Origin of the sequence: Acinetobacter sichuanensis (genome assembly GCF_003024515.2) — a bacterium.
In the GTDB taxonomy this organism is placed as follows: Bacteria; Pseudomonadota; Gammaproteobacteria; order Pseudomonadales; family Moraxellaceae; genus Acinetobacter; species Acinetobacter sichuanensis.
In genome coordinates, this window is the sequence record NZ_PYIX02000008.1 from 1 (window position 1) to 112,075 (window position 112,075).

General features: G+C 38.1%; 125 protein-coding genes, 4 tRNA genes and 3 pseudogenes (1 of these 132 cut by a window edge). 87 read left to right on the top strand and 45 right to left on the bottom strand.

Annotated elements, in window-relative coordinates; all coding sequences use genetic code 11:
- Nucleotides 1-63: pseudogene (locus C9E89_RS24135) on the bottom strand (electron transfer flavoprotein-ubiquinone oxidoreductase); the annotation flags it as partial.
- 214 nt (nucleotides 64-277) lie between these two features.
- Between C9E89_RS24135 and C9E89_RS06915 the strand changes: the two are divergent.
- The 5 genes from C9E89_RS06915 (at nucleotide 278) to C9E89_RS06935 (ending at nucleotide 4,694) form a co-directional block, all read left to right on the top strand.
- Nucleotides 278-889: a DUF1285 domain-containing protein gene (locus C9E89_RS06915; RefSeq protein ID WP_107007526.1), complete on the top strand. Its 612-nt coding sequence runs from the start codon at nucleotides 278-280 to the stop codon at nucleotides 887-889.
- Nucleotides 890-935: 46 nt separating this feature from the next.
- Complete coding sequence (gene murI, locus C9E89_RS06920; protein ID WP_107007527.1) at nucleotides 936-1,817, top strand: glutamate racemase; 882 nt, start codon at nucleotides 936-938, stop codon at nucleotides 1,815-1,817.
- 121 nt (nucleotides 1,818-1,938) lie between these two features.
- The gene (locus C9E89_RS06925; RefSeq protein ID WP_107007528.1) at nucleotides 1,939-2,955 is read left to right on the top strand and encodes a DUF4062 domain-containing protein; all 1,017 of its coding nucleotides are present in this window, start codon (nucleotides 1,939-1,941) and stop codon (nucleotides 2,953-2,955) included.
- A gap of 59 nt (nucleotides 2,956-3,014) precedes the next feature.
- A complete protein-coding gene (gene hemH, locus C9E89_RS06930; protein WP_107007529.1) occupies nucleotides 3,015-4,040 on the top strand; it encodes a ferrochelatase in 1,026 nt (341 codons plus the stop codon).
- Between the two features lie 9 nt (nucleotides 4,041-4,049).
- Nucleotides 4,050-4,694, top strand: a complete 645-nt coding sequence (locus C9E89_RS06935) for an MBL fold metallo-hydrolase (protein ID WP_107007530.1) — start codon at nucleotides 4,050-4,052, stop codon at nucleotides 4,692-4,694.
- A 377-nt stretch (nucleotides 4,695-5,071) separates the two neighbouring features.
- Here C9E89_RS06935 and C9E89_RS06940 read toward each other — a convergent pair whose 3' ends face one another.
- Nucleotides 5,072-5,239 carry a DNA gyrase inhibitor YacG gene (locus tag C9E89_RS06940; RefSeq protein WP_107007531.1) on the bottom strand — a complete coding sequence of 56 codons (168 nt, stop codon included), beginning with the start codon at nucleotides 5,237-5,239 and terminating at the stop codon, nucleotides 5,072-5,074.
- A gap of 85 nt (nucleotides 5,240-5,324) precedes the next feature.
- On the opposite strand from C9E89_RS06940, the gene C9E89_RS06945 reads away from it, so the two are divergent.
- From C9E89_RS06945 to C9E89_RS06955, 3 genes are all read left to right on the top strand, one after another.
- Nucleotides 5,325-5,987 (top strand): class I SAM-dependent methyltransferase, encoded by a 663-nt coding sequence (locus C9E89_RS06945; protein WP_171405091.1) that lies wholly within the window; start codon nucleotides 5,325-5,327, stop codon nucleotides 5,985-5,987.
- Nucleotides 5,977-7,191 carry a TIGR03862 family flavoprotein gene (locus tag C9E89_RS06950; RefSeq protein WP_107007533.1) on the top strand — a complete coding sequence of 405 codons (1,215 nt, stop codon included), beginning with the start codon at nucleotides 5,977-5,979 and terminating at the stop codon, nucleotides 7,189-7,191. Before C9E89_RS06945 ends, C9E89_RS06950 begins: the two co-directional genes overlap by 11 nt.
- Before the next feature lie 72 nt (nucleotides 7,192-7,263).
- Nucleotides 7,264-7,674, top strand: a complete 411-nt coding sequence (locus tag C9E89_RS06955) for a GFA family protein (protein ID WP_107007534.1) — start codon at nucleotides 7,264-7,266, stop codon at nucleotides 7,672-7,674.
- Nucleotides 7,675-7,808: 134 nt separating this feature from the next.
- Here C9E89_RS06955 and C9E89_RS06960 read toward each other — a convergent pair whose 3' ends face one another.
- Complete coding sequence (locus tag C9E89_RS06960) at nucleotides 7,809-8,141, bottom strand: HopJ type III effector protein (protein ID WP_107007535.1); 333 nt, start codon at nucleotides 8,139-8,141, stop codon at nucleotides 7,809-7,811.
- 231 nt (nucleotides 8,142-8,372) lie between these two features.
- Here C9E89_RS06960 and C9E89_RS06965 point away from each other — a divergent pair, with 231 nt between their 5' ends.
- Together C9E89_RS06965 and crcB are read left to right on the top strand one after the other, a co-directional pair.
- Nucleotides 8,373-9,197 (top strand): DUF2071 domain-containing protein, encoded by an 825-nt coding sequence (locus tag C9E89_RS06965; protein ID WP_228198990.1) that lies wholly within the window; start codon nucleotides 8,373-8,375, stop codon nucleotides 9,195-9,197.
- A gap of 143 nt (nucleotides 9,198-9,340) precedes the next feature.
- Nucleotides 9,341-9,721 carry a fluoride efflux transporter CrcB gene (crcB, locus tag C9E89_RS06970; RefSeq protein WP_107007537.1) on the top strand — a complete coding sequence of 127 codons (381 nt, stop codon included), beginning with the start codon at nucleotides 9,341-9,343 and terminating at the stop codon, nucleotides 9,719-9,721.
- A gap of 120 nt (nucleotides 9,722-9,841) precedes the next feature.
- On the opposite strand, the gene C9E89_RS06975 is transcribed toward crcB, so the two are convergent.
- Complete coding sequence (locus tag C9E89_RS06975) at nucleotides 9,842-10,090, bottom strand: type B 50S ribosomal protein L31 (protein ID WP_107007538.1); 249 nt, start codon at nucleotides 10,088-10,090, stop codon at nucleotides 9,842-9,844.
- A 228-nt stretch (nucleotides 10,091-10,318) separates the two neighbouring features.
- Nucleotides 10,319-11,611 carry an ABC1 kinase family protein gene (locus C9E89_RS06980; protein ID WP_107007539.1) on the bottom strand — a complete coding sequence of 431 codons (1,293 nt, stop codon included), beginning with the start codon at nucleotides 11,609-11,611 and terminating at the stop codon, nucleotides 10,319-10,321.
- Between the two features lie 197 nt (nucleotides 11,612-11,808).
- On the opposite strand from C9E89_RS06980, the gene C9E89_RS06985 reads away from it, so the two are divergent.
- On the top strand, nucleotides 11,809-12,018 hold the full coding sequence (locus C9E89_RS06985) for a DUF1737 domain-containing protein (protein WP_107007540.1): 210 nt from the start codon (nucleotides 11,809-11,811) through the stop codon (nucleotides 12,016-12,018).
- A 43-nt stretch (nucleotides 12,019-12,061) separates the two neighbouring features.
- Here the strand turns inward: C9E89_RS06985 and C9E89_RS06990 are convergent, their stop codons facing one another.
- The 3 genes from C9E89_RS06990 to C9E89_RS23255 all read right to left on the bottom strand — a co-directional run bounded on the left by C9E89_RS06990 (nucleotide 12,062) and on the right by C9E89_RS23255 (nucleotide 14,296).
- Complete coding sequence (locus tag C9E89_RS06990; protein WP_116746688.1) at nucleotides 12,062-13,363, bottom strand: MATE family efflux transporter; 1,302 nt, start codon at nucleotides 13,361-13,363, stop codon at nucleotides 12,062-12,064.
- 100 nt (nucleotides 13,364-13,463) lie between these two features.
- Nucleotides 13,464-13,925 carry a DMT family transporter gene (locus tag C9E89_RS06995; RefSeq protein ID WP_171405088.1) on the bottom strand — a complete coding sequence of 154 codons (462 nt, stop codon included), beginning with the start codon at nucleotides 13,923-13,925 and terminating at the stop codon, nucleotides 13,464-13,466.
- A 221-nt stretch (nucleotides 13,926-14,146) separates the two neighbouring features.
- Complete coding sequence (locus tag C9E89_RS23255) at nucleotides 14,147-14,296, bottom strand: hypothetical protein (protein WP_171405089.1); 150 nt, start codon at nucleotides 14,294-14,296, stop codon at nucleotides 14,147-14,149.
- 133 nt (nucleotides 14,297-14,429) lie between these two features.
- Between C9E89_RS23255 and hemW the strand changes: the two genes are divergently transcribed.
- Together hemW and C9E89_RS07005 are read left to right on the top strand one after the other, a co-directional pair.
- Nucleotides 14,430-15,581 (top strand): radical SAM family heme chaperone HemW, encoded by a 1,152-nt coding sequence (gene hemW / locus C9E89_RS07000; protein ID WP_107007543.1) that lies wholly within the window; start codon nucleotides 14,430-14,432, stop codon nucleotides 15,579-15,581.
- 83 nt (nucleotides 15,582-15,664) lie between these two features.
- Complete coding sequence (locus tag C9E89_RS07005; RefSeq protein ID WP_107007635.1) at nucleotides 15,665-16,147, top strand: hypothetical protein; 483 nt, start codon at nucleotides 15,665-15,667, stop codon at nucleotides 16,145-16,147.
- Nucleotides 16,148-16,234: 87 nt separating this feature from the next.
- Here C9E89_RS07005 and C9E89_RS07010 read toward each other — a convergent pair whose 3' ends face one another.
- On the bottom strand, nucleotides 16,235-18,058 hold the full coding sequence (locus C9E89_RS07010) for an acyl-CoA dehydrogenase C-terminal domain-containing protein (protein WP_107007544.1): 1,824 nt from the start codon (nucleotides 18,056-18,058) through the stop codon (nucleotides 16,235-16,237).
- 236 nt (nucleotides 18,059-18,294) lie between these two features.
- Between C9E89_RS07010 and C9E89_RS07015 the strand changes: the two genes are divergently transcribed.
- Complete coding sequence (locus tag C9E89_RS07015) at nucleotides 18,295-20,634, top strand: hypothetical protein (RefSeq protein WP_107007545.1); 2,340 nt, start codon at nucleotides 18,295-18,297, stop codon at nucleotides 20,632-20,634.
- A 79-nt stretch (nucleotides 20,635-20,713) separates the two neighbouring features.
- Here C9E89_RS07015 and aroE read toward each other — a convergent pair whose 3' ends face one another.
- The 4 genes from aroE to ribA form a co-directional block, all read right to left on the bottom strand.
- Nucleotides 20,714-21,502, bottom strand: coding sequence for a shikimate dehydrogenase (gene aroE, locus C9E89_RS07020; RefSeq protein ID WP_107007546.1), 789 nt, complete (start codon nucleotides 21,500-21,502; stop codon nucleotides 20,714-20,716).
- Nucleotides 21,503-21,600: 98 nt separating this feature from the next.
- Nucleotides 21,601-21,807: a hypothetical protein gene (locus C9E89_RS07025; protein WP_107007547.1), complete on the bottom strand. Its 207-nt coding sequence runs from the start codon at nucleotides 21,805-21,807 to the stop codon at nucleotides 21,601-21,603.
- A 245-nt stretch (nucleotides 21,808-22,052) separates the two neighbouring features.
- Nucleotides 22,053-23,000: an oxygen-dependent coproporphyrinogen oxidase gene (gene hemF / locus C9E89_RS07030; protein ID WP_107007548.1), complete on the bottom strand. Its 948-nt coding sequence runs from the start codon at nucleotides 22,998-23,000 to the stop codon at nucleotides 22,053-22,055.
- Nucleotides 23,001-23,140: 140 nt separating this feature from the next.
- Nucleotides 23,141-23,743: a GTP cyclohydrolase II gene (gene ribA, locus C9E89_RS07035; RefSeq protein WP_107007636.1), complete on the bottom strand. Its 603-nt coding sequence runs from the start codon at nucleotides 23,741-23,743 to the stop codon at nucleotides 23,141-23,143.
- 316 nt (nucleotides 23,744-24,059) lie between these two features.
- Here ribA and dxs point away from each other — a divergent pair, with 316 nt between their 5' ends.
- From dxs to C9E89_RS07080, 9 genes are all read left to right on the top strand, one after another.
- Nucleotides 24,060-25,964, top strand: a complete 1,905-nt coding sequence (gene dxs / locus C9E89_RS07040) for a 1-deoxy-D-xylulose-5-phosphate synthase (protein WP_107007549.1) — start codon at nucleotides 24,060-24,062, stop codon at nucleotides 25,962-25,964.
- Nucleotides 25,965-26,101: 137 nt separating this feature from the next.
- Nucleotides 26,102-26,932: an inositol monophosphatase family protein gene (locus C9E89_RS07045; protein ID WP_107007550.1), complete on the top strand. Its 831-nt coding sequence runs from the start codon at nucleotides 26,102-26,104 to the stop codon at nucleotides 26,930-26,932.
- 42 nt (nucleotides 26,933-26,974) lie between these two features.
- Nucleotides 26,975-27,586, top strand: a complete 612-nt coding sequence (locus C9E89_RS07050) for a shikimate kinase (RefSeq protein ID WP_228198991.1) — start codon at nucleotides 26,975-26,977, stop codon at nucleotides 27,584-27,586.
- A gap of 388 nt (nucleotides 27,587-27,974) precedes the next feature.
- Nucleotides 27,975-29,840, top strand: coding sequence for a DEAD/DEAH box helicase (locus tag C9E89_RS07055; RefSeq protein WP_107007551.1), 1,866 nt, complete (start codon nucleotides 27,975-27,977; stop codon nucleotides 29,838-29,840).
- A 417-nt stretch (nucleotides 29,841-30,257) separates the two neighbouring features.
- Complete coding sequence (locus tag C9E89_RS07060; RefSeq protein ID WP_107007638.1) at nucleotides 30,258-31,076, top strand: ABC transporter ATP-binding protein; 819 nt, start codon at nucleotides 30,258-30,260, stop codon at nucleotides 31,074-31,076.
- Nucleotides 31,073-31,852 carry a lipid asymmetry maintenance ABC transporter permease subunit MlaE gene (gene mlaE / locus C9E89_RS07065; protein WP_107007552.1) on the top strand — a complete coding sequence of 260 codons (780 nt, stop codon included), beginning with the start codon at nucleotides 31,073-31,075 and terminating at the stop codon, nucleotides 31,850-31,852. Before C9E89_RS07060 ends, mlaE begins: the two co-directional genes overlap by 4 nt.
- Nucleotides 31,852-32,529, top strand: a complete 678-nt coding sequence (mlaD, locus tag C9E89_RS07070) for an outer membrane lipid asymmetry maintenance protein MlaD (RefSeq protein ID WP_107007553.1) — start codon at nucleotides 31,852-31,854, stop codon at nucleotides 32,527-32,529. Before mlaE ends, mlaD begins: the two co-directional genes overlap by 1 nt.
- A 22-nt stretch (nucleotides 32,530-32,551) precedes the next feature.
- A complete protein-coding gene (locus C9E89_RS07075) occupies nucleotides 32,552-33,184 on the top strand; it encodes an MlaC/ttg2D family ABC transporter substrate-binding protein (protein ID WP_107007554.1) in 633 nt (210 codons plus the stop codon).
- Between the two features lie 15 nt (nucleotides 33,185-33,199).
- Nucleotides 33,200-33,487, top strand: a complete 288-nt coding sequence (locus tag C9E89_RS07080; protein WP_107007555.1) for an STAS domain-containing protein — start codon at nucleotides 33,200-33,202, stop codon at nucleotides 33,485-33,487.
- 66 nt (nucleotides 33,488-33,553) lie between these two features.
- Here C9E89_RS07080 and C9E89_RS07085 read toward each other — a convergent pair whose 3' ends face one another.
- On the bottom strand, nucleotides 33,554-34,567 hold the full coding sequence (locus C9E89_RS07085) for a CorA family divalent cation transporter (protein WP_107007556.1): 1,014 nt from the start codon (nucleotides 34,565-34,567) through the stop codon (nucleotides 33,554-33,556).
- Between the two features lie 158 nt (nucleotides 34,568-34,725).
- On the opposite strand from C9E89_RS07085, the gene C9E89_RS07090 reads away from it, so the two are divergent.
- Nucleotides 34,726-35,343, top strand: coding sequence for an LOG family protein (locus tag C9E89_RS07090; protein WP_107007557.1), 618 nt, complete (start codon nucleotides 34,726-34,728; stop codon nucleotides 35,341-35,343).
- A 108-nt stretch (nucleotides 35,344-35,451) separates the two neighbouring features.
- Nucleotides 35,452-35,859 (top strand): NUDIX hydrolase, encoded by a 408-nt coding sequence (locus C9E89_RS07095; protein WP_107007558.1) that lies wholly within the window; start codon nucleotides 35,452-35,454, stop codon nucleotides 35,857-35,859.
- 27 nt (nucleotides 35,860-35,886) lie between these two features.
- Here C9E89_RS07095 and C9E89_RS07100 read toward each other — a convergent pair whose 3' ends face one another.
- Genes C9E89_RS07100 through recG form a run of 3 tightly spaced genes read right to left on the bottom strand, consistent with a single transcriptional unit; the run spans nucleotide 35,887 to nucleotide 39,091 of the window.
- Nucleotides 35,887-36,516 (bottom strand): ComF family protein, encoded by a 630-nt coding sequence (locus C9E89_RS07100; protein ID WP_107007559.1) that lies wholly within the window; start codon nucleotides 36,514-36,516, stop codon nucleotides 35,887-35,889.
- A 39-nt stretch (nucleotides 36,517-36,555) separates the two neighbouring features.
- Complete coding sequence (locus tag C9E89_RS07105) at nucleotides 36,556-37,029, bottom strand: hypothetical protein (RefSeq protein WP_107007560.1); 474 nt, start codon at nucleotides 37,027-37,029, stop codon at nucleotides 36,556-36,558.
- 16 nt (nucleotides 37,030-37,045) lie between these two features.
- On the bottom strand, nucleotides 37,046-39,091 hold the full coding sequence (gene recG / locus C9E89_RS07110; protein ID WP_107007561.1) for an ATP-dependent DNA helicase RecG: 2,046 nt from the start codon (nucleotides 39,089-39,091) through the stop codon (nucleotides 37,046-37,048).
- Between the two features lie 59 nt (nucleotides 39,092-39,150).
- Here recG and C9E89_RS07115 point away from each other — a divergent pair, with 59 nt between their 5' ends.
- The 3 genes from C9E89_RS07115 (at nucleotide 39,151) to C9E89_RS07125 (ending at nucleotide 41,058) form a co-directional block, all read left to right on the top strand.
- Entirely contained in the window at nucleotides 39,151-39,921 is a 771-nt protein-coding gene (locus tag C9E89_RS07115; RefSeq protein ID WP_107007562.1) for an NAD(P)H-binding protein, read from the top strand.
- Between the two features lie 109 nt (nucleotides 39,922-40,030).
- A complete protein-coding gene (locus tag C9E89_RS07120) occupies nucleotides 40,031-40,492 on the top strand; it encodes a transcriptional regulator, SarA/Rot family (RefSeq protein WP_107007563.1) in 462 nt (153 codons plus the stop codon).
- Between the two features lie 2 nt (nucleotides 40,493-40,494).
- On the top strand, nucleotides 40,495-41,058 hold the full coding sequence (locus tag C9E89_RS07125) for an NADPH-dependent FMN reductase (protein ID WP_107007564.1): 564 nt from the start codon (nucleotides 40,495-40,497) through the stop codon (nucleotides 41,056-41,058).
- A gap of 82 nt (nucleotides 41,059-41,140) precedes the next feature.
- Here the strand turns inward: C9E89_RS07125 and plsB are convergent, their stop codons facing one another.
- A complete protein-coding gene (gene plsB, locus C9E89_RS07130; protein WP_107007565.1) occupies nucleotides 41,141-43,726 on the bottom strand; it encodes a glycerol-3-phosphate 1-O-acyltransferase PlsB in 2,586 nt (861 codons plus the stop codon).
- Nucleotides 43,727-44,016: 290 nt separating this feature from the next.
- On the opposite strand from plsB, the gene C9E89_RS07135 reads away from it, so the two are divergent.
- Both C9E89_RS07135 and C9E89_RS07140 read left to right on the top strand, forming a co-directional pair.
- Nucleotides 44,017-44,892 carry an acyl-CoA thioesterase gene (locus C9E89_RS07135; RefSeq protein WP_107007566.1) on the top strand — a complete coding sequence of 292 codons (876 nt, stop codon included), beginning with the start codon at nucleotides 44,017-44,019 and terminating at the stop codon, nucleotides 44,890-44,892.
- 154 nt (nucleotides 44,893-45,046) lie between these two features.
- The gene (locus C9E89_RS07140; RefSeq protein ID WP_107007567.1) at nucleotides 45,047-46,294 is read left to right on the top strand and encodes a dicarboxylate/amino acid:cation symporter; all 1,248 of its coding nucleotides are present in this window, start codon (nucleotides 45,047-45,049) and stop codon (nucleotides 46,292-46,294) included.
- A gap of 2 nt (nucleotides 46,295-46,296) precedes the next feature.
- Here C9E89_RS07140 and C9E89_RS07145 read toward each other — a convergent pair whose 3' ends face one another.
- From C9E89_RS07145 to C9E89_RS07170, 6 genes are all read right to left on the bottom strand, one after another.
- Nucleotides 46,297-46,827, bottom strand: coding sequence for a hemerythrin domain-containing protein (locus C9E89_RS07145; protein ID WP_107007568.1), 531 nt, complete (start codon nucleotides 46,825-46,827; stop codon nucleotides 46,297-46,299).
- 110 nt (nucleotides 46,828-46,937) lie between these two features.
- Nucleotides 46,938-47,882, bottom strand: a complete 945-nt coding sequence (locus C9E89_RS07150; RefSeq protein WP_107007569.1) for a metal-dependent hydrolase — start codon at nucleotides 47,880-47,882, stop codon at nucleotides 46,938-46,940.
- Between the two features lie 130 nt (nucleotides 47,883-48,012).
- Nucleotides 48,013-48,849, bottom strand: coding sequence for a ribosome biogenesis GTP-binding protein YihA/YsxC (yihA, locus tag C9E89_RS07155; protein ID WP_107007570.1), 837 nt, complete (start codon nucleotides 48,847-48,849; stop codon nucleotides 48,013-48,015).
- Nucleotides 48,850-48,999: 150 nt separating this feature from the next.
- A complete protein-coding gene (locus C9E89_RS07160) occupies nucleotides 49,000-49,443 on the bottom strand; it encodes an RrF2 family transcriptional regulator (protein WP_107007571.1) in 444 nt (147 codons plus the stop codon).
- Nucleotides 49,444-49,568: 125 nt separating this feature from the next.
- Nucleotides 49,569-50,333: a globin domain-containing protein gene (locus C9E89_RS07165; protein WP_107007572.1), complete on the bottom strand. Its 765-nt coding sequence runs from the start codon at nucleotides 50,331-50,333 to the stop codon at nucleotides 49,569-49,571.
- A 241-nt stretch (nucleotides 50,334-50,574) separates the two neighbouring features.
- Nucleotides 50,575-51,765, bottom strand: a complete 1,191-nt coding sequence (locus C9E89_RS07170) for a PLP-dependent transferase (RefSeq protein WP_228198992.1) — start codon at nucleotides 51,763-51,765, stop codon at nucleotides 50,575-50,577.
- Between the two features lie 175 nt (nucleotides 51,766-51,940).
- Between C9E89_RS07170 and C9E89_RS07175 the strand changes: the two genes are divergently transcribed.
- The 30 genes and pseudogenes from C9E89_RS07175 (at nucleotide 51,941) to C9E89_RS07320 (ending at nucleotide 68,184) form a co-directional block, all read left to right on the top strand.
- On the top strand, nucleotides 51,941-52,666 hold the full coding sequence (locus tag C9E89_RS07175) for a type 1 glutamine amidotransferase (RefSeq protein WP_107007574.1): 726 nt from the start codon (nucleotides 51,941-51,943) through the stop codon (nucleotides 52,664-52,666).
- A 272-nt stretch (nucleotides 52,667-52,938) separates the two neighbouring features.
- Entirely contained in the window at nucleotides 52,939-53,250 is a 312-nt protein-coding gene (gene rpsJ, locus C9E89_RS07180; protein ID WP_004725677.1) for a 30S ribosomal protein S10, read from the top strand.
- A 59-nt stretch (nucleotides 53,251-53,309) separates the two neighbouring features.
- Nucleotides 53,310-53,948 (top strand): 50S ribosomal protein L3, encoded by a 639-nt coding sequence (gene rplC, locus C9E89_RS07185; RefSeq protein ID WP_107007575.1) that lies wholly within the window; start codon nucleotides 53,310-53,312, stop codon nucleotides 53,946-53,948.
- An 11-nt stretch (nucleotides 53,949-53,959) separates the two neighbouring features.
- A complete protein-coding gene (rplD, locus tag C9E89_RS07190) occupies nucleotides 53,960-54,562 on the top strand; it encodes a 50S ribosomal protein L4 (RefSeq protein WP_068973570.1) in 603 nt (200 codons plus the stop codon).
- Nucleotides 54,559-54,879, top strand: coding sequence for a 50S ribosomal protein L23 (gene rplW, locus C9E89_RS07195; protein ID WP_107007576.1), 321 nt, complete (start codon nucleotides 54,559-54,561; stop codon nucleotides 54,877-54,879). Before rplD ends, rplW begins: the two co-directional genes overlap by 4 nt.
- An 11-nt stretch (nucleotides 54,880-54,890) precedes the next feature.
- Entirely contained in the window at nucleotides 54,891-55,715 is an 825-nt protein-coding gene (gene rplB / locus C9E89_RS07200; protein WP_107007577.1) for a 50S ribosomal protein L2, read from the top strand.
- Nucleotides 55,716-55,734: 19 nt separating this feature from the next.
- A complete protein-coding gene (rpsS, locus tag C9E89_RS07205; RefSeq protein ID WP_004281508.1) occupies nucleotides 55,735-56,010 on the top strand; it encodes a 30S ribosomal protein S19 in 276 nt (91 codons plus the stop codon).
- A 9-nt stretch (nucleotides 56,011-56,019) separates the two neighbouring features.
- A complete protein-coding gene (gene rplV, locus C9E89_RS07210; RefSeq protein WP_065994096.1) occupies nucleotides 56,020-56,349 on the top strand; it encodes a 50S ribosomal protein L22 in 330 nt (109 codons plus the stop codon).
- A 1-nt stretch (nucleotide 56,350) separates the two neighbouring features.
- Nucleotides 56,351-57,167, top strand: a pseudogene (rpsC, locus tag C9E89_RS07215) (30S ribosomal protein S3).
- Entirely contained in the window at nucleotides 57,107-57,520 is a 414-nt protein-coding gene (rplP, locus tag C9E89_RS07220; protein ID WP_004725694.1) for a 50S ribosomal protein L16, read from the top strand. Before rpsC ends, rplP begins: the two are co-directional and overlap by 61 nt.
- Nucleotides 57,520-57,717 carry a 50S ribosomal protein L29 gene (rpmC, locus tag C9E89_RS07225; protein WP_004650482.1) on the top strand — a complete coding sequence of 66 codons (198 nt, stop codon included), beginning with the start codon at nucleotides 57,520-57,522 and terminating at the stop codon, nucleotides 57,715-57,717. Before rplP ends, rpmC begins: the two co-directional genes overlap by 1 nt.
- Nucleotides 57,714-57,971 (top strand): 30S ribosomal protein S17, encoded by a 258-nt coding sequence (gene rpsQ, locus C9E89_RS07230; protein ID WP_107007579.1) that lies wholly within the window; start codon nucleotides 57,714-57,716, stop codon nucleotides 57,969-57,971. The genes rpmC and rpsQ overlap by 4 nt, the downstream gene beginning before the upstream one ends.
- Nucleotides 57,972-58,063: 92 nt before the next feature.
- The gene (gene rplN, locus C9E89_RS07235) at nucleotides 58,064-58,432 is read left to right on the top strand and encodes a 50S ribosomal protein L14 (RefSeq protein ID WP_107007580.1); all 369 of its coding nucleotides are present in this window, start codon (nucleotides 58,064-58,066) and stop codon (nucleotides 58,430-58,432) included.
- Nucleotides 58,433-58,443: 11 nt separating this feature from the next.
- Nucleotides 58,444-58,761 (top strand): 50S ribosomal protein L24, encoded by a 318-nt coding sequence (rplX, locus tag C9E89_RS07240; RefSeq protein ID WP_107007581.1) that lies wholly within the window; start codon nucleotides 58,444-58,446, stop codon nucleotides 58,759-58,761.
- Between the two features lie 15 nt (nucleotides 58,762-58,776).
- Nucleotides 58,777-59,313, top strand: a complete 537-nt coding sequence (rplE, locus tag C9E89_RS07245) for a 50S ribosomal protein L5 (RefSeq protein WP_107007582.1) — start codon at nucleotides 58,777-58,779, stop codon at nucleotides 59,311-59,313.
- Between the two features lie 9 nt (nucleotides 59,314-59,322).
- A complete protein-coding gene (gene rpsN, locus C9E89_RS07250) occupies nucleotides 59,323-59,628 on the top strand; it encodes a 30S ribosomal protein S14 (RefSeq protein WP_068973576.1) in 306 nt (101 codons plus the stop codon).
- Between the two features lie 12 nt (nucleotides 59,629-59,640).
- Nucleotides 59,641-60,036, top strand: a complete 396-nt coding sequence (gene rpsH / locus C9E89_RS07255; RefSeq protein ID WP_107007583.1) for a 30S ribosomal protein S8 — start codon at nucleotides 59,641-59,643, stop codon at nucleotides 60,034-60,036.
- 13 nt (nucleotides 60,037-60,049) lie between these two features.
- Nucleotides 60,050-60,583, top strand: coding sequence for a 50S ribosomal protein L6 (gene rplF, locus C9E89_RS07260; protein ID WP_086195765.1), 534 nt, complete (start codon nucleotides 60,050-60,052; stop codon nucleotides 60,581-60,583).
- A 14-nt stretch (nucleotides 60,584-60,597) separates the two neighbouring features.
- Nucleotides 60,598-60,948: a 50S ribosomal protein L18 gene (rplR, locus tag C9E89_RS07265; RefSeq protein ID WP_107007584.1), complete on the top strand. Its 351-nt coding sequence runs from the start codon at nucleotides 60,598-60,600 to the stop codon at nucleotides 60,946-60,948.
- A gap of 2 nt (nucleotides 60,949-60,950) precedes the next feature.
- Nucleotides 60,951-61,448, top strand: a complete 498-nt coding sequence (gene rpsE, locus C9E89_RS07270; protein ID WP_107007585.1) for a 30S ribosomal protein S5 — start codon at nucleotides 60,951-60,953, stop codon at nucleotides 61,446-61,448.
- Nucleotides 61,449-61,454: 6 nt separating this feature from the next.
- Nucleotides 61,455-61,631: a 50S ribosomal protein L30 gene (gene rpmD, locus C9E89_RS07275; protein ID WP_004825182.1), complete on the top strand. Its 177-nt coding sequence runs from the start codon at nucleotides 61,455-61,457 to the stop codon at nucleotides 61,629-61,631.
- 3 nt (nucleotides 61,632-61,634) lie between these two features.
- Complete coding sequence (rplO, locus tag C9E89_RS07280) at nucleotides 61,635-62,075, top strand: 50S ribosomal protein L15 (RefSeq protein WP_004869511.1); 441 nt, start codon at nucleotides 61,635-61,637, stop codon at nucleotides 62,073-62,075.
- Nucleotides 62,076-62,120: 45 nt separating this feature from the next.
- Complete coding sequence (secY, locus tag C9E89_RS07285) at nucleotides 62,121-63,440, top strand: preprotein translocase subunit SecY (protein ID WP_171405093.1); 1,320 nt, start codon at nucleotides 62,121-62,123, stop codon at nucleotides 63,438-63,440.
- Nucleotides 63,441-63,459: 19 nt separating this feature from the next.
- Nucleotides 63,460-63,576, top strand: coding sequence for a 50S ribosomal protein L36 (rpmJ, locus tag C9E89_RS07290; protein ID WP_000867907.1), 117 nt, complete (start codon nucleotides 63,460-63,462; stop codon nucleotides 63,574-63,576).
- Between the two features lie 107 nt (nucleotides 63,577-63,683).
- Nucleotides 63,684-64,040: a 30S ribosomal protein S13 gene (gene rpsM, locus C9E89_RS07295; RefSeq protein WP_005012957.1), complete on the top strand. Its 357-nt coding sequence runs from the start codon at nucleotides 63,684-63,686 to the stop codon at nucleotides 64,038-64,040.
- Between the two features lie 19 nt (nucleotides 64,041-64,059).
- Nucleotides 64,060-64,446: a 30S ribosomal protein S11 gene (gene rpsK / locus C9E89_RS07300; protein ID WP_001040166.1), complete on the top strand. Its 387-nt coding sequence runs from the start codon at nucleotides 64,060-64,062 to the stop codon at nucleotides 64,444-64,446.
- Between the two features lie 12 nt (nucleotides 64,447-64,458).
- Nucleotides 64,459-65,085, top strand: coding sequence for a 30S ribosomal protein S4 (gene rpsD / locus C9E89_RS07305; RefSeq protein WP_107007587.1), 627 nt, complete (start codon nucleotides 64,459-64,461; stop codon nucleotides 65,083-65,085).
- Nucleotides 65,086-65,102: 17 nt separating this feature from the next.
- Nucleotides 65,103-66,110, top strand: a complete 1,008-nt coding sequence (locus C9E89_RS07310) for a DNA-directed RNA polymerase subunit alpha (RefSeq protein ID WP_107007588.1) — start codon at nucleotides 65,103-65,105, stop codon at nucleotides 66,108-66,110.
- An 18-nt stretch (nucleotides 66,111-66,128) separates the two neighbouring features.
- A complete protein-coding gene (gene rplQ / locus C9E89_RS07315) occupies nucleotides 66,129-66,494 on the top strand; it encodes a 50S ribosomal protein L17 (protein ID WP_004281488.1) in 366 nt (121 codons plus the stop codon).
- A 199-nt stretch (nucleotides 66,495-66,693) separates the two neighbouring features.
- Nucleotides 66,694-68,184, top strand: a complete 1,491-nt coding sequence (locus C9E89_RS07320; RefSeq protein ID WP_107007589.1) for a flavin-containing monooxygenase — start codon at nucleotides 66,694-66,696, stop codon at nucleotides 68,182-68,184.
- Nucleotides 68,185-68,354: 170 nt separating this feature from the next.
- Here the strand turns inward: C9E89_RS07320 and C9E89_RS07325 are convergent, their stop codons facing one another.
- Nucleotides 68,355-69,527 (bottom strand): acyl-CoA dehydrogenase family protein, encoded by a 1,173-nt coding sequence (locus C9E89_RS07325; RefSeq protein ID WP_107007590.1) that lies wholly within the window; start codon nucleotides 69,525-69,527, stop codon nucleotides 68,355-68,357.
- Between the two features lie 179 nt (nucleotides 69,528-69,706).
- Here C9E89_RS07325 and C9E89_RS07330 point away from each other — a divergent pair, with 179 nt between their 5' ends.
- The 6 genes from C9E89_RS07330 to C9E89_RS07350 all read left to right on the top strand — a co-directional run bounded on the left by C9E89_RS07330 (nucleotide 69,707) and on the right by C9E89_RS07350 (nucleotide 75,272).
- Nucleotides 69,707-69,964: an FAD assembly factor SdhE gene (locus tag C9E89_RS07330; protein WP_107007591.1), complete on the top strand. Its 258-nt coding sequence runs from the start codon at nucleotides 69,707-69,709 to the stop codon at nucleotides 69,962-69,964.
- Complete coding sequence (locus C9E89_RS07335) at nucleotides 69,951-70,367, top strand: protein YgfX (RefSeq protein ID WP_147305713.1); 417 nt, start codon at nucleotides 69,951-69,953, stop codon at nucleotides 70,365-70,367. The genes C9E89_RS07330 and C9E89_RS07335 overlap by 14 nt, the downstream gene beginning before the upstream one ends.
- Nucleotides 70,368-70,570: 203 nt before the next feature.
- Entirely contained in the window at nucleotides 70,571-70,699 is a 129-nt protein-coding gene (locus C9E89_RS24020; protein WP_265935921.1) for a hypothetical protein, read from the top strand.
- A gap of 217 nt (nucleotides 70,700-70,916) precedes the next feature.
- On the top strand, nucleotides 70,917-72,050 hold the full coding sequence (locus tag C9E89_RS07340; protein WP_107007593.1) for a hypothetical protein: 1,134 nt from the start codon (nucleotides 70,917-70,919) through the stop codon (nucleotides 72,048-72,050).
- 90 nt (nucleotides 72,051-72,140) lie between these two features.
- Nucleotides 72,141-72,728: a rhombosortase gene (gene rrtA, locus C9E89_RS07345; protein ID WP_107007594.1), complete on the top strand. Its 588-nt coding sequence runs from the start codon at nucleotides 72,141-72,143 to the stop codon at nucleotides 72,726-72,728.
- Between the two features lie 348 nt (nucleotides 72,729-73,076).
- Nucleotides 73,077-75,272, top strand: a complete 2,196-nt coding sequence (locus C9E89_RS07350; protein WP_107007595.1) for a TRAP transporter large permease subunit — start codon at nucleotides 73,077-73,079, stop codon at nucleotides 75,270-75,272.
- A gap of 296 nt (nucleotides 75,273-75,568) precedes the next feature.
- On the opposite strand, the gene C9E89_RS07355 is transcribed toward C9E89_RS07350, so the two are convergent.
- From C9E89_RS07355 to rnr, 4 genes are all read right to left on the bottom strand, one after another.
- Nucleotides 75,569-76,000, bottom strand: a complete 432-nt coding sequence (locus C9E89_RS07355) for a hypothetical protein (RefSeq protein ID WP_107007596.1) — start codon at nucleotides 75,998-76,000, stop codon at nucleotides 75,569-75,571.
- Between the two features lie 12 nt (nucleotides 76,001-76,012).
- Complete coding sequence (locus C9E89_RS07360; protein ID WP_171405094.1) at nucleotides 76,013-76,222, bottom strand: YheV family putative zinc ribbon protein; 210 nt, start codon at nucleotides 76,220-76,222, stop codon at nucleotides 76,013-76,015.
- A gap of 40 nt (nucleotides 76,223-76,262) precedes the next feature.
- On the bottom strand, nucleotides 76,263-78,302 hold the full coding sequence (locus C9E89_RS07365; protein ID WP_107007598.1) for a M3 family metallopeptidase: 2,040 nt from the start codon (nucleotides 78,300-78,302) through the stop codon (nucleotides 76,263-76,265).
- 594 nt (nucleotides 78,303-78,896) lie between these two features.
- On the bottom strand, nucleotides 78,897-81,347 hold the full coding sequence (gene rnr, locus C9E89_RS07375; RefSeq protein WP_107007600.1) for a ribonuclease R: 2,451 nt from the start codon (nucleotides 81,345-81,347) through the stop codon (nucleotides 78,897-78,899).
- A 264-nt stretch (nucleotides 81,348-81,611) separates the two neighbouring features.
- Here rnr and C9E89_RS07380 point away from each other — a divergent pair.
- The 8 genes from C9E89_RS07380 to C9E89_RS07415 all read left to right on the top strand — a co-directional run bounded on the left by C9E89_RS07380 (nucleotide 81,612) and on the right by C9E89_RS07415 (nucleotide 86,101).
- A tRNA-Ser gene (locus C9E89_RS07380) sits at nucleotides 81,612-81,701 on the top strand.
- A 15-nt stretch (nucleotides 81,702-81,716) separates the two neighbouring features.
- Nucleotides 81,717-81,793, top strand: a tRNA-Arg gene (locus C9E89_RS07385).
- A gap of 51 nt (nucleotides 81,794-81,844) precedes the next feature.
- Nucleotides 81,845-81,921, top strand: a tRNA-Arg gene (locus C9E89_RS07390).
- A 333-nt stretch (nucleotides 81,922-82,254) separates the two neighbouring features.
- Nucleotides 82,255-82,914 (top strand): amino acid ABC transporter permease, encoded by a 660-nt coding sequence (locus C9E89_RS07395; RefSeq protein ID WP_213069630.1) that lies wholly within the window; start codon nucleotides 82,255-82,257, stop codon nucleotides 82,912-82,914.
- Nucleotides 82,904-83,569 carry an amino acid ABC transporter permease gene (locus C9E89_RS07400; protein WP_107007601.1) on the top strand — a complete coding sequence of 222 codons (666 nt, stop codon included), beginning with the start codon at nucleotides 82,904-82,906 and terminating at the stop codon, nucleotides 83,567-83,569. The genes C9E89_RS07395 and C9E89_RS07400 overlap by 11 nt, the downstream gene beginning before the upstream one ends.
- 9 nt (nucleotides 83,570-83,578) lie before the next feature.
- Nucleotides 83,579-84,310: an amino acid ABC transporter ATP-binding protein gene (locus C9E89_RS07405; protein WP_107007602.1), complete on the top strand. Its 732-nt coding sequence runs from the start codon at nucleotides 83,579-83,581 to the stop codon at nucleotides 84,308-84,310.
- A gap of 16 nt (nucleotides 84,311-84,326) precedes the next feature.
- Nucleotides 84,327-85,190, top strand: coding sequence for a transporter substrate-binding domain-containing protein (locus C9E89_RS07410; protein ID WP_107007603.1), 864 nt, complete (start codon nucleotides 84,327-84,329; stop codon nucleotides 85,188-85,190).
- A 47-nt stretch (nucleotides 85,191-85,237) separates the two neighbouring features.
- Nucleotides 85,238-86,101 (top strand): cysteine ABC transporter substrate-binding protein, encoded by an 864-nt coding sequence (locus C9E89_RS07415; protein ID WP_107007604.1) that lies wholly within the window; start codon nucleotides 85,238-85,240, stop codon nucleotides 86,099-86,101.
- A gap of 103 nt (nucleotides 86,102-86,204) precedes the next feature.
- Here C9E89_RS07415 and C9E89_RS07420 read toward each other — a convergent pair whose 3' ends face one another.
- Nucleotides 86,205-86,828 (bottom strand): hypothetical protein, encoded by a 624-nt coding sequence (locus C9E89_RS07420; protein WP_107007605.1) that lies wholly within the window; start codon nucleotides 86,826-86,828, stop codon nucleotides 86,205-86,207.
- A 143-nt stretch (nucleotides 86,829-86,971) separates the two neighbouring features.
- On the opposite strand from C9E89_RS07420, the gene C9E89_RS07425 reads away from it, so the two are divergent.
- A tRNA-Arg gene (locus C9E89_RS07425) sits at nucleotides 86,972-87,048 on the top strand.
- Nucleotides 87,049-87,195: 147 nt separating this feature from the next.
- Complete coding sequence (locus C9E89_RS07430) at nucleotides 87,196-87,957, top strand: hypothetical protein (protein WP_116746689.1); 762 nt, start codon at nucleotides 87,196-87,198, stop codon at nucleotides 87,955-87,957.
- Here C9E89_RS07430 and C9E89_RS07435 read toward each other — a convergent pair.
- Together C9E89_RS07435 and C9E89_RS07440 are read right to left on the bottom strand one after the other, a co-directional pair.
- Complete coding sequence (locus tag C9E89_RS07435) at nucleotides 87,954-88,520, bottom strand: hypothetical protein (protein ID WP_107007607.1); 567 nt, start codon at nucleotides 88,518-88,520, stop codon at nucleotides 87,954-87,956. The two genes, C9E89_RS07430 and C9E89_RS07435, sit on opposite strands and share 4 nt — an antisense overlap.
- A 9-nt stretch (nucleotides 88,521-88,529) precedes the next feature.
- A complete protein-coding gene (locus tag C9E89_RS07440) occupies nucleotides 88,530-89,834 on the bottom strand; it encodes a hypothetical protein (RefSeq protein WP_107007608.1) in 1,305 nt (434 codons plus the stop codon).
- Between the two features lie 177 nt (nucleotides 89,835-90,011).
- Between C9E89_RS07440 and C9E89_RS07445 the strand changes: the two genes are divergently transcribed.
- The 3 genes from C9E89_RS07445 (at nucleotide 90,012) to C9E89_RS07455 (ending at nucleotide 93,000) form a co-directional block, all read left to right on the top strand.
- Nucleotides 90,012-90,512 carry a YcxB family protein gene (locus C9E89_RS07445; protein ID WP_107007609.1) on the top strand — a complete coding sequence of 167 codons (501 nt, stop codon included), beginning with the start codon at nucleotides 90,012-90,014 and terminating at the stop codon, nucleotides 90,510-90,512.
- A gap of 44 nt (nucleotides 90,513-90,556) precedes the next feature.
- Nucleotides 90,557-91,195 carry a fumarylacetoacetate hydrolase family protein gene (locus C9E89_RS07450; protein WP_107007610.1) on the top strand — a complete coding sequence of 213 codons (639 nt, stop codon included), beginning with the start codon at nucleotides 90,557-90,559 and terminating at the stop codon, nucleotides 91,193-91,195.
- Between the two features lie 443 nt (nucleotides 91,196-91,638).
- Nucleotides 91,639-93,000: an NAD(P)-binding domain-containing protein gene (locus C9E89_RS07455; protein ID WP_107007611.1), complete on the top strand. Its 1,362-nt coding sequence runs from the start codon at nucleotides 91,639-91,641 to the stop codon at nucleotides 92,998-93,000.
- 48 nt (nucleotides 93,001-93,048) lie between these two features.
- On the opposite strand, the gene C9E89_RS07460 is transcribed toward C9E89_RS07455, so the two are convergent.
- Nucleotides 93,049-93,870 (bottom strand): AraC family transcriptional regulator, encoded by an 822-nt coding sequence (locus tag C9E89_RS07460; RefSeq protein ID WP_107007612.1) that lies wholly within the window; start codon nucleotides 93,868-93,870, stop codon nucleotides 93,049-93,051.
- Between the two features lie 99 nt (nucleotides 93,871-93,969).
- Here C9E89_RS07460 and C9E89_RS07465 point away from each other — a divergent pair, with 99 nt between their 5' ends.
- Both C9E89_RS07465 and C9E89_RS07470 read left to right on the top strand, forming a co-directional pair.
- Entirely contained in the window at nucleotides 93,970-94,893 is a 924-nt protein-coding gene (locus tag C9E89_RS07465) for a DMT family transporter (protein WP_171405090.1), read from the top strand.
- 18 nt (nucleotides 94,894-94,911) lie between these two features.
- Entirely contained in the window at nucleotides 94,912-95,304 is a 393-nt protein-coding gene (locus tag C9E89_RS07470) for a hypothetical protein (RefSeq protein WP_107007613.1), read from the top strand.
- A 5-nt stretch (nucleotides 95,305-95,309) separates the two neighbouring features.
- Here C9E89_RS07470 and C9E89_RS07475 read toward each other — a convergent pair whose 3' ends face one another.
- The gene (locus tag C9E89_RS07475) at nucleotides 95,310-96,554 is read right to left on the bottom strand and encodes a YihY family inner membrane protein (RefSeq protein ID WP_107007614.1); all 1,245 of its coding nucleotides are present in this window, start codon (nucleotides 96,552-96,554) and stop codon (nucleotides 95,310-95,312) included.
- Nucleotides 96,555-96,659: 105 nt separating this feature from the next.
- Here C9E89_RS07475 and wrbA point away from each other — a divergent pair, with 105 nt between their 5' ends.
- A complete protein-coding gene (gene wrbA / locus C9E89_RS07480) occupies nucleotides 96,660-97,262 on the top strand; it encodes an NAD(P)H:quinone oxidoreductase (protein ID WP_107007615.1) in 603 nt (200 codons plus the stop codon).
- Between the two features lie 67 nt (nucleotides 97,263-97,329).
- Here wrbA and C9E89_RS07485 read toward each other — a convergent pair whose 3' ends face one another.
- From C9E89_RS07485 to C9E89_RS07505, 5 genes are all read right to left on the bottom strand, one after another.
- The gene (locus tag C9E89_RS07485; protein WP_107007616.1) at nucleotides 97,330-97,716 is read right to left on the bottom strand and encodes a hypothetical protein; all 387 of its coding nucleotides are present in this window, start codon (nucleotides 97,714-97,716) and stop codon (nucleotides 97,330-97,332) included.
- Between the two features lie 294 nt (nucleotides 97,717-98,010).
- On the bottom strand, nucleotides 98,011-98,883 hold the full coding sequence (locus C9E89_RS07490; protein ID WP_107007617.1) for an acyl-CoA thioesterase: 873 nt from the start codon (nucleotides 98,881-98,883) through the stop codon (nucleotides 98,011-98,013).
- A gap of 138 nt (nucleotides 98,884-99,021) precedes the next feature.
- On the bottom strand, nucleotides 99,022-99,597 hold the full coding sequence (locus C9E89_RS07495; protein WP_107007618.1) for a xanthine phosphoribosyltransferase: 576 nt from the start codon (nucleotides 99,595-99,597) through the stop codon (nucleotides 99,022-99,024).
- Nucleotides 99,598-99,700: 103 nt separating this feature from the next.
- Nucleotides 99,701-100,405, bottom strand: a complete 705-nt coding sequence (locus C9E89_RS07500) for a DUF3108 domain-containing protein (protein ID WP_107007619.1) — start codon at nucleotides 100,403-100,405, stop codon at nucleotides 99,701-99,703.
- Between the two features lie 142 nt (nucleotides 100,406-100,547).
- Nucleotides 100,548-101,222, bottom strand: a complete 675-nt coding sequence (locus C9E89_RS07505) for a hypothetical protein (protein ID WP_107007620.1) — start codon at nucleotides 101,220-101,222, stop codon at nucleotides 100,548-100,550.
- Between the two features lie 220 nt (nucleotides 101,223-101,442).
- Between C9E89_RS07505 and C9E89_RS07510 the strand changes: the two genes are divergently transcribed.
- Nucleotides 101,443-102,324, top strand: a complete 882-nt coding sequence (locus C9E89_RS07510) for a TonB family protein (RefSeq protein ID WP_107007621.1) — start codon at nucleotides 101,443-101,445, stop codon at nucleotides 102,322-102,324.
- 36 nt (nucleotides 102,325-102,360) lie between these two features.
- On the opposite strand, the pseudogene C9E89_RS23780 reads toward C9E89_RS07510, so the two are convergent.
- The 5 genes and pseudogenes from C9E89_RS23780 to miaB form a co-directional block, all read right to left on the bottom strand.
- Nucleotides 102,361-102,652, bottom strand: a pseudogene (locus tag C9E89_RS23780) (antibiotic biosynthesis monooxygenase family protein).
- Between the two features lie 5 nt (nucleotides 102,653-102,657).
- Entirely contained in the window at nucleotides 102,658-103,767 is a 1,110-nt protein-coding gene (locus tag C9E89_RS07520; protein ID WP_107007622.1) for a mechanosensitive ion channel family protein, read from the bottom strand.
- Between the two features lie 178 nt (nucleotides 103,768-103,945).
- On the bottom strand, nucleotides 103,946-104,431 hold the full coding sequence (gene ybeY / locus C9E89_RS07525) for an rRNA maturation RNase YbeY (protein ID WP_107007623.1): 486 nt from the start codon (nucleotides 104,429-104,431) through the stop codon (nucleotides 103,946-103,948).
- Nucleotides 104,432-104,464: 33 nt separating this feature from the next.
- Nucleotides 104,465-105,541 (bottom strand): PhoH family protein, encoded by a 1,077-nt coding sequence (locus tag C9E89_RS07530; RefSeq protein ID WP_107007624.1) that lies wholly within the window; start codon nucleotides 105,539-105,541, stop codon nucleotides 104,465-104,467.
- Nucleotides 105,542-105,579: 38 nt separating this feature from the next.
- Nucleotides 105,580-107,034: a tRNA (N6-isopentenyl adenosine(37)-C2)-methylthiotransferase MiaB gene (miaB, locus tag C9E89_RS07535; protein ID WP_107007625.1), complete on the bottom strand. Its 1,455-nt coding sequence runs from the start codon at nucleotides 107,032-107,034 to the stop codon at nucleotides 105,580-105,582.
- Nucleotides 107,035-107,299: 265 nt separating this feature from the next.
- Here miaB and C9E89_RS07540 point away from each other — a divergent pair, with 265 nt between their 5' ends.
- From C9E89_RS07540 to C9E89_RS07555, 4 genes are all read left to right on the top strand, one after another.
- Entirely contained in the window at nucleotides 107,300-109,288 is a 1,989-nt protein-coding gene (locus tag C9E89_RS07540) for a lytic transglycosylase domain-containing protein (protein ID WP_107007626.1), read from the top strand.
- Nucleotides 109,289-109,381: 93 nt separating this feature from the next.
- Nucleotides 109,382-109,996, top strand: a complete 615-nt coding sequence (locus C9E89_RS07545; RefSeq protein ID WP_107007627.1) for a ribonuclease T2 family protein — start codon at nucleotides 109,382-109,384, stop codon at nucleotides 109,994-109,996.
- A gap of 169 nt (nucleotides 109,997-110,165) precedes the next feature.
- Nucleotides 110,166-111,152 carry a malate dehydrogenase gene (locus C9E89_RS07550; RefSeq protein WP_107007628.1) on the top strand — a complete coding sequence of 329 codons (987 nt, stop codon included), beginning with the start codon at nucleotides 110,166-110,168 and terminating at the stop codon, nucleotides 111,150-111,152.
- Nucleotides 111,153-111,463: 311 nt separating this feature from the next.
- Nucleotides 111,464-111,721, top strand: coding sequence for a DUF2789 family protein (locus tag C9E89_RS07555; RefSeq protein WP_107007629.1), 258 nt, complete (start codon nucleotides 111,464-111,466; stop codon nucleotides 111,719-111,721).
- A gap of 74 nt (nucleotides 111,722-111,795) precedes the next feature.
- Here the strand turns inward: C9E89_RS07555 and C9E89_RS07560 are convergent, their stop codons facing one another.
- Nucleotides 111,796-112,075, bottom strand: the 3' portion of a protein-coding gene (locus tag C9E89_RS07560; protein ID WP_107007630.1) for a hypothetical protein. The gene runs 248 nt beyond the window's last position; only the last 280 of its 528 coding nucleotides appear in the window; its start codon lies beyond the right edge, outside the window; its stop codon occupies nucleotides 111,796-111,798.

The window sequence follows — 112,075 nt, forward strand, 5'->3', positions numbered from 1 at the left end:
GGCAGGACCTGCGCCTACGATCACTACGTCAAACTCCATCGATTCACGTTCGATGTGTTCCATGTAGGACTCCTCATATTTCTAAGGGTGGCAACCGTATACATTTATTGAATATGATGAAAATGACAATAAAGCGGTGCTGCCATGAGTGTTCTAAAAATCTCGTGATACGAATTAACGCTCGTATCGATAATATATTTTGCGCTAGTATAGTTTCAAACCTTGATCTAGCCAATTGGCTGAGTCGTATTATTTTTTAGTCAGCAAGGCATAAACCATGGTAAATCAAAATAATTCAACTGTAGAAGCACAAAATCAACCGAATGTTGATAATAAAAACTTAATGAGTATTGCACAATACTTAAAAGATGCACAGGCGGGTCACAAAAGGTCAATACCTCCTTTAGAGCAATGGCAGCCAAAGCATTGTGGCAAAATGGATTTAACCGTAAAAGCCAATGGAGAATGGTGGCACGAAGGTCAATTGATTCGTCGCCAAGCACTCTTAGACTTGTTCACTAAGGTGTTATGGAAAGAAGCAGGTAAATTCTACCTAAAAACACCTGTTGAACAAATCGAAATCGAGGTTGAAGATGAACCTTTATTGGTCAATCAAGTTGAAAAAGTAGAATTAGAAGGCAAGTTGTTTTTAACATTAACAACCACCAATCAAGATGTAGTGATTGTGGATGAAGAACATCCTATTTTTATGCGTGAATATCAGGGTGAATTACGTCCTTATGTGCATGTGCGTTTTGGGATCAATGCACTCATTCAACGCGCTGCATTTTTTCACTTAATCGAATCTGGTGAACTGTTTGAAAATGCGCAAGGTGACACGATTTTATCGTTACAAAGTGGTGATTTTCACTTGCAATTAGGCACTTGAGGTTTAAGCTAGTCTATAATTTTTGACTCATATCGTAGTGGATCAGATGAGCGCCATTCTTCCTTTATATCCTTTAGAAAATCCAATGCCAAAAGCGCAGGCAGATGCGCCTATTGGTATTTTTGACTCAGGAATAGGTGGACTCTCTGTTGCGCAGGAAATCGCAAATTATTTACCACATGAGCATATTCTTTATTATGCAGATACCGCACATGTACCTTATGGTCCACGTACTGATCAAGAGATCCGAGAGTTAACAGCGAATGCTGTTGAGTGGCTATACCGTCAAGGTTGTAAAATTGCTGTTGTTGCATGTAATACAGCTTCGGCTTTTAGTTTGGATTATTTACGTGAACATTATGGTGAAAGTTTTCCAATTGTAGGTTTAGTTCCAGCATTAAAACCTGCTGTCTTACAAAGTAAAAGTAAGGTGGTTTCTGTGCTTGCGACCCCAGCAACTTTTCGTGGAAAATTGATTAAAGATGTGATCCAACGTTTTGCTGAACCCGCACAAGTTGAGGTCTTAACAGTGACTAATCTTGAGCTTGTTCCTTTTGTTGAATCAGGACAATGTAATAGTGTGGAATGTAAAGCCAGTTTAAAAAATGTTTTAGATCCGATTGTGGCTCAAGGTGCGGATTATTTGGTTTTAGGGTGTACGCATTATCCTTACTTAAAACAAAGTATTGCCGATATTTATGGGGATCAATTAACGATGATTGATTCGGGTCTGGCTGTGGCACGACAAACAGCACGTATTTTGATTAAGCATGAATTATTGTTGTTGCAACCGTTAGAATACAAAGTACGCTTAGAATGTTATGTAAGTGGCAAGAATGCAGAAGCTTTAAGCTTTGTTTTAAAACATTTAATACACGAAAAAATTTCATGGTCAATCCATGACGTTGTTGATAAACTGCACGAGTGAGTCCAACATATGAAATTAAGTGTATTTTAATTTTATTTATTTATAAGTTGTAGGGCATATAACTTCAGGATCTGTTTGGGGCAGGTCGTAATTTAAGCTATATGAAAGGATGGGTTAACCTATGCTCGACAAGCGTTATCAGGTGTTTATTACAACGTCTGGCAAAGAAATGCAACCAGAACGAATGATTGTATCTCAGACTCTGATTGGAATGGGTTTCTTTTCATGGGGACTAGAGCAACGTACACCTTTAAGTACCGCTTTTGCGCGTCGACAAATTGATGATTGCGATTATGTATTGTTACTTTTAGGTAGTCAGTATGGGGAGCAGTCTGTCTCTGGCGTCAGTTATATGCATTTAGAGTATATTTATGCAGTGACCAAGCAAAAACCAATCATTGTCTTTTTACATGATGCGCCCGAATCTCGTAGTGATGATTTACAAGAGTCTAGACAAGAACTAAAAGAAAAATTTTATGAATTTCGTAACCAGTTGCAAAAAGAAGTTGAGCAAGTTGTTACTTATAGAACTTTAAGAGATTTAGAACTGAGTGTGCGTTCATATATGCCACAAATGTTAGAACGTTATCCTGTTGTGGGATGGGTGCGTCCGCAAAATATTCAAGTTTTACAAGATGAAATTGATCGTTTAAAAACTCAATTATTGCAAGTTAAAAACCCACAAGAACGTAAAGAAGCTGATCCATTTTTAACTTTACCAAAAGTATCAGCACATGATGTATTTAACTTTGATTATCGTGTTCATGCGTATCAAGACGGTAATTTTAAGGAAATGAATCCTATACGAGAAACGACATGGATTGAAATTTTAAAAGTTTTATCTGTTGAGTTTCGTGAGGCAACCCCTGAGGATAGTTTTTCTAAAGTCTTAAATGAATATCTCAATAAATCAGGTTTAGCTGACGTTCAAGTGTCTATGCCTAGAGCACATGCAGTTGCTCGTGCACAAATTAATATTCGTGCATTGCATACAATTAAACAACAAATGCGACAAAATGATTGGATCGCTCCAATAGGACGTGATGATCGTCAAAGAATGCTGTGGCAGATGACCAATAAGGGTTTGCGTTTACTTGAAGGTTCTCAAATGTTAGGTTCACGTCCATTGATTATTTAACAGGACATTTGGACAGATTTTAGGTAAGGTATATTGAAGTCAATAGATTTGAAAATAGCATGAAATCTGTATCGAAACCCAGAGTTCTAGTCATCGTTGCAAATTTAGGAACCCCAGATGCTCCTTCTGAAGCAGCAGTTCGTCGTTTTTTAAAACAGTTTTTGTCGGATGGGCGAGTCATTGAAATTCCAAAATTAGTTTGGAAAATTATTCTGCATGCTTTTGTTTTACCATTTCGCCCAAAACGTGTTGCACATGCGTATGCACAAGTCTGGTCAAATGACTCGCCGATGCGAGAAATTTTGTTTCAGCAAATTGAAATTTTAAAACAACAGTTGCTTCCACAAAACCCTGATTTGGAACTGCATGTTGTACCTGCAATGACCTATGGTAATCCAAACATTGCCAAAGTTTTGCAGGATGCTGAACAAAATTATTTTGACCAAATTATTTTATTTCCATTATTTCCTCAGTATTCAGCAACCTCTACAGCTCCTTTATATGATGCTGTAGCCAAGTGGGTGCTCACACAACGAAATTTACCTGCTTTAAGTATTATTCGTGATTATTATCAGCATCCTTTATATATTCAGGCTTTAGCTGAAAGTGTACGTAAATTTCAGTCAGTGCATGGCACAGCTGATAAATTGTTAATGTCATTTCACGGTATTCCTCAACCTTATGCAGATAAGGGTGATCCTTATGCTGATCGTTGTAGAATCACAGCACAAAAACTTGCACAAGCTTTAAATCTAAAAGATGAACAATGGCAAATTAGTTTCCAGTCTCGTTTTGGTAAACAAGAATGGGTGAAGCCTTATACTGATCAAACTTTATTAGATTGGGCGCAACAAGGCGTAAAATCTGTACACGTTTTAAGTCCTGCATTTTCAGCCGATTGCTTAGAAACTTTAGAAGAATTAGCCTTGCAAAATGCTGAGCTTTTTATACAAGCAGGCGGTCAGCATTATCAATATATTCCTGCTTTAAACACAGATCCATTGCATATGGAACTTTTAACACAGTTGTTACAGGCAAACTTAGATCCATTAACCACGACTTTAAGTGCTGTTGAATCAGCTTGAGAGAAAACTATGTTGCAAGTCAAAATTGTACCCGTTACAGCTTTTGCTCAAAATTGCTCGATTGTTTGGGATAGTGAAAGTTTAGAGGCTGTTTTGATTGATGCAGGGGGTGAGCCTGAAAAACTGAAACAAGAAGTTGAAGCTTTGGGCTTAACTGTTAAGGCATTATGGCTAACGCATGGTCACTTAGACCATGCAGGTGCTGTAGGTGCTTTAGTCAAAATATGGGATGTACCTGTGATTGGTCCGCATAAAGAAGATGCTTTTTGGTTGGATATGATCCAAGAGGTTTCTGCGCGTTATGGTTTTCCTATTCCTGAGCCTGTAGTGGTCAATCAATGGTTAACAGGGGGTGAAACTTTAACTTTAGGTGCTGAAACATTTGAAGTACGTTTTGCCCCAGGTCATACACCAGGTCATGTGATGTTTTATAATGCAAAATATGGCGTACTTTGGACAGGTGATGTGTTGTTCAAAGGCTCCATTGGGCGTACTGACTTTCCAAAAGGTAATCATCAACAGTTATTAGACTCGATTCAACGAGAATGCTTTAGTTTACCTAATGAGACACAGTTCATTTCAGGACATGGTCCAATGAGTACAATTGGTTTTGAAAAACAGCATAATCCTTTTGTTGCGAGTAAAGCAGGTTAAAAAACTGTATTCATATAGTGAAAATTAGGTGATTTAAAACTAAAAAACCTCTATTTGAATATGGAGGTTTTTTATGGAATTTTAATCTAAAGAACTAGAAAATCTTTTTTTAAGTTCGAAGCCAATCAAAAGTGTAGCAATGACAAAAAGAAAAGCGATGGCAAAAAATAGACCATCAAGTGTGTATAAACTTAAAATAATAAATAATAAGCTTAAAATAACTAAGATTATAAAAATTGTTTTTAAGACAAAATGCATGATTTTTTTCTCAATTAGAAAAAGGGACGATGCTTTTAATAAAATAATAAAAATAAAGTAGATTATTTATAATACAAACAGTCTAATTCAGGTGAATTGAATTGTAATTAAATTTTACATTAAGGCTCTTCTGCTTGTGGAGCATCTTCAGTAGGCAGCTTATATTCATCACTTGCCCATGCGCCTAAATCAATCAATTTACAACGTTCAGAGCAAAATGGACGAAACTCGTTGCCTTCCCATTGAGACGCTTCACCGCAACGTGGGCATGGAAATGTTTTAGACATGGTGAACTCCTGTTTTTGATGTTGAATCGGCACAGCAAAAAAAGCCAAGACTTGTTAAACTTGTCGCGATTTCCACTAGTTTGATCTGATTATGCCGATTCGTCAATTTCAAGCGCAGCGTATGCATGCACCCCGTGATTTTCAACCGATTGAAAATAAGCCTGTTTGTGTTGAAATTGGGGCGGGTAAAGGTAAACATGCTTTGCTTTTTTCAGGGCAGCATCCTGATCTGCAATTGATTGCGGTTGAACGAACCCGTGAAAAATTTGTGGCAATGCAAAAACAGCATCAACTGGAAGGTCAAGCCAATCTGACCCCAATACATGCAGATGCCTTACCGTGGGTAGTGCATGCTTTGTATCCGCAGCAAGTACAGCAATTCTTTATTTTATATCCAAATCCTGAGCCACATAATCCCGCTCAGCGTTGGTTAAATATGCCGTTTTTTGAGTTTCTGATTTCACGCTTGCAGCCCAATGCTACAGTGACATTAGCCAGTAATATTCCTGAATATATTGCAGAAGCTGAACAACAATTGAAAAATGTTTGGAAATTGCCTTATGAAAAACAGGTGATTGCTCAGGATTCAGCACGGACGCATTTTGAAATTAAATATCTGGAACGTGGTGAATTGTGTCAGCAACTGATCATCCAAAAACCTGAAACCTATACAACGCGCTTTGATGATTTTCAGCCTTTAAATGGGCAAAATACTCAGACTGTAGATGAGTCAAACGATGCCCGTTAAAAAGATTGCCATCGTTGGTGCAGGTCCTGCGGGTTTGATGGCGGCTGAAGTTTTAAGTCAGCATTCATCAGATCATTTTGAAATCCATGTTTTTGAACAAAAACCTTCGGCTGCACGTAAATTTTTAATGGCAGGCAAAACAGGTTTGAATATTTCCCATGCCGAACCTTTTGAGCAATTTATACAGCGTTATGATCAGGTGGAATGGCTTAAGTCTTGGGTCAAAACATGGGATGCGACATGGATTCAAAATTGGATGCAAGGTTTGGGTATTGCATCCTATGTGGGAAGTTCAGGGCGGATTTTCCCGATTGAAATGAAAGCAGCGCCTTTACTGCGTGCATGGTTAAAGCGTTTGGCTGAACAAGGTGTGAAATTTCACTATCGTCATCAAGTTTTGGATTTAAAAAATCAAAGTTTAAGTGTTCAGGATCTGAAATCGGATCAAATCATTCAACACAATTTTGATGCGATTATTTTGGCATGTGGTGCAGTGTCATGGGCTCAACTTGGCAGTGATGGTGCATGGCAAAAATGGCTGGATGCAAATGCCATTGAGCCTTTTCAGCCAAGTAATGCAGGTGTAGAGCGTGCATGGTCGTCCTATATGCAGGATGTTTTTGGGCAACCGCTGAAGCGTGTGGATGCATGGGTGGCAAGCTCAGCCAAAACGCAGGGTGATATTGTCATCACACATTATGGTTTGGAAAGTGGTCTGATTTATAAACAAAGTCGGGCTTTACGTGCCTTACAAAAACAAGGTCAGGCATTGACTTTGCATCTGGATTTATTGCCTGATTTAAGCCTTGTACAATTGACACAAAAACTACAGCCTTCCAAAAAGCAGTCGATGAGTAATCTTTGGCGTAAAGCAGGACTGGATACAGCGAAAGCCAATTTAGTCCGTGAAATTGTCGATAAAATTTTGTGGAATCAGCCTGAACAACTGGCTGCCAAAATCAAGCATTTAAGCATTTCACTGACAGGTTTTCGCCCCATTGATGAAGCGATCAGTTGTGCAGGGGGTGTCAGAAAAACGGTATTGAATGAGCATTTACAGCTCAGTTCAAATCCTTATGTTTTTTGTTGTGGGGAAATGCTGGATTGGGATGCACCGACAGGTGGCTATTTATTGACGGCTTGCTTTGCGACAGGACGGGCTGCGGCTGAGGGCGTCATTCACAGTTTGATGCATACAAATTGAAAAGATTAAGTTTCTGTTAAAACAGGCAATCTATGCTAATTTTGACTGATTCATTCATAAGAGATCAAAGGCATGTCTGCTGAAAAATTATATACAGGAAGTTGTTTGTGTGGCGGGATTCATTATGAAATTCATAGTGAAATTGGTGAGGTGATCGAATGTCATTGCAAGCGTTGCCGTAAAGCCAATGGGACAGCCTTCGCCACCAATGCCCCGATTCAAAAAGCAGACTTTAAAATTGTCAAAGGTGAGGCTCTACTGAAAAAATTTGCCTCCACGCCAACTACAGACCGCTGTTTCTGTGCTGAATGTGGCTCACCGATTATCAGTATTAAAGCCGAAACTCCTGATACTTATCGTTTGAGACTTGGAACTTTGGATACGCCACTTGAGCATAAGCCGAGTATGCATATTTTTACGGCATATAAGGCGGAATGGGACACGATTTGTGATGGTTTGCCACAGTATGATGAAAGACCTTAAGTATAGTGCATTGATTGAATACAAAGGACTCAGCAGAGATAATGCGTCTGTTAAGTTAATCCTCCCCAACCCTCCTTTAAAAAGGAGGGAGCTTTCCATGACTAAAAATTACTTTATTTGCTGAGTCTTTTTCATTATTTTGCGACTAAAGCTGTACCTTCAAACTTGATGCCATCCCAGCCATTTTGCATAAACTGACGAATGTTTTGATGGTCGCTGGCTTCAGGGCTTGCCAAAACAGAAGCATAATGTTCAGCAAATAAACTCAAGGTTTGTGCCTGATCCAGATCATTTAACTTGGCAAAGGAAAACACTTTGGCGCTGCCTTGGTTTTCATTTGCAGCATTGTGTTGTTGTCCGTTTTGAAACGCAGTAGGAGTGTGGTTATAGCATGCTTCAATAAACGCAAGTACATCTGCAAATTTTACTTCGCCTGTTTGCAATTGAGTCAAAAGTTGTTGAGTCATGATGTTTCTGTCCTAAAACTTTAAAATTGCGTGTGACAATATCATATTCCATCTTAATTTCACTTGATAATAAAATGCTCAAAAGTCAGTTTTTTGTTAATATAAAAATGACCTCAGCGTTAAAACCATAATTATTTATATTCTATGAATCGTCATCTTTTTAAATATCAACAAAATCAAATATTTTTTCGCCTTTTTGGACGTTTTCTTCAGTCAACATGGATTTTAAATTTGCGTCGTTGGCTGATGCGTTATTCACCATTTTTAAGGCTTGAAAGCCAAGCGACTAATACGGTGTATATGTCTTGGTTAGTTGATATTGATTTGGTTAGACAACGTTTTCCAGAACCGATCCGTTTATGGGAACATCAAGGAAAAACGATCTTCAGTATTTTATTTTATCATCACCATCACTTTGGTTTACATTGTTTAGGACCTGCTCGAAAGATATTTCCCTCGCCAAGACAAAGTAATTGGCGATTCTATTTGGCAAATGATCTTTTGCCTAAAACGGTGATTTTTGAGCAGATTGTGGTGGATAAAATGTTGCATGTGATGGGAGGTCGCATGTTGAGTGATGCAATGCCTGCACAATATGATCCCCATTTTCAACATGATGTGAAACGCGAAAATGATCAACTCGATATCCATGCTCAAATACACATGGATGATCGTTATTGCTTAGAAGTCAAACTTAAAAATACGCAAGATCGGCAATTAAAAGGGGAGTGGGCAGAAATTTTTAGCACATGGGAGGATGCTTTAGAATTTTTTGTACCACAAGAGCATGTTTGGGTGGAGTGTGTAGATCAACCCGAAAAGCTTTCACAGGGAAATATTAAAATTGTCAGTGATTTTCAAAAGATTCGCCCTTTGATGATTGATCAGATCGATTGCCCATTATTAACAGAATTTGGCATTGACGCCTCAAGTTCACCGCTATGCTTTTTTATTCCCAATTTAGACTTTCATGTATTGGGTGAGAATCCTGTTGAATCTTTACCCAATGGAGTCGAGGTCAATGCATCCGTAGAAATGAAAAAGACAGAAAAATAATAAGCTGGGCATGGCACCTTAAAATGAAATGTTTTTCTTGTTTGACTTAGATGGTTTTAAATCAACAACCTGATTAGATTCTTGAATAATCGCATGTTAATCTGTGGATAAGTACCTAGTTATACACATGAGGAGTTCTGAAAATGAATTGGCTGTTAGTTGCGTGCGGTGGGGCAATTGGTGCGAGTTTACGTTACGGCGCAGGATTCATTATTTCAAAACCTCATAGCTTATTTCCATGGACAACATGGTCTGTGAACCTTTTTGGATGCTTTCTTGCGGGTGTTTTTTTTGCTTTTACTCAAAAATATCCAGTGTTGCAAAGTGAAGCTCGTTTGTTGTTGATGGTGGGAATTTTAGGTGGATTTACCACATTTTCGAGTTTTGGATTGGAAACATTTCAACTCATTCGACAAGGGCAATTTCCAATTGCATTGGCATATACCGTGTCGAGTGTGGTGGTTGGAGTGGTATGTTTGGCGATTGGTTTTTATCTGTTTCAGATGTTGTTATCTACAAAATAATCATTTTGTACTTATTTCCATACAAAAAAGAAGTCTAAGCAGGAGGATTAGTTGCTTAGACTTCAAATATAAACTCAATATAAAATGCAATACTTAAATGAAAATTAAGGAAAAATATTCTTAACGTTTAAAGCGAGCAAAACGTTTATTGAAGTTGGCAATACGACCTTCATTATTCACCTGACGGATTTCACCTGTATAAAAAGGATGTGAGGCGCTCGAGATATCCAGTGTGACATATGGATATTCTTTACCCTCATAAACTTTTGTATTTTTGGTGTTGATGGTACTGCCAATTAAAAAATAAGCATCAGCATTGGTGTCGTGGAATAAAACTTGGCGGTATTCAGGATGGATGTTAGGACGCATATTATTCTCCAATGAATTTTTTGACTAAAGAAATGTTATAACATAACAATTAAAATGTAAAGCGCATTCTAAGTGTGTTAAAGACCATGTCGAAAAGATACGTAAAAAATAAGGCAAAAAAAAAGAAGCCTAAGCAGGAGGATAGTTTGCTTAGACTTCAAAATATGGTTTTACTTTAATAGAGGTTGCTTAAAAAATAATTAACCAAACATGAATAAAATCTTAATTTTACTGAGGAACCAATTCTTCAAAGACATCGCTTAAATCATCATGGACTTTAAGTTGGATCAGGTTCCAGTAGTGACCTGAAATGGTACGATTCACCATCAGCGTATCTGGTGATGGTTTAAATACATCCCAGTATTTTAATGATTTTTTTACCAGTTTCATGCCATCATGATGTGCTGAATTTTCAGCAAAATCATAATGTGTGGTGAGTGGACGTAATAAAACTTCTAACCATTCTTTATATAAATCGTCAGGGAATTTTCCTTGTTCTGCTAAAGCATCTAAAGCAATTAAATGTTGTTCTATCGTTTTAATATCTGCTGTTTTTCCAGCACGAACCAACGCTTTAAAGTGACCGATAATATCTGTAGAAAGTGTTTTTACACCCCCAAAGTCATAAATAATTACACTGCCATCTTCACGAAAAGCAAAATTCCCTGGATGTGGGTCGCAGTGAAAACGTTTCAAAAAGAAAATTTGTTGTCCTAAAGCTCGAATTAAACGTTCACCGATTTCATTACGAACAGCTAAGTCCCAACCGCTTGCTGTTTCAATGCTTTCGCCTTTTTCCATACTCAGGGTTAAAATGCGTCGGCTTGAATATTCAGGGTAAACATTGGGGATGATGATTTTATTGTCAAGCGCCTGATGAAAGGTTTTGAAAACCTGTAAATTTTGCGCTTCGATTTCGTAATTTAGTTCTTCGTGCAAACTGTCCTGAATTTCTTTAAATAAACGATCTTGTAGCTTTTTATCGACTTTTAAAACACCCATTAAACGTAGGGCTAAACGAACTTGTTTCAAGTCACTTTCACAGGCTTCATCTACACCTGGATATTGCACTTTAACTACAACTTCTGTGCCGTTGGGAAGTGTGGCTTTATGCACTTGCCCAATAGATGCTGCTGCAAAAGGTTGTTCATCAAAATGTTGAAAGACTTGCTCTAAAGGTTTGCCTAATTCTTTTTCGATTTGTTTTTTGATGTCTGCAAAAGGCATAGCAGGGGCTTGGCGTTGCAGTTTTGCAATGGCTTTAGCTACTTCAGGTGGGAAAATATCTTTGTACTGAGAGGCGATTTGTCCGACTTTCATTACAGCGCCTTTCATTTCACCCAACGTGTCTGCGATCTGAATGCCAATGTCCTGAAAGAGTTTGCTGCGTGCTTCATTCTTTTTTTCTTCATCAGCATTAAAGTTGCGAATAGAGTTGGACACGGTTTTGGTCGCAATGCTTGCGGTCATCCCTGCAAGTTTCATAAAACGACGACCTGGTGTACTTGAATTTTTAGACATTCAGACAAATCCTTAAACTTTGATGAAGTTTTTTCTCATTTTGATCATAGGCGACTATTCTTAAACTGCCTACTTTAAATTGTTAAGATATTGTTTCTACTTTGCTATTTTTCTAAAAGCAGTATGGCTTATATTTTTCATTGTGTACGCCTTGTTTGGCGTTACAATGATTTTAGTTGAAAATGTGCTGAGTGACTATGAAAGTTTATCGTTATTTAACAGGTCAGGATGATGTGAATTTTTGTGCCAGAGTCACCAAGGCTTTAAATGAAGGTTATGAACTATATAGTTCACCGACCATGACTTTTAATGGTGAGAATGTGATTGTTGGGCAAGTCATTGTGAAAGAAGTGGCGGATGAAAGTGAAGTTCCGCAAGGGTTGAAGGATGCGATGGCAAAATTATAATTGCTACCACATCCGACAAAACAGAGTGGATCATATTACAGGTTTAATGGGGCTGCTGACTGAGTCTTTTATTATTCATAAACAAACGCATCAGCAATAACACACAAGCAATACTTAAACCGACAATCAAGCCCGTCCATACACCTGCTGCACCCAATTCGGTATAACGTGCTAGATAAATTCCGACAGGGAAAGCAATCACCCAATAGGCAAGCATGGTCACCCACATTGGACCTTTGGTGTCTTGCATGCCACGCAAACATCCTGCGGCACTGACTTGCCATGCATCCATCAGTTGATATGCAATTGCGAATAAAATTAAATACACTGCAATTTGAGCAACTTCATAATCAGAGGTGTAGACCGCCACAATTTCATTGCGCAGCAACCACATGAGTAACATGGTAATGAATGCAAATACTGTAGCAGTCAACATTCCAACTTTTTGCACCTTACGCATGGCAACCCAGTTCTTTTCACCATAATAGGTTCCGATCCGAATCGTTAAGGCAAGTGCCAATGACATTGGAATCATAAACAATTGTGATGTCACCGAAATTGCAATTTGATGCGCTGCAATAGTGACCTCACCCAAGGTACTCAGCACAATAGCCCCTGTACTGAAAATACTCACTTCAAAAAAGATCGCAAGTCCAATCGGGAAACCCAACTTTAAAATCCGTTTGATCAAAACAGGATTAATTTTTTCAAAATGTGTGAGGGGTTGAGTCTTTTGATAGCGTTTGGCTTTAAACACATAAATGGCTAAAACAATAAACATCAGCCATTGTAAAATGGCGGTAGCAAAACCGCAGCCTGCACTGCCTAAGTGTGGAATGGGACCAATGCCATACATAAAGATGAAATTCAGCGGAATCAATACCACCAAAGCCACCAGACTGAGCAACGTAACAGGACGTGGATAACCTAAAGCTTCTGAATAATTACGCAGCGCTGCATACATAGTCACAGCAGGCATACCGAAAGCAATTGCATGTAAAAACAGACTTGCTTTAGGCAATAAAGAGTCAGGCACACCAAACAGCGGCAGTAGTAAGGGCATGGCTTGTAAAATCAGCATGGCAATAATACCAAGCACCAAAGCCACCCACAGGGATTGGCGGACGATACTCGGAATTTTTTCAGGTGTACGTGCACCATTGGCTTCCGCCACCAAAGGTGTGGTTGCAATCATGATGCCACTGAACAACAACATGATCGGAATCCACAAGCCCACACCGACAGCAATCGCGGCGAGGTCTTCGGCAGACATATGTCCTGCCATAATGGTGTCAATCAGTCCGAAACCTGCGTAGGCAAACTGAGTGACCAAAATCGGGAGCATCAAGTGAAACAATTGCTTTAATTCAAAGCGGGTAGTTGTGGCTTTTATGGATTCAGACACAGAAATTACTCGTTTTAAATGTGCTTAGAATAAAAAATGGTTAGCGTTGTAGAGTGAGAAGCACACCAATAAAAATCACCACGCCACCTAAAAGACGTTGCCAATTGAGTTGTGTTTTTTCGACACCGAGTAAACCAAATTGATCAAACACCATCGACATCAAAATTTGCCCAAAAATAATTAGACCAGACAATGTTAAAAAGCTGAGTTTGGGCGCGGTATAAATGCTGATACTGATGGCATACACGCCTAGACACCCACCTAGCCATAAATACCACGGAATTTGCCCCAAATTTTGCAATGTGGGTTTGGGTACAGACTGAAAAAACACAAAAATAGCGAGCACTATTGTACCAACTAAAAATGACAAAAGGGCAGCTTGTATGGGAGAGTGTAAATATTCTCGTAATTGTGAATTCAGTGCAGTTTGAAAGGTCATGGCAATGCCAACGCCCATCGCAAGAGGCAATAACAAAAGCATTTGGCTCGAGAGCTTCATCATATTTTTATTGTCTGTGTTCCCTGTCTGAATTTTAGTCTAATGGAAAGTTAAGCAATGTGCGAATGATAGATTCAGTCTAATAGTAAAAAATCAGTGGAAGCAGTGGTGTTCTAAAAAAGTATGCTAACTTGATCATCAAAGAAATGAGTAGAATATTATTCTGCACTGCCTCATTGATATTACAAAGTTCGAATTTTTTTGCGTAGGCGATGCCTTACTTTTTAGGGATAAAAAGTAACAAAAATCCCTTGTTGGACAAAGGGGATATCCATATCACCCTTGCCCAACGGCGACATCCATGTCGCCTGCGATAGCACCGCATCGTTAAGTTCCAATTTTGGAGTGTGGTGTAAAATATGATCGATTTCCATGTTTCCGTGCTCTTTTCATTATTTTCTGAAATTATAACGATCTTGGCTGAAAAATCATTTTCATTTGTCTGATTTGAATCACTCTGACTCATGCTAAAATTCACCATTCTCCAAATTTTTCTGAGCTTCTTCCTTGGCTGATTTAAATCCTCAAAATATTCCACTTTCTCTCTATATTCATATGCCGTGGTGCGTGCGTAAATGTCCTTATTGTGACTTTAACTCGCATGCTGTGCCTGATGGAAAATTGTCTTTAGATTTGGAACAGGAATATTTACAGGCATTGGTTGAGGACTTTAAAACACAAATTGATTTTGCGCAGGGACGTGAAATTCATAGTGTATTTATTGGTGGTGGTACGCCCTCACTCATCTCAGCGCAGGGTTATCAATGGTTATTTGCCCAATTAAAAGCCCTGATTCCATTTCAACAAGGCTGTGAAATCACGTTGGAAGCCAATCCTGGTACGGTGGAGCATGATCCATTTGCAGATTATCTGAATGTCGGCATTAACCGTTTATCGATAGGGGTGCAAAGCTTTAATACCGAACATTTAAAAAAATTGGGACGTATTCACTCCAATGATGATGCAATTTTGGCGATTCAACATGCCAAACAAGCAGGCTTTGAACGGGTCAATGTCGATCTAATGCATGGCTTGCCTGAACAGACTTTAGAGCAAGCGTTAAATGATCTAAAACTTGCGGTGGAAAGTGGTGCAACGCATATTTCGTGGTATCAATTGACCATTGAACCCAATACCGTATTTTTCCGTACACAGCCGATTTTACCCGTCGATGATGTACTTGAGGATATTCAGGAACAGGGTGAAGCGTACTTAAAAGCCAATGGATTTATCAACTATGAAGTGTCTGCTTGGCGTAAAGAACAACCTTCTGCACATAACTTAAATTATTGGCAGTTTGGCGATTATTTGGCGATCGGGGCAGGGGCGCATGGCAAAGTGACTCAAGCGGATGGCGTGTATCGTTTTCAGAAAACCCGTTTACCGAAAGATTATTTGGCAAAAGTGCCTGCGGAAAATTTGCAATTTAAACGCATTGAAAATGAAGATATGCCTTTTGAATTTATGATGAATGCACTGCGTTTGATGGATGGCGTAGAAGCGGATTTATACACAGAACGTACAGGTTTGGATTTAAAAGATTTACAGATTTTAGATTCTTTAAAACAACGTCAGTTGATGGTGAATGATGCTGATATTTTGAATTGTACCGACAAAGGACATTTATTTTTAAATTCAGTTTTAGAAGCGTTTTTGTAAAATTCTTCCTGTTATTTTTAGCATTTTGCTATGATGATCAGGAAAATAATCAATCAGCGTTGTTTCTAAAAATGCAAAAAATAATCAAAAAAATCCTCATCGTACTGTCATTCTTTGTGTTGGGAATGACAGTGGCTTATTCCAAAACTAATGTTCCTCAGTTTAAGGATTATCCTGTTAAACCCTATACAGGCAAAACAGCACAATTGGATATGACGGATGAAAGTGCCCGAATGTTTCGCACTCGTTTACGTGATGCATTAAAAGAAAAGCCGAATTTTGCAGGTGAATATGTCATTACTATGTGGGGTTGTGGTGCGAGTTGCCGTAGTTATGCCTTTATCAATAAACGCACAGGAAAGTTGTTAGAAGGTGGTTTTGGTGGTGAGGGAAGTCAGGAAGATGTGATCGACTCACGGGCAAACAGCCGCTTATTGGTCACTCAAGAAGAACATAATAATGAAAACTGGGAAGTCGAGAGTATCACCACTCGATTTTATCTCTTTGAACATAATAAATTTAAACTATTGAAAACATTGAAAGGACCTGCACTGAAAGATAACTAAGGAATAGACTGAAGGTAGAAAACCATTCTGTCAATCATATAAAAAAGACCGCCGAAGCGGTCTTTTAAATTTTCAAATGACTGAAACTTAGTAATCAAAGCTGAAATGATCTGCTTCAAGCGCCATCATGGTCTTAGATGGATTCACCATAGACTCTGCATGACCTTGTGCACGTGGTAACAATTGTTCAAAGTAAAAATCAGCCACTTTGATTTTTGCTTTATAGAACTCAGGAGTTTCTGAACCTGTACCAGACGCTAATTTTTCAGAAGCAACAGCAGCTTGTTGTGCCCAATAATACGCCATCATTGAATAACCAGAGAACATCAGGAAGTCTACAGAAGCAGAAGATACGATGTCACGGTCTTTACGTGCAGCAAGCATGATACGAACAGTCAACGCATTCCACTGTGCACAGATCTTGGTTAGATCCCATGCAAAACGACGCATGTATTTATTACGTGCATGTTGACCGCAGAATTTCAGGATTTCACCTGTGTATTCACGAACCACTTTACCTTTAGAAGAAAGCAGTACTTTACGACCGATCAAGTCAAGTGCCTGAATACCTGTTGTACCTTCATATAAAGTTGAGATACGCGCATCACGTGCGATCTGTTCCATACCATGTTCTTTGATATAGCCATGACCACCAAACACTTGCATACCTAAGTTTGCAGACTCCAGACCCATTTCAGTCAGGAAGCCTTTCAAAATTGGGGTATAGAAACCAAGTTTGTCATCATATTCTTCAAACTTCGCTTGGTCGCCTTGAAGCAGGGCATCGGTCATTTTATCTGCAAGCTGAGCTGCATGATAAATCATTGAACGACCACCTTCAGCAAATGCTTTTTGAGTCAATAACATACGGCGTACATCAGCATGGTGAATGATCGCATCTGCAACACGTTCAGGATCTTTTTTACCTGAAAGCGCACGCATAGACATACGATCTTTGGCATAAGGTAAAGCACCTTGGAAAGACAACTCAGCATGTGCAAGACCTTGAACTGCAGTACCGATACGTGCTGTGTTCATGAAGGTAAACATTGCATGTAAACCTTTGTTGATTTCGCCAATCAGGTAACCTGTTGCTTCATCAAAGTTTAATACCGCAGTTGCAGAACCACGGATCCCCATTTTGTGTTCAATTGAACCACACGTTACAGGGTTGCGCTCACCTACACCACCATCCGCAGTTGGAATGAATTTAGGTACGATGAAAAGAGAAATACCTTTAGTACCCGCAGGCGCATCTGGAAGACGTGCAAGTACGATGTGAACAATATTTTCAGTTAAATCATGCTCACCTGCAGAGATAAAGATTTTTGTCCCTGTGATTGCATAAGTGCCGTCTGCTTTAGGTTCAGCTTTAGTTTTAACCTGACCTAAGTCTGTACCACATTGTGGTTCAGTCAAACACATCGTACCTGACCAAGTACCCGCTGTAAGGTGAGGCATGTAAGTTGCTTTTTGTTCATCTGTACCAAATTGCAAGATTGTATTCATACAACCCATGCTCAAACCTGGGTACATGGTGAATGACCAGTTTGCAGTTCCCATCATTTCAGATTTGATCAAGTTCAAAGACATTGGTAAGCCTTGACCGCCAAATTCTTCTGGGTAAGACAGACCTTGCCAGCCACCTTGAACAAACTGATCGTATGCTTCTTTAAAGCCTTTCGGTGTAGTTACTTCGCCATCTTTAAAATGACAGCCTTCTTCATCACCAGACTGGTTCAGAGGAGAAAGAATATTTTCACAAAAATCTGCTGCACCTTCCAAAATCATATCAATGGTGTCTGCATCGGCATTTTCGCCAATCGACAATGTTTGGTAATGCGCTGGATAGTCTAAAACTTCATTCATTAAGAAATGAATGTCACGGAGAGGAGCTTTATATGCTGGCATGTGCTTAATCCTAATTTAGAAATAGTTTTGGATTTTCAATCGATACTTTCATTATTCATAAACAAAATAAAAATACATTGATAACAGCAACTAAAAGAAATGTCAGAAAAGCTAATTTATCGGGTGAACTATAAGCAAATTTTATTATTTTTTGCTACAATTTTAACCGTTTGTAAAATGATTATTTTAATCGTTTTTTTTGGTAATTATAATTATTCAAGGTGTTAGACAATTCTATGCGATTAAAATATTTAAGCTTAAGTCTTTTTAGTTTGAGCCTGACAGCATGTTCATCACATGTCATTAAAACCAATTCTCTACATTCTAATTTAGATACAACGCAGCGCGCGACTCAAGCGCTCAATGCGATTTATGAAACGCCAAATTTTGATTATTCAGGAAAGATCAAAATAGATCTAAACCAAAATAAGCAGGGTATTTTGAATCAAAATGAAAAACAACAACCACGTTTAGATCCTGAAATTGAAAAAAAACTAAATCAATATTTGGTTACACAAAAGATTAAGTTGAGTGAAACAGAGAAACAAGCATTGTATCAACAAATGGCACAGCCAAATGTCATTGCTTTAAGTGAAGTCATGGGCAAAGGCGCAGCTTTTGTTGAAACGATGCTGAATGACTTAAATATCCATTATGATGGGACGGTGAATTATCGTCAAAAAATGGCTTCTTTTAACCTGATAACGCAGTATAAAAAACCAAATTTGTCAGTTGAAATGCGTATTCCCACGATTATTGACTTTAATAATTATAAATTTTATACCCATATTTTTTCATTGATGCCTTATTTAGCAAGCCCTGAAGATCAAGATAAATATGTTTATTTTGATTTTTCAAAATACAAAGATCAAATCTCTAGTGTTGACCAAAAGGCTTTACTTGAGTATTTAAAACAATCGAGTGTAAGTACATACCTTGTGGCAGATCAAAATGATCTGCGTCAGCTTAATGTAAATGGCACAGAGCGGCAGCAGGGTATTGTTGAGAAAATTCGTTTGCAAGGGAATGTTGAGGAATTATTTTTAAAAGCAAATTTATACAGCGCAATAAACCGTGAATATTTGATGCAATCTGTATTTAAAATGGATGCAGCATCAGAACAATCTGCGATAAAAAATTTAGCTGCTCAAGTGGTTTCAGACGAGTTAGAAGATACAGCTTTAAATGAAGATGATGATCATAATGAATATGATGAAGCCACTGCTGCAATGTATAAACTTTATAAAGCAGTCAATAAAACCTTTTTAAATCATGATGATGAGGCTGAAGCGCTTGCGATAACAGAATCAGCAAGCGCAGTAGCAGATGCAACGGATGCTACAATTCAACTTGCAGACCATGTAGATGATGAGGATGACTCAGTACACGAAGCAAGCTCAGCAGAGAAAGTATTGCTGACTTCAGCGCAATGTGAAAGCTTAGCGCAACGGAAAGCCAATATTCGTATGGGAGATGTCGTTTATTGCCAGTCTTATTATGATATGAATGTACTAGATACTGCTGCGACGTCCTCTTTAACAGAGTTACAGAACTCTGCACGTATACAAGCATTAACTGAAAAATTTAAAACATTCGGTCGTAAAGATCACTTGGTGGATGCTCAGCAATTTAAACAATTATGGTTGGCTCATCAAGATGAGATCGAAGCAGCTTTACCGATAAAAAATAAAAGAAATCCATTTGTTATAGATTTTTATATTGACCAGTATGGGCGTATGGTCAAAATGGACTATGATTTAAAATATCACATGGCTGATTTGCAACGTCAGTTTAATGTCAAATTTGATATGCAGATCCAAAACTATGGCAAGGCAACGCAGATAGACCGTCAAACTTTAAAACAAGCGAAACCATTTGCTGAGATTTTTAAAGATGGTTTTATCAATCGAATTTTTGGTGGTTTATCAGAGCAAACACCAGATTCAGCAAAACAAGGCATTGATTTTTCCCAACAATTAACTCAGTTGGCAAAGACGGCATATCAGCAAACGAAGTCCTATGAAAAAACCTATCAGATTGTTTTTATAGCGAAATTAACCCATGATTATCCTGAAATTGTAAAACAATATACAACCCAAGATTTACAAGAAATTGCTGCTGTGTACGCTTATGCATATACGGATGAAGATATTTATAACCCTAAAGGTCAAGCTTTAAAATATATTCAACTCCTGAAGAAAAAACATCATTTGGAAGAAGATGATCAATTTGATCATGATTTGGGCAATGATGTTGATGATTTAGTAGAAGGTGTATGGACGACAAGGCAGGGAAGTCTTGAAACTGAAAATTTGTTAAAAAAACATAAAACGGTTGAAGCTGCATTTGCCTATGAATATATGCAAAAATTTGAGGCAGAAAATACGATTGATGATACGCAGCGTCAGGAGTTTAAAAAGACAGCTCATATTTTAGCAAAAGCATATACTGCTTTTAGGTCTCAAAAATTTAATCAAGCGATCGTGGCAAATTTGACTGAAAACTCAGTCGAGTTTATTGATTATGCGTTATTTAAAAATACTTATGAGAAATTTAGTCAGGCAAATTTAAAGTAACGGGTTAAACGGGTTTGAGCATAAAAAAGAACTTGTGATCAAGTTCTTTTTTATTTTTATGGAATTTGGTCGATAAAAATTAAAGATAATCTTTGATATTAGGTTTTACACCATTCCAGATTCGAAATGCTTCTAGTGCCTGTCCAACAAGCATTCCAAAACCTTCTGTATGTTCAACACCACGAGCTTCGGCTTGATCTAAAAAACTTGAGGGTTTGCCATATGCCATTTCATAAGCATAATTAAACTTTAAGTTTTCAGGTAAAACTAAGGCATCGCCTGACAAACTTGCTGATGTTGCATTGATAATAATATCAAATTGCCCTTTTAAATCATCAAGTTGACACGCTGATAGTTCAGCTTCAGGTACAGCATCTTTTAAATCTGCAATTAATTGTTCAGCACGAGCCAATGTGCGATTTGCAATAACAATTTTTTTGACACCTGCTTGTACTAAGGGATAAATGACACCACGTGTTGCTCCGCCTGCACCTAAAATTAAAATAGTACAATCATCTAAAGGCCAATCTAAGGCTTGAATGGCTTCAACTAAGCCTTGACCATCGGTATTGTCACCATGTAATTGACCATTTTCCATCCATAATGTGTTGACGGCTTTGGCAATTTTAGCGCGTTCAGAAAGATGTTCACATAAGGCAAAAGCTTGCTCTTTAAATGGAACAGTAACATTCATCCCCGCGCCATTTTCGGCAAAAAAGCAACGAACACTATTTTCAAAACCATCTAAAGGCGCAAAGCGTTTTGCATATTCCAACTCAATGCCTGTTTTTTCTGCAAAAGCATGATGTAGCTCAGGTGAGCGAGAATGTTCAATGGGATTACCAATAACGGCAAACTGTTTGCGCATGTTGCAAAATCCTTAGACTGAAATTGAGCCTTAATATACGTCAAAAAGACGATGCTCTAAAGTCTAAAGTCTTGCTTATGTGAGGAATGAGAGGGAAATTAAGGATTACAAATATCAACAAGAGTATTAATAAAAATATAGGTCATGTTTAAACATAAGCCAATGATGGCAATGAACATTAAACTAAAGCCAAAATGATCATTAAAAGGCTTTTCTGAAAAAATCACTGTACTAATCGCACTGAGTAAGGCAATGAAAAGACTGAAAAAAACGATTCCATTTAGGCTGATATTTTTTGCGTACATATCAATATCCTGAGTATTGGAACTACAAAATAAGTCGATAAATTTGACCTTTTGTATTCCATTCAATTCGAAAAGTAGCGTTATGTGTAGTGTACGTGATTTATCTTTTAAAAGAACCAGAAAGCTGTGTGGAAAGTGTCACAAACTATGAATTCAAAACGATGAGATACTGACTTTTTAAGATGGTTGAAATGAAAATAAAAAACCCAAGTACATAGACTCAGGTTTTTTATAACAATAAAAAATTAATCTGCTTTTAGTTCAGCCAACCAATCTTTTGGTTTTAAATAATAATCTGTCAGGCATTTTTCAGGCGAATTTTCATCCCATTCGGGGCGATACGACCATGCAGCAAGCGGAGGCATACTCACTAAAATAGATTCAATACGCCCACCAGTTTGTAAACCAAACAATGTGCCACGGTCATAAACTAAATTATATTCTACATAGCGCCCACGGCGGTAAAGCTGAAAGTCACGTTGTGCTTTGGTAAAAGGTTGATTCTGATGTTTTTGAAAAATAGGTAAGATCGCTTCTAAATAACCATTGCCAACAGCTTGTATATATTCAAAGCATTTCTCAAAACCCCATTGATTTAAATCATCAAAAAATAAACCTCCAATACCACGTTGTTCATCACGATGTTTTAAATAAAAATAATCATCACACCATTTTTTATGTTCAGCATATACAGTTTCACCAAAAGGCGCGCACAGATCAAAGGCTTTCTGATGCCAAGCTAGCACATCTTCATCATTTGGATAAAATGGTGTGAGGTCAAAACCACCACCAAACCACCAAATGGGTTCTTGCCCTTCTTTTTCTGCTACAAATAGACGAACATTGGCATGCGATGTAGGTACATTTGGATTTTTAGGATGAATGACCAATGAGACACCCATTGCTTGTGCCTTAGCACCTGCAATTTGTGGATGACGCTCTGTTGCAGATGCAGGAAGTTTAGAGATGTTAATGTGTGAGAACATCACACCACCTTTTTCAATTACTGTACCATTTTGTAAAACACGTGAACGACCACCACCACCTTCAGGACGTTCCCAATCATCAATTTCAAATGTTGCTGTACCGCCACTTTCGAGTTCTCTTTGCTCTAAGCCTGCGCAGATACGTGCTTGTAAGTCGAGGAGAAATTCGCGAACACGTTGAATATCTGCTGAAGTCGGATTCTGCATGATGAACCTCATTGGAAAAATTAAAATGAGAAAATTGATGTACTGTTTATATCAAAACACAAAACCATAAAAAAAATAAGGGATTTTTGAAAAAATTCAATCATCCCTTATCGTCTTGGTTTTTATTTATAGAAAATAAATTAAAAATCATCTTTTTCGTACATATGTGACATACGATCATGTTTGGTTTTTAAATAATCTGCATTGAACTCATTTAAACCGACTGTCAAAGGTACACGATCAATTACATCAATACCTAAATCAGTCAAAGCTTTTAATTTCAATGGGTTATTGGTGATTAGCTTGACTTGTTGAACCTGTAATTGATCAAGCATAATGCTACACATGTCATAAGTGCGTGCATCGGCAGGTAAATTTAATAATAAGTTAGCATCTACAGTGTCATGTCCCTGATCTTGCAACGCATAAGCACGGATTTTATTGGTTAAACCAATACCACGACCTTCCTGACGTAAATATAAAATCACGCCTTGACCTGCATCATTCATCATTTTCATGGTGTTATGTAATTGGGGACCACAATCACACTTCAAAGAACCGAAAGCATCCCCTGTTAAACATTCAGAGTGGATACGAACTAAAACGGGCTCAGTAGGCGCATTTTCCAAACCTTTAGAAAGAGCAACATGCTCTTCACCCGTCTGAGGATCCTGAAATACAGAAATTTTAAAATCACCATAAGCTGTTGGTAATTTTGAAGTTGCAACAAACGCTATTGGCACAGAATCTTCCATTTTTGTTTAGAAATTAGCTAAAGTATAGCGTAATGCTTGGACATTAGTAGAATTGTCAAACATGTTTTTATAGATAACTTTGCGATAAACTTTTCTTTTTTGTATAAAGCAGACAATAATAGTTGATCTAGAGATAGATTATTCAGGATAATTGTCATAACGAACACAATTGCGAAGTTGGATTGACTCTAATGACGCATCATTATAAATGTGGCTGATTGAATATGATATGATTCGATCTCACAATCATGCTAACCCGTGTCCCTAGCTTAGATTTGCCAGGCTTTAGAAGGCTTTGCCACATATGTTGTATACTGAAATACCTAGTCAACGTCCTGTTACGCCATTGTTGGATGCTATTGATCATCCACAACAATTACGTCAGCTTGAGCAGAGCCAATTGGCACAGGTCGCGGACGAATTACGTCAATTTATTTTGTATGCTGCTGGTCAAAGTGGCGGGCATTTTGGTGCAAACCTTGGCGTTGTCGAATTAACAATAGCACTCCACTATTGTTTTAATACTCCAAATGACCGATTAGTTTGGGATGTAGGGCATCAAGCTTATCCCCACAAGGCATTAACGGGTCGCCGAGAACAATTGACCACCATACGTGCTAAAAATGGTTTAGCTGCTTTTCCTGCACGTGAAGAATCTGTCTTTGATACTTTTGGTGTAGGGCATTCATCCACTGCAATTTCAGCAGGTTTGGGTATGGCACTAGCACGTCGCTACCAAAAAGACCCATGTGATGTCGTCGCCATTGTTGGTGATGGTGCTATGACAGCAGGTATGGCATTTGAAGCGATGAATGATGCGGTTGCTCATCATGCTGACTTGATGGTTGTACTCAATGACAATGATATGTCTATTTCATGTAGTACAGGTGGTTTTGCTAAACACCTTGCTGCAATTTGGGAAAAAGGGCAATTTATAAATATTGATGAGCAAGGTCAGGCTTTTGTTCAAGACTGCCCAGAGTGGGATTACAATTCTCGTTTACATCAATCTGCAACTGATGCAGCAGATAACTTATTTAAAGCGATTGGCTTTGATTATTTTGGACCGTTTGACGGTCATGATGTCAATCAATTAGTCCAAGTGTTTAATGCGCTGAAAAAACGCAAAGGACCACGCTTAATTCACATTTATACGGTGAAAGGTAAAGGATTTGCGCCTGCGGAAGCAGACCAAATCAAATATCATGCAATTGGCAAAATAAATGCAAGTCCTGCAAAAGCGACTGCGCCAAAGTACTCAGATGTATTTGGTCAATGGTTGTGTGATCAAGCTGCGCAAGATGACAAATTACTCGCTATTACACCAGCGATGTGTGAAGGTTCGGGAATGGTGCAGTTTGCCAAACAATTCCCTGAGCGCTATTTTGACGTGGCGATTGCAGAACAACATGCTGTGACCTTGGCAGCAGGTATGGCGTGTGAAGGCTTAAAACCAGTTGTGGCGATTTATTCAACCTTTTTACAACGCGGTTATGATCAACTGATCCACGATGTTGCATTACAAAATTTAGATGTGACATTTGGTATAGATCGTGCAGGTTTGGTTGGTGAAGATGGTCCCACGCATGCAGGTGCATATGACTATGCCTTTATGCGTACTGTGCCAAATATGGTGATCATGGCACCAAAAGACGAAAATGAATGCCGCCAAATGTTGCATACGGCTTATATTTATAAAGGTCCAACGGCTGTTCGTTATCCGCGAGGTAATGGACTTGGTGTTGAGATTCAGCAGCAACTGACTGCACTTGAAATTGGTAAAGCAGAATTATTGCTAGAGTTAAATACTGAACATGAAGAATGCATCAGTATTTTGGCTTTTGGTAGCAGAGTACAAACTGCATTGGATGCTGCACATCAATTAGCTTCTAAATTGGATATTACAATACGTGTTGTGAATATGCGTTTTGTGAAACCATTAGATGAGCAAATCATTCGTGATTTAGCAGACAAAACCAGTTTATTTGTCACTGTAGAAGAACATGCTGTAATGGCAGGTGCGGGTAGTGCTGTGAATGAATTCCTTGTGCATGCTCAAATTGTAAAACCAATCCTGAATCTTGGTTTACCTGATGAATTTTTGCCACAAGCCAGTCATGCTGAAATGTTGCAAGATTGCGGTTTAGATGTGCAAGGCATTCAAAATGCAATTGAACAAGCTTGGCTTAATTTTGTGCAACATGTTTGAAGCTTTTAAATACTCATAAATAAATGAGTTAAAAAAATAGCAACAAAATTTCCCTAAAAGCCCCAATATTTGTTAAAATGTTGGGGCTTTTATGCATTATTCTTTATCAGTATCTTCAAATTTGTAGTGGGTGTTCAATGGAACCTATGGTGGTTATGGCTGCGCGTGCGGCTCAATTAGTTGGTCAAGAGCTTTTAAAAGCGCATCAAAATCGTCATAAACTCGATCTACAAGTCGAAGAAAAAGGTATTGATGGTCCAGTAACTCGTGTAGATCGCTACATTGAGCAACTAACAATTGATACACTTCGTAAAAGTTATAAAAATCACAGCTTCCTTGGTGAAGAATTTGGTTTACAAGAAGGTAAAGGTCACGATGCAGATTGGTGCTGGGTGATTGATCCGCTTGATGGTACGCTAAACTTCATTAATGGTTTCCCTCATTTCTGTGTTTCTATTGCAGTTCAACATAAAGGTGTAACTCAGCACGGCGTTATTTATGACCCTGTGAAAGATGAGTTGTTTTCTGCAAGCCGTGGTCGCGGTGCAATGTTGAACCAACGCCGTATTCGTGTAAATGTGAAAGACAACCTTGAAAATACATTCATGGGTGTTGGTCATGCATTCCGTAAAATCCGTAATGGCGAAGTGGTTTCTTATGCAAAAAACCATTTTGATTCATTGTTAAATGTGACTGAAGCTGGTGCGCAATATCGCCGTGCAGGTTCTGCTGCATTAGATTTGGCTTATGTGGCTGCGGGTCGTTTAGATGGTTATTTTGAACTTGGTTTGAAACCTTGGGATATCGCAGCAGGCGAACTCATTGTAAAAGAAGCGGGCGGTACAGTGGTTGATGCACGTGGTGGTTCTGATTCTATGGAAAACGGTCAAGTGATCGCATGTTCTATGAAAATGTTAAAACCATTAATGCAAGCGGTTGTTCCTGCTTGGGGTGAAGCTGCGAAGTAATTTATGCTTTTGTAGATTGAGTTTTAAAAAGCCTTCATGTGAATGAGGGCTTTTTTATGTGATATTGGAAATTATAAGATAACTAAAAATAGGGATTTAAAAAAATTGATCATACACTTTATTAGATTAGGTGGCTCAGGTAAAACGACTACAGCAAAAAGTTTGGCGATAAAAATGAATGTGCCATGCCTTGATTTGGATGAATATTTTATTGAAAATATTGGTGATATTGCTCAATTTATAAATAAGAATGGTTATGACGCTTATGCAGTACGAAATGTTGCATTGTATATTCAGCTAAAACAAAGTCTTGATAGTGATAATAGAGCAATTATTGTATGTTCATCAGGATTTATGATTTATCCAGAAAATATTCAGCTTAATTATTTACAACTAAAACAAGAAATTGAAAATGATCCTTTGACCTTTTTATTGATGCCATCTTTAGATTTAGATAAATGTATTGAAGTTATTGTGAAAAGACAATTGTCGAAATCGTATTTAGATACAAATGCTGAAAAAGAGGAAATGAAAGTTAGGAAAAGATTTGAGATTTATCATAATTTGAATTGTTGTAAGGTTTTAACAAATCAATTGGTAGATGAAGTTGTTGAAAAAATTAGCGTATTGATTGCTTTAAAAAGTGATATTTAAATAATCAGACGAAGCTGTATTTTTAATTGCTACTTTTTTATACATATTCCAAACATCACTCACAGGAAAAAACAATAAAACTTCGTGACATTATTTTAAATTCTGCTATACTCCGCCCACGCACTAAATTTCGTTCATTACCTGAACATTTCTCTTCTATATTGTGTATGCGCGTCCGGTCCAAAGAGAGGACAATATTTCGCGCCCCACCCAATCGCTTAAGCGATTCCTTCAGGTTGCGGCTGTAATCAAATGTGCGTTATACGCATCGTCGTTCTCGGATCGCCGCTGATTCTATATTTTCAGCGATTATTGCTGTACCGCTTTTTGCCGATGTCCAATAGACCATATTTTTAATGGAGCACCCACATTCGGGGTGAATATCTCTATGAGCAAAACTTTTGCTGATTTTCCTTTAGACGAGTCATTACATAAAGCACTCGAATCTCTTGGCTTTACGACACCTACACCAGTTCAAGAACAATCGATTCCAGCGGCTTTAGAAGGTAAAGACCTTTTAGTATCAAGCCAAACAGGTTCTGGTAAAACTGCTGCATTCTTACTCCCAACGTTAAATGCTTTAGCTGGACAAGAAACTTTTGTACCATTTAAAGAACGTATGAAAGCGGTTACTCAACCGAATATTCTTGTAATTTCACCTACACGTGAACTTGCACAACAAGTGTGCCAAGATGCAATTGCATTTGTACGTCATATGAAAGGTGTACGTGTTGCTGCAATCATGGGTGGTATGCCATTTGGTAAGCAAATCCAGCAGTTAAAAGGCGCGCAAGTTGTAGTTGCAACGCCAGGTCGTTTACTTGACCTTGTAAACCGTCGTCAAATCAAACTGGATAAAGTTGATTCTTTAATTGTTGATGAAGCTGACCGTATGCTTGATTTAGGTTTCTCTGAAGACCTAGAAGCAATTAGCGATTTAGCTGTAAATCGTAAACAAACATTAATGTTCTCTGCAACATTTGCACCACGTATCATTAATCTTGCTGAACGCATGATGAATGAGCCAGAGCGTATTGCAATTGAGACAGGTCATTCTACAAATACTGACATTACCCAAACTTTACATTGGACTGATGGTTTTGAGCATAAGAAAAAATTGCTTACACATTGGTTAAGTGAAGAAGATGTAGATCAAGCTGTTGTATTTGCTTCAACACAAGAAGATACAGACATGTTAGCTGAAGAGTTAGCTGAAGCTGGTCTTTCAGTTGTAGCACTTCATGGTGCGATGCCACAAACTGTACGTAACCGTCGTTTACGTTCTATCCGTGAAGGTCGTGCAAAAATCTTAGTTGCAACTGATGTTGCAGCACGTGGTCTAGATGTACCAACGATTTCACACGTAATCAACTTTGGTCTTCCAATGAAGAACGAAGATTATGTACACCGTATTGGTCGTACAGGTCGTGCAGGTCGTACAGGTAAAGCAATTACTTTAGCAACTTATCGTGAACGCGGTAAAATTCGTGCTTTAGAAGATTATTTAGATGCACGTTTAAATGTATCTGAAATTGAAGGTTTAGAACCATCTCCACCTCCTGCACGCGGTAGCCGTGATGGTGGCGGTCGTGGTCGTAACGGTGGTGGTCGTCGTGACGGCGGTCGTGGTGGCTTCGGTGGTGGTCGTCGTTTTGAAGGCGAAAGCAATTTCAAACGTCGTGAAGGTGGTGAAGACCGTCCACGCCGTAGCTTCGATGACAAACCTCGTGGTGATCGTCCATCTTATGGTGAAGATCGTCCTAAGCGTTCATTTGGTGGTGAAGAGCGTCCACGTCGCGAGTTCAACTCTGATCGTCCACGCCGTGAAGGTGGTTTTGAAGACCGTCCACGTCGCGAGTTCAACTCTGATCGTCCACGCCGTGAAGGTGGTTTCGAAGATCGTCCGCGTCGCGAGTTCAACTCTGATCGCCCACGTCGTGAAGGCGGTTTTAACGATAAACCTCGTTTTAACTCGAATGATGACAACCGTGGTAACAGCGTAGACTATAAACCACGTCGTGAAGGTAGCTTCGGTGACCGTCCTAAACGTGATTTTGGCGACCGTCCACAACGTTCATTCGGTGATGACCGTCCTAAGCGTTCATTTGGTGGTGAAGAGCGTCCACGTCGTGAATTTAACAATGATCGTCCACGCCGTGAATTCAATGAAGACCGTCCTAAACGTTCTTTTGGTGATGATCGTCCTAAGCGTGAGTTCAGTTCAGATCGTCCAAAACGTAAATTTAATGACTAATTAAATAAAAAACCAGCCTTTAGGGCTGGTTTTTTATTGTAAAAAATATGTCACATAAAATTGTTTTTATTTTGAAATTAATCACATTAATGTTAAGATGATGAGGAAGTAACTTGTAGGATGTAGAATGTGATTAAAGAAAGTTATGGAGAAGTGATGCTATATATATTTTCAATTCTTCTCATCTCAAATATTGTTTATTTTATTTATAGTATTCTAATTTAAGTAAAATTAAAGATTTAATGAGTCGTAAAATAAATAAAACTGATCTGAATTTAATCAATAAATAATCAATAAACACACCTTGAGCGCATTGATCTGTAAAAATTAGAACAAACGCTTCATCTTTAATTACAACAAATTACTGAATTTCAGAGTATAGTATGCGAGCTGATGAATGCAGGAAAACGTTCAGCTATGAATAATCAATCATTTCTCGATGGACAAGCTTTAATTGAAGTAAGCAATTTAAGTTTTAACCGAGGGGAACGTGTCATTTATGACAATGTAAGTTTAAAAATTCGTCGTGGGCAAATTACCGCAATTATGGGACCATCAGGTACAGGTAAGACAACTTTACTGAGATTAATCGGTGGTCAGTTGGCACCTGATTCAGGTCAAGTATTGCTTGATGGTAAAAGTATTGCCTCCATGTCTCGTACTGAATTATTTGCTGCTCGTGCACGTATGGGAATGTTATTCCAAAGTGGTGCATTATTTACAGACATGACTGTTTATGAAAATGTCGCTTTCCCGATTCGAGCACATACGAAGCTCCCTGAAAATTTAATTGCAGAATTAGTTGCGTTAAAATTAGAGTCTGTCGGTCTACGTGGTGCTGAAAAGCTGATGCCATCCGAGCTTTCTGGTGGTATGAACCGTCGTGTGGCACTGGCTCGTGCGATTGCATTAGACCCTGATTTGATCATGTATGATGAACCTTTTGCAGGACAAGATCCAATCGTGATGGGTGTGTTGACACGTCTCATTCGTTCTTTACGTGAAGCATTAGATTTAACCACGATTATTGTGTCGCATGATGTAGATGAAACGCTTTCAATTGCAGATTACATCTATGTTGTTGCAGAAGGAAAAGTACAAGGTGAAGGCACACCTGCCGAATTACAACAACATGCTTCTCCATTTGTACAACAGTTTTTAACAGGTTCAGTTGAAGGACCTGTGGATTATCAATTTAGTCATCAAGCTTATTTAAGCAATGAGGTTGGTTCATGAATGCAATTGCCTTATTAGGTAGACGCGTTCTAGAACGTGTTCAGGGCATTGGCGTTGCGACAGTCATGTTGCTTCGTATTTTATGCTCTATGCCGACCCTTTTAGGGGTAAAGCTTTTTATTTATCAAATGTATCGAGTCGGTGTTCTATCTTTCTTGATCATTGCTGTTTCAGGTTTATTTATTGGTGCAGTGCTTGGTTTGCAGATGTATAACATTCTCGTTACTTTTGGTAGTGAAGCAATGTTAGGTGCAGCCGTTGCATTGACGTTATTGCGTGAACTAGCGCCTGTTGTTGCTGCATTACTTTTTGCTGGTCGAGCAGGTTCTGCATTAACTGCCGAAATTGGCTTAATGAAAGCCACTGAGCAGCTTTCAAGTATGGAAATGATCGGGGTTGATCCTTTAAAACGAGTTGTATCACCACGGTTATGGGCTGGAATTATCAGTTTACCGATGTTGTCTGTGATTTTTGCTGCGATTGGGATTATGGGCGGTAAAATGGTGGGCGTTGACTTTCTTGGTGCAGATGAAGGTTCTTATTGGAGTGGGATTTTTAGTAGTACACAATTTTATAAAGATGTACTCAATGGCACCATTATTAAGAGTTTAGTTTTTGCCTTAATCTGTACATGGATTGCGGTATACCAAGGCTATACCTGTGAGCCAACTTCTGAAGGTATTGCAACTTCAACGACACGTACAGTCGTATATTCATCATTGTGTGTATTAGGTTTTGATTTTGTGTTGACTGCGGTCATGTTCGGAGGGGTTTAATGAAGTCACGTACTAGTGAGCTGGCCGTAGGTGTTTTTGTCATTGTCTTCGGTTTAGCTTTATTTTTCTTAGCAATGAAAGTCAGCGGTTTGGTGGGAAATACCCTAAAAGATAGCTATAGCATGACGGCAACTTTTGATAATGTAAATGGTTTAAAACCACGTGCAAAAGTGACCATGAGTGGTGTGAAAATTGGTCAAGTTGAATCTATTTCTTTAGATCCAGTTACACGACTAGCGACAGTTAAATTTGATTTAGATGGTTCTTTAACTAGTTTTAACCCAGCACAATTAAAGACTGTACAGCAAAATGCTTTAGAAGAATTACGCTATAGTTCAGACTACCAAGCTGCTGATGCAAAGAAACAAAAAGAAATGGAACAGCAACTATTGAGTAACATGAAATCCATCACCAGTATTGATGAAGATGCTTACATAATGGTTGCAACAAATGGTCTATTAGGCGAAAAATATCTTAAAGTTGTACCGGGTGGTGGCTTGAACTATGTTAAACGTGGTGAAAGTGTTTCAAATACTCAAGGTACAATGGATCTAGAAGACCTTATTTCTAAATTTATTACTGGTGGTGCAGGGAAATCATCAGAGGGTGCATCAGGTTCTCAAGATGCATCTACATCGACAGAAACGACTGATGCTCAAACATCTTTTGTGGAATAAGCATAAGCGGAGAGATTTAAAGATGAATATGTTATTAAAACAAACTTTCACTGCAACAGTATTGACAACAATGCTTGCGACTGCTGCAAATGCTGCCCCTGCCGAAGCACCTGCAGCATTTGTAAAACGTGTTGCAGATGGTTTAATTACACGTTTAAAAGCAGACCATGCGAAGTTACAAAATAACCCAGCAGCGGTTAAAGCCATTGTCCGTCAAAACTTAGATCCATATGTGGATGGTCAGGCATTTACACGTATTGTGATGGGTACTTATGCGACAAATCAATATAGTAATGCTGCTCAACGTGCTCAATTTGAACAAAATTTCCGTAATACGTTGATTGAGAATTATGGTTCAGCTTTTGCTAAATATACAAACCAAACATATAGCATGCGTCCATATAAAGACACAGGCAGTAAGAACCCAGTTGTAACACTCGACTTTAATAATAAAGGCGAAAAAATTCCTGTCTCATTCCAATTGGCGGATCATGGTTCACAATGGAAAATTCGTAATATCAATGTATCAGGGATCGACTTGGGCTTACAATTCCGTAATCAGTTTGCCGCTAACGTAAAACGTAATGGTGGCAATATTGACAAAGCAATTGCAACATTTGAACCAGATGCAGATGCAGCAGTCAATAAAAAATAAGTTGGTAGGTGTTGAATGATTGAATTTAAAAATCAGGAACTGTATGTCAGCGGTAAGATTGCTTATGAGAATGCTGAAAACTATTATTTAAATGGTTTGAAAATCATTCAGGCTGAAAATAAATTTCCATTAACGGTGAATTTATCACAGTTGGAACATGGCAGTACTTTGGCTTTGTCTGTTTTGGTGCAGTGGTTACGTCATACACCAAGTACGCAAGGCTTACAATTTAAAGCTGTTCCTGAAAAGATGATGAAGATCATTCAAGCTTGTCATTTACAAGATGATTTACAATTGATTTAAATTGTTAAAGTAAAAAGAAAAGCACCGAAAGGTGCTTTTTTTATGAATGGATACATAAGCAAAAAATCAAATCCATTTTTTCCATCTAAAGTAAATCAATGGTCCAACAAAGAACGCAACCAAAATACTAATGACCACATAAAAACTCGTCGTACCATGGGCAAAAGGTAAAACTTCAGTGTTCATCCCATAAATACTGGCGATAAGCATCGGAGGTGCAAGCATACTGGGTAAAATGGAGAATCGACGAATTGTATCGTTTTGTTCGGTGTTAATGAAGCCAGAAGTTGTGTCGAGTAGGAATCGAACTTTTTGAAATAAAAAGGCATCATGCTCAACCAAAGAGCGTACATCTTCGCTTAGCTCACGAATATCACCATCATAAATATGGCTGCCTAAAGCACGAGGACGAGACAGGAAAGTCAATACACGACGCAAATCGATTAAGCACAGTTGTGCTTTTCCGATCATATCTTCTTTTTGCGCTAAACGAGTAATCATGTCATCCAAATCTAAGATTTGTTCACGATGTCGAACATTCAGCACTTCAGTAGAATAGAGCTCTAAATCTTTATGCACATCTTCTAAAATATCAGCTAATTCATCTAGTTTTGCTTCAAGTAAGCCCAATAAAATCCAAGTTGGATCTTTATAGTCAATGTCATAGTCATTGCGTCGAGCACGTGCTCTAAAGGCACGAAAAGCGACAAGTTTTTCGCCACGTAGCGTGAATAGACGTTCTTTATGCAAAATAAAGGCAACAGTTTGCACAGTTGCTAACATATTTGAAGAATCTTCAGGATCTCCTTCCACTTGATAGTTTTTGTTTTTCGTTAAAAAATAAGTGCTGATATGTAAAATACCATCATCATCACGGTAAAATCGAGCCGATGATGAAATGTCTTCAAGTGATTTTAGCGTGGGGAAGTTTTGCTCATAGGCTTGTAGTACCCATTCTTGCTCTTCTTGTGAAGGTGCGATAAGGTCAATCCACACCAATTCAGGGTGTAAATCAAATCCTCCATTGATAGTTGCATCTTCTAAGCTACCGCGCTCTGTGGCATAAAAGGCTTCAAGCATAGTGTCTTTTCTCCCTTGCGCAGTATAGCGTTAAATCGATGCGTGTATTTTAGACAAGGATTTCATTAAAAACACTGATTTGATCATTCTTTTGCAAAAAAAATCTTGATCATTGATTTATAACTGTAACATGACAAAGTTAAAATTAGGTTAAATTTATGAATTCTATTGCAATTTTTTGTGGTTCATCGCTTGGTTCAGATCAAATTTTTGCTGATATTGCTAAACTGACTGGTGAAACTATCGCCAAACAGGGCAAAACTTTGGTTTATGGTGGTGGTCGTTCTGGCTTAATGGGCATTGTTGCAGACAGTGCTTTGGCGGTTGGTGGCAAAGTGATTGGCGTAATTCCGCAAGGTTTGGTAGATCGTGAGTTGGCGCATCCACATTTAACAGAGCTGTATATTGTTAAAAATATGCATGAACGTAAAACCAAAATGTCTGAGCTTTCGGATGGTTTTATTGCTTTGCCGGGTGGTGCAGGAACAATAGAAGAAATTTTTGAGCAATGGACATGGGCGCAACTCGGCATTCATTTAAAACCGTGTGCATTTTTAAATGTTGAAGGTTTTTATGATGATTTATTAAAATTCATTCAACTGACCACCGATAAAGGTTTTTCTAAAGCGCGTTTTACAGATCAATTGATTTACTCAGATTGTTTAGATGAAATTTTATTGAAATTTGAAAACTATCAAGCACCTGAGCCAAAATGGGGTGTGAAAGACCGTGAAGAATTGGTCAAATTGGATGATGTAGATAAAAATTTTGACTAATTAAAAGTACAGCGTTTATTTACATTTAATAATTATCTTAAACACAATATATTGCATGTTGATTGAATTAATATCACAATATATTGTGTTTTTTATTTTATAGCTGTCATGAACGTTATTACTGTTGCTGCGGCAATTATTCTCAATGATCAAAATGAATTGCTCTTGGTTCGTAAGAAAAATACTGAGTTTTTTATGCAAGTGGGTGGTAAGTTAGAGGAAAATGAAGCGCCTGAACGCACCATGTTACGTGAAATTACAGAAGAAATTGGTGCAAAAGCCGATATTCAGCAATTTATTGGTCGTTTTGAAACGCGCGCAGCCAATGAAGCAGGGCATCAATTGGTAAGTTATGTTTATCACGTTACATTGGAGCAAGCGCCTCGAATTGATGCTGAAATTGTAGAGATGAAGTGGATTGCTTTGGATCATGATCCGACATGGCTAGCGCCTTTAACAAATGAAATTGTGATTCCGTGGTGTCTGGAAAATATTGCAAATATATCTACACTCTAAACTGTGCCAAAAAAAGAGAGTGCTTCATTATTCAGCCATTGCAATACACGCATTATAAATCTGCTGACAACCTAAATCTGTTAAGGCTTGATTCATTGCATGAATTGAACTTCCTGTCGTCACTACATCATCAATCATTAACACTTTTTTATATTTTCGTTTTTCTGTAGTTATGATCTGAAATTGGTTTTCAATATTTTCCAGTCGTTCAATCCGACTTAAACCTTTTTGTGAATGCTGTGCTGCACGAATCACAGGTTGCCACACGGGTATTTGTAGTTCTCTTGCCATAATTTTGGCAATGACCAACATTTGGTTATAGCCACGGTCTTTGAGTCTTTCTGTAGAAATCGGCATGGGCACAATGGCTTGGACTTTGGGTAGTCTTAGATTTAACAAGCTGTGTGCAAGCAGGTTTTGATATTGCAGTTGTTGTTCATATTTATAGGTTTGGATAATGCGATCAATTGGAAAGTCATAGTGATGTGCACAGAGTATGTGATGTTCATGGCGTTCAATGGATTGTTGATACCAAGGCAGATGTTCCCAACAATCATTGCAGAGAGAATGTTGTTGTTGGCGGTCGATGCCACAAAGCAGGCAAGGGGAAATGCTTTGTACGCCTTTGTGGAGTATTTGGTTGATAAGTTGGAGCATGATGTTCTCTTTATTTTTATATAAGACGAATCATATTTGTTATGAATCAAGCCATTGTTTTGCTTTTTCTATGCCGTAGTCTATTGCTTTAATTATGTTAAAGAAATGCCAATCGGGTCGGTTTTCGCCATAAGATGTAATAAGTGAAAGTAATCCGTTAGATTTAGAAGATGATACAACAATGACAGGAAATGGAGGTTCGTTTGGATTGGTTTTGTCATTTTTAAATTGATGAATATTCCCAAATACATCAAGTATTGAATCACCCCAATGATAGGAAAGCTCTCGAAAATCTAATATGATGCAATCAGCATTAAATACCTGTAAACCAAGCATACTAATCGCTGCAATATATTCAGCATGCTCTTTTCCTGAAGAACCATCAGGATATTCACCGAAAAAAGCAACAATTAAAATTTTGTGATAATCCGTTTGTTTTTCATCTACAAGAAAAAAATTACTATTAATGCTGTCAGGTTTTTGAAATGAAACTCTGTTTATATTGTAAGTCATTTTATATCCCTTTTATTTACACATACGCATATCTCGGTGCTTCAGGTAACCATCTTTTTAGCAACGCTTCTGCATTTTCAGGATAGTCTTTTAATACTTGGCTTGCGACATGATGTGCTTGATTGAGCAAATGATCATCTCTTTCAAGTTTCGCCACACGAAAGCCCATATCACCTGTTTGTTTGGTTCCAAGTAGTTCACCCGGACCACGAATTTCTAAATCCTTTTCGGCAATGATAAAACCGTCATTGGTTTCCCGCATGATACGTAAACGTTCTTGCCCATTTTGCGACAGTGGATGCTTATAGACTAGGGCGCAGAAACTTGCCGTGGCACCACGTCCAACTCGTCCACGAAGCTGATGTAGTTGGGAAAGCCCTAAACGCTCTGCATTTTCAATGACCATAATGGAAGCATTCGGCACATCGACACCGACCTCAATCACAGTTGTTGCAATTAAAAGCTGTAATTCATTGTCCTTGAACTGTTGCATGACCGCTTGCTTGTCATCAGCTTTCATTTTGCCATGCACAAGTCCAATATTCAGTTCAGGAAAACGCTCTTTAATTTCCGCATACGTGGCTTCGGCAGCTTGTGCATCCAATGTTTCCGACTGTTCGACGAGAGTACAAACCCAATAGGCTTGTTTGCCTTCAGCACAGTTTTTGGCAATACGCTGTAAGACTTCTTCACGACGATCAAGTGGAATGGTCACAGTTTGAATCGGAGTACGACCGGGAGGAAGTTCATCAATCACTGAGGTATCTAAGTCGCCATAAGCAGACATTGCCAAAGTCCGTGGAATCGGTGTTGCAGTCATAACGAGTTGGTGTGGCGTAGTATTATCGACCCCTTTATTTCGTAGGGCTAAACGCTGATCGACCCCAAAACGATGTTGTTCATCAATGATCACTAAACCCAATTTGGCAAATTCAACATTGTCCTGAAACAATGCATGTGTCCCGACCACGACATTTGCCGTACCGTCTTTGATGGTCTGTTCCGCCGCAGTGCGTGCTTTGCCTTTTTGCTTGCCTGAAAGCCATGACACGTTTAAACCGAGTGGCTCAAACCATTTTTTAAAATTTAGATAATGCTGCTCGGCTAAAATCTCAGTCGGTGCCATGAGTGCCACTTGCCAACCTTCTTCAAGCGCATGACAAGCTGCTACACCTGCAACTAAAGTTTTTCCTGCGCCGACATCACCTTGTACAAGGCGCAACATCGGTTTATTTTGTTTTAAATCTTTGGCAATTTCATTGGATACACGTTTTTGAGCATTGGTCATTTCAAAAGGCAAACTTGCCAAAAGTTGCTTGGCAAAAGTTTTACTTGGTGAAAATGATGGTGCTGCAATCTGTTGAATATACGCTCGTCGAGTCAGTAAGCTGATTTGATGCACCACCAATTCTTCAAAAATAAGGCGTTGCTGTGCAGGGTGTGAACCTTGCGACAGTTGCAACATATTGGCATCCACAGGCGGATGGTGAATATATTCAAGCGCTTGTTTCATGGCATAGCCATTGGTAAATCTCTCAGGCAAGAGTTCAGGTAGGTCATCGGCATGATGATTGAGTGCTTGTTTGACATATTCACGTAGTTTAGGTTGGGTCAAACCCTCAGTTGCAGGGTAAATCGCTGTGAGTTCGGTCTGAGGTAAAGGCGTATGTTCGGTAATGAGCTGTATTTCAGGATGATATAACTCTAAACCGCGTGCGCCGACTCGAACTTCACCAAAGATTCTTAAACGATTGCCTGCTTTGGCACGGTCTGTCAGTGCTTTATAAATATGATAAAAACGTAAGGTGACTTTGCCGTAATCATCTTGTAGCAAAATTGCCATCGATTTGCGCTTTCCGGGTGGCATGTCTATTGATTTGACCACGCCTTCGAGCAAGTAGCTACGCCCAACCTGCAATTGGTTCATGGCAATGATCGTGCTACGATCTTCATAGTCACGTGGCAAATGAAACAGCAGGTCGTCTGTTGTGAAAATATTCAGTTTTTCAAGTAAAGCAGCGGCGGCATTGCCAACCCCTTGCAATTGATGGACGGCAGCCATGTCCCCTCTACTTAGGTTCTAGTGATCTTAATTGATCAGTTTTATGAATAGGTCATCTGATGCATATTCTATTTATCGGTTATGGTAAAACATCGCAGCGTGTTGCTAAACAATTATTTCAACAAGATCACCAAATTACCACAGTCAGCCGTAGTGCGAAAGAGGATGATTTTGCTGAACATTTGATTCAAGACATTCACCAATTAGATTTATCGCAGATTCAACCTGTCGATGTGGTTTATGTTTTGCTTGCACCATCTCGAAATACCACTTTAAGTTCTGTGGAAGCGTATCAGCAGACTTATGTAGATTCTGTGCAGCCGATTGTAAATGCTTTAAAAAATCATTCTGTAAAGCGAATTGTCGTAGTGTCGTCTACACGTGTTTATGGTGAAAATAAAGGTGAAATGATTAATGATGATTCACCAACGATTCCAAGTGATGAGCAAGGGCGTTTACTCTTGAAAATGGAGCAATTATGGCAACAGGCTTATCCTGATGAATGTGTGATTGTACGTCCGACAGGGATTTATGGAACGTCTACAGCGAGAATGGTCAAAATGGCTGAAACCACAAAGGCTTATCCGAATATTCATTGGTCAAATCGGATTCATATCGATGACCTTGCAAATTTCTTAGTGCATTTGCTTCACGTGGAACATCCTGAAAAATCATATATTTGTACCGATAATAAACCTCAACCTTTGCATGAAAAAATTTTAAAGATTCAGCATGAGTTGGGTTTATCTGAGTTGGTTTTGGAGAATGAGAGGGAGACGGGGAAGAGGATTTTTTCTGGAAAAGAGAAGGAAGGCTATAAAAAATTCTGATTGAAAGTATTTATAACAGGGAATAATGCTTAATTGTGGTTTAAATGTTTAGCTTGATTTGATTGTTAACCTGGTTGATAATTAACTTGGTTAATTATTTGGGGTATTTATGAACAGTTTAGAATTGTTAAAGGTGATGGAAAATTTTCAAATTTTTTCTGAACAACTAAAAAGCCTTCATCCGAAATATGCACATACATTGTCAATTACTCAACTTAAAATATTAACGATGTTGAAAGAGGCAAATACAGAAAACCATTTTAATAATGTCTATTTTAGTAAAAAATTTAATATTAGTTCGGCTGCAATCAGCAAGGCGATACGAGATTTAATTAAGAAGAATTTGATCACAGAGTTACGGAATATCGATAATGCCAGAGAAAAATTTTATTTGTTGACTGAAGAGGGTGTCGTAATTGCAGAGCAACATTTGGCATTTTTTCAAAATGTTAGTGAAAAAATATTAAGTTGGTTAAATGCAACATATTTAACCAGTGAAAGAGAATTAATTGCTGATTTCCTATGTCAATGGGAAGTTAAAAGTTTGTCAGTTATTCAACCCGAGAGTTAATCATGTCAAAAAAAATTCTTATTGTTGTTGGAAGTCTGCGCCAAGGTTCTTATAACCTGAAAATCGCAAAACACATTGTAAAAAGTAACCCGATTCAGGCAGAGTTTAAAATTGCTAAAATTGATGATCTAGCGCTTTATTCAGAGCTGTATGATGATGCTTCAGAAACTCCTGAAGCTTATACAAGAATTCGTGAAGACGTTGAACAAGCTGATGGTGTTATTTTTATCACACCTGAGTATAATCGTGGAACTTCTGCTGCACTTAAAAATGCAATTGACGTGGTATCCCGCCCTTGGGGGCAAAGCAAATGGAATAATAAACCTTGTTCTATTATTAGTTCAACAATTGGAACCAGTGGTGCGATTTCTGCAAATTACCAAGTTCGACAAACTCTCAATTGTTTGAATGCACCTGTAATGCCTGCGCCTGAAGTATGTTTATTTGGCATTAGTTCATCGTTTAATGAAAATGATGAGTTGATTAATGAGATCGTTGAAAAAATATTAGAAAACTTTACACAATCTTTTGATCGATGGATTGAAAAGTTTAAGCGTGATTTTTAAATTACTTAAATTTTGAAAAATCCCACTCATTCTCTTGTAGAGTAAGTTCCTTCTCCTAAAGGAAGAAGGAACTCAAAGACTTTTACTTCTTCTTCCGTTTCAAACGCTTCTTCGCTTGTTGTGCAGCAACTGCATCTAACGCTTCTTTTAATTCTTCATCAGTAAATGAAGTAATATGTTGAAGCATTTGCAAAGTCACATCATCCAAAACTAGGTTGGCATACTGTGCAACATTACGGAATTGCTCATCAAAAACAATCGAACCCTCATCATTTTTGGCAATATAACCTTGCTCAGTCAACACCTTAATAAAACTTTGGAACAACGCTTTATCAAAGAACTCAGGCGAGTTGAACTCATACAACACAGACAAACGCTGCCCCAATAAATGACTCAAAACCTCAACTTGATTGGTTGAAATATTGCCCGAACCACGCTGTGTGATCAGTGCCAAAGTCATGTAATAACGCTCAAGACTCTGACGCACAGGCGCAGCCAATACTGCAAGTTGATTATGATCTTCAGAGTTTGGTGCAGGACAGAAAATAAAGCCTTCATCATCAACAAAAATTAAATCTGCTTGCGCCAAAGCTTTGACGTATAGGCTGACTTGATCTTGAATCTCATCATCTTTCCATTTCAAGAACAATTCTGCTTTTAAGAACGGATAAAGTGTGCGAATGACATTGATCAAATCGCTATGACTGATTTTACCGTTATGTTCAACCAAAGCTGCAACAAGTGAAGGTAAAACAAAAGCATGCAAAATATTATTGCGGAAATAAGTCAATAAAATCGCTTGATTATCAGCAATGGCAATAATATCGCCAAGTACGTGTTGAACGCGCTTAATCAATTTCAGTTTTAGACCATAAGCAATAATTTCTTTGCCTGAAAGCGGTGTGACTTGTGTACGACTGTCATAAGGAATAGCAGTCAACAAATCACGATAGGTATCAAGTTGTTTAATGCAGATTTCTTCATCAAGTGTATGCTTCGGTGTTGCCAATAAAATTAACGATAGCAATGAAACAGGGTTGATGACCACAGCACGGTTAATATTTTCTAAAATCATATGTGCTGAAGTATTTACAGCCGCTGAAACTTGATCTGGCACAGGGTCATCATTGTGCGCAATCTGAACTTGGTCTGCACCATGCGCTTTTAACATATCATCAAGGAAAACAGGCTCACCAAAATTGACATGTACTTTACCAAAAATACGTTCAATCTTTTTCAACGTCTGAATGATGCCAAAAATAGATTCGGACTCTTTCGGCTTACCATTCATTTCACCAACATAGGTTGCACCTTCCATCAAACGTTCATAACCAATATAAGTTGGTACAAATGCAATCGGTTTGGTTTTACCACGTAAATGACCATGCACGGTCATCGCTAACATGCCCGTTTTTGGTGGCAATAAACGACCAGTACGTGAACGTCCACCTTCAATAAAGTATTCTAAAGGCGTGTTACGGGAAAGGATGCTATATAGATATTCCTTAAATACAGAGGTGTACAGTGCATTGCCACGGAATGAACGACGAATAAAGAATGCACCGCCACCGCGTAATAATTGCCCTACAAAAGGCATATTTAAATTATCACCCGCAGCGATATATGGCACCATCAAGCCACGTTTAAAGATCACATAAGACAATAACAAGTAGTCGATATGACTACGGTGACATGGCGTGTAAATGATTTCATAGTCTTTTGCCAGTTCACGCACAGTGCTAAAGTTATGTACTTCAACGCCGTCATAAAGTTGCGTCCATAAACGTGTCAGGGCAACTTCAGCAAAACGAACTGCTGAATAAGAATAATCCGAAGCAATTTCATTGACGAAGCCAATCGCTTTACGTTCTGCTTCAATCATACTGATTTTAGAGCGCACACTTTCTTTACGAATTGCATCTTGCACATCAGGTGACTTGATCAACGACAACATCACGTTACGTCGGTCTGACAAGTCAGGACCCAGAATCACTTCACGTTGACGATCTAAATAATCATTCAATTGATTGATAATATACGTTGCAGGTGAAACATTTGGATGCTGCATTTTTGCAAAGTTCACTAAGCCACGTAATGATTTGGCTTCATGAAACTCTAGGAACGACTGACGACCATGTACACCAATATTCATAAGCTGTTTGACTTTGCTTGGCGTTGCCCAAGTATCTGTAAATAACAGCTTAAACCAAGAGTCTTCTTTATCTGGTGAACGTCCCCAAAGTACAGTCACAGGAACCAATTCAATGTCTAATTCTGGATTTTGTTCTAAAGCATCAATTAAACGCAATAAACGTGGCGGAAATGGATGAGATGGCGGATTAAAATAATTATTTTCATCTTGATGCTGCAAAAATAAAATCGCGGCTTTTTCACGATTTGAGCCTACTTGTACAGGATCAAGCGCTGGCGCTAACTTCAAACGACGTGTTTCACCATCGACGACCAAAGCATTACTACGTGAAAAGTTTTGTAGTACATAGCACACTATTTTTTGAGTTTTTACTTGCTCTATTTCAGTGTCTTTAGGTAAATTTTCTTGAGGTTGTACTTCCGTTGGAACCTCGCCAAGAACATGTGGAGTTACCACAAGGTCAAGTAACTTACTCGAAAGTTTACGATACATTTGACCAAAACCACTCTTGGACATACTTACTCCTAGCACATAAGAAATATGGCATTAAATAAAAAGCCAATATTTTCTTAATATTAGCCTTAAAACAAAATGATATTTTCTGATAAATCGTCACATCAGTGTTTAACTTTATCGTTAAAAATCGTATTTTTAGAAATGATAACAAAAAAAATAAGTGACGGCATTGTTTATGAATCTTTAGTCAATCAGACTGAAATTATGGCAGAATAACCCTCATTATCTGACATTTCAGGCATGTAATGAATTTTACTTCAGGGCAGCCCAAATAAGAATAGGTTTTTTATATGAATGCTTTAACCCAAGAGCTTGTTGATCTTTTAACACTTGAGAAGCTTGAAGAACATATTTTTCGTGGGCAAAGTCGTAATCTTGTAGGCAAACGTGTGTTTGGTGGACAAGTTTTAGGGCAGGCTTTACGTGCAGCTTCTTATACAGCAGATCGTCCTGCACATTCGATGCATGCTTATTTTCTATATGGTGGCGATATTAATGCACCGATCATTTATGAAGTAGACAAGTTACGTGATGGTAAAAGTTTCTTAAGTCGCCAAGTTCGTGCCATTCAACATGGTCGTACTATTTTTTCAGCAATGATTTCATTTGCAACACCAGAGGATGGTTTAAATTATCAGGTTAATGAACCAGATTATCCTCGACCTGATGACTTAAAATCTGAACAAGAGTTAAAAGAAAATTTAATTAACTTTATTCCTGAAAATATTCGCACGGCATTTATGCGTCCAAGACAAATTGATATTAAGCCGATTAATATTAGTAATCCATTTCAGCCACAACCTGAAGCGCCATCAAATGCTTTCTATATGAAAACCTATGAAAAGCTGCCACCAGAACTTGCAGACGATGTAGCGTTAAATCAAGCGATCGTTGCATTTTATTCAGATTATTCTTTTATGGTGACAGCGCTACGACCTCATGGTGTAAATTATTTAACACCGAGTATTCAAATTGCCAGTATTGATCATGCGATTTATTTCCATAAACCTGTGAAAGCAGATGAGTGGATGCTTTACGATATGGATGCAACTGTGACAGCAAGCTCTCGAGGCTTAAATCATGGTCGTATGTGGCAAAATGGTCAGCTTGTATGTAGCACGACTCAGGAAGGCTTAATGCGTATGCGTGAAATTGAGCAACGTTAAAATCGAGTGAGCGAAATAACAAAATCATAAAACAAAGCCATCTGAAAAGGTGGCTTTGTGATTTTTATACTGAGCTTGTCACAAAAAAATGCTCGATTCATAAAAGTATCAATGGCATATTGCCCAATAAGGAAGAATTAAATAGTCAGCATAGATGAGCCTAAACACACAAATTTTAATCGCTGCCATTTTAGGTATCGCATTTGGATTTTTACTCAATCAATTTCCAAGTACGCAGTTTTTTGATGCCAGTATTTACGGCTTAGGGATCGCCAGTAGTATTTTTATTGGTTTGTTAAAAATGCTGTTAATTCCCCTGATTTTTAGCTCAATAGTTGTTGGTGTTTCTAATCTTCAGGCAGGCGGACAACTGAGTCGAACATGGAAAATCACTTTAGCGTGTTGTGTAACAACAACGACTTTGGCTTTAATTCTTGGAATCAGTTGTGCGCATCTATTTGATGTTGGAAAAGGGGTAGATATTGCTTTATTTCAAGATGCAATGAATCAACACCAAACACCCGATACCTTAACAGCCAGTTCTTTTTTTACGAATTTTATTCAAAATACCCTCATTAATCCATTCAAGGCATTTGCAGAAGGGAATGTGCTTGCAGTGGTATTATTTGCATTACTCCTTGGTGTTGCTCTGGTCAAAGGTGGAGAGCGTTTTAAGGGTATCAGACAACTGAGTACACAGTTTTTTGAAGTGATGATGATGATGGTCGGATGGGTAATGAAACTCGCACCGATTGGGATTTTTGCATTACTCGCAAAATTGATTTCTACAGAAGATATTTCAATATTAAGTCGTTTAGCTGAATTTGCGGCTGTCGTGACGGGAACAACTATTTTTCATGGTGCAGTTGTTTTGCCTTTGTTGTTGTGGATTTTTGGAAAAATGAATCCTATTACCTTTTTTAAGGGAACACGTACCGCCTTGATTACGGCATTTGCAACCAGTTCTAGTTCAGCGACGATGCCTTTATCCATGAAGTGCGCGCAGGAAAATTTAGGTGTAAGACCACAAACTGCAGGCTTTGTGATTCCTCTGGGTACACAGTTAAATATGGACGGCACGGCATTATATGAAGCAGCAGCGGCTTTATTTATTGCAAATCTGATGGGGTTGGATTTAAGTTTAGGACAGCAAGTGATTGTTTGTTTGACAGCAATGATTGCATCTCTAGGTGCGCCTGGTATTCCAAGTGCAGGTATGGTGACGATGATCATGGTCTTACAATCTGTAGGGTTACCTGCGGAAGCAATCGCAATTTTATTACCCATAGATCGCTTATTAGATACAGTAAGAACTGTGGTGAATGTACAAGGAGATATGATGATTAGTGTGGTGGTTGATCACCACACTAAAGCATTAGAAAATACACCTACTTCGGGTTAAAACTAAAAAGATGGTTGGTAAAGTGGATATAATTGATCCTCTTTACCACTTATACGTTGTGTCAGAACCTGACCAATCACTAAATATTCTTTTTGAAAGAGTGCAACGTTTGTATCGGAAACAGTTTCATTTTGCCATTTTTTAATAAATGTCATAAGTTGCTGAGAAATATGGTGCATATCCTCTTTATACATTTTAACAAAATCTAGATAGTCAGGTTGGTTGGAAAACTGTTGTTCAAGATAGCTATAAAAACTCATATCCTCTTGTGTAATATGATGCTGCAAATCTGTATTTAAAGTATTTATTAATGATTTTATCTCCTCATATTGTTTTAATTTTAAAGATTTTTCGATTTGTTTGTAAACCTTGATGAGTTTTTGATGACTATCTTTTAATGATGGAATTAAGTGCGTGCAATAACTCACTGTATGAGAGTTGAGTGTGGTTGAAAATGATGATGGAGGTGATTTTAATGATTTTCCTAAAAGTTTTTGAAAGAATAGGTAAACCAGTTGAAGTAATTTTTTCATTAGAAGTCTTCTTATTGTAAGTAGTAATTTTTAAGTTTAATTAAATAATAATATTTTTATTAGAAAGAGTCAAAAGCCATACGTCGAGTATGGCTATTTTTTACAAGAAATTAAGCGACTTTAGGTAAAGCACGTTTTGCTGCTGGAGATTGATCTAAATATGCAATAGCATCTTCAGTTTTAGCTTCGTGTACTGGATCATACCAAGGCATTAAATAACCAAGTTGTTGAGAAACTAACCATAAAGGGTGTGGCATAAGGCGATTATCTGCTTGAGCGATTTTTGCCCACTCACGCCAAATCCATGGTTTGTATACAGCAGGCTTTTTGTCTGCAAAACGTGGGTCTTGTCCCATGATATGTGCTGCACCATCTACCCATAAACCAAGAACAGCAGGAATTACGATCACACTTTGATAATAACGAGAAATATATCCACCACCTAAATGACGATACAAATCAAATGCAACAGTACGATGTTCGATTTCTTCTGCACCATGCCATTTAACAAGATCAAGCATGTTAGGATCGGCACCTAGTTGTTCCCACTTTTTATTATAAAGAACATACTTACCAAGTACACAAGTCATGTGTTCAACAGTTGCTACGATACCTAAACGGAATAAATCCCACTGATGTTCTAATGCTGTAGGAATATTTAAGCCTAAAGGTTTGTCTGCTAAGAGTTTTCCAAATAGAAAATCCATCACATCTAGGTTACGTTGGATATCAATATTACGAACAGTTAAATATTCTTTATTCGCAGAAACATGGGCTTGAGCATGCATTGCTTCTTGGCGAATAAATGCACGTACATCTTCTGCTAACTTTTCATCTGTAATTTTAGGTAAAACACGGTTGTATAAGCGGCAGAACCAAAATTCACCCGCAGGTAAAATATTATTAATTTCATTTACAAAATAGCTAACAAAAGGCTGAGTAGGAATCCAGTCAAGAGGAGTTTCTTGCCATTCAAATTTCACTTTACGTGGTTTGATATGATACTGAATAGACGATCCAATCTTACTGTTCTTTAATCGAGATAATAACTTCATCACAGTGTCCTAATTTTTCTTTCGTGATTTCACACTTTTCTTTAGTATAAAAAAATGTCCCGAATTGTTATTAGCAATTTAGGACATTCCAATATCAATTTGTGATGAATTTGGTCAGACAATCACAAATTTATTCTGTTTTATCTGAATCTGATATTAAGGGTTGTTGTTCAGATATTTCGTTTTGCTCTAATTCTAAGTCAGATTCGGATGCTTCAGGAATGCTGTCTAGATCAAAGCCTGTCGGGTTGTCCAGAGTAAAGTTTAAACGACCACCCATAACACTGGCAAGCTCTTCTAGACCTTGTTTGTTTAAAGAAGAAAAAAGTTGAATTGAAAAGTTAAGTTTCATCTTTTTCAATTCTTGTTTTACATCTAATAATGCTTGATGAGCAGGACCGCGATTAAGCTTATCAGATTTGGTTAACAACACATGGACAAATAATTGACGTGAATAAGCCCACTCTAACATCATGACATCAAAATGTTGTAAAGGATGGCGAATATCCATGAGCAAAATCAAACCTTGTAAGCTTTGACGATGAATCAAATAATTTTCAAGTTCTTTTTGCCAAACAATTTTCATTGCCTCAGGTACAGCCGCATAGCCATAACCAGGTAAATCAACCAGACGTTGGTTTGGATTTCCTAAACTAAAAAAGTTGATCATTTGTGTACGACCAGGTTTTTTAGAAGCGCGAGCGAGTTGCTTTTGATTGGTAATAGCATTAATTGCGCTGGATTTTCCAGCATTCGAGCGCCCTGCGAAAGCAACTTCATAGCCTGTATCTTCTACGCACAAATCCAGTTTCGGCGCACTCATTAAAAATTCAGCTTTACGCAACCAATTTAATGCAATGGCTGAGTATTCAGAAACAACTGAGTCTACCTTTTTTTCGTAGCTAATTTTCTGCCGAGGAGCACTTGCTGTTTTACTATTTTTCGACTTTCCACTGCTGCGATGCATAATTCAACTTCAAACTAAAAATTGGATACTAGTATAAATGATCAGAGTGCTTCTGACGAATTTATGCGTGTAAATTAAGAAGTCAACCTGAAATATAACCGTGAAATTTACAATTAAAAATATTCGAAAAGATAGAAAATTAATCTTTGATTAGAGTTGAATGAGTTCTATAGGAGAGTGCTGAGATTTAACGGCACCTTGTGAGCGAGCAACAACATCTGCGATGGTGTATTGGTCTAAAACTTGATAAAAACGTTCAACGGCATCATCTAAAATGCCTTTTAAACCACAACGGCTTCTCAAAACACAGGGCGGAGTATTGCATTCAACGATGGGTGCTTCACCTTGTAAAATACGTACCATTGCCCCAAGTTGACAAGTGTATACATTTGGATCTAAACGAATTCCACCACCTTTACCACGTGTTGTGATCAGCCAGTTTTGCTTTGCCATAAAATGAACAATTTTGACTAAGTGATTTTCTGAAACTTGTAAATCTTTGGCAATTTCAGCAATAGTGTAGGGGGTGTCTTTGGGTTTTGAGACGTAAAGGACTAGGCGAAGTGCATAATCAGTAAACTTATTTAACTGCATAACGCTTTCAATGAATGAACTTAAAGCTATGTTAGCTTGAAACTTATTGAAATGAAAAGTACTTAAAAATAAATCAGACTAAATAGGTCAACTTTTACATTGACCTATCATTATATAAGCGCATTTTAGCCTTTTAATGGTGCGGTTACTTGTACAGTATCGCCAACTTTATAATGATCTAGCAAAATATTAGCAACTGAAAACTCGGTTGGTGTTTCAACAGATTTAGCCTCAATTTGATATTCAGAATTATTCTGAGCTTCTGAAAAAATAAACTGTTGAGGTTGTTGGATTTCGTGATTTGGCACTTGAACTTTCACTGAAATATAAGATTTTTCTTCAGCAGTTGGAATTGGCTGATGATCTTGTGCTTTCAATGTAAATTTCTTACCAGTTTCTGTTGCTTCTATTGCTGTAATTTCAAATGGACGCCAACCTGACCAGCCACCATTTTGCTGTGCTAAGCCTTCATATTTATTTTTTTCAGTTTGAATTAAAATATCAGCGAGTTGTAAATAAGCTTCTTTCCAAGCCGCAATTAAATCCGATTCAAAAGGAACATTTAACACTTCACTGATAGAGTGTAAGAGGTTGTCACCAACAATGGCATATTGGTCAGCTTGAATGTTGAGGCTAACATGTTTTGTGGTGATATGCTCAATCGCTTTCGCTAAAAAACTAGGATTTTCAATATGTTCAGCATAAGCCAATACCGCTGCTGCTAAGGCACGAGGTTGACGCCCAGAGCTTTGATGATCCATATTAAAAACATTTTTTAGCTCAGGGTGGTTGGCTAACATTCTGTTATAAAAATATTGAGTAAGTGCAACACCATTTTCACGAAGCACAGGTACAGTCGCTTTAACAAGTTCGATATGTTCTGGAGTCATGGCTAGACCTTTTTAATCTGGCTTTATAAGATGTATTTAAAATATATCTTTATGAATAAAATTGCAATACCGAGATAAATAAAAAAATTATTGAGACAAACTAGAGAGCAATAAAAATATTATTTAATCAATATTTATCGTTATTTTGTGTTGTAAATAAATTGATTATTGAATTATTTTTAATATATGTGTGAAATGAAAAATAGACCCTCATAAGGGTCTATTTGTTTGCTAAGTTAAATTAAATCAAAGAATTTAGCGCATATTGAATATCTTGAATTAGATCTTCAGCATCTTCTAAGCCAATACAGAAACGTACCAAAATACCATTTTGTAAATGAGAATGTTTCAGTTGACGCATTTGATTGAGTTGATAAAGCATCACTAAGCTAACAGGACCACCCCAGCTAAAACCCAGTTTAAATAATTGTAAATGGTCACAAAATTTACGAATAGCTTGGATGTCATATTCAGGTTTAAAAATTACACTGACTAAACCTGCGCTTTGTTCAGTTTGACAAGTTTCTTTCCAATATTGATGGCTAATATTATCAGAGTCGGCAGGGTGTAAAACTTGTGCAAAAATGTCTTGAGTTTTTAACCATGTTAAAATTTTTAGGGCTGTTTGTGCTTGATGTTGATAGCGAATTTGCATTGAAGCTAAACTGCGTTGTACTTGTGCTGCATCATCCCCTGAAATGGCAATCCCTTGAATTGCATGCATGCGAAATAATTCATGATGGAGTTTTGGGTTTTGAGTCACCACAGAACCCATTAAAATATCACCACCACCACTTGGGTATTTAGTGAGTGCATGAACTGAAATATCAACAGATAAATGTTCATTGCTAAAATCAAAAGCATTAAATGCTAGACCTGCTCCCCAAGTATTATCTAAAGCAGTTAGTATATTTTTTTCTTTGGCTTTTTTTACGAGGTTGATGAGGTCTGGAAATTCTAAAGTTACAGAGCCAGCGGCTTCTAACCAAATGAGTTTTGTGTTTTGGCTAGGTTGAAATGTATCAGCATCAATTGGATTATAGACTTTGACAATAATTCCATAGCGCGTTTCAAGATTGCGTAAATGCTCCATATTTGGACCATAAATATTATCGGCAACCCAGACTTCATCACCATGTCTTAAAAAACATGAATTCACCAGATTAATTGCTGATAAGCCACTGGGCGCCAGTAAGCAATATTTTCCCCCTTCGATTTGAGCAATATTGTCACCTAAAGTAAATGTTGTTGGTGTGCCGTGTGTGCCATAACTATAGTCATATTCATCCGTCCAATGGCGATTAAATAGTGCATTTGTATCTTTGAAAATAATCGTGGATGCACGAAATAGGGGAGGTTGTACGGTATCTATATATTGAGGTGCTTTGCGTGGTGCATGAATAAGTGAAGTTTGAAAATTTTTCTGGTTCATCATGAGTCTCAAATAAATAAAAAAATTAATCTAAGCAAAACATAACGATTTGTAGGGTGAAAGCAAATATTTGTGAAAAAATAATTTTTAAAATGGTGGTTGGCTTCCTTTTTGCATCACAGTATCTAGATTTTGACTTGATTGAATAAACGATACTACAAAAATAGGTGATCCCATGAAGAAACTTAAAGTTCACTATTTTCAGCATATTACAGGTGAAGGTTTTGGTAGTTGTTATGATTATTTAAAATCATTAAATGCAGAAATTACAGCGACAGAGTTTTTTGCACTTCCTAAAGATTTTCATTTAGACATTGATGCTTTACCTCATATTGATGACGTCGATTTACTCATTATCATGGGGGGAGAAATGAGCGTAAATGATGAAGTTAATTATCCTTGGTTAAAAATAGAAAAACGTTGGATTCGACGTTATTTGGCTGCATTTAAGCCTGCGATTGGTTTATGTTTGGGTGGGCAGCTCATTGCAAATGCGTTAGGTGCAAATGTGTATCGAAATACAATGCAAGAATTAGGATGGACGACTGTTTATAAAAGTGCAGCAATACCTGAATTTTGCTTTCAATTGCCTTTAGTGATGCAAGTGATGCAATGGCATAGTGAAACTTTTGATATTCCCAAAGGTGCTATTCGTTTGGCTGAAAATAATGTTTGTGCGAATCAAGTGTATCAAATTGGGAAAAATGTCATTGGTTTTCAGTTTCACCCAGAAATCACGCCCCAGAGCTTAGAAATTTTTATTGAACATGAAGAAGATCAGCAAGTTTTTCAAGGGCAATATGTACAGGCTTTGGACTATTTGAAAACCTCCCAAAAAAATGATTTTGAGCAGGGTCGACAACTTTTAAATCATGCAATTGATTATGTATTACAAACTTAATCGTTGAATAAAAAGCAAACACATTGATTCATATGTGTTATTTAAAAAATAAGGAAAAATGCTAAATATATTTGCTTAAGCGTTAAACAATCGTTATAATGGGCGACCCTTCGATACGAAGGGTTGGATAGCGAAGAAAGTTATCCAGATCGTTACAGTCGTGGCATCGATCACGACCTTAGTGATTTTCACTGCTCTTGACACTTGCCTTTTTAGTGGGGTGAGATGCGTCAGGAGTGATTCTTTATATATTTGGCTTGGAGTTAACTGGTATGTCTAACCAGAGAATTCGTATCCGTCTTAAGTCTTTTGATCATCGTTTAATTGATCAATCTTCTCAAGAGATCGTAGAAACCGCAAAACGTACTGGCGCACAAGTGTGTGGTCCAATTCCGATGCCTACTCGCATCGAACGTTTCAACGTTTTAACATCACCACACGTTAATAAAGATGCGCGTGACCAATATGAAATCCGCACATACAAACGTTTGATCGACATCGTTCAACCTACAGACAAAACTGTAGATGCATTGATGAAGTTGGATCTTGCAGCTGGTGTTGATGTTCAGATCGCATTGGGTTAAGACTTTCGGTTAATTAACGCTCTAAGTTAATTAAGCCGCTTTTTTAGAGGTTTATGCACATGGCTATTGGTTTAGTCGGTCGCAAGTGCGGTATGACACGTATCTTTACAGATGCTGGTGTTTCTGTACCTGTAACAGTGATTGAGGTTGATCCTAACCGTATCACTCAAATCAAAACGCTTGAAACTGATGGTTATCAAGCGATTCAAATCACTACTGGTGAACGTCGCGAATCTCGCGTAACTAACGCTCAGAAAGGTCACTTTGCTAAAGCGGGTGTTGCTGTTGGTCGTCTAGTTCAAGAATTCCGTGCTACAGAAGCTGATCTTGAAGGTCGTGAAGTTGGCGGTACACTAACTGTTGATATGTTCACAGTTGGTCAAATCGTTGATGTAACTGGTACGTCTAAAGGTAAAGGTTTCCAAGGTGGTGTTAAGCGTTGGAACTTCCGTACTCAAGATGCTACTCACGGTAACTCTGTATCTCACCGTGTTTTAGGTTCTACTGGTCAAAACCAGACTCCTGGTCGCGTATTCAAAGGCAAAAAAATGGCTGGCCATTTAGGTGCTGAACGCGTAACTACTCAGGGTCTTGAAATTGTTGCTATCGACACAGAACGTTCAGTTCTTGTTGTTAAAGGCGCGATTCCTGGTGCGACTGGTGGTGACGTAACTGTTCGTCCTACGATCAAGGCCTGAGGGGAAATAACGTGAATTTAAAAACTGTTTCCGGCTCTGCTGTTGAATTGTCTGAAGTTGCGTTTGGTCGTGACTTTAATGAAGCACTTGTACACCAAGTTGTTACAGCTTATTTAGCTGGTGGTCGTCAAGGTTCAAAAGCACAAAAATCACGTGCAGACGTTTCTGGCGGTGGTAAAAAACCATTCCGTCAAAAAGGTACTGGCCGCGCTCGTGCTGGTTCTATTCGTAGCCCAATCTGGGTTGGTGGTGGTAAAACTTTTGCCGCTCGTCCACAAGATTGGTCACAAAAAGTGAACCGTAAAATGTACCGCGGTGCAATGCAATGTATCTTAGCTGAGCTTGTTCGCCAAGATCGTCTTGTATTAGTTGAAGAGTTTGCTGTTGAAGCGCCTAAAACTAAAGAATTGCTTGCAAAACTTAACGACTTGAACGCTACTCGCGCATTAATCGTTACTGAAGCTGTAGATGAAAATCTATATTTAGCTGCACGTAACCTTCCACACGTTGATGTGGTTGATGCTGCTGGGATCGATCCTGTTGGCTTGATCGCGTTCGATAAAGTTGTAATGTCTGTTGCTGCTGCTAAGAAAATTGAGGTAGAACTCGGATGAACAACGAACGTATCTATCAAGTCCTCCAAGGACCTGTATTCTCAGAAAAAGCACAAGTTTTAGGTGAGGCTGCTGGTGTTCAAGTATTTAAAGTTGCACTTGATGCAAACAAACTTGAAATCAAAAAAGCAGTTGAACAATTGTTTGGTGTAGAAGTTGTTAAAGTTAACACGACTATCACTAAAGGTAAGACTAAGCGCTTTGGTCGTACATTAGGACGTCGTTCTGATGTTAAAAAAGCATACGTCACCCTGAAAGCTGGCCAAGATGTTGAAATGGCTGACTTGGGCGATACCGCTGAAAACGCAGCGGAGTAAGGACGAGAATTATGCCTATTCAAAAATGTAAGCCAACGTCTCCAGGACGTCGCTTTGTAGAGAAAGTGGTTCATAGCCATCTTCACAAAGGCGCGCCTTATGCACCGTTGGTAGAAGCTAAAAAACGTACTGGTGGTCGTAATAACAACGGTCACATTACAACTCGTCACGTTGGTGGCGGTCATAAGCAGCACTATCGTCTTGTTGACTTTAAACGTAACAAAGATGGTATTCCTGCAACTGTAGAGCGTATTGAATACGATCCTAACCGTACTTCTCATATTGCACTTGTGCTTTATGCTGACGGTGAGCGTCGTTATATCATTGCACCTAAAGGTCTTCGCGCTGGTGATAAAGTTCAGTCTGGTAACGATGCTCCAATTCGTACAGGTAACTGCTTGCCACTTCGCAACATGCCAATTGGTTCTACATTACATAACATCGAGCTTAAAATCGGTAAAGGCGCGCAATTAGTGCGTTCTGCTGGTACTTCTGCTCAATTGTTAGGTCGTGACGGTTCTTACGCTATCATTCGTCTACGTTCAGGCGAAATGCGTAAAGTACACGTTGAATGTCGCGCTGTGTTAGGTGAAGTATCTAACTCAGAAAGCAACCTTCGTTCACTTGGTAAAGCAGGTGCATCACGCTGGCGTGGCGTTCGTCCTACCGTTCGTGGTATGGCGATGAACCCAGTAGACCATCCACATGGTGGTGGTGAAGGGCGTAACAAAGGTATTCAACCTGTAAGCCCATGGGGTCAAAAAGCTAAAGGGTACAAGACTCGTACCAATAAGCGTACGACTAAGATGATCATTCGCGACCGTCGCGTTAAGTAACAAGTAAAGGAATCTGACAATGCCTCGTTCTCTGAAAAAAGGCCCATTCGTCGATGCGCACTTGTTCGCTAAGGTTGAAGCGGCTATCGCGGCTAATAACCGTAAGCCGATCAAAACTTGGTCGCGTCGTTCGATGATCCTCCCAGATTTTGTTGGTTTAACAATTTCTGTCCATAATGGTCGTAACCATGTTCCAGTGATTGTATCTGAACACATGGTTGGTCATAAATTAGGTGAATTCGCGCCAACTCGTACCTATCGTGGTCACGGTGTTGACAAGAAGTCTAAACGTTAAGGTGCTATGATGGAAGTTACTGCTAAATTACGCGGTGCCGCTATCTCGGCACAAAAAACTCGTTTGGTTGCAGATTTAATCCGTGGCAAATCAGTTGCTCACGCGCTTAATATCTTAAACTTCAGCAACAAAAAAGCTGCAGTTTTAGTTAAAAAAGCATTGGAATCTGCGATTGCAAACGCTGAACACAATAACAGTTTAGATGTAGACGACCTTAAAGTTACTACGATTTACGTTGACGAAGGCATGAGCCTTAAACGTATTATGCCACGTGCTAAAGGCCGTGCAGATCGTATTACTAAGCGTACTTGTCACATTACCGTTAAGGTAGGGGTTTGATATGGGTCAGAAGGTTCATCCAATCGGTATCCGCCTTGGTGTTGTAAAACGTCATAACGCCAACTGGTATGCGAGTCCGAAACAATACGCTGAATACTTGCTTAAAGATCTTCAAGTTCGTGAGTTTTTAACTAAAAAACTTAAAAGTGCGATGATCAGCAATATTCTTATCGAACGTCCTACTGGCGCTGCTAAAGTAACTATTAGCACTGCTCGTCCTGGTATCGTTATCGGTAAAAAAGGCGAAGACATTGAAAAATTACAGCGTGAACTTACCACTATCATGGGTGTTCCAGCGCAAGTAAGCATCAACGAAATCGATCGCCCAGACTTAGACGCGCGTCTTGTTGCTGAAGCAATTGCTTCTCAATTGGAAAAACGTGTAATGTTCCGTCGTGCTATGAAGCGTGCGGTTCAAAACTCTATGCGTGCTGGTGCTAAAGGTATTAAAGTTGAAGTATCTGGTCGTTTAGGCGGTGCTGAAATTGCACGTACAGAATGGTATCGTGAAGGTCGTGTGCCTTTACATACACTTCGTGCAGACATCGACTACTCTACTATGCGTGCTGAAACTACTTACGGTACGATTGGTGTTAAAGTTTGGATTTTCCGTGGCGAGATCTTAGGTGGCATGAAACAAGTCATGAACCCTGCTCCTGCTGAAGAGCGTCCAGCTAAACGCGGTCGCGGTCGTGGTGAAGGTCAAGAGCGTCGTGGTCGTCGCAATGATCGTTCTGCTGAAAAAGGAGAATAATCCATGTTGCAACCTAAACGTACTAAATTCCGTAAGGTGCAAAAAGGCCGTAACACTGGTCTAGCGCACCGTGGTAGCACAGTATCTTTCGGTACAATCGCACTTAAATCTGTTGAGCGTGGTCAAATGACAGCTCGTCAAATCGAAGCTGCGCGTCGTACAATTAGCCGTCGTGTTAAACGTGGTGGTAAGATCTTTATCCGTGTTTTCCCAGACAAACCAATTACTGAAAAACCATTAGAAGTTCGTATGGGTAAAGGTAAAGGTTCTGTGGAATACTGGGTTTGCCAAATCAAACCAGGTAAGATCTTGTACGAAATGGATGGTGTGAGTGAAGAATTGGCTCGCGAAGCGTTTACGCTAGCAGCTGCTAAACTTCCTTTCAAAACCACTATCGTTACTAAGACGGTGATGTAATGAAAACTAAAGATCTACGTGAAAAGTCGGTAGAAGAGTTGACAGCTTTGCTTGATGAGCAACAGCTTAACCAATTCCGTCTTCGTATGGCAAAAGCAACTGGTCAATTGGGTAAGTCGCATGAAGTTGCGTTAACTCGTAAGACTATTGCTCGTATTAAGACCCTCCTTACCGAAAAACAGGGGAACGGACAATGAGTGAGCAAACAGTTCGCACGTTAACTGGCAAAGTCGTAAGTGACAAAATGGATAAATCTATTGTTGTTCTTATCGAACGCCGCGTTCAACACCCGTTGTATGGCAAATTAATCCGCCGTTCAACAAAATTACACGCTCATGATGAGAACAACACAGCTAAAACTGGTGATGTTGTGACCATTAAAGAAAGCCGCCCAATTTCTAAAACTAAGTCTTGGACTTTAGTTGAAGTGGTTGAAGCTGCTGCTGAGTAATTAGACGTTCTTGTTGCATCATCGGTGAATTTCGAGTACTCTTTGAGCCTTTCGAAATTTCGACCGGTGATGCTCGGTTTTGGAGTAGGGCAATGATTCAGACCGAAAGTATGCTAGAAGTAGCAGACAACAGTGGTGCTCGCCGCGTACAATGTATTAAAGTACTAGGTGGTTCACATCGTCGTTATGCTTCTGTAGGCGACATTATTAAAGTTACTGTTAAAGAAGCAATTCCACGTGGCCGTGTTAAAAAAGGTGACGTGATGAATGCAGTTGTAGTTCGTACTAAGTTTGGTATTCGTCGTCCAGACGGTTCTGTGATCCGTTTCGATGATAATGCTGCAGTTATTTTGAACAACAACAAGGCTCCGATTGCCACTCGTATTTTCGGACCAGTGACTCGTGAACTTCGTACTGAACAGTTCATGAAAATCATTTCATTGGCTCCTGAAGTTCTATAATAGAGGCAATCATGGCTAAGATTAGAAAAGGCGATCAAGTTATTGTGATCGCAGGTAAAGAAAAAGGCAAACAGGGTACTGTTTTGTCTGTTTCGAATGACCGCGTTATGGTTGAAGGCCTTAACTTGGTTAAGAAGCATCAAAAGCCGAACCGTGCAACAGGTGCTGAAGGCGCTGTAGTTACACAAGAAGCTTCGCTTCATATTTCAAACGTGGCAATTTTTAATGCTACAACCCAAAAGGCTGACCGTGTTGGTTACCAAGTGACTGAAGGCGTGAAAACTCGCGTTTACAAGTCAAATGGTGAATCAGTGGCGGTAGCGAAGTAATAGGTTGAATAGGCTATGGCCAGACTTAAAACACGTTATAACGACGAAATCAAAGCTAAGTTGAAAGAAGAACTTGGCTTGGCAAACGTGATGGAGATTCCTCGCATCACTAAAATCACCATCAACATGGGTGTTGGTGATGCTGCTGCTGATAAGAAATTATTAGATGGCGCTTTATCTGATATGCAAGCTATTGCTGGTCAAAAACCAGTTTTAACTTTAGCTCGCAAATCAATCGCTGGTTTTAAAATCCGTGATGGTTGGCCGATTGGTTGTAAAGTAACTTTACGCGGCGAACAAATGTACGAATTCTTAGACCGTTTGATCTCTATCGCGATCCCTCGTATTCGTGACTTCCGCGGTTTTTCTGCGAAATCATTTGATGGTCGTGGTAACTACTCTATGGGTCTCAAGGAACAAATCATGTTCCCTGAAATCGATTTTGATAAAATCGATCGTATTCGTGGTATGGATATTACCATTACTACGACTGCCCGTACTGATGACGAAGGCCGTGCGCTTATGCGTGGTTTCGGCTTCCCGTTCAAATAAGAGGTCGATATGGCTAAGAAAGGTATGATTAATCGCGAATTGAAACGCGAAGCGACAGTTGCTAAATACGCTGCAAAACGTGCTGAATTAAAAGCAACGATTGCAAACGTAAATGCTTCTGATGAAGAACGTTTCGATGCGATGATGAAGTTACAAGCATTACCACGTAATGCATCTCCAGTACGTCTACGTAACCGTTGTGGTTTGACTGGTCGTCCTCATGGTTACTTCCGTAAGTTCGGTTTAAGCCGTAACAAATTACGTGATACAGTAATGCAAGGTGATGTGCCGGGCGTTGTTAAGGCAAGCTGGTAAGGAGCGACTATAATGAGTATGCAAGATACCGTTGCCGACATGTTAACACGTGTTCGTAACGCACAAATGGCAAAGAAACAAACCGTTTCTATGCCAAATTCTAAGTTGAAAGTTGCGATTGCTAACGTACTTCAACAAGAAGGTTATATTTCAAATGTAGAAGTTGCTGATAATGAAGGCAAAGCTACTTTGACTATTACTTTAAAATATTTCGAAGGCAAACCAGTTATTGATACTGTGAAGCGTGTAAGCCGTCCAGGTCTACGCCAATATCGCGGTAAAGATGCACTTCCTAGCGTTAAGCAAGGTTTAGGTATTGCAATTGTTTCTACAAGCAAAGGCATCATGACTGATCGCGCTGCACGTGCTGCGGGCGTTGGTGGTGAAGTTATTGCTTTTGTTTCTTAATAGGTGATTCCTCATGTCTCGTGTGGCTAAAGCCCCAGTAACTGTACCTAATGGTGTAACAGTTACTCAGAACGGCCGGCAGGTCGAAGTGAAAGGCAGCAAAGGTACGTTGTCTTTCAACCTGCATGCGCTGGTCGAGCTAAAACAGGAAGAAGGTCAACTTCAAATTGCTCCTAAAGCTGAGTCGAAAGACGCTTGGATGCAAGCTGGTACTGCTCGCGCTGTTCTTAACAACCTTGTAAAAGGTGTTAGCGAAGGTTTCGAACGCAAGTTACAACTGATTGGTGTTGGTTATAAAGCTGCGGTTAAAGGTAACGTTGTTAACCTTAACCTTGGTTTCTCACACCCAATCGACTACAACCTTCCAGAAGGTGTAACTGCTGAAACTCCAACTGCAACTGAAATTATTCTTAAATCTGCTGATAAAGCAGCTTTAGGTCAAGTGGCTGCAGATATCCGTGGTTACCGTCCGCCAGAGCCGTATAAAGGTAAAGGTGTTCGTTATTCTGACGAAGTTGTTCTTCGTAAAGAAGCTAAGAAGAAATAAGGCGCGAGGTTCTTATGAACGAAAAGAAACAATCCCGTTTGCGTCGTGCGAAAAGCACACGCTTGCACATCCGTGCATTGGGTGCGACTCGTTTGTGTGTAAACCGCACGCCGCGTCACATCTATGCGCAAGTTATTTCAGCAGATGGTGGCAAAGTATTAGCACAAGCTTCTACTTTGGATGCATCTTTACGTAGTGGTTCTACAGGTAATGTAGATTCAGCTACTAAAGTAGGTGCTTTAATCGCAGAGCGCGCGAAAGCTGCTGGTGTTACTAAAGTAGCATTTGACCGTTCTGGTTTTAAATATCATGGTCGTATCAAAGCCTTGGCTGATGCTGCTCGTGAAAACGGCTTGGAGTTCTAATCATGGCTAAAGTTGAACAAAACGAAGGTCTTGTTGAAAAGCTGGTTGCCGTTGATCGTGTAGCCAAAGTTGTTAAGGGCGGTCGTATCTTCTCTTTCACAGCATTAACTGTGGTTGGTGATGGTAATGGTCGTGTAGGTTTTGGTCGTGGTAAAGCACGTGAAGTTCCTGCTGCTATTTCTAAAGCACTAGAAGCTGCACGTCGTAACATGATCACTGTTGATCTTGTTGATGGTACTTTACAACATACAGTTAATGCACGTCATGGCGCTAGCCGTGTATTCATGCAACCTGCATCAGAAGGTACTGGCGTAATCGCTGGTGGTTCAATGCGTGCGGTTCTTGAAGCTGCTGGTGTACGTAACGTATTGACTAAATGTTATGGTTCTACTAATGCTGCTAACGTTGTAAACGCAACTTTTAATGGTTTGCGTGATATGACTTCTCCAGAGAAAGTTGCTGCGAAACGTGGTCTTTCAGTAGAACAAATTTTAGGGTAATCAATCATGAAAACGATTAAAGTTACCCAGACTAAATCTTCTTCGCATCGTTTGAAAAATCACAAACTTTGCCTACAAGGTTTAGGTCTGCGTCGTATTGGTCATACAGTAGAAGTGGTAGATACTCCTTCTAACCGTGGTATGATCAACAAAGTCTACTATATGGTTAGTGTAGAGGAATAAGCCATGACTCTGCGTTTAAATGAGCTTGCGCCTGCTGAAGGTGCAAAACGTGAAAACCGCCGTTTAGGCCGTGGTATCGGTTCTGGCGTTGGTAAGACTGGTGGCCGTGGTGTCAAAGGTCAAAAATCACGTAAAAGTGGTGGCGTTCGTCCAGGTTTTGAAGGTGGTCAAACAGCGTTATATCGTCGTTTACCTAAATTCGGTTTCACTAGCCAATTGGCTTTGAAAACTGCTGAAGTACGTTTATCTGAGCTTGCTAAAGTTGAAGGTGATATTGTTTCACTTGAAACTTTGAAAGCTGCGAATGTTGTACGTAAAGATATGTTACGTGCTCGTATCGTTCTTTCTGGTGAAATTACTCGTGCGTTCACTGTACAAGGTGTTGCTTTGACTAAAGGCGCTAAAGCTGCTGTAGAAGCTGCTGGCGGTAAAGTCGAGGAGTAATCGCGAGTGACTATGTCTCCTAGTTCTTCAGGTCATGTGAATATGATGAAAGGTCAGCCCTTTCATGTGAAATATCGTGAAGTTATTCGTCGATTAATGTTCTTGATTGGTGCATTGGTTGTCTTTCGACTAGGAGCACATATTCCTCTACCAGGTATTGATAATGTCGCTTTAGAACGTTTTTTCAAAGCTAATGAAGGTACATTCTTAGGTTTGTTTAATATGTTCTCAGGCGGGGCATTAGAACGAATGTCAATTCTTGCGTTAGGGATCATGCCGTATATTTCTGCATCTATTATTGTGCAGTTAATGTCAACGGTTGTTCCTTCGCTGGAAGCATTGAAGAAAGAAGGCGAGCAGGGTAAGCGTAAGATTAATCAATATACGCGTTATGGCACACTGTTACTTGCATTTGTGCAAGGTATTGGAATGTGTGCAGGTCTTATTAGTCAAGGAATTACTTTGACGTCAGGACTTGCGTTTTATATTCCAGCTTTGACCTCACTTGTTGCAGGAACAATGTTCTTAATGTGGCTAGGTGAACAAATTACTGAACGTGGTATTGGTAATGGTATCTCGATGATTATCTTCGCAGGTATTGTTGCAGGTTTACCTAACTTGGTAATTCAAGCTTTTACTTCGGTAGATAATGGTCAATCGAGTTTAATCGGTTTGGCTATATTTGGATTACTTTCAGTTGCAGTTTTAGCAGCTATCGTATTTATTGAAAAAGCACAACGCCGTATACCTGTTAACTATGCTCAAAAGCAGCAAGGTCGACGTGTATTCACTGCACAGCAAACACATTTGCCATTGAAAATTAATATGGCAGGGGTAATTCCAGCAATTTTCGCAAGTTCGTTATTGTTGTTCCCTGCGAGCTTAGGTCAATGGTTAGGTAGTGCTGATCCAAATGCAGGAATTGTAAAACGTAGCCTTCAAGATTTGGCACTCGTATTGTCACCTGGACAGCCTTTGTATTTGGTGCTCTTTGGTGCGTTAATTATCTTTTTCTGTTATTTCTACACGGCTTTAGTTTTTAGTCCTAAAGAAGTATCAGAAAACTTGAAACGCAGCGGAGCTTATGTACCTGGTATTCGCCCAGGGGAGCAAACTGCTCGTTACTTAGATCATATTCTTAATCGTTTGACATTTATTGGTGCGATTTATATTACAGTGATTTGTTTGATGCCAATGATTCTGCAAAGTTCATTTGGTATTCCATTCCACTTAGGTGGTACATCATTGTTAATCGTAGTTGTTGTTGTGATGGACTTTATGGCTCAGCTGCAAGCTCATCTCACTTCACGTCAATATGATAATCAAACGTTAATGAGAAAAACGACTGCTCATCCTAAGGGATAGCGCACTTAGAGGTTTCATCATGAAAGTACAAGCTTCTGTAAAGAAAATTTGTGGTAGCTGTAAAGTTATCCGTCGTAATGGGGTTATTCGCGTAATTTGTAGCGCTGAACCTCGTCATAAGCAGCGTCAAGGTTAATTTAATTAAGACCTGTTGATTTCAGTAGGCTAATTAGGTTATTATCCGCCCCTCAAGATTTTTGTGGGGCGGTTGATTATCTCTACTGCCTTTTTGGAGAAATTTGAATGGCTCGTATTGCCGGTGTAAACATTCCGGATAACAAGCATGCTGTTATCTCTCTCACGTACATTTTTGGTATTGGTCGCCACACTGCTAAGAACATCTTAGCTGCAGCTGGTATTGCTACTACCACTAAAATTCGTGAATTAGATGATGCTCAGCTTGATGCGATTCGTGCTGAAGTTGCTAAGGTTCCAACCGAAGGTGACTTACGTCGCGAAATTTCCATGAACATTAAACGTTTAATGGATTTAGGCTGCTACCGCGGTCTTCGTCATCGTCGCAGCTTGCCTGTTCGCGGACAACGCACCAAAACTAACGCACGTACCCGTAAAGGTCCGCGCAAACCTATTAAGAAATAAGATTTCTGGAAGCTAAAAGATGGCTAAAGATACTCGCACACGCAAGAAGGTCACTCGTACCGTCTCTGAAGGTGTTGCACACATTCACGCTTCTTTTAATAACACCATTGTTACGATTACTGATCGTCAAGGTAATGCATTGGCTTGGGCTACTTCAGGTGGACAAGGCTTCCGTGGATCACGTAAATCAACACCGTTTGCTGCTCAGGTAGCTGCTGAAGTTGCTGGTAAAGCTGCTTTGGATTACGGTTTGAAAAACTTGGACGTCCTTGTTAAAGGTCCTGGTCCAGGTCGTGAATCTGCGGTTCGTGCATTAGGTGCAGTGGGTTATAAAATTAACAGCATTACCGATGTGACTCCGATTCCGCACAACGGTTGCCGTCCACCTAAAAAACGTCGCGTGTAAGGAGAAACATTCATGGCTCGTTATATTGGTCCAAAATGCAAACTCTCTCGCCGCGAAGGGACAGACCTGCAATTAAAATCTGGCGTTAAACCTTTTGACGTCAAAACTAAAAAAGCTGCTAAAGCGCCTGGTCAACATGGCGGGGCTCGTGGTGGTAAACAATCAGAGTACTCACTACAATTACGTGAAAAACAAAAAGTACGTCGTATGTACGGTGTGTTAGAGCGTCAATTTAGTAACTACTATAAAGAAGCTGCTCGTGTTAAGGGTGCAACTGGTGAAAACTTGTTGAAACTGCTTGAAAGCCGCCTCGATAACGTTGTTTATCGTATGGGTTTTGGTTCTACACGTGCAGAAGCTCGTCAGCTTGTATCTCACCGTTCAATCACTTTAAATGGTCGTCGTGTTAATATCGCGTCTATCCAAGTTAAAGCGGGTGACGTGATCGCAGTTCACGAAAGCGCTAAACAACAATTACGTATCAAAAACGCAATTGAATTAGCTGCTCAACGTGGTACTTCTTCTTGGATTGATATCGATCATTCAAAACTTGAAGGTACATTTAAAGCTGCACCAGATCGTTCTGATTTACCTGCTGAAATCAACGAAAGCTTGATTGTAGAATTGTATTCTAAATAATCCTTGAGGTAGCAATAATGACGCGTACTGCAAACGAGTTTCTTACTCCGCAAGCGATCAAGGTCGAAGCGGCAAGCGGGACCTCGGCAAAAGTGATTCTGGAACCATTAGAGCGTGGCTTTGGTCATACTCTTGGTAATGCTTTACGTCGCATCCTACTGTCTTCTTTACCTGGCGCTGCTGTGGTTGAAGTTGAAATAGAAGGTGTTGAGCACGAGTACAGTACTTTAGAAGGCTTGCAGCAGGACATCGTCGAGCTCTTGCTGAACCTAAAAGGATTGTCTATTAAGCTGTTCGATCAAAACGAAGCATATTTAACATTAGAAAAACAAGGTCCTGGCGATATTACTGCTGCTGACCTTCGTTTACCACATAATGTTGAAGTGGTTAACCCTGAACACTTGATCGGCACGTTAAGTGCATCAGGCAATTTAAAAATGCGCCTGAAAGTTTCACAAGGTCGTGGTTATGAGACTTCTGACTCACGTTTTCCTGAAGGCGAAACTCGCCCAGTAGGACGTTTACAGTTAGATGCTTCTTATAGTCCAATTAAACGTGTGTCTTATACCGTTGAAAATGCGCGTGTAGAACAACGTACTGACCTTGATAAATTGGTCATTGATCTTGAGACTAACGGTACTGTAGATCCTGAAGAAGCAATCCGTAAAGCGGCAACAATCTTGCAACAACAAATTGCAATTTTTGTTGATCTTCAGAAAGATCAAGCACCTGTGGCTCAAGAGCCTCGTGAAGAAGTTGACCCAATCTTGCTTCGTCCAGTAGATGATCTAGAGCTTACTGTTCGTTCTGCTAACTGTTTGAAAGCAGAAAATATTTACTACATCGGTGATTTAGTACAGCGTACTGAAGTTGAGTTGTTAAAAACTCCTAACTTAGGTAAAAAATCGCTTACTGAAATCAAAGATGTTCTGGCTTCAAAAGGCTTACAACTCGGCATGCGTTTAGAAAACTGGCCACCAGCTAGTTTACGTATGGACGATCGTTTTGCCTATCGTAGCCGTTAATTAAGTAGGACTATCACCATGCGTCATCGTAATAGTGGTGTGAAATTAGGCCGTACAAGCAGTCATCGTAAAGCGATGTTCCAAAACATGGCTAATTCTTTGTTTGAACATGAGTTAATTAAAACTACTGTTCCTAAAGCGAAAGAATTACGCCGTGTTGCTGAGCCTTTAATCACTTTAGCTAAAAACGATACAGTTGCAAACCGTCGTTTAGCGTTTGCTCGTACTCGTTCAGCAGCAACAGTTGGTAAATTATTTACCGTTCTTGGCCCTCGTTACAAAGAACGTAACGGCGGTTATCTACGTGTTCTTAAAGCTGGTTTCCGTGCAGGTGATGCTGCACCGATGGCTTATGTAGAGCTTGTGGATCGTGAAGTAAACTAAGTTTACTCATGCCATAGAACAATCGGTTGTTCAAAAAGGTCGGTATTTTACCGACCTTTTTTATTGTGTATTGTCTAACAATTTGTAAATTTGTCCTCTACTGACATAAAATTTGTCGGAAATATTTAAACTTGACATTGCGTATTGTCAAATTTGTGCTTTAATAAAACTGTACTGATTAAAAGGTTATAAAAAGAACATGGAAAAGCAAGTTGATATTCTTATTGTAGGTGCTGGTATCTCTGGTATTGGTATTGCAGCTCATTTATCTAAAAATTCACCGCAACGCTCATTTGAAATCATTGAGCGTCGTGAAAGTTTTGGCGGTACATGGGATTTATTTAAGTATCCTGGTATCCGTTCAGATTCAGATATGTCGACCTTTGGTTTTAACTTCAAACCATGGCAAAAAGCTAATGTTTTGGCAGATGGTGCTTCTATTAAAGGCTATATTGGCGAAGTGGTTGATGAATATAAATTAAAAGAAAAAATTCATTTTAATCATCGTGTGCTTACAGCGAACTATGATTCTGCGACTAAAAAATGGCAGGTACAGATTGAGGATGCACAGAAAAATGTGCAGACATGGATTGCCAATTTTGTTGTTGGTTGCACAGGATATTATAATTATGATCAAGGTTATCAACCTGATTATCCAGGTAAAGAAAACTTTAAAGGTCAATTCATCAATCCACAATTTTGGCCTGAAAATTTAGATTATACGGGTAAAAAAGTAGTGATCATTGGTAGTGGTGCAACAGCAATTACCTTAGTGCCTGCAATGGCAAAAGGTGGGGCAGGGCATGTGACCATGTTACAACGCTCACCGACATATATTGCTTCCATTCCATCGATTGATTTTGTATATGACAAAACACGTAAATTTATGTCAGAAGATTTGGCTTACAAGTTTACACGTGCACGTAATATTGGTATGCAACGTGGTATTTTTGCCTTATCCAAAAAACAACCAAAACTTGTACGTAAATTGCTTTTAAAATCTATTGAAATACAATTAAAAGGCAAAGTGGACATGAAACACTTTACGCCAACATATAACCCTTGGGATCAGCGTTTATGTGTGGTGCCAGACGGTGATTTATTTAAAATTTTACGTACAGGCAAGGCGAGTGTTGAAACGGATCATATTGAAAAAATTACTGAAAATGGTATTCAATTAAAATCGGGTCAACATTTAGATGCAGATATTATTGTTTCTGCAACAGGTTTAGAAATTCAAATTATGGGTGGCATTAAAGCGACAGTCGATCATAAATCATTAAAAACCAGTGAACACATGCTTTATCACGGTGTGATGGTGAGTGATGTGCCAAATATGGCTTTAGTGATTGGTTATGTGAATGCCTCTTGGACGTTGAAGGTTGATGTTGTTGCTGATTATCTTTGTCGTTTGTTTAATTTCATGGATAAAAAAGGCTATGACGAAGTGATTGCACCAACTGATCATTCGGCGATATTGGAAGAAACGGTAATGGGTGAGATGAGCTCTGGCTATATTGCACGTGCGGCTGATCAATTACCAAAACAAGGCACTAAAGCACCTTGGATGGCGACTCATAACTATTTAGCAGATCGTAAAGAACTGAAAAATGCGAAGTTTGAAGACGGCGTATTAAAATTTCATAAACGTGAAGCACAAGCTACAAAAAAGCCTAAATTAGTTTCTTGATTGAATTAAGAAACGAAAAAGGAGCATAAGCTCCTTTTTTTAATGGGAAAAATAAAATTGAATTAATTTTTAAATACTTTCTTTGTTTCAAAAATAAATGCAAAAATCTTACTCATAATTAAATGAAAAATGGAGCAGTAAATGCTCCATTTTTCGTGCTTAATATAAAATTATAAAGTACGAGAAATAAGTTCTTTCATAATTTCATTGGTACCTGCATAAATACGATTTGCACGGTTGTCGATATATGCACGTGCAATCGGGTATTCAAGCATATAGCCATAACCACCATGCAATTGAACACATTCATCCACAACTTTTGAGAACATGTCTGAAATTTTATATTTTGCGGCAGCAGCAGCATCAATACCTAATTTTTCTTCAAGTTGTAGCTCCATACAGCGATCTAAATATGCACGACAGAAGTCAATCTCTGTACGTAATTCAGCAAGTTTAAAGCGTGTATTTTGGAAAGAGCTGATTGATTTACCAAATGCTTTGCGATCTTTTGTATATTGAACGGTATGAGCGAAAGCCGCTTCAGCACCTGCTTGGCAAATAATTGCAACAAGCATACGTTCCCAAGCCAACTCTTTCATCAGCATGAAAAAGCCCATACCTTCTGCACCAAGTAGGTTTTCTTTAGGAACACGAACATCCTCAAAGAATAATTCACAAGTATCTTGACCTTTCATCCCGATTTTGTTCAAAGGTTTACCTTTGGTAAAGCCTGCACGATCTGCTTCAACAATAATTAAAGAAAGGTTTGCAGAGCCTTTTTCTGAATTTCCTGTTTTACAGACAACCACAGCCATATCGCATAAATAGCCATTGGTAATAAAGATTTTTGAACCATTAATAATATATTCATCGCCATCAAGTACAGCAGTGGTTCGTACAGCTTGTAAATCTGAACCTGTACCAGGCTCAGTCATTGCAATAGCTGTGACTGTTTCACCAGATGCCATTTGAGGTAGCCATTTTTTCTTTTGTTCTTCATTGCCAAAATTATTGATGTAGTTTGCAACGATATCTGAATGTAATGAAAAGCCTGTTGCTGAATCCATTGCATAAGCTTGTTCTTCAATCAAAATCATGCTGTACAGACGATCTACACCATAGCCACCATATTCTTCTGGCATGGTGGCACAAAGTAAGCCCATTTCGCCTGCTTTGTTCCATAAATTACGATCTACATGTTGTTGTTTTTCATATTTTTCAGTATTTGGAACGACTTCTTTTGCATAAAATTTACGTACAGTTTCACGAAAAGCTTCATGTTCAGCATTAAATAAATTACGAGGTAGCATATTTGCTAATGGTCGAATCGCACCTGATTGCATATTTTTATTCCAAATCATTGTTTAATATTTATAAATTAAGTGAACATTCGTTTGATCTCAATGAGATGAATGCTCATTTGAACCAAATAAATGATGAATTTGGTCAATCTCTAGAAATACGCAAGTATTTTTTATGGAATAAGGTAAACTAAGAGAATCTGTCATTTTCGGGGAAATTCATGTTTGAGGAATTAACTTTAGAAGAACGTAAAGTGATTTATCGTGCGCGTCGTGGTTTAAAAGAAATCGATGTTTATTTTGATCCATACGTGAAACAATATTATTTACAAGCAGATCAAACTGAAAAGACATTATTTAAAGAGTTGGTCGATCAAGAAGATCCTGACTTATTAGATTGGTTTATGGAGGTTTCAGAGCCACCTAAGCCTGAATTAAGACAATTAATTTCTAAATTAAAACATTATGTCCACGGTTAATTTAACTAACTATACGTGTTTTAAGCTGAAACCTAGCCAATATCGGCAAGTGTTTCAGTTTTTTTGTGGGTTAATTATTACGATACTGATTTATCAAACGTTGTCTTTATGGTTGTGGTTGTTGTGCCTGATTGCGTTAGGTTTTTCATTATTTGTTTTTAATCAGCGTCCTTATGTTGAACAGTTTGAACAATTAGATAAGCAAATTTGGTCAATTAAATTTTATAAAAATCAAGATATTGAGCAATTTGAAATAATAAAAATGGTGGATCATATTTTTTATATTGTGGTTTATTATAAAACGACGCTAAAACAAAATAAGCCAAAAAATTTGGTACTTTGGCAAGATCAAATGAGTGTTAAAAGCTGGAAAATGTTAAAAACTCGCGCTAAGTTAGGTTGATTGTTAGACATTTTTTAATAATATAGACTTTAAATTTATTGTTATATCAATTGTTTATATTTATATTCATTGATATTTGAAAGTATTGTTAGACTAAAATCACATAAAAAACTTAAAAAGAGAAATTGTAGGACAATTATACCTATGGATTTTCACTTTTGCATGTAAATTAAACCTACCAACAGCAAGCGAAGGATTTCATCATGACTGAAGTTCAACAATGGTTGTTTCTAGTGGTCGCAATTGTTCTTGCGATTGTGGTAGGAAGACTAGGAACCGTGCTGAGGGAACAGATTGAGAAAAGAAAACTCAAAACTAATAAACTCTCCTGAGAGTTTACCGTTTAATAAGTAGCATGTGCTGAACCGTCGCAATGCTACTTTTTTTTGCCTAAAATTTGACTTTATGTATTATACGGTCAATCCATTTTATCTAAAAATATGGCACATTAAATCATTAAAATTAGAGCAATTACTCTTTTATTCAGGTAACGCATCTGATATTTTAAACAAAAAGGACATAAACACAATTATATAGAGGACAGGAAGTATGTCTAGAGTCCAAAAATTGGGTCAACTTATGGTGACTGCTGTTGTTGCCTCATCTGTTTTATCTGGCTGTTCCTATGTGGTTAAGTCAGGTGCAAACGTTGCTTTAGGTTTTAGTGAAAAACATATTGTTCCTCCTATTTTAGCAGGTGGCGATGCTGATATGGCTTGCCAGACAGGTAATGCATTAACACCAGCAATTATGGCAACGAAAGATATGGGTGCAGATCCAACTCGTATGGCTGTATTACTGTATTCAGCAGCAGGGATGTGTGCTGAAAATCGTGCTTTAGATGCAGAATTACGTTATTTACGTGCTTCTAAGGATGGCAAAGTTTCTGAAGCACAAGATGCACGTGTAGAACAAAAACGTTGGGCGGCATTAGCTGCACAGCGTCAATACACAGGTTATCAGTTGTTTGCAGAGCGTTGGCAAGCCAAATATAAATATACGTTGGGTGACTCTTGCCCAACGATGAAAAAAGATTTAGACCAAACCATCTATCTTTTGGGCATGCTCAGTGGTTTGCAAGCGATGACCAATGATATCAACTCAGGCGGTGCTGCCAATGTCCCTAAGGATATTGCAGCGATTGTTGAGCGTGGCATGGCATGTTTGGATAATAATAAATTCTGGGGTGCGCCAATGGCGACACGTGCTGTCATTTGGACATTATTGCCAGGTGCAGATGAGGGTAAACCCGACCCATACGTTACAATGAAACAGTCTATGCAAATTGGTGAGCAAAAGGGTGTACGCTTAGCACATGCTTTATATGCTGTTTCGGCACAAGCAAGTGGTGATGATGCTCGTATTCGTGAAGCATTACGAACTTATGCTGCCTCAAGAGAAGAAGATAAGCCTGTGAATCCTGAATTTAGACTCATTGATGCAATGGCAGGGCAAATGGTACAAGCCATTGCGGACCGTTATTGGACTGAAAATACAGGTGTCCGTGCTGCTGATGATGGCATGACCACCTTTTGGGATGATAAAGGCGCAACAGGAGATGATGAGTTATTTGAGGGGATTGGTGATCCTGCTGAAGGTGGAGATACTCCTTCAGCAACAGATACAACTGCTGCTCCAACAGAAACACCAGAAGAAACGCCAACGACTGAGGCTGCACCTTAAATATCAAAAAGTGAACACATCCTTTTCAATTTTTTATTTATTATCAAGAAAAGCTTCGGCTTTTCTTGTTTGTTTTAAGAGTAATGCAATATGAACGATTTACAATGGAAGAAACGGATTACTTTAATTGCAAGTTGTATTTGTATCTCTGCTTGTTTGCAAATTTTTCAGGCACAATTTATTTATTGGCGTTATTCATTTTTTAGTGAAATTTGGCGTTGGTGGACAGCACATTGGGTGCATGTGGGTTGGATTCATTTTTTACTTAATATTATCGCATTTGCCTGTTTTCCTTTTATTTTCCCTCATATCCAAAATAGATTTATTATTGTACTTTTACTTGTTTTAGCACCATTATGTAGCTTAACTTTTTATTATTTATATCCCAATATTGAAGCTTATGCAGGTTTATCAGGAATTTTGCATGGGTTGTATGTTGCAGCCGCCTTTTTTTATCTTAAATTTCGTAAAGAGCGTAATTTTGCTTTATTGGTATTGTTTCTAGTTATGGCAAAATTAGCATGGGAAAATACTTTTGGGCAAATAGGTACAGCACAGCTTATTGGGAGTCCTGTTTTGGTAGAAGCGCATTTAGTAGGTGCTTTTTGGGGCGCAATATGTGCAGTAATTTATTTAGGATATCAACAAATAGTTGAAACAAATCAAATTAAAGATTAAAAAAAAGAATTTGAAATGCTCATCATTTTGTAAGACAAGTGAGGAATTATTCTAAAGTAAAAAATAAAAAATATTTCTATAGATTATTAAGTTTAAAGTATTGTTTTTTATTTTAAAAATGTTTATGAATGCTGATAGACTGAATAAAAGAATGCACTTTTGTCGCTTTATACTTGACAAAAATGCGTGAAAAAAAATGTAACGCTGCCATTCTTTTCAATTGAAAAAGCATGCAGATTTGGAAGTGGAAATAAAAATAGGAAATGAGGGCTTTTGAGCAACTCATAGCTTATAAAAATATCAGTCTTATGAAAGATTTGTAAGATTATAGATAAAAATGGAATTATCATGAATGATAGTGCAGAAAAAAAATCAGGCTTAGGACTGATTAGTTACATATGGACAGAATGGATTTCAACTTTTTTAGTCCTACTCCTTCTCTTGTTAACACTCGTGATTGGTACAGGGGAAATGATTCATGGGCAGATGCTACGTATTGGTGAGCGTTTATATGGTGATGAAAAAATTGGAATGCAATATTCCTTTTTAAGGGCTGAACCAACAAAACCAACATGTGATCGTCATCCTAATATTGATGCTTTAGTGCAAGAACGCATGAAAGCTGAAGCAAGTGATCCTGATGCAAGTTTCTTTGGGGTAACGCCTGAAGCTGATGTTCGTCAGTCTTTTATGGCTGCACAAACAGAATGTGAGGAAAAATTTGCTTTTTATGATAAGTCGATGACACATTTGGAAAAACATCCATCTGCACGTACTTATCGTACCATGGAAACGGGATTTTTCTGGCTATTTAAGGTTGGAACTGAAAACCGTGTCTTAATTTTATTACTTATGGTGGTGATTTCTGCGATTACAGCATCGCTGAAAATGCATCATATTAGCTTACGTCCACCTACAACGAAACTTGACTTTAGAGTGTATTCTCTTGCAATGATCTTGGGTAATGGCTTGTTGTCTTACTCAGTCTGGAGTCAGTATCAATCTGTTATTAACTCAGGTGTAGAGTCAACTTATGAAACAATCTGGGGATATTGGTTGTGGATTATTCTCTTTGTGAGTTTGACGTTAATTAGCTTGTATCAACTGTTTTTTATTCCTAAAACAGCCAAAGAAGGCGGAAATATCGGACTTTCTCTGATTAGTATTCCTTTATATGCGTTTATGGCGATTTTAACAGGAATTGCATTTACCTTCTTTATGGACTATCCAATGGGGCAAGGTATTTATCTTGGTCAATTGGTTGAGTTTTCTGGAATTTTCCTAAACTTAGCATTGTTTATCTGGGCAGGTATGTTGTTAACCCAAACCAGAATTATGGATGTATTCCTTGCCATTTTACGCCCATGGAATCTTGCACCTGAAACTCTGACTTGGATTATCTTAATCGCTGCTGCAATTCCAACTGCATATACAGGTGCATCGGGGATTTTCGTTGTTGCTGCAGGTGCGATTATTTATCGTGAAGTGTGGAATTCTGGTGCTCGTCGTCAGTATGCTTTGGCTGTTTCGGCAATGTCTGGTTCACTAGGTGTTGTATTACGTCCATGTTTATTGGTGATTTTGATTTCAATGCTAGATAGTCGTCATGTTACATCTGACGAGTTATTTGATCATGGTATTTATGTTTTCTGGTTAACTGCGTTTATTTTCCTTGGGGTTTCTTTATACCTTGCTGAAGATAAATTCCGTATTAATTCACCGAAAGTTGCTGTACCTGGCATGATGAAAGCTTTAGTGCCAGTGATTCCTTATGTCATCATTACCGCGTTGGTTGTAGGGTTCTATAGCTACGGTTTAGATACACAAATGGACGAGTTTACTGCACCAGTAATTCTTCCAATTATGTTGTTGGCATATATTTTATTTGATAAGTACATGGGCGATCGTGTACCTGTTCCAGCATTTAATAGTGCTTTAGCACAAGAACATGCTAAAAACTCAGAGTACTTACGTACGCATAATACAGATGCTGAGCAAAAGCGTGGTTTTGGAAAATCAATTTGGTTTGCATCTTCTGAGAGTGTTGGGCATATCGGTGCTTTGATTATCCTAATGGCACTTTCAGCAAGTATGGGTGGTTTGATTGAGCGTAGCGAAATTGTGACAATGGTGCCTACACATCTAGGCAGTATTATGCTTTCTTTAGCATTCCTTGCAATTTTACTTGCATTAATTGGTATGACAACAGACCCATTTGGTGCGGTAATTTTGGTTGCTGCAACGATTGCACCAGTGGCTTATGAAAATGGAATTCATCCAATTCACTTCTGGATGATTGTATTGGTTGCTTTTGAATTTGGCTATGTTGCTCCACCAGTAGCGCTTAATCATCTCTTAACGAGGCTCTCGGTCGGTGATGAAGAAGTCGCCGCCGCCGATGCAGAGGCGAAAGAGAAATATACAAGTTTCTACTATCGCTATGAGCGTTGGATTTTACCAATCGTCGTATTATTTACGTCCTTAGTGCTCGTAACCTTTGTACCATATCTACTCAATATGTTTGATTGGTACGCCAATAAATAATGTAATCATGTAAATAAAAGAAGCGCCTTCGGGCGCTTTTTCTTTATTTAAAATTTATATGTTACTGCGTAACATCAGTTATTTATCAGTTGAGTAAGTTAAAAACTCCAAACCATTTTTCGTGTTTATAAGCTTTTGTATTGACCTCATACATGATTGATATTGATTAGGGATGCATTTGGTCAGAACTATAGATCAAATATAGATATTGAGTAGATATGAGATGATATTTTGAGAAATTTCAAATGAATAAAACCATCACCCAATCATGATTGGATGATGGTTTTATTTAAACATTAAGACTGTTTTTGCGCTGCGAGTTGCTGTTCTAAAAGTTTCAATTGTTCTTCTTTTAGTTTGATTAATTGATCTGCATCAGCGTGTTGTGATTCTAGCGATTGTTTTTGATCGTTTAATTGCTTTTCAATATCATCAAGTTTTGCAACTTCTTCTTTAGCCAAGCTTTCATTTTCAGAAACAGGCTCTTGTAAAATAGACTCATGCACCAGTTGTTGTTCTGTTGCTGTCGAAGCTGCGGACTGTTCTAAAGGTTGAGCCACAGGTGGTGCTGTAACTGGCGTTGGTTTTTGTTCTAAAGGCTTTTGAGCGGTCGCTTGTTCCTTGCTTGAACTGAGCCAAAATAACGCAGCAGCCAAAGCAACAATAACAATCAATCCCCCAGCAATAAACCACATTAATTTAGAATTATTTCTTGTATCTAATTGCATGTTTTATCCAATTTATTTTGCTGGACGAGGCTTAAATTGAATGACCCCAATTTCATCAGGTGTAGCTGGTTCTTCAGGCTCGTCCACATGAGTAGGGCGATTTTCAGAATAATCACACTCGATACATTCAATCCATTCAGCATCGTCAGTGGTGAGCATGACGATTCGATCCATCGCCTCACATCTTGGACATTTAGCACCCGCAATGAAACGACGTCTAATATTCATATACTCACCACATAATTAATTTTACATGCGTAGTTTAAGCGTTTTTAGAGGCATTCGTCCAACCTTGATGACGTAACAATGCATCAATTTTAGGCTCACGCCCACGGAAATTGATAAATGCATCAAGTGCAGTATCTTTTCCACCGACTGCCAAAATCGCCTGTCTAAATTCTGCACCTGTTTGAGTATTGAAAAAGCCTTCATTTTCAAAACGATCAAAGGCATCACTGGCTAATACTTCCGCCCATTTATAAGAATAATAGCCTGCTGCATAGCCACCTGCAAAAATATGACTAAAACCATTTTGGAAGCGGTTATAAGGTGTTGTCGCTAAAACAGCATATTTTTGGCGAATATCATCTAAAGTTGCTTGGATTTGTTCAGCATTTAATGCTGGTGTTAGTTTGTGAATGCTTAAGTCGAACAAGGCAAATTCGATTTGACGTAGCGTTTGCATACCTGACTGGAAGAAACGAGCATCAAGCAATGCTTTAAGTAAATCATTTGGCAAAGATGCTTTAGTTTCAATGTGCTCACTGATCAGCGCTAGACTTTCAGTATCCCAAGCCCAGAATTCCATAAATTGACTTGGTAGCTCGACGGCATCCCATGCCACGCCATGAGTCCCTGCAACAGAGATATTATCAACTTCAGTCAGCATGTGATGTAAACCATGTCCAAATTCATGGAACAGGGTAATCACTTCATCATGGGTTAACAGCGCAGGCTGATTGCCAACAGGAGGCGTAAAGTTTCCAACCATATAGCAAATTGGTTTTTGTAGACCATTTTCAGTTTGCATACGTGAGCGGAAACCACTCATCCAAGCACCACCACGTTTGCCATTGCGTGCATATAAGTCGAAGTAGAAGCCGCCAATCACAGTACCTTGATCTTCCAGTTCATAATAACGAGCGTCGCTATGCCAAAGTGGAGCTTCACGCTCAATCACCTGAATACCATATAAACGATTGACGATGCTGAATAAACCTTGAATGACTTTAGGTGCAGGAAAATAGGGTTTTAAGTCTTCCTGAGATAGATTGAATTGTTGAACTTTGAGTTTTTCTGAATAATAAGTGCTGTCCCACGGTTTCAGTTCATCAATACCATCTTGCTGGGCAATGGCTTTGAGTTCTTCAATTTCTTTCAATGCGGGCGTACGTGCATGTTCAGCCAAATCGACAAGGAATTGATTGACGGTGGCAACATCAGGTGCCATTTTTGAAGCCAATGAATATTCTGCATAATTATCAAAACCTAAAAGCTTTGCAAGTTCCTGACGCAAGCTTAGAATTTCGACCATAATCGGTGCATTGTCATATTGAGTATCTTGTGCCTGATCAGAGGCACGGGTGACATAAGCATGATAGAGTTCTTCACGTAGCGTGCGATCTTCGGCATAGGTCATAATTGCCAAGTACGATGGAAAATCCAATGTCGCAACAGGCTGATTTAGTTCACGTTGCTGACCATATTGCTTCAATAATTCAACACTGCTTTGTGGTAAGCCTTTGAGCTGATCTTCTGTTAATGGTTTGCCGTAAGCTTGGGTTGAATCCAGCACATGATTGGAAAAGTCAGATGACAGTTGTGAAAGTCGTGCTGAAATTTCTGCATAACGTTTTTTAGCTTCGCCTTCCAAGGCAACGCCTGACAGTTTAAAGTCTCGCAGAGCAAGTTTAATCGCACTTTGTTGCGCTACAGGCAAGTCAGTAAAAATCGCATTGTCATGTATATTTTGATAGGTCTGGAACAGGGGAGCATGCTGCCCTATTTGGGTCGAGTATTCACTTAAACTAGGTAAGAGTAGTTGATAGACATCGCGAGTTTCAGCGTTGTTCATCACGGCATTAAGATGTGACAAAATGCGCCATGATTCACTCAAATTATTTTCAAGCGTATCAATTTGTTCCAATAGCTGTAGTTGTTGCTGTATATTTTCAGGGACTTGTTGAAGTTCATTTAAAAAATTCTGCCCATTTTGAATGGCGGTTTCGATATTTTGTTTAAGCTGATCTAAAGTGGTTTGATCGAACTGGGGTACAGGCAAAGTCGCCTTTTCTAATGTCATGTCTTGTATGCCAAAAATATTGCTGAGTTATAAATAGATGTAGGGCTTTTGATGGGATAAATCAAGCTTTGACAATAAATTTAAACATGACTATTTAATCTGTTTGGTTTTGAGATTGAATTTGAAAGCATAAGTATATTTATTGCTATGGAGGTTAAGATTCAATTTTATTTTTTGTGTTGCTTTAATTGAAAAAATTAATCTGATTAAATTTTAATGAACATAGAAAACAGGAGCTATTGAATTTAAAATTTTATTGAGTAGTAGGTTTTTTGTCAGTTAATTGATATTTAATTCACAATGAAGGTTCCCTCTCCTTTTAAAGGAGAGGGCTAGGGTGAGGATTTGTTTGAAAAATTCCCCTCATCCTCTTGCGTAGCTTTGCTACTCATCCCAAAGGGAGAAGGGACTTTCAATATTAATTTGATGCTCGATTAATGGAAAAAATCAGTAATAAAAAGCTTTTCTGAAAAGCATTATTTAGTATGTATAGAGGCATTTCAAAGCAAATTAACTCTTCGAAATAGTTATTTATCTTAAATTGTAAGAGCGCCGAAGCGCTCTCATTTTGATTTAAAACTAAGGTCTTAAAAATCATTCATCTTTTGCCTTAGCATTAGACTTTTTCTTTTTAAGCTTAGTTTTCTTTTTTACTTTATCTTTAGCCTTTTGATCAGGCTTCGTTGCAGTATTTTTAGTAGGCTTTTTGCTGTAAGAGCTAGGTTTTCCTTTGGGTTTTTTCTTTCGAATGGGACGTTCTCCATCATCATTGGCATTCGAAGTGTCCGAGCTTGATTTAACTTTGGCTGGACGATCAGAAAAAACTTCTTCTTTTGCAGTTGCTTTGGCAACACGTGGCGCACGACTGCGAATGACACGACCTGCATGAGACAATTGTTGTAACAATTCAAAGTCAATTTTGCGCTCTTCCAGATTTACACCTGCAACTTTGATTTTTACTTCATCGCCCAAACCAAAGACTTGACCACGATTTTGTCCAACTAAAGTTTGGCTGGCTTGATCAAAGATAAAATAGTCATCACCTAAATGGCTGACATGCACCATGCCATCAACATACAAATCTTTGAGTGTTACAAATAAGCCAAACTCAGCAGTTGCACTGATCACACCCACAAATTCTTCACCTAAATGCTGTTGCATATAGTGACATTTCAGCCATGAGGTGACAGAACGAGAAGCTTCATCAGCACGACGTTCAGTCGCAGAGAAATGTTCACCTGCTTCATCTAACGCACCACCAGATAACGGTGAAGGTTTTTGTGCCAAATGCGCTTTGATTGCACGGTGTAACAACAAGTCAGGATAACGACGAATTGGTGAAGTGAAGTGCGTATAGGCATCATAAGCTAAGCCATAGTGCCCGACATTTTTTGCACCATAATACGCTTGCATCATTGAGCGTAATAACACTGCATGAATGCTTGGTGCATCAATACGGTCTTTGGTTGCTTCAATGACTTTTTGATAATCTTCCTGAGTCGGTTGATCTGGGAACGGTAAGCCCAACAATTTTACAAAGTCTTTGACTTTTTGAATACGTGAAAACTCAGGCGCTTCATGTACACGATAGAGCATCGGAATATCATTTTTTAAACAATATTCAGCGGCTGCCACGTTGGCAAGCAACATGCATTCTTCAATCAGTTTATGTGCCACATTGCGTGAACGAGGTAGAATCTCTTTAATACCACCCAACTCATCAAAAGTCATGTAGGTTTCTACAGTTTCAAATTCCATTGCATGACGTTCTGCACGTAAACCTTTCAGGGTTTCGTACAGTTGATAGAGCGTGTTTAATGACTTATGCACATCACGATTTTCAGGAACAGCTTTGCTGTCACCATCTATATATTGTGCAACTTGTGTATAGGTTAAACGTGCCTGAGAGTGCATTACTGATGGATAAAACTCAAACTTAGTCACACGACCTGCACGGCTCAAATTCAGATCACAGACCATACATAAACGATCTACATCTGGATTGAGTGAACATAAACCATTGGAAAGGGCTTCTGGCAACATCGGTAACACAAAATGCGGGAAGTAGACTGAAGTACCACGTTCCTGCGCTTCATCATCCAAAGGTTTGCCTGTACGGACATAGTGGCTGACATCGGCAATCGCAACCACAACACGATAGCCACCACCCGGACGTTTTTCAGCATAAACAGCATCATCAAAGTCACGGGCATCTTCACCATCAATGGTGACTAAAGGCAAATCACGTAAGTCAATGCGTCCTGCACGGTCTTTGGCTGTCGGTTCTTTAAAGCTTTCAGCTTCTTTAACGACTTCTTCTGGAAATTCATATGGCAAGCCATATTCTAAAATCGTTTGTGGAATAATAATTTCAGTATCGGCTTTGTCTGCCATCGACTGAATCACATGACCTGTTGCAAATTCATCACGTGTTGGGTAGTCATCAATTTCTACGCGTAACGCATCACCAACTTTGGCTTTGGCGTGTTCAATCAGTTCTTTTTCTAGTGTAATCGGTTGATGCGCGTTTGGATTAGCAGGTTGAATGAAGTATTCATTTTCAAACTCAGCCACTTTACCAATCAGTTGCTTGACGCGGCGTTGCGTAATTTCAGTAATATAACCCCAAGCTTTACCTTTACGGTCAACGGAGGTTTGTTGTACTTTGACGCGGTCGCCGTGGAAGACTTGGCGTAACTCACGCTCAGGTAGTAAAAGCTCATCTTTTTTACCATCTAGGCTTGCGACCCCTAGACCTTTGGCATTGATGTAAACTGTGGCATCTAAAATCGGTTGATCTGCCATGAGCTGATATTTAAAACCATCTTTCATCAATTGCCCATCTCGAACCATCGCACTTAAACGATGGCTGAGCGCATCTATACTTTTTTGATCAGCAATTTCAAATAACTCGACTAAGTCAGCATGTGACAGGGCTTCTTTTTTTTGTTCAATGATTTCTAAGATCAGTGTACGACTTGGGATAGGATTTTCATAACGTTCGGCTTCAGCTTTTGCTTCAGGATCGACCCAATTTTTCATCATGTATTTGGTTTCTAGTCAGAAGATAGGATTAGCATAAAACATACAGTGGCAGACTGCACGTAATTGATTGCAATAATGTGTTTTAAATTTCAGTTTGTAGGAAAAGATCAGATTTTTTTGATTTAAGTTTTTATTTTTTGAGTAAAAAAACAACAAAATAAGGGAAATTGTTTAAAAAATATGTAATCGAGCAAAAAAATATAATTTTTTTAAGCAGATCACTTGCTGAATTAGGTTTTAGTTTGTATTATGGCGGCTCGTTACGGTGAGATGGGTGAGTGGCTGAAACCACATCCCTGCTAAGGATGCATACGGGTAACTGTATCGAGGGTTCGAATCCCTCTCTCACCGCCAACGAATACTTATGATGCGCTCATAGCTCAGCTGGATAGAGCACTTGGCTACGAACTAAGGGGTCGGGAGTTCGAATCTCTCTGAGCGCACCAATTTAAATAAGTATTCAAAAAGTGACGAAGCCTTTTTAGGCAATCAGGTACGCGCTCATAGCTCAGCTGGATAGAGCACTTGGCTACGAACTAAGGGGTCGGGAGTTCGAATCTCTCTGAGCGCACCAACTTGAACATCGACAGATGTAAAATTGACAATTAACCGCACATGTTGCGGTTTTTTTGTGTCTGTGATTTTATCAAAATAATAATTTATTAAATAAGTTAAATCAAAAAATACAAATTTAGCATGTCCTTAAAATCAAAATGAATAAAATTTTATACCGTGATTTTATATTTTGTATTTCTACGTTTTTATTTTTGACCATTTTTATTCTTCATTTTTTTAGAAATACTTATGTCATAAAGATATTTTTTAATAAAAGTTAAAAAAAGTAAGATGTTTAAAATATCAGTTGCTGATCAGCACGATGAAAATAACATAACTTGGATGACTTTTTTTGAATTGGCAATATATCTACAGTGTGATGCCTCAGTTTGTTTCAGCAACTTTGACCACATTAAAAATCTCGCTCATTAGCATTTTACTTGCAATTATCGTGGGTTTAGTTTGCAGTATTTTGATCACTTATCATGTTCGTGTATTCGGCAAAATTGCCAAAATTTATATTGAACTATCACGTAATACGCCTTTATTGATCCAACTGTTTTTTCTCTATTACGGCTTACCAAAACTCGGCATTAAAATTGATGGATTTAGCTGTGGCGTTATTGGCTTAACTTTCTTAGGTGGAAGTTATATGGCAGAAGCTTTTCGAGCAGGTTTACAAGCTGTTGCCAAAGGGCAAATTGACTCTGGTGAAAGTATTGGATTGAATCCCTTACAAGTTTTTCAATATGTCATCTTCCCTCAAGCTTTGGCGGTTTCAATTCCTGCCATTGGGGCGAATTGTCTATTCCTCATCAAAGAAAGTTCAGTAGTGAGCGCAATTGCTGTAGTTGAATTGCTATTCCTGACCAAAGACCTGATTGGTATGGACTATAAAACCACAGAAGCCTTGTTTTTATTGGTACTGTCTTACCTGATTATTTTATTGCCTGTCTCCATCCTCACCAGTTATTTGGAATATCGCAGTCGGAAGGTGAGTCATGGAATTTAATTATTTATTTCAAGCTGATCATTTACAAAGACTTTTTTTCGGGCTTTGGGTCACTGCGAAAATAGCTTTTATTTCAGTCTTTTTCTCTGCAATTTTTGGCACGATTTTCGGTGTCATCATGACCTCAAAAAATCTTCTGATCAAAAGTATTTGCCGACTGTATTTGGAAGTGATTCGTATCATTCCAATTTTGGTTTTTCTATTTGTTTTCTATTTTGGATTTGCCACTTGGTTTAACTGGCAACTTTCAGCAGTATTGGTGTGTATCGTGGTTTTTGTCTTGTGGGGCACTGCGGAAATGGGTGACCTTGTTCGTGCAGCGATTACTTCCATCGACAAACATCAGCGTGATTCAGCCTATGCATTGGGGCTAAGTCCAATTCAAACGTTGGTTTACGTTATTTTCCCGCAAAGCCTAAAACGTGTCACACCCGGTGCGATTAATTTATTCACAAGGATGGTCAAAACCAGTTCTTTGGCGGTGCTGATTGGTGTGGTGGAAGTGATCAAAGTCGGGCAACAAATTATTGAAAATTCACTTTTAATTGTCCCGAATGCCTCGCTGTGGATCTATGGTTTGATCTTTATTTTGTATTTCATTATTTGCTATCCCTTGTCACGTTTAGCGACTCATTTAGAAAAAGTATGGGAGTAACAGTTCACTATGGCTTTGTTATCTATACAACATTTACAGAAATCATTTGCAGAAAGTCATATTTTACAAGGTATCGATTTGGACGTAGAACAGGGTGAGGTAGTGGTGATTCTTGGTCCTTCAGGATGTGGGAAAAGTACATTATTACGCTGTGTGAATGGTTTGGAAAAAATCCAAGCAGGTTCGATTCATTTAGCAGGTTCTGGTGTTTTAGGTAAAGATTTACCGTGGGTCGATGTGCGTCAAAAAATCGGTATGGTATTTCAAAACTATGAGCTTTTTGGACATATGAATGTGATTGATAATATTTTATTGGGTCCGCTCAAAGTCCAAAAAAGAACACGTGCTGAAGCAGAAAAAGTTGCAGATGAATTGCTAAAACGCGTGGGTTTGTATGACCGCAAAAAAGATTATCCACGCCAGTTATCAGGCGGACAAAAGCAACGAATTGCCATTGTTCGTTCATTGGTGATGCAACCGCAAGTGATTCTTTTAGATGAAATTACTGCGGCTTTAGATCCTGAAATGGTACGTGAAGTTTTAGATGTAGTTTTAAAGTTGGCAAATGAGGGAATGACCATGTTGATCGTCACACATGAAATGTCCTTTGCTCGAAAAGTCGCAGATCGAATTATTTTCATGGATCAAGGCAAAATTATTGAACAAGCCACGCCTGAACAGTTTTTTGAGCATCCACAAACTGAACGAGCAAAAGCTTTTTTAAATATGTTGAATTATTAAAATAGAAGGTCAAAAAATGGCTGTATTAAAAAATATGGGTATTTGGACAAGTGCAGTTTTGATCAGCAGTACATTAGTCGCATGTCAAAAACCAACGAATCAATCAACAGCAGACCATGCCAAAGAAGATCAATCTTTAACGCAAGTGAAAAAGAATGGTGTATTTCGGGTTGCAGTTTTTGCCGACAATCCACCCTTTGGTTATGTGGATAGTGCAGGCAAGCCACAAGGTTTTGATGTGGTTTTGGCAAAACGAGTCACCAAAGATTTGTTAGGTGATGAGTCTAAAGTTGAATTTGTTGTAACCGAAGCAGCCAATCGTGTGGAATTTCTAAAATCAGGTAAAGCGGATGCGGTATTTGCAAGTTTTTCAGTCACGCCTGAACGTAAAGAAGTGGTTGATTTTGCACAGCCTTATTTAAAAGCAGCTTTGGGTATCGTTTCACCAAAAGCCAAAACCGTGACTGATATTCATCAGCTTGAAGGTAAAACCTTGATTGTGAATAAAGGTTCAACGTCAGATATTTATTTCACTAAAAATTATCCAAAAATTAATTTGCTCAAGTTTGAACAAAATACCGATGCTTTCAATGCCTTGAAAGATGGTCGTGGTGATGCAATTTCCCAAGACAGCACCTATGCCTTGGCTTGGGCAGCAGAAAACCCAACATTTAGCGCAGGAATTCAACAAATTGGCAATGAAGATTTTATTGCACCTGCGGTGAAAAAGGGTAATACCCAACTTTTAAATTGGCTAAATACTGAAATTTCAACACTACAAAAAACAGGTGAAATTCAGAAAATTTATGATCAAACCTTGAAGCCTGTTTATGGTAATACCGTGGATTCAAAAGTTTTCTTAGATGTCACTGCGAAATAATAATCAATGTAAATTTTTAAATATCAAATAGATCAGAGGAAAATTAAATGCATATCTCCATCAAAAATGTCACCCAATTATTAGCCGCATCTGTGCTGAGTTTAGGGCTTGTAGCGTGTAATAAAAATTCGGGAACACCTGAAAAAACCGCTGCACCTGAGAATGCTGTTTCCAGTATCGAACAAATTAAGAAAAATGGTGTGGTGCGCATCGGGGTATTTAGTGATAAACCGCCATTTGGCTATTTAGATGCGCAAGGAAAAAATCAAGGCTTCGATGTGGAAATTGCCAAGCATGTGGCAAAAGACTTACTCGGTGATGAAAATAAAGTCCAATTTGTTCTCACTGAAGCTGCAAACCGCGTTGAGTATTTAAAAGCAGATAAAGTCGACATTATTTTTGCAAACTTCACGGTTACACCTGAACGTAAAGAAGTTGTTGATTTTGCTAAGCCTTATTTAAAAGTTTCTTTGGGTGTTGTTTCACCTAAAGCAAAACCAATTACAGATTTGGCACAACTTAAAGGGCAAACTGTGCTGGTCAATAAAGGCACAACTGCAGATTCATTTTTAACGAAATCTCATCCTGAAATTAAGCTGCAAAAATATGAGCAAAATACCGAAACTTTTGATGCCTTAAAAGATGGTCGTGGCGTGGCTTTGGCACATGACAATTTATTGGTTTTGGCTTGGGCGAAAGAAAATCCAAACTATACGGTTGGTATCACCAGTTTGGGTCAACATGATTTGATTGCGCCTGCGGTGAAAAAGGGCAATAAAGAACTTTTGGATTGGTTAAATCAAGATTTGGACAAACTATCGAAAGAAGGTGTAATTCAACAGGCATATGAAAAAACCTTAAAACCTGTTTATGGTGATACGATTAATCCTAAGGATTTATTAGTGGAATAATTTTGAACTGCTTTCTAATCAAAAGAGCCATATAAATTGGATTATATGGCTCTTGAAAGTGTTGATTCGATATTTATTACTACAGATACAAATGATTTGAGTGTTAAATTAAGGTCTGAAAACTGTATATGAATAACCCAAATATATTAATAAATAATCCTAAAATGCTGGCATTTCTTAAAAAATTAATTAAGTCTTTATCTCGGTAGATTAGTGTAATTAAGACTAAAAAGCATAATATTGAAAAAGTTAATGATGCGAGTGATATTTTAAATTGATGCTTGATTTTTGCTTCTGAATTTGCGGGAGTATATGTGTAGATAAAAGTTTGTTGTTGCTGATTTTGATCTAAGTAGCTAATTTTTCTTAATCTCAAAGTGAATCGATAATTAGGTAGTCGACCAAGATCCATAGAGAAGCTTTTGATACTGATTTGATTATTTAAAATATAATTGCACAATTCAAATAATTTTGAATCACAATACATTTCAAAAGTTTGTAAGTCTGGAAGAACCTTTTCGATCTTAAGTTTGTCTTCTTTTTTTAGTTGTTGCACAGCGTAAGGATGATCATCAGTATTTAATTGAATAACTGTCCATTCTGATTTTGATAATATTTTGTATTCTGATAAAGTCAAATAAGTCATATAATTAATGACTGAAATAAAAGTTAATGCTAATAAAAATTTACCTAATAATAATTTTAATGGAGATGGAGGGTTATACATATTTCTCGTTTTTTATATACGTTGTATGAATAAACAACAGTATATCTATTTATCGTTTAAAAGCTAAACACTCGGTTGAGAAATCTATAAAAAAGTCTTTTCAATAATGTGAAAAAGCGTATAATGCGTCCCATCAAGACGTCGCGCTCATAGCTCAGCTGGATAGAGCACTTGGCTACGAACTAAGGGGTCGGGAGTTCGAATCTCTCTGAGCGCACCAACTTGATAAAATATAGAAAGAAGCCGCTTAATTGCGGTTTTTTTGTGTCTAAAAAATAGCAATAACATTTTTACTATAGTTTTAAAACATGATTTGTTCTATTGGTAAATAATAAATTTAAAAATGATCTTAACGATGAAAAAAAGAATGAAAATAATGGCAATAAGTAGTTTAGTTTTGGCGTTATCTGGCTGTGCAACAGCAGTGCTTTGGGAGAATACAGATAAAGGTTATATCTCATTTGGTAAAGTTGTTGATACCACTAAAAGCGTAAAAGTCGTTGAAACTGATCATATTTTAGGTTTTGCCCAAGTGAATAATACAAAAACTGCATCAAAAAAATTGGTGATTGTGGGGCAGAAATATGCATATTTAATGAAAGATGAGAGTGAAAGTGCTTTTCAGATTTTGGATTCTTCTCTAGATGTTAAACATATACGTTTATATGAACCAAAAGCACAAAAATATCATTTGGATTTTAACTTGTTGAATAATAATGTTAAATCCTTAAAAGATGGTGTGGGTTTTCAAACAAAAATTCATTTGTTATATGATAAAAATAAATTTGAATTAAGCTTAGAAGAACAAAATACTTTGCAGCGTTTAGGGTTTAGTGAAGAAAATTTTGCACAAAATAATGCTCAACAAGATATTCGTTATGTCAAAGTTATGGAGATGCAAGGAAAAGTTTTAGGTCTAAATGATGAGCTAAGAAGCCTTAAATTTCAGTCTTTTAGTCAGGCTTATTCAATCAATATTTATGCAAATTATGTAGATAAAGATGTCGATTTTAAAACACTATTCAAGAAAATTGCGCTGACACCTGTTGCTCTTGTTGGTGATTTAGTGGTGATTCCAATAGGTGTTGTGATTGTAGGGGCGGGTTCGGCATTGGGTGTGATTTCTTAATTTGGCTCACTACTGCTTAAGCTTTCAGGAGGATGAAATTGTTTTGCTTGCGCAAGTTGAGAAATATCCATCTGAATATGATCAGAAATTATAACACTGCGTCCAAACATTCGCCCAAAGACAACTCGGCATGAGAGTTGTTGAGGCAATGTTTTTAATTGTTTAAATTCATTAATACATTCAAGTTTTGAAGCATCATTTTCAGGACAGATTGTAAATGAAACATCATATTTATAGTGATTATTGTCATAAATAATCGGCTCATACTCGGAGTCATTGGCAGAAATAAATCCTGCCACTTCAAACTGATCATTTATTGGACATTTAAAGTGAGCATAATGAAACCGATATTCATCATAAATTTTGTGTAATGGTGTTTTACTCAATGCAGTGGTGTTAAAGAGTAGATAACCACGCCGATTTAATTCGGGAATAGATTCAGATTCGATATAAGTATATTGCGGTTCAAGTGTAAGAGGGACTTGATATTCAGGCATTTTTTCACAAGACATTAAGAGAAAAACGGAAATGGCAACGAAATAACGTGAGCGTCCCTGTAACATTTAACTTTCCTAAGATTTGCTTTGAGCTTTAACTTTTTGGGTAAATACAGCATTTCCGCCGACTGCGGGCAACATATCATGATAGGGCAAGCTACGAGCCGCTCTGAGTAAAAAAGGTGCTTTTTCATCAACTTTTACAGCAGTTGTAACGCGCATTAATGTGCCTGTTTGCTGTGAGTTTAGTTGAATTTGCCCTTTTAGATAACGTAAATCTCCCCCATTTGCAAAGAAATTATTTTGATTTTCTTGTGGAAAACTAAAATGCATTTTGAAGTCAAAAGGAATACTCACAACACCTAAGCCTATACTGACTTTGATCTCTGCATCTTGACCTTGTGCTGTTAGTGCAGACGTGGTTATTTTCTTAATTTGGCGTGGAAAAACACTTTGATAAGATGGAGGTTGTAGCCATTTTTGCAGTTGTTGTGGTGGCTCTTTAAAAGCTTGATATGTGGTGGTAAAACGTAATGTTTCTCGCCCATGCGTATAGGGCACAGTACTTGGCAGGTTTAAAATACTCACAGGTTGCCCAGTACTTTCGCTGAGGTCATCAATTTTTTGTAGTTGTGCTGTCGAAAACTTAGGCTCAGGGAGTTGCCCTGCATTGAGATTAATCACATTTTTAATACCAAAACGTTGTCTTAATGATTCTAAAACAAAAGCACCTGTACCTGTCGGTATACCTAATTTTGCTTCAGGAATTGCATTTAAAATCTGTTTAAATAAAAAACCTTTAGGCTGATTGGTGTCTCCCCATTGAGTTAATGTCACAAGTGTTTTTTTATCGCCTAAACTAAACCATTCTAATTTGCCGACTGCATAAGGCAAAGGCGCATCAATGACAATCGTGGAAATACTATTTGTTGTCACCTGATGTTGCATCACAATATTTTCATTAAAATTAAGCACAGGAATGGGTGTCGGAATTGAAACTCGATATTGCATTTGGCTAATATTGCCTTTTTGTTCTAATAATTTGGCAGATTTTAAAGTTGGGAATAATCCAACATATTGATTGTAATTAATCAATGTTTTTGCAACGTCTTGACTGCTAACAGGAAGGATAATCGCAGAAGACATAAAGCGAGCCGTAGGGGTAGGGTTGGCTTGTAAAGTTGGTAAATTGGTTTTTATGGCAACTTGTGGATAGATAAAAATATGATCTTGGACATAACTGGCTAATTGTTGAGGGTTATTTTGAAAAGGTTTTAAGCTGCTTGGAATGTTGTCTGTCCATGTCACAATTTCAGCAAAACTTAATTGACTGACACCAAAGCAAATGAGCGCATATGCAGTGTTATACATTAATTTCATCATCATTCCTTTGTTTTATTGATTCAATTTTTAATGATATGTTTTACATGAAAACGCATTATTTTTAATTGACCTAAATTAGAAATTATCAAAGTAAATTATCATGAAAACGTCAATCTACATCGAATTTCTAGTGTACTATTTGACATCTTGGATATGAATTGTGTTGAAGTGACTATGTCAGACAGTAAGCCTGCACTTTCTTTGCGGTATTATCTTAATTTAGAAGAATCTCAAGATGGTTTTAAACTCGCAACTTTAGGCAAAAAACAAATTTCACGTTTTTTAACGCCTTTAGTCAGTGTTGGGATCATTGCTTGGGGACTTTATTTAGGTATGGCAACGGTAGGACGTTACTATGTCTTTTTAGGTTTATTCTTTTTACTGTTACAAGGATTAATGCGTTATTGGTTTTTACCGATGATGTTTAAACGCCAATTTATTAAATATCAATTTGGTAAAAGTGAACAGGGAATTGAATTATTTCAGGATTATTTCGAGTTATTTAGCAGTGGTCGCCCCAAAAAAATGTTTCCTTATGCCGATGTGCAACATTTTATTGAAGGTAAATTGACTTATATGATTGAGTTAAAAAATCGTACTGTAATCATTGTGCCAAAACGAGCTTTTGAAAACTCAACTGACCAAACATTATTTGTTAATAGTTTTAAAAAATAATTCGACTTTTTCTAGATTAAAGTCATCGTTAAAAAGGGAAGATTATGAGTTCACGTCCATCAAAAATTGTCTGTGTCGGTCGTAGTTATGCAGATCATGCCAAAGAATTGGGAAATGCGATTCCAGATCGTCCTGTGTTATTTATCAAACCACCAAGTAGTTTGATTTCCTTGCAAGACGGTATTTCATGGAATACGGCTTTAGGCAGTTTGCATCATGAGTGTGAGTTTACTTTACGGATTGATCAGCCTTTAAAAGGTGAAACTGATCCTGAAAAAGCCTTACAAGCCATTGGTGCTGTGACGCTTGGGCTAGATTTAACTTTACGTGATTTGCAGGATGATCTAAAGAAAAAAGGTCAGCCGTGGGAACGTTCTAAAGCATTTGATGGTTCTTGTGTACTTGCAGACTGGGTGGATGTCAGTGAAGTTAAAGCGTGGGATGCGGTGACTTTTGACTTTAAAGTGAATGATCAGATTCGTCAAAAAGGTGATACTGCATTGTTATTGTTTAATATTGCACATTTGCTTTGTGATATTAGTCAGGCATTTAGTTTAGAAGCTGGTGATGTGGTAATGACAGGTACGCCAGCAGGTGTGAGCGCTTTGGCAGCAGGTGACCAATTGACCATGACTTTAAATGGTCAAAGTCAGGATTTTGTATGGAAAACCCATGTGAAATAAACTGTTTTATTTAGAGATTAAAGCATTAGATTTAAGCTTAAATAAATGGAAAAAAGCAGATGAGCTGAGGCTTGATCTGCTTTTTTTTACGATTGTTAAAAATAACTAATTGAAATATTTAGAAACTGTTGTAACAAATTATTATTCATTAAATTGATGGATATCGGTAAATAAAATCTATTTTTGTGATATGGTGTCTATTCTTTGTATGAGTTTTATTCTTATTTAGAGATATTTTGTTGGATAAACAATGTACTTGTCTCTAAGAACTCATATTCATTTGTCTCTGCATCCTAATTTAAAAGATGATGTTGATCTTGAAATTCAGATTCTATTTGTTCTTATTTTTTATCATAAAGATGATGCTTGTAGCATCTGAATGCTAGCTAAACTCGTAATTTTAGGAGCTTTTTCAAAGAACTCAAAAACTAATGGAGATAGCAATGACCCGAATTGCAATTATCGGAGCAGGTCCTAGTGGCATGGCTCAATTAAGAGCATTTCAATCAGCAAAGTCCAAAGGTCTACAAGTTCCAGAAATTGTATGTTTCGAAAAACAAAACGATTGGGGCGGACTATGGAATTACACTTGGCGTACAGGTGTAGATGAACATGGCGAAGCGGTACACGGAAGTATGTATCGTTATTTATGGTCTAATGGACCAAAAGAAGCATTGGAGTTCGCAGACTATACGTTTGATGAACATTTTAAAAAGCCAATCGCTTCATATCCTCCACGCGCGGTACTTTGGGACTATATCAAAGGACGTGTCGAAAAAGCAGGTGTTAAAGATCAAGTCAGGTTTAACACAGCAGTACATCATGTCGAGTTTAATGCTGATACTGGGCAGTTTACGGTACAGGTCTGCGATCATACAGAAAATCAGATTTATTCAGAACAATTTGACTATGTCATTGTCGCTTCTGGTCATTTTTCTACGCCAAAAGTGCCTGAGTATGAAGGTTTTAATATCTTTAATGGACGTATTTTACATGCACATGACTTTCGTGATGCCGTACAGTTCAAAGACAAAACGGTACTGATTGTTGGCAGTAGTTATTCTGCGGAAGATGTCGGTTCACAGTGTTATAAATATGGTGCGAAACAAATTTATAGCTGTTATCGCAGTCAACCCATGGGCTATAAATGGCCAACCAACTGGGCTGAAAAGCAACATTTACTCCGTGTAGATGAAAATACTGCTTATTTTGGTGATGGCAGTTCAGCCAAGGTCGATGCCATTATTTTATGTACAGGCTATTTGCATCATTTCCCATTTATGACTGAAGATTTAAAGTTAAAAACGCATAACTGTTTATATCCTGAATCTTTGTATCAGGGTGTCGTCTGGGAAAATAATCCTAAACTGTTCTATTTAGGCATGCAGGATCAGTGGTATACCTTCAATATGTTTGATGCGCAGGCATGGTATGTACGTGACATCATTCTTGGTCAAATTGAATTACCTGAGCAGGAAGAAATGCAAGCCCATTCACAAGCTTGGATTAAACGTGAAAGCAAAATTAAAAATTCTGAGCAGATGGTGAAATTTCAAGGCGAATACATTAAACAGCTCATTGCCGAGACAGATTATCCGAGTTTTAATATTGATGCTGTCAATGAAGTCTTTATGCAGTGGAAAAAGCATAAAAAAGACAACATTATGGGCTTTCGAGATAAAACCTATCGTTCAGTGATGACGGGGAAAATGTCTAAACCGCATCATACGCCGTGGTTATATGCTTTAGATGATTCTTTGGAAGCCTATTTGGACAGTGAAAATCGGGAACAACGTGTGATTTAAGCAAGTGCTTTGAATCAAACCAAAAAGACCTGTTGTTGCAGGTCTTTTTTATGGTTCAGACTTTAAGAGCTTTCGGAACTGATCAGGGGTGATTTTCATCCAGCGTTTAAACAACTCAATAAATGCAGAAGCATTGGCATAACCAAGATCCAAGGCAATATTTTCCACAGTTTGCCCTTCATTGAGCATGGTCATGGCTTTTAGGACTTTGAGACGTTGTCGCCATTCATTTAATGACATGGACAGTTGTTTCAGTGATAGGCGAGCCAAAGTGCGTTCAGTCATATTGACCTGTTGTGCAAGCGCTTGCAGTGTACTTTGATCCGCAGGATGTTGATGTAAATAATCCAAAAGCTTTTTTAAAACAGGATGATCACTATGTGGTAAATAACTGCCAATCCGCTCTGCATGATGTAACTGATCATGTAAAACCTGTAATAATCTTAAATATTCAGGGTCATTTTCATTGCTTTGTTGTTGATTGATTGGCTGCTGTTTTAAATGCAACAAAATGGCACTTACCAAGGGTGAAGATAAAAGAATACCTGCTTGTTGCGGTAGATGTTCACATAGCGATTCATGCACGTACAAAGTTGCATGCGAAACATGGGTGCGGTTTAAGCCACTGTGATGGACATGCGGTGGTAACCAAATACCATAAGGAGGCGGGGTAATATAGTTGATGTGGTCAATATTGACCTCCATAACCCCATTAAAAGCATAGATAAATTCGCCCCATGCATGCCCATGTACAGGATAAATCGAAAATGCAGGATCATCCCGAAAACTTAGCCATAAAGGTGCCTGAATTGCATCATTGGTTTTGAGTTGCAGACCTTGGTTTTGTTGTAATGTTATTTTTTTGCTCATGCAAAAGTGCCTGAATAAAAGGATTTGTTGTCTGTTTTAAAGTATATCCTATAAAAACGACAGAGTTATAGTGTCTTTTTTCAGTGTTGAGATTGTGGCGTGACACAGCGCAAGGCCTTGGATGCCAAAGCATCAGGTTTGATGGTACTGCTTTGTATGATTTGGGGCATACAACAAGTCGTTTTAAAAATGGCTGCAACAGATATTGCGCCGATGATGCAGATCGCAATCCGTTCAGGTTTATCAGCATTGTTGGTCTATCCACTGATCCAACTGCCGAAAGGGCAGCATTTATTTTCAAAAGCCTATGCGTTGCCAGGCCTTTGGATCGCATTTCTTTTTTCAGCCGAATTTTTTCTGGTTGCAGAAGCACTGCGTTATACCACGGCTTCACATACGGTGGTTTTGCTGTATACCGCCCCGATTTTTGTGGCTTTAGGCTTACATTGGAAATTACCTGCAGAACGCCTATCTAAAATTCAATGGAGTGGAATTGTTCTCGCTTTTTTGGGTATTGCCTTTAGCTTTTTAGGGCGGGAGCAAAATCAATTTGAAATTCATACAATCTTTTGCGACTTTCTGGCTTTATTAGCAGGTGTGATGTGGGCACTTACAACGATTTCTCTACGATTAACGCGTTTATCCGATGCGCATCCAACTCAAACTTTATTTTATCAATTGGTTGGAGGTTGCTTATTTTTATTACCACTGGCTTTTATCTTAGGGCAAACTGAAATTCACTGGACTGCGATTGCTATCGGTAGTTTAGTTTTTCATACCTTGATCATGTCTTTTCTAAGTTTAATGTTATGGTTTTGGTTGTTACGTCATTATCTGGCAAACTCATTGGGTGTATTTTCATTTTTTACTCCAATTTTTGGGATGGTGTTTGCTGTAATATTTTTAAATGAATGGATTGAACTCAACTTTATGATCGGAACAATTTTAGTCATATTAGGTGTAGTGGTTGTCAGCTTACATACTCAGATTGAACATTACATTCGTTACAACCCTAGAGCTTAAACTCAGGAAAAAGCAAAAATGAATAAACCACAAGTTCTATATCATGGCTCACGCACGTTATATGAAATACTGAGTCCACATCAAGCAAGTGGACATGGTGAAATGGATAATTTTCATGGAATTTATGCGATCGAAAATCGCCGTATTGCTTCCTTTTTTGCGTTAAATTTACATGGGCTTACTCTTGATTCACGCTTTGAAATCGATTTTGATGACAGTCATCAAGCTTATCTCACACTTTTTCAAACTGAGATCGATTGGGATACATGTGGGTATCTTTACCATTTAGATCCAGCACCATTTCAACAACTAGATATGTATCAATGGTTGGCAAAGCAAGACGTTAAACCACTTTATATTGAAAAAATAGATCCACTACAATTCAAGCAATGGATCATTGAAAAAACGTAGAAATGTTATTTATTGTCTAAAATAATAGACAATGGAATAGATAATTTCGCTGCTAGATATTCATCAGATTCTATCAATGCAGGTCCAATTTTTTGCATCCAAATATCATCATCATGCACATTTTTAATGTCATTTTGGTTTGGCAAAGTATAAGGTAGAGCTTTATAAAATGACCAAAAATCTACAGTATCTAAATTACGAACCAACACGTATTCATCATTATCAGTTCGTTTAACAATATTTTGCTTTTCAAGTAAATTGACATAAGCAGGCCAACGACCGATTTCACCGCGCCCAAGTATTTTTAAAGCTTCAGCATCTGTAACAGTTTGTCCTGTTTGTTGTCGTTTATAAAATAATTCTAAAACGTCTAAGAGCATAAAAATAGGATGGCGTGTTTGAATTTTACCTGTATGAAATGCAGTCAGGGCATAACTAATCTCAACACCCAGCAAAACAATATTCCATGACATAAAAATCCATAAGAGGAAAATAGGCACGGCTGCAAATGCCCCATAGACAAGCGTATAACTTGTAAAATTGGTCATGATAAAACCAAATAAATTTTTTAATAATTCAAAAACAATCGCGCTAAATACACCAGAAATTGCAGCAGCTCTAACAGGAATATTTCTGTTGGGTATCGTCCAATATAAAATAAAAAAACCAAGCACAGTTAAAGCAAAAGAAATGACCCATAAAAGAGCAGTACCATCGACTTGATAACCCGCAAAATTATTATGTAATACATTCATAGACGCTAATGTCGAGGAAATAACAAAAGCACTCCCCAGTAAAATAGGTCCTAAAGAAATGATCGTCCAATAACGCATAAAGCCAACAATGCCATTACGGGTTTCTTGTACTCGCCAGATGCGATTAAAGACAGTTTCAATACTGGTTAGCATCATGACTGTGGTCACAAATAGAAAAAGTACCCCAATGACTGTTAGGTTACTAGAATTTTGTGTGAAAACATTAAAAGCCTTATCAAATGCAATACTGGTTTTAGGTAAAAAGTTACTATAAATCATTTGTTGCAGTTGTTGACGTGCAGGTTCTAAAGCTTTAATGGATGAGATAATTACCAAAAAAACTGTAAGCATGGGAACAACGGCAAAGAGTGTGGTGTAAGTTAAAGACCCCGCTTGATCTCGGCAACGATCAGCCTCAAAGCGACGTATGACAAATAGAATAAACTGAAACCACGTTTGTTCATAAAAGGGAAGTTTTTTCAATAAATCCATCATATTTCATCTGTCTCAATTTATTTTCATCATGTTTATTTGGTTTTACTGTTACAGCTTAACCAAAAAAGAATAAAAATACCGTATAGTTTTCTTTTACTTTTGAATATGAAAAATATGCAACCCTATGTTTTAGTTTTATATTACAGCAAATATGGTTCCACCAAAGAAATGGCGCATTTGATTGCGAATGGTGTTGAATTAGCAGGTATTGCTGTAAAAATCCGTACAGTTCCTCATCTTTCGACAGTGGTTAAAGAAGCTGAAGCGAGTATTCCTGAAGAGGGAGATATTTATTGTACTTTGGATGACTTACAAAATTGTTCAGGTCTGGCATTAGGTTCACCCACTCGTTTTGGCAATATGGCATCTGAAATGAAATATTTTTGGGATCAAACCACAAGTCTTTGGTTAAATGGCGCATTACATAATAAACCTGCTTGCGTATTTACCAGTTCAGGCTCCATGCATGGTGGGCAAGAAAGTACATTGTTGAGTATGTTACCACCTTTGTTCCATCATGGCATGATGATTTTGGGGTTAACCAATGCAGAACCTGCATTGTCCAATACTAAAACAGGCGGTACACCATATGGTGCAAGTCATGTGAGTGGTCCACGTCATGATTTGAGTCTCAGTCAAGATGAGAAACTGCTGTGTGAAGCACAAGGAAAACGTTTAGGTGAAGTCGTTAAAAAGATGTCTAGTTAATCAATGAAAAGAAGCAAAAAGGCTGAATGAATTCAGCCTTTTGATATGAGTTTAAGTGAAAATTATTTTAAGGAGCAGCATCAACTTCAGGATTTTTAACATTAAAACGGTGTTTGCATTTTTTACATTGGTAGTCTAAATAAATATTTTGATCAACGACAACACCCGCTTTTTTACCGAAACGATGACCTAAAAACCCCCCTGTGATGCCAACACTGATAGCGCCAACAAAAGTACCAATTGTTCCACCCATAATGACACCTAAAGGACCAGCAACTGTTCCAATCGCAGCACCAATAGATGCACCTGAAGCAGCGCCACCGACTGTACCTGCGGCTGCACCTGCTGAGCTGAGTAGTACGCCACCTGCTTTTTGCAGTAATTGTTCATGATTTCTTTTTTCAACTTCAGTTGAAGCACATTTTGGGCAGCTTATTACAATTTCATCAGTCATTGATTGGTACTCATATCGGACAATGTCCATTTGCCTGTGTCATATTATGCTTGAGCAGTAATTTATTTTTTACATCAAACAGAAATAAGTATTTCAATCTGATGACATGCTGATTGTAACTGAATCAAAATCGCAATATTTATAATTCATGTAACAATTAAAAATAATTTCTTAAGCTTTTTCATGGGTTAAATAAATCTTTCCTACATTGGTTTAATTAAATAGATCGACTGAGTTTTTTTCATCAGGAATTTGTTTTCAATAGGCTTCGGAATAATCATAAATTTTTTGATACTAGCTTGTTGGTTTTTTACGTTGACGCATTAAACTTTCTTGACTGACACTACAAACTAGCTTGCCATTTTGCCACATCTCACCAAAATTTAAACCGCGTGCTTGACTAGAGCGAGTTGCATACATGTCATAAAGTAGCCACTCATCTACTCGAAAGTGATGATGAAAATGCATAGTGTGATCTAAACTTGCACTCTGAACACCGCCATTGGCATAACTTACTCCATGCGGGCGCAGGGAAGTGGTGAGTAAATTATAATCGGAATAATAAGCTGCAATGGCTTGATGCATGGCAATAGTATCTAATTTACCTTCAATTTTGTCAAAACTTCTAAAGTATTCAGCATATTGGGTCTTTTGTTTTTGCGGGCGAAAGGGGTTAGAAAATTCAACAGGATGGATCAAAATATTAAATTGTTGCATGAAAATATCACGATATTTAGATGGAACATCTTCAAGTATGCTAAGTTTATGCTCTTGCTCAGGGAGTAAACTTTCAGGATGAGGATAATCAGGTGGATCAATTTGATAGTCTAAGCCTTGTTCAGGTTGAACAAATGAAACCATTGCTGAAAATATAACTTCGCCATCTTGTAAGGCATGAACTTGGCGAGCTGAAAAACTCGAACCGTCTCGTAAATTTTCAACTTTAAATAAAATAGGAAGATCAGTCCGTCCACTACGAATAAAATAAGCATGTAAAGAATGGGCAGGGCGGTCTGTGGTCTTAGATGCGGCAATCAAAGCTTGTGCTAAAATTTGCCCACCAAATAAATGAGAACCAAAGAGTTGGTTGGTTTGACCTTGGAAAAGATATTGATCTATTTGTTGTACATTGAGCAGATCAAGCAATTCTTGCGTAAGTAAACGCATCTTTATTTTCGCCTAATTTTTTATATTTGAAGGCTAATATAGTGTAGTCAATCATAAAAATGAATGGGAAAAGTGCTTATTCTAGGTTTTAAAAAGATAAAAAAGAGCGCTTAAAGCGCTCAATTTTAAAAGGATAAATCACTCTTTTACAAAAGTAACTGTACCATTTGTTAAAGATTCAACACGTGCTAAAGATTCAACACGGTAACCTTTATCAAGTAATAATTGACGACCAGGTTGGAATGATTTTTCAATCACGATGCCAATACCCACAACTTCAGCATTTGCTTGGTGAATAAGATCAGCAAGACCTAAAGCTGCTTGACCATTTGCTAAGAAATCATCAATCACTAATGCTTTATCATCAGCATTAATATGCTTTTTAGAAATCGCAATTGTGCTTTCAACTTGTTTTGTGAAAGAGAAAACTTTTGAACGGTATAAATCATCTTTTAAAGTTAAAGATTGATATTTACGTGCAAAAATAACAGGAACACCAAGTTCAAGTCCTGCCATCACGGCTGGAGCAATACCAGATGCTTCAATCGTAATGATTTTTGTGATGCCTGCATCTTTAAAAAGACGCGCAAATTCCTGACCAATTTGTTGCATCATTACAGGGTCAATTTGATGGTTTAGGAAAGAATCGACTTTCAGAACTTGATCAGATAGAACGATACCTTCAGCCAAGATTTTCTGTTCTAGTGCGTGCACGGGAAGAATCCTCTAAGGGCAAGGTGCTTTTTCAAGCAAAGGCGTATTGTAAAAAGCACCTAGAAAAATGCAAGCTCAATTTTAATAAAAGTGGAAAAATTGATTAATTTTTATACCCTGTAAGCGAAAGGCTATAAGAAGTCTTTCCATCTTGGTGTGACATTTTAACTGGGAGATAGTCAAGTTTTGGTGCTAACCAGAAAATAGACTGTTTTGCACTATTGTCATGCGTTAATACAACTTTGACCGTATCAAAGGTGCCATAAGCTGTTTTGACCGATTCATTGCCTTGTTTAACAAAATGACGTGTGTCTAAGCCTTTAGCATCTGCAATTAAATAACTCGACTTTAAGCCAGAACCTTTCAAATCTTCACGTACTTGTAATTCGGCATTAAGCTCATCCAATGCACCTGTTTTCCATGCAAAAGAACGTGCTTTGTCACTTTTATTGGTGTTGATGGTTTTTGTATTTGGATTAAATTTAATGCTCATGGTGTCATTGTGCACTAAAATTTTACTGGTACGGCTAAAGCTATTTGACTGAATTTGACCATTGCTCAAGGTAAAATTACTGCTCTCTGTTGCTGATGCAATCGCTGCTGCTTTGGCTGCAAAGACATAGTTCCAGTTATTACCGTTTTTACTTAAAGTGCGTGTTGCAGACCCCATATTTTTACCATTATAAGAAAACTGGTACGTTGCTTGAAATGGGCTCATGGCAAGAGCATTGCTTGAAAAACCAGTAAGTAACAATGCAGTGCTAAGACCTGTAGCGATACTCAGTGTTTTAATAAATTTAGCTGCCATAAGGAATGTCCTATGCAATTTATGCGATTGAGCTATTATGCTATTTAATTAAGTAGAAAAATTAAAGTTTTCAGCCAATTGTGTGAAATTGTGTATTCATTTTGCAGAAATCAGTTTAAAAGTTTTGATTTTAAACAGGACTTTAATGCTCTTTTTGTTGAATTGGCGTCACTTCACTGTCGATGACATCATCTTCATCCCAATCGTCATGATCAACTTTGCTAAATAATGCCATTAAATTAACATTACCGATGACAACCAATTCAGTTTCACGTAATTCAGCATGATTAATATGAACTTTATTTAAAGTATCCATAATCGATTTTTTATCGCCTAACCAACGATTTAAATCTAAATGTAATAATTCATCTTTGACTGTTAAAACATCAAATTTTTCTAAAATCATGCCTAAAGGGTCTTTCTTTAAAACTTTTTGATAGAAAAATAATGCAGCATTAACCCCAAATTTATAAAAAACATTTGGATATGTGGCTTCAATCAATTCAGTATTGCTAATTTGTTCAAAGACAATGAGTTGCATGTCTTTGTTAAATTCCATTTGAATCAGTTTTAGATCTACACCAAGCACTAAGTGCATACCTTTTACATTTAAAGTGGCATATAGACGTAACCAGTCATCATGTAAATCGGCATGTAAGTCTTCCAATATTTCAACATTTTCAGTGACAAAGCGTTGAAATGTTGCATTTAGAAAAACTTGAGAAATCGGAAATTCCCGTTCTTCCTCAATAAAATCTCCCGCTTTTTGATAAATACGCTGAATGCGTTGAGCAATCTTAGAAAGTAGCGAAGGCATAGTTTTAAGTTCCAAATCAGCTTCATTTTATTTGGTGGATCTTGTCGATTTGTTTAAAATTTCCAAGCTTTCATCTTGCAGTTTAGCAAATTTAGATGCACCATTTTAACGTTTTATTCTAATGATACATTTTCTATTAAAAGTAGCACTGAACAGTATTAAAAGTGTAATGCTAAATGGTTTACTTCTTGATTCAGTTGGGGAATGGCGGTTACATGTCATGTTAAAAAAAATGAAAACTTCATCCAAGGCTTTTTTACCTTGGTGGGACGATAATGTCTTTTTAGGTGCAGTGGTTGCTGCGATTGCTTTACATTTAGTGTTTATTTCTTTGCAGTTCGCACAGCCAACGGAACACAATAGCCAAAGTAAAGAAATCGCTGTTAGCTTGCGCCCAAGTCATGATGAAGTAAAAGAGGCTGATTTTTTAGCACAAGAAGACCAACAAGGATCTGGTGTTTTTCGTGAAAAGCATCGTATGTCTAGTGAAATGCCCGCACAAGCACAAGATTTAAGTGCAGGAGAGCAACAATTAGAAGCATTAGAAAAAATACAGCAACAACGTGAATTAAAGTTTGAAGAAAAAGTTCTCATGACGGTTTTGAGTTGGCAGAAACAAACTGAACAATCCGAGCGTAAAAAAGCGATGGATGCTTTACAAAGTCAGTTTCAAGCCAAAGCTGCAATGGTGGCAAGCTTAGAAGCACAGTATTTACAAAAACAGCAAAATTTTAGTAAACAGCAAAAGATTAAAACCGTTGATGGTATTCAGGCAAAAAAAGATGCATCAGCAGGTTATTTAGAAAAATTTCGGACAAAAGTGGAGTTGTATGGCAACCGTTATTATCCTGATGAGGCAAAACAACAGCGCCTTTCGGGTGAAGTTCGTTTAATGGTGATTTTAAATGCTTCAGGTGGTATTCGTGCCATTCGTTTGATTGAAAGTTCGGGACATCCAGTGTTAGATGAAGCAGCAAAAAACTCAGTGCGTAAAGGTGCGCCATTTGGAAATTTTGATGCCAGTATGAAAGATATTTCTGAGCTGAGAATTATACGAACTTGGCGTTTTGATCCTGCTGAATCTGAGTTTGAAGTGCATTAAATTTATGAAAAATAAAGATTAATATGATTGATTTTCTCATGATGTATAAGTTCGTTGGATCTCACAAATTTCTACACTAAAGTGTGTATACCATTTTATTTTACCTCTATTTTGGGCAACTTGATGTTCTGCATCTTGTTGCCATAAATGAATATCTTCAAGTGAATTCCAATAAGATAAAGCGATTTCAAGATTATTTTCAGACAGTGCTTCAAATTTTTGACAATTAAATTGAGTTAAAGCTTTTTCTCGAAGTAAATTTGCAGTATTAAAATATTCTTCATCTAAATATTTGATTTTAGCTTTATAAAATCACAATAAATTTCATGTATTTTACTCGTGTTTATTTTGCTTTGAAAAAGGTTGAGGTAGTAATTGCAGATGTGGATAGGGCACTTCAATTTTGGCATCTTGTAGGGCTTCTTTGACGTGTTCTAGTAACTTTTCTTGAATACGAGGTAAGCGCTCCATTTGATAGGGTTCAAGCCAATAACGCACAATCAGCACGATCCCTGATTCTGCAAACTCACGCACATCAACACTCGGTGCAGGGGTTTTTAAATATTCATCTTCTTGGTCTAAACGCATTAAAATAGCTTGACGTGCTTTTTCAATATCTTCATGCAGTGAAATACGGCAATAACTTTCAAAACGCATTCTTTCATGTGCGGTTAAATTGGTGACTTCTGCATTCGCAACGGTTGAGTTTGGAATAATAATCAATAAATTATCACGGTTACGAATATGGGTCGTTCTGAGTAAAATTTGCGTAATTTTTCCTTCAAATTTATTAATACGTACCCAATCACCAATATGAAAAGGGCGTTCTATTAAAATAGTAATACCCGCAATAAAATTAGACAATGTGGACTGAGCGGCGAAACTCACTGCAATCCCGACAATCCCAAGACCAGCCATAATCGAAATAATATTAAAGCCAAACTGCGCCATGATGGCTGCGATGCCAAAAATGACGAGAAGCACAGAAATAATGTTACGTAACAGTTGTTTTAACGAGTCATCAATATAAAAACGATCTAAGAAACGCATGGTTAGTTTGGTAAATAGCATCCAAATCATATAAAAGATCAAGGAAACTATCGCCGCGCGTGAAACAGCTTGTAAATATTTTTCAGATAAACCAAATTGCGAAAGAATCGTAATGACTGAGGCAAGTAACCAAAAAAAGTGAATCGTATTGTTGATGATGTTTGTAATGATTTGATTAGTATTAAACTTTTTAGATATATAGCGAACAAAAAGCCGTAAAAATCGGCTCAGTAGCCAAAAAAATGCGATTAAGATGACGACAATAAAGAGCTTGCTCAATACTGAAGCTGCGAGTACATCCCAATCTAAATCGTGATTCTCTGGCGCACCCATACTTAAATAGATACTGCGTTTGAGGGCATCTAAAAACTCGTTGAATAGGCGGTCGAACATGATTTAAGTGATGAATTATCTAATATTTTTAGGGACTTTGACAGTATAGATAAAAGGTGTTTGCGGTGATAGAACTAACTTTTGTAATTTTACCGTATAAGTGTAACGATTTTCTTGTTCTAAAATAAAAGCAAGATAAGCAATGCTGACATCACTTATCGTGTAAGGAAAATTGATATTAACTTTCTTTGATGGTGTAGGGATTATCGAAACCTAATTTTGCCAAAATCTCAATTTCTAAAGCTTCCATTTCCTCAGCATCAGCTTCAGAAGTTTCATGATCATAACCCATTAAATGCAAAGTGCCATGCACCAGCATATGTGTGAAATGCTCAATTGGTGTTTTTTCTTGTTCAAGCGCTTCTTGTAAAACCACAGGAATACAAATGACCAAATCACCAATGGGGAATGTATCTAAGATTTGAGCCATTTCATCAGGCAAATCACTTGGGAAAGACAGAACATTCGTCGGTTTGTCTTTGCCACGATATTCTAAATTGAGTTTGTGACTTTCATCGACATCGACGCAGGCAATACCAATTTCACAATCACTTTGCGTGTCAATAAAGCGCAGTGTCGTTTCAACGACTTTTTTTACATAGGCACGTTTGAGCACCAATTCAGATGCTTCAAACGCTTGTTGTAACGATAAACTAAGTTTCAAAATGAATCCTTAACCTTAACCATGTATAACGCTTTAGTCCTGTGCATCTGCCTTGAGATCATTATCTGCGATCAGGGCTTGTTGTAGCGCTTTACGCTCAGCACGTGCAGCAGAACTTAGACGTTGTTGTTCACCTTCCCATCCTTCATAAGCTTCAACAATTTTTTGAACCAATTGATGACGGACAATATCACGAGAATGGAAACGTGTGATATGAATTTCTTTGACATTTTCAAGTACACGCAGTGCATGTGCAAGACCTGATTGTTGACCGCGTGGTAAGTCAACTTGGGTAATATCTCCCGTAATGACAGCCCGTGAGCCAAAACCTAAACGCGTTAAAAACATTTTCATTTGTTCAGGTGTGGTATTTTGTGCTTCATCTAAAATAACAAAAGAATGATTTAAAGTACGACCACGCATATAGGCGAGAGGAGCAACTTCAATCACTTGACGCTCAATGAGTTTTGCGACTTTTTCAAAGCCAAGCATTTCATACAAGGCATCGTAAAGTGGGCGTAAGTAGGGGTCAATTTTTTGCGTCAAATCACCGGGTAAAAAACCAAGTTTTTCACCTGCCTCCACAGCAGGACGGACGAGTAAAATTCTTTGAATTTCATTACGTTCAAGCATGTCAACTGCGGCAGCAACAGCAAGATACGTTTTACCTGTACCTGCAGGACCTATGCCGAAAGAAATGTCACTTTGTAAAATACGTTGAACATAACGTTTTTGATTTGTTCCACGTGGATTAATACGACCTTTAGGTGTTTGCAACCAAATGGCTTCAAGCCCTGTATGTTCGTTATCTGATAAATCGGCTTGTAATTCTCGGTCAGTTTGACTGCCTTGAATCATGAGATGTACGGTGTCTGCACTAATTTGAGCAGAAACTTCAGCTTCGTCATATAAACGCTGCAATAAAAGCTCTGCTCTTTCAACAGCATCAAGATTCCCATCGATAAAAAAAGCTTCACTTCGATGGGAGATTTTGACATCTAAACGTTGTTCTATTTGTTTCATATGGCTGTTATAAGCACCAAGCATGCTTTTTAAACGTTCCATAGAAATGCCAGGAAAAGCTACTGTACGTCGAATTTCGGCAGTCAAGTGATATCCTTTTTGTAGTCTTAATGGATATCTCTACATTACGACACGTCAGGCTCAAGATTCAAGAGTTCACCATAAACTAAATTCAAGGTTTTAATTTCTGTAACCTCAATCTCTGCAAAGCGTCCAACCCAATTAGCATCACCAATAAATGTTACTAAACGTGTATTGTCTGCGGTTCCAACCAATAAATTAGGATCTTTATTCGAAACACTTTCAACTAAAACACGTTGGATGGTTCCAAGCATGGCATCAGTTTTTTCAATACTTGATTGTTTAATCCATTGTTGAACTTTGGCTAAACGTTCTTTTTTGACAGACTCTGGTGTTTCATCTGCAAGTTCAGATGCTGGCGTACCTGGACGTTTTGAATAGATAAAACTATAAGAATGGTCAAAATCTAAATCTTGGATAAATTGATAAGTTTCTGCAAAATTTTCATCAGTTTCACCAGGGAAGCCGATAATAAAGTCTGAAGATAAATGCATATCTGGGCGAACTTTACGTAATTTAGCAATTTTGTCGATATAAACATCAATGGTGTGGTTACGTTTCATTGCTTGTAACACATCATTTGACCCACTTTGCACAGGTAAGTGTAAATGCGAAACCATTTGTGGCAAATCACGGTAACATTGAATCAAATCATCATTAAATTCAAGTGGATGTGATGTTGTATAACGTAAACGCCCAATACCTGGAATTTCTGCAACCAAACGAAGTAAATCTGCAAAGGTACAAATTTCACCTTCAAAGGTTTCACCACGGTAGCCATTTACGTTTTGACCAAGCAAGGAAATTTCACGAACGCCTTTTTCAGCTAAACCTGCAATTTCAGCCAAAACATCATCCAAAGGACGAGAAACTTCTTCACCACGTGTATACGGTACAACACAGAAAGAGCAGTATTTTGAACAGCCTTCCATGATTGAAACAAAAGCTTTAAAGCCTTCAACACGTGGTTCAGGTAAAAAGTCGAATTTTTCAATATCTGGAAATGAAATATCAACCAGTTTGATTTTATCTTTTTTCGGTTTTTCGACTTGATCATGATGTTGATCAAGCATTTGTGGTAAACGATGCAAGGTTTGTGGACCAAAAACCATATCGACATATGGCGCACGTTTTTGAATATTGTCACCTTCTTGCGAAGCAACACATCCACCGACACCAATCACTAAGTCTGGATTTTGTTCTTTGAGTTTGCGCCAACGACCTAATTCTGAGAACACTTTTTCCTGTGCTTTTTCACGAATTGAGCAGGTATTCATCAGGAGAATATCTGCATCTTTAGGATCAGTAGTCAGTACATAACCATGTGAATCGCCTAATAAGTCTGCCATACGATGACTGTCATACTCATTCATCTGACACCCTTGCGTTTCGATGTACAGTTTTTTCACTGTACCGTCTGCTGGGGTGTGCTGTGGCTGGAGAACAGTGTTTTCTGAGGCAGCTTTGGCACCATTGGGAATGAAGGTTTGAACCGTCATGGAGGCGTTTATCCTATAAAAAGCGAAATATTAAATTGAGTGAAGACACTTCATCTCAAGAAAAACAGCGTATTTTACAGTATTTAGCTACAAAGCCATAATAAAAATCTATAGAGTTTATCAATTAAGCTATAAAGTTGAAAAAAGAACAAAAAATGTAGGAAATTAATAACATTGAATCATGAGGTTACATAACAGAACAGTAGAAATAGATTAGAATAATTAAACTATTCGATATTCAGTGCGATGTTGAGAAAGGCTAAACATGCAAGATGAAATTAACGTGGTGAGAGAAAACGTGTTCAATCAAAAATCAATCAAAAAAAATAAAATAACGACGTGCGTTTTAGGTCTAATGGCATGTGCTGGATTACAAGTCTCGCAGGCAGTTGAAGAGCAATTTAATGATGTGCTTCGTAATGCCAATAACCCTGCGGCTTTGGAACAATATAAATATTCCATGCAAAATGATGCATTGGGTTATTATCCAGAATATTTCTCTTTAAATTCTAATTTAGCATTTCAGCCTCCTGCCAATATTGTGAGTTTTGCGCAGCATTATCCTCAGTCTGCTATGGCTGAAAAACTTGCTGCCGATTATGTTGAAGAAAAGGTTAAACAAGCGGATTTTGTAAATGCTCAACCTGTTTTAGCTTATATCAGTAATCCTGATCAAGCTGAAAGTTGTGCAATGGCGCAAGTACGTGCCAAAACAGGTGATTCATTGGTTTTTGCTGAGTTCAAAGATGTATGGTTGGCGACCAACTCACAACCAGAGTCATGTAATGGCTTAGGTCGTTTAATGCTATCTAGTCCATTGATGACGACAGAAGACCGTCAGCAACGCTTATATGCACAGCTTCGTGCAGGACAGTCAGGACTTGCCGTGGCTACAGCCCAATCAATCGGGGTAAATTTATCTTTAGCACAGCTCAACCAAATTCAAGCCAACCCACTGAATTATTTATGGTCTGCGCCTAAGGCGAATATTCAAGATTATGCCTATTTGATCTTTGCTTTAGGACGCGCAGCCGACACAGATTTAACCTCAGCTTTGCAGTCTTTACCTCGATTAGCTCAAGATGTACCCGCAGATATACAGAAATATTTATATAGAACTGTAGGTTATATTGGTGGTACTACAGTGATGAAAAATAATTTTAATCGTCAGGTGCTTGAAAGTTTAGATGCTAGTTATGGCGTACCATTTAGTGCCGAAGAAGCAGAGATTTATGCAAGACAAGCTATTCGTTTTGGTGCATGGGAAAGCGTGATTCGTGCAATAGACAGCATGAGTGTGACTCAAAAACAAGAAGATCGTTGGCAATATTGGTTAGCACGTGCTTCAGAACAACGCAGTGATCGACAGTCGAAGAAAACAGCCGAAGAAATTTTTAAACATTTGGCAATGGCAGGGGATGATTATCATAATCTCTTAGCTAGAGACCATATCGGACAAAAATATAATGACGGTTTGAGTCAGGAACAACCTTCTTCGAGTGATTTACAACGTCTTAACCAAGATATTCATTTCCGTCGAGCTTTTGCCTTAAAAAATATTAATGCAAGCCCAGCATATACCAATCGTGAATGGAACTGGGCAGTACGCCAAGCTTATTTAAAACAAGATGATGGTTTATTATTGGCAGCCGCACAACGTGCAACCAATATGGGATGGTATGATCGTGCAATTTATGCGGCAGATCGTACAAAGAAAAAGCATAATTATAGTTATCGTTTTGCTACACCCCATCAAGCTTTGGTGGTGAGTCATAGTCGAAATGCAGGCATTGACCCTGCTTGGGCATATGGTTTGATGCGTCAAGAGAGCCGTTTTGTAACTGCGGCGCGTTCCCATGTCGGTGCAGGTGGTTTAATGCAAATTATGCCAAATACTGCAAAACAAGTCGCAAGACAGATGGGAGAAACTTATAATCCAGCAGCGCTGAGCGACCCAAATACCAATATTCGTTATGGCACATATTATTTGTCTATGATTCATGGGCAGTTAAGTAGTAATCCTGTTTTGGCAACAGCAGGGTATAATGCTGGACCAAACCGTGCTAAACGTTGGCAACCAGAAGATCGTCAATTATCCGCAGATCAATATACGGAAGCGATTCCATTGAATGAAACGCGTGATTATGTAAAAAATGTCATGACGAACGCAGTGCATTATGGAATGTTACTTGGGCAAGGACCTCAAGTCATTGAAAGCCGTATGCCAATGGTTCCTATGCGCGCTTTTGAATAAATTGGACGAAGTTGTATTGAACTCACTTGTGTATGTATAGAAGCGATGAAAAACGTAGTATTTTGTATTTTAAGGAAAAAATATATTGTGTGGATGGCAGTCTACATAGGATTTCTTTTATTTACAGTTCAAGTTTATGCTGCGTCTGTTCAGCCACAAGGGTATGTCTTACAAATACAACTTACACCTGCTGTTTGTGCTTTGGATAGCTCTAAACAAAAGCAACGAAAATGCTTAGAGGGCTATTCATTGACAATCTCAGGTTTATTGCCTGAAACGACTCAAAAAGATTGTACAGTTACATCAACAGCAGCACTCAGCCCTTTACAGTCAAAAGTGGTAGCACGCGTCATGCCAGATCCAAATTCACGGACACAATTATGGCAAAGCGTGGGTGGTTGTGTACCAATGAATCCAAGTCAGTACTTTAGAACAATGATTAATTTAGCAGAAAAATTAAAAATACCTGCTGACTTAACCAGTTCAGAAAATAAAATAGTGAATCACCAAAATTTAAAAACACAATTTACTAAACTGAACCCAACTTTACCAATAAACGGAGTCAGTTTTAGTTGTCAAACCTCTAAATCTAATACAGTTTTGACTGAAATCGAGATATGTTACAAAGTGAATGGACAATATAAACAATGTTCAAATCATATCGTTTCAAATTGTCCAACAAGCTTTTCTATAAAAGGCGCGTATTAAGTTTTTGAAACATCTTATTTATTTTTTCTATCATACTTTTGTTGAAATTCATTCTCTTTTGCATGCATCCGCAACTTTATTGGAGTAGAATGTTTGCCGTTTATGATAATTCGATTAGATGGAATTGATCCATTAATCACATTAACGATCCTCAATTGGAGATAATTACATGAAGCAAGCAGTTCGTGTTGCCGTTACTGGCGCTGCAGGTCAAATCGGTTACAGCTTATTATTCCGTATCGCGAGCGGCGAAATGCTGGGTAAAGACCAACCAGTTATTCTTCAATTATTAGAAATTCCTGTTGAGAAAGCTCAACAAGCGCTTAAAGGCGTAATGATGGAACTAGACGACTGTGCATTCCCATTGTTGGAAGGTATGGTTGGTACTGATGATCCTAAAGTTGCATTTAAAGATGCTGACTATGCATTATTAGTAGGTTCACGTCCACGTGGTCCTGGTATGGAACGTGCTGACTTATTAAAAGTAAATGGTGAAATCTTCATCGGTCAAGGTCAAGCATTGAACGAAGTTGCAAGCCGTGACGTTAAAGTATTAGTTGTAGGTAACCCTGCAAATACTAACGCTTATATCGCAATGAAATCTGCTCCAGATCTTCCAGCGAAAAACTTCACAGCAATGTTACGTCTTGACCACAACCGTGCATTGACTCAACTTGCTCAAAAAGCAGGTGTTGCAGTTTCTGACATCGAAACAATGACAGTTTGGGGTAACCACTCTCCAACAATGTATGCTGACTACCGTTTTGCAACTGTAAACGGCGAAAGCTTAAAAGACAAAATCAACGATGCTGCTTGGAATAAAGATGTATTCCTTCCAACTGTTGGTAAACGTGGTGCTGCGATCATCGAAGCACGTGGTTTGTCTTCTGCTGCTTCTGCTGCAAATGCTGCAATCGACCATATGCGTGACTGGGCGCTTGGTACAAACGGCAAATGGGTAACTATGGGTATTCCTTCAGACGGTTCTTATGGTATTCCTGAAGGCGTAATGTTCGGTTTCCCTGTAACAACTGAAAACGGTGAATACAAAATCGTTCAAGGTTTAGAAATCGATGAATTCAGCCGTGAGCGTATCAATGTTACATTGAACGAACTTGAAGAAGAGCGCGCAGCAGTTGCTGACATGCTTAAATAATTTAATCTTTTCGATTGAATTGAAGAAGCACTCCACTTAGGAGTGCTTTTTTTATAGCACTATAAATATTCATCATTTAGAAATATAAACAGAGATATAAAGTGTTAGGAGTGATTTAAATAAGTGACTTAAATGAATTATTGAATTAAGTATCACAATATTAAAATAAAATGTGATGATATTATCTAAATAGTTGATTTTTTAAACACAAATTGAAACAACATTGCAGATGAATGGGCTATCTTTTCGTATGCTATTCTTATAAGTTAATTACATAACAAATGACAATTAAATTTATATAAGGAGGCATTATGCTCAGGACGAACAAACCATCCTTAGAATTACTGTTTGCACAACTTGGACTAGCAAATAGCCCAGCAGCGATCGAACTTTATGTTCGTACTCATCAACTTTCAGCAGATCAAAATTTACATGACGCACCATTTTGGAATAAATCGCAACGAGATTTTTTAATTAGCCATTTAGTACAAGATGATGATTGGGCATTATGGATTGATGAGCTAAATCAGCAATTACATATGGATGCATATAAATTACAAACAGCTTAATTTTTGACAATTTCCCCCAGAGCAACAAAGAAAAGATGGCTATTTAGTCATCTTTTCTTTGTATTGATCAATGCTTAATGCAATTTATTTTGAATGATGTCTGTAAACCAGTCCGTTTTGCGTACAGCGTTAAAAGCAGGATGTTCTTGAAGTAATTCCAAGTCAAACTCTGCTGTTTTTAGATATTTTTTTAACCAGTGGCGTGTTAATGCAAGATCATTTTTACTGATAGAGGCATAAGCCAACATGAAGTAAATATCACCATTTTCATATTGCGTCATTGATTTTAAAATTTGTTGTGTAATTAAAGCATAACGAGGTTCTTTACTGATCTCGAAATAGATCATATAGGCT

What these genes read in the sequence shown, in the direction of transcription:
- C9E89_RS06915 (WP_107007526.1), top strand. Translation starts at nt 278, where the DNA reads ATGGTAAATCAAAATAATTCAACTGTAGAAGCACAAAATCAACCGAAT.
- murI (WP_107007527.1), top strand. Translation starts at nt 936, where the DNA reads ATGAGCGCCATTCTTCCTTTATATCCTTTAGAAAATCCAATGCCAAAA.
- C9E89_RS06925 (WP_107007528.1), top strand. Translation starts at nt 1,939, where the DNA reads ATGCTCGACAAGCGTTATCAGGTGTTTATTACAACGTCTGGCAAAGAA.
- hemH (WP_107007529.1), top strand. Translation starts at nt 3,015, where the DNA reads ATGAAATCTGTATCGAAACCCAGAGTTCTAGTCATCGTTGCAAATTTA.
- C9E89_RS06935 (WP_107007530.1), top strand. Translation starts at nt 4,050, where the DNA reads ATGTTGCAAGTCAAAATTGTACCCGTTACAGCTTTTGCTCAAAATTGC.
- C9E89_RS06940 (WP_107007531.1), bottom strand. Translation starts at nt 5,239, where the DNA reads ATGTCTAAAACATTTCCATGCCCACGTTGCGGTGAAGCGTCTCAATGG.
- C9E89_RS06950 (WP_107007533.1), top strand. Translation starts at nt 5,977, where the DNA reads ATGCCCGTTAAAAAGATTGCCATCGTTGGTGCAGGTCCTGCGGGTTTG.
- C9E89_RS06955 (WP_107007534.1), top strand. Translation starts at nt 7,264, where the DNA reads ATGTCTGCTGAAAAATTATATACAGGAAGTTGTTTGTGTGGCGGGATT.
- C9E89_RS06960 (WP_107007535.1), bottom strand. Translation starts at nt 8,141, where the DNA reads ATGACTCAACAACTTTTGACTCAATTGCAAACAGGCGAAGTAAAATTT.
- crcB (WP_107007537.1), top strand. Translation starts at nt 9,341, where the DNA reads ATGAATTGGCTGTTAGTTGCGTGCGGTGGGGCAATTGGTGCGAGTTTA.
- C9E89_RS06975 (WP_107007538.1), bottom strand. Translation starts at nt 10,090, where the DNA reads ATGCGTCCTAACATCCATCCTGAATACCGCCAAGTTTTATTCCACGAC.
- C9E89_RS06980 (WP_107007539.1), bottom strand. Translation starts at nt 11,611, where the DNA reads ATGTCTAAAAATTCAAGTACACCAGGTCGTCGTTTTATGAAACTTGCA.
- C9E89_RS06985 (WP_107007540.1), top strand. Translation starts at nt 11,809, where the DNA reads ATGAAAGTTTATCGTTATTTAACAGGTCAGGATGATGTGAATTTTTGT.
- C9E89_RS06990 (WP_116746688.1), bottom strand. Translation starts at nt 13,363, where the DNA reads ATGCTCCCGATTTTGGTCACTCAGTTTGCCTACGCAGGTTTCGGACTG.
- C9E89_RS06995 (WP_171405088.1), bottom strand. Translation starts at nt 13,925, where the DNA reads ATGATGAAGCTCTCGAGCCAAATGCTTTTGTTATTGCCTCTTGCGATG.
- C9E89_RS23255 (WP_171405089.1), bottom strand. Translation starts at nt 14,296, where the DNA reads ATGGAAATCGATCATATTTTACACCACACTCCAAAATTGGAACTTAAC.
- C9E89_RS07010 (WP_107007544.1), bottom strand. Translation starts at nt 18,058, where the DNA reads ATGCCAGCATATAAAGCTCCTCTCCGTGACATTCATTTCTTAATGAAT.
- C9E89_RS07015 (WP_107007545.1), top strand. Translation starts at nt 18,295, where the DNA reads ATGCGATTAAAATATTTAAGCTTAAGTCTTTTTAGTTTGAGCCTGACA.
- aroE (WP_107007546.1), bottom strand. Translation starts at nt 21,502, where the DNA reads ATGCGCAAACAGTTTGCCGTTATTGGTAATCCCATTGAACATTCTCGC.
- C9E89_RS07025 (WP_107007547.1), bottom strand. Translation starts at nt 21,807, where the DNA reads ATGTACGCAAAAAATATCAGCCTAAATGGAATCGTTTTTTTCAGTCTT.
- hemF (WP_107007548.1), bottom strand. Translation starts at nt 23,000, where the DNA reads ATGCAGAATCCGACTTCAGCAGATATTCAACGTGTTCGCGAATTTCTC.
- dxs (WP_107007549.1), top strand. Translation starts at nt 24,060, where the DNA reads ATGTTGTATACTGAAATACCTAGTCAACGTCCTGTTACGCCATTGTTG.
- C9E89_RS07045 (WP_107007550.1), top strand. Translation starts at nt 26,102, where the DNA reads ATGGAACCTATGGTGGTTATGGCTGCGCGTGCGGCTCAATTAGTTGGT.
- C9E89_RS07050 (WP_228198991.1), top strand. Translation starts at nt 26,975, where the DNA reads ATGAGGGCTTTTTTATGTGATATTGGAAATTATAAGATAACTAAAAAT.
- C9E89_RS07055 (WP_107007551.1), top strand. Translation starts at nt 27,975, where the DNA reads ATGAGCAAAACTTTTGCTGATTTTCCTTTAGACGAGTCATTACATAAA.
- C9E89_RS07060 (WP_107007638.1), top strand. Translation starts at nt 30,258, where the DNA reads ATGAATAATCAATCATTTCTCGATGGACAAGCTTTAATTGAAGTAAGC.
- mlaE (WP_107007552.1), top strand. Translation starts at nt 31,073, where the DNA reads ATGAATGCAATTGCCTTATTAGGTAGACGCGTTCTAGAACGTGTTCAG.
- mlaD (WP_107007553.1), top strand. Translation starts at nt 31,852, where the DNA reads ATGAAGTCACGTACTAGTGAGCTGGCCGTAGGTGTTTTTGTCATTGTC.
- C9E89_RS07075 (WP_107007554.1), top strand. Translation starts at nt 32,552, where the DNA reads ATGAATATGTTATTAAAACAAACTTTCACTGCAACAGTATTGACAACA.
- C9E89_RS07080 (WP_107007555.1), top strand. Translation starts at nt 33,200, where the DNA reads ATGATTGAATTTAAAAATCAGGAACTGTATGTCAGCGGTAAGATTGCT.
- C9E89_RS07085 (WP_107007556.1), bottom strand. Translation starts at nt 34,567, where the DNA reads ATGCTTGAAGCCTTTTATGCCACAGAGCGCGGTAGCTTAGAAGATGCA.
- C9E89_RS07090 (WP_107007557.1), top strand. Translation starts at nt 34,726, where the DNA reads ATGAATTCTATTGCAATTTTTTGTGGTTCATCGCTTGGTTCAGATCAA.
- C9E89_RS07095 (WP_107007558.1), top strand. Translation starts at nt 35,452, where the DNA reads ATGAACGTTATTACTGTTGCTGCGGCAATTATTCTCAATGATCAAAAT.
- C9E89_RS07100 (WP_107007559.1), bottom strand. Translation starts at nt 36,516, where the DNA reads ATGCTCCAACTTATCAACCAAATACTCCACAAAGGCGTACAAAGCATT.
- C9E89_RS07105 (WP_107007560.1), bottom strand. Translation starts at nt 37,029, where the DNA reads ATGACTTACAATATAAACAGAGTTTCATTTCAAAAACCTGACAGCATT.
- recG (WP_107007561.1), bottom strand. Translation starts at nt 39,091, where the DNA reads ATGGCTGCCGTCCATCAATTGCAAGGGGTTGGCAATGCCGCCGCTGCT.
- C9E89_RS07115 (WP_107007562.1), top strand. Translation starts at nt 39,151, where the DNA reads ATGCATATTCTATTTATCGGTTATGGTAAAACATCGCAGCGTGTTGCT.
- C9E89_RS07120 (WP_107007563.1), top strand. Translation starts at nt 40,031, where the DNA reads ATGAACAGTTTAGAATTGTTAAAGGTGATGGAAAATTTTCAAATTTTT.
- C9E89_RS07125 (WP_107007564.1), top strand. Translation starts at nt 40,495, where the DNA reads ATGTCAAAAAAAATTCTTATTGTTGTTGGAAGTCTGCGCCAAGGTTCT.
- plsB (WP_107007565.1), bottom strand. Translation starts at nt 43,726, where the DNA reads ATGTCCAAGAGTGGTTTTGGTCAAATGTATCGTAAACTTTCGAGTAAG.
- C9E89_RS07135 (WP_107007566.1), top strand. Translation starts at nt 44,017, where the DNA reads ATGAATGCTTTAACCCAAGAGCTTGTTGATCTTTTAACACTTGAGAAG.
- C9E89_RS07140 (WP_107007567.1), top strand. Translation starts at nt 45,047, where the DNA reads ATGAGCCTAAACACACAAATTTTAATCGCTGCCATTTTAGGTATCGCA.
- C9E89_RS07145 (WP_107007568.1), bottom strand. Translation starts at nt 46,827, where the DNA reads ATGAAAAAATTACTTCAACTGGTTTACCTATTCTTTCAAAAACTTTTA.
- C9E89_RS07150 (WP_107007569.1), bottom strand. Translation starts at nt 47,882, where the DNA reads ATGAAGTTATTATCTCGATTAAAGAACAGTAAGATTGGATCGTCTATT.
- yihA (WP_107007570.1), bottom strand. Translation starts at nt 48,849, where the DNA reads ATGCATCGCAGCAGTGGAAAGTCGAAAAATAGTAAAACAGCAAGTGCT.
- C9E89_RS07160 (WP_107007571.1), bottom strand. Translation starts at nt 49,443, where the DNA reads ATGCAGTTAAATAAGTTTACTGATTATGCACTTCGCCTAGTCCTTTAC.
- C9E89_RS07165 (WP_107007572.1), bottom strand. Translation starts at nt 50,333, where the DNA reads ATGACTCCAGAACATATCGAACTTGTTAAAGCGACTGTACCTGTGCTT.
- C9E89_RS07170 (WP_228198992.1), bottom strand. Translation starts at nt 51,765, where the DNA reads ATGAACCAGAAAAATTTTCAAACTTCACTTATTCATGCACCACGCAAA.
- C9E89_RS07175 (WP_107007574.1), top strand. Translation starts at nt 51,941, where the DNA reads ATGAAGAAACTTAAAGTTCACTATTTTCAGCATATTACAGGTGAAGGT.
- rpsJ (WP_004725677.1), top strand. Translation starts at nt 52,939, where the DNA reads ATGTCTAACCAGAGAATTCGTATCCGTCTTAAGTCTTTTGATCATCGT.
- rplC (WP_107007575.1), top strand. Translation starts at nt 53,310, where the DNA reads ATGGCTATTGGTTTAGTCGGTCGCAAGTGCGGTATGACACGTATCTTT.
- rplW (WP_107007576.1), top strand. Translation starts at nt 54,559, where the DNA reads ATGAACAACGAACGTATCTATCAAGTCCTCCAAGGACCTGTATTCTCA.
- rplB (WP_107007577.1), top strand. Translation starts at nt 54,891, where the DNA reads ATGCCTATTCAAAAATGTAAGCCAACGTCTCCAGGACGTCGCTTTGTA.
- rpsS (WP_004281508.1), top strand. Translation starts at nt 55,735, where the DNA reads ATGCCTCGTTCTCTGAAAAAAGGCCCATTCGTCGATGCGCACTTGTTC.
- rplV (WP_065994096.1), top strand. Translation starts at nt 56,020, where the DNA reads ATGGAAGTTACTGCTAAATTACGCGGTGCCGCTATCTCGGCACAAAAA.
- rplP (WP_004725694.1), top strand. Translation starts at nt 57,107, where the DNA reads ATGTTGCAACCTAAACGTACTAAATTCCGTAAGGTGCAAAAAGGCCGT.
- rpmC (WP_004650482.1), top strand. Translation starts at nt 57,520, where the DNA reads ATGAAAACTAAAGATCTACGTGAAAAGTCGGTAGAAGAGTTGACAGCT.
- rpsQ (WP_107007579.1), top strand. Translation starts at nt 57,714, where the DNA reads ATGAGTGAGCAAACAGTTCGCACGTTAACTGGCAAAGTCGTAAGTGAC.
- rplN (WP_107007580.1), top strand. Translation starts at nt 58,064, where the DNA reads ATGATTCAGACCGAAAGTATGCTAGAAGTAGCAGACAACAGTGGTGCT.
- rplX (WP_107007581.1), top strand. Translation starts at nt 58,444, where the DNA reads ATGGCTAAGATTAGAAAAGGCGATCAAGTTATTGTGATCGCAGGTAAA.
- rplE (WP_107007582.1), top strand. Translation starts at nt 58,777, where the DNA reads ATGGCCAGACTTAAAACACGTTATAACGACGAAATCAAAGCTAAGTTG.
- rpsN (WP_068973576.1), top strand. Translation starts at nt 59,323, where the DNA reads ATGGCTAAGAAAGGTATGATTAATCGCGAATTGAAACGCGAAGCGACA.
- rpsH (WP_107007583.1), top strand. Translation starts at nt 59,641, where the DNA reads ATGAGTATGCAAGATACCGTTGCCGACATGTTAACACGTGTTCGTAAC.
- rplF (WP_086195765.1), top strand. Translation starts at nt 60,050, where the DNA reads ATGTCTCGTGTGGCTAAAGCCCCAGTAACTGTACCTAATGGTGTAACA.
- rplR (WP_107007584.1), top strand. Translation starts at nt 60,598, where the DNA reads ATGAACGAAAAGAAACAATCCCGTTTGCGTCGTGCGAAAAGCACACGC.
- rpsE (WP_107007585.1), top strand. Translation starts at nt 60,951, where the DNA reads ATGGCTAAAGTTGAACAAAACGAAGGTCTTGTTGAAAAGCTGGTTGCC.
- rpmD (WP_004825182.1), top strand. Translation starts at nt 61,455, where the DNA reads ATGAAAACGATTAAAGTTACCCAGACTAAATCTTCTTCGCATCGTTTG.
- rplO (WP_004869511.1), top strand. Translation starts at nt 61,635, where the DNA reads ATGACTCTGCGTTTAAATGAGCTTGCGCCTGCTGAAGGTGCAAAACGT.
- secY (WP_171405093.1), top strand. Translation starts at nt 62,121, where the DNA reads ATGAAAGGTCAGCCCTTTCATGTGAAATATCGTGAAGTTATTCGTCGA.
- rpmJ (WP_000867907.1), top strand. Translation starts at nt 63,460, where the DNA reads ATGAAAGTACAAGCTTCTGTAAAGAAAATTTGTGGTAGCTGTAAAGTT.
- rpsM (WP_005012957.1), top strand. Translation starts at nt 63,684, where the DNA reads ATGGCTCGTATTGCCGGTGTAAACATTCCGGATAACAAGCATGCTGTT.
- rpsK (WP_001040166.1), top strand. Translation starts at nt 64,060, where the DNA reads ATGGCTAAAGATACTCGCACACGCAAGAAGGTCACTCGTACCGTCTCT.
- rpsD (WP_107007587.1), top strand. Translation starts at nt 64,459, where the DNA reads ATGGCTCGTTATATTGGTCCAAAATGCAAACTCTCTCGCCGCGAAGGG.
- C9E89_RS07310 (WP_107007588.1), top strand. Translation starts at nt 65,103, where the DNA reads ATGACGCGTACTGCAAACGAGTTTCTTACTCCGCAAGCGATCAAGGTC.
- rplQ (WP_004281488.1), top strand. Translation starts at nt 66,129, where the DNA reads ATGCGTCATCGTAATAGTGGTGTGAAATTAGGCCGTACAAGCAGTCAT.
- C9E89_RS07320 (WP_107007589.1), top strand. Translation starts at nt 66,694, where the DNA reads ATGGAAAAGCAAGTTGATATTCTTATTGTAGGTGCTGGTATCTCTGGT.
- C9E89_RS07325 (WP_107007590.1), bottom strand. Translation starts at nt 69,527, where the DNA reads ATGCAATCAGGTGCGATTCGACCATTAGCAAATATGCTACCTCGTAAT.
- C9E89_RS07330 (WP_107007591.1), top strand. Translation starts at nt 69,707, where the DNA reads ATGTTTGAGGAATTAACTTTAGAAGAACGTAAAGTGATTTATCGTGCG.
- C9E89_RS07335 (WP_147305713.1), top strand. Translation starts at nt 69,951, where the DNA reads ATGTCCACGGTTAATTTAACTAACTATACGTGTTTTAAGCTGAAACCT.
- C9E89_RS24020 (WP_265935921.1), top strand. Translation starts at nt 70,571, where the DNA reads ATGACTGAAGTTCAACAATGGTTGTTTCTAGTGGTCGCAATTGTTCTT.
- C9E89_RS07340 (WP_107007593.1), top strand. Translation starts at nt 70,917, where the DNA reads ATGTCTAGAGTCCAAAAATTGGGTCAACTTATGGTGACTGCTGTTGTT.
- rrtA (WP_107007594.1), top strand. Translation starts at nt 72,141, where the DNA reads ATGAACGATTTACAATGGAAGAAACGGATTACTTTAATTGCAAGTTGT.
- C9E89_RS07350 (WP_107007595.1), top strand. Translation starts at nt 73,077, where the DNA reads ATGAATGATAGTGCAGAAAAAAAATCAGGCTTAGGACTGATTAGTTAC.
- C9E89_RS07355 (WP_107007596.1), bottom strand. Translation starts at nt 76,000, where the DNA reads ATGCAATTAGATACAAGAAATAATTCTAAATTAATGTGGTTTATTGCT.
- C9E89_RS07365 (WP_107007598.1), bottom strand. Translation starts at nt 78,302, where the DNA reads ATGACATTAGAAAAGGCGACTTTGCCTGTACCCCAGTTCGATCAAACC.
- rnr (WP_107007600.1), bottom strand. Translation starts at nt 81,347, where the DNA reads ATGATGAAAAATTGGGTCGATCCTGAAGCAAAAGCTGAAGCCGAACGT.
- C9E89_RS07400 (WP_107007601.1), top strand. Translation starts at nt 82,904, where the DNA reads ATGGAATTTAATTATTTATTTCAAGCTGATCATTTACAAAGACTTTTT.
- C9E89_RS07405 (WP_107007602.1), top strand. Translation starts at nt 83,579, where the DNA reads ATGGCTTTGTTATCTATACAACATTTACAGAAATCATTTGCAGAAAGT.
- C9E89_RS07410 (WP_107007603.1), top strand. Translation starts at nt 84,327, where the DNA reads ATGGCTGTATTAAAAAATATGGGTATTTGGACAAGTGCAGTTTTGATC.
- C9E89_RS07415 (WP_107007604.1), top strand. Translation starts at nt 85,238, where the DNA reads ATGCATATCTCCATCAAAAATGTCACCCAATTATTAGCCGCATCTGTG.
- C9E89_RS07420 (WP_107007605.1), bottom strand. Translation starts at nt 86,828, where the DNA reads ATGTATAACCCTCCATCTCCATTAAAATTATTATTAGGTAAATTTTTA.
- C9E89_RS07430 (WP_116746689.1), top strand. Translation starts at nt 87,196, where the DNA reads ATGAAAATAATGGCAATAAGTAGTTTAGTTTTGGCGTTATCTGGCTGT.
- C9E89_RS07435 (WP_107007607.1), bottom strand. Translation starts at nt 88,520, where the DNA reads ATGTTACAGGGACGCTCACGTTATTTCGTTGCCATTTCCGTTTTTCTC.
- C9E89_RS07440 (WP_107007608.1), bottom strand. Translation starts at nt 89,834, where the DNA reads ATGAAATTAATGTATAACACTGCATATGCGCTCATTTGCTTTGGTGTC.
- C9E89_RS07445 (WP_107007609.1), top strand. Translation starts at nt 90,012, where the DNA reads ATGTCAGACAGTAAGCCTGCACTTTCTTTGCGGTATTATCTTAATTTA.
- C9E89_RS07450 (WP_107007610.1), top strand. Translation starts at nt 90,557, where the DNA reads ATGAGTTCACGTCCATCAAAAATTGTCTGTGTCGGTCGTAGTTATGCA.
- C9E89_RS07455 (WP_107007611.1), top strand. Translation starts at nt 91,639, where the DNA reads ATGACCCGAATTGCAATTATCGGAGCAGGTCCTAGTGGCATGGCTCAA.
- C9E89_RS07460 (WP_107007612.1), bottom strand. Translation starts at nt 93,870, where the DNA reads ATGAGCAAAAAAATAACATTACAACAAAACCAAGGTCTGCAACTCAAA.
- C9E89_RS07470 (WP_107007613.1), top strand. Translation starts at nt 94,912, where the DNA reads ATGAATAAACCACAAGTTCTATATCATGGCTCACGCACGTTATATGAA.
- C9E89_RS07475 (WP_107007614.1), bottom strand. Translation starts at nt 96,554, where the DNA reads ATGATGGATTTATTGAAAAAACTTCCCTTTTATGAACAAACGTGGTTT.
- wrbA (WP_107007615.1), top strand. Translation starts at nt 96,660, where the DNA reads ATGAAAAATATGCAACCCTATGTTTTAGTTTTATATTACAGCAAATAT.
- C9E89_RS07485 (WP_107007616.1), bottom strand. Translation starts at nt 97,716, where the DNA reads ATGACTGATGAAATTGTAATAAGCTGCCCAAAATGTGCTTCAACTGAA.
- C9E89_RS07490 (WP_107007617.1), bottom strand. Translation starts at nt 98,883, where the DNA reads ATGCGTTTACTTACGCAAGAATTGCTTGATCTGCTCAATGTACAACAA.
- C9E89_RS07500 (WP_107007619.1), bottom strand. Translation starts at nt 100,405, where the DNA reads ATGGCAGCTAAATTTATTAAAACACTGAGTATCGCTACAGGTCTTAGC.
- C9E89_RS07505 (WP_107007620.1), bottom strand. Translation starts at nt 101,222, where the DNA reads ATGCCTTCGCTACTTTCTAAGATTGCTCAACGCATTCAGCGTATTTAT.
- C9E89_RS07510 (WP_107007621.1), top strand. Translation starts at nt 101,443, where the DNA reads ATGTTAAAAAAAATGAAAACTTCATCCAAGGCTTTTTTACCTTGGTGG.
- C9E89_RS07520 (WP_107007622.1), bottom strand. Translation starts at nt 103,767, where the DNA reads ATGTTCGACCGCCTATTCAACGAGTTTTTAGATGCCCTCAAACGCAGT.
- miaB (WP_107007625.1), bottom strand. Translation starts at nt 107,034, where the DNA reads ATGACGGTTCAAACCTTCATTCCCAATGGTGCCAAAGCTGCCTCAGAA.
- C9E89_RS07540 (WP_107007626.1), top strand. Translation starts at nt 107,300, where the DNA reads ATGCAAGATGAAATTAACGTGGTGAGAGAAAACGTGTTCAATCAAAAA.
- C9E89_RS07545 (WP_107007627.1), top strand. Translation starts at nt 109,382, where the DNA reads ATGGCAGTCTACATAGGATTTCTTTTATTTACAGTTCAAGTTTATGCT.
- C9E89_RS07550 (WP_107007628.1), top strand. Translation starts at nt 110,166, where the DNA reads ATGAAGCAAGCAGTTCGTGTTGCCGTTACTGGCGCTGCAGGTCAAATC.
- C9E89_RS07555 (WP_107007629.1), top strand. Translation starts at nt 111,464, where the DNA reads ATGCTCAGGACGAACAAACCATCCTTAGAATTACTGTTTGCACAACTT.